Below are 111763 nucleotides of genomic sequence, written 5' to 3' on the forward strand. Positions count from 1 at the left end.
GGCCGAGGCCGGCCCAACATGGCCCGAGAATTACAACGCCGCGATCCCGTTGATCACCCCGTGGGTTTATGAGCAGAAGATGCGCGATATCCGCAAAAAAGACCTCGGCGCCGCCTGGATGGAGCTGTGCCTGCAGCAATAATCCACAGGGCCGCCAATTGGCTGTGGACAAAGGCCTGCCGCGCCCTTGGCGGGCGGTCCCGTTTCTGCCATGTATGACACATGTCATTGCCCCCTGGATTTCTGGATGAGCTGCGCACCCGTCTGAGCCTGTCTCAGGTCGTTGGGCGCAAGGTCATGTGGGACAATCGCAAGTCCAATCCGGGCAAGGGCGACATGTGGGCGCCATGCCCGTTCCATCACGAAAAGACGGCCTCGTTCCATGTGGATGACCAGAAAGGGTTCTATTACTGCTTCGGGTGTCACGCCAAGGGCGACGCGATCAGCTTCGTGAAAGACACCGAGAATGTCTCGTTCATGGAAGCTGTCGAAATCCTGGCTCGCGAGGCCGGATTGCCGATGCCCGCGCGCGACCCCAAAGCGCAGGAAAAGCAGGACCATCGGGCGCAGTTGGCCGATGTCATGGAGCAGGCGGTGCAGTTCTTCCGCCTGCAACTCAAGACCGGGGCAGGGGCCGAGGCGCGCGCCTATCTAGACCGCCGCGGTCTGGACACTCAGGCGTTGGACCGCTGGGAAATTGGGTTTGCGCCCGACGGCTGGCAGGCGTTGTGGGACCACCTGCGCGGTAAGAACGTGGCCGAGGACCTGATCTTGGGCGCCGGTCTGGCTAAACCGTCGACCAAGGGCAAAAAGCCCTATGACACGTTCCGCAACCGCATCATGTTCCCGATCCGCGACCCGCGCGGCCGTTGCATCGCGTTCGGTGGGCGGGCGATGGATCCCAATGATAACGCCAAATATCTGAATTCGCCCGAAACCGCGCTGTTCGACAAGGGGCGAAGCCTCTACAACCACGGACCGGCCCGTCAGGCTGCGGGCAAGGGGCAACCGCTGATCGTGGCTGAGGGCTATATGGATGTGATCGCCCTGTCCGAGGCAGGTTTCGGCGCCGCCGTCGCGCCGCTGGGCACCGCGATAACAGAACATCAGTTGCACATGCTGTGGCGCATCGCCGACGAGCCGATCATCGCGCTGGATGGCGACACGGCCGGTCTGCGCGCAGCGATGCGGGCCATCGACCTGGCGCTGCCGTTGTTGGTGGCCGGCAAGTCTCTGCGGTTCGCTCTGATGCCCGAGGGCAAGGACCCCGACGATCTGCTACGCGCCGAAGGCCCGGCGGCGGTTCAGGCGGTACTGGACGCGGCCATACCGATGGTCAGGCTTCTGTGGCGGCGCGAGACCGAGGGCAAGGTGTTCGATAGCCCCGAGCGCAAGGCGGCCCTGGACAAGGCGCTGCGCGAAAAGATCCAGCTGATCCGCGACCCGTCGATCCGCGCCCATTACGGGCAGGAGATCAAGGACCTGCGCTGGCAGCTTTTCCGCCCGCAGCGGCAGTCCGGCCCCCGCACTTGGCAGCCGCGCGGGAAATGGCAGCCCGAGCGGCGGGCGCCGACGCCAAGCGCGCGATCGTCGTTTCTGGCGTCCACGGAAAACGCTGAAATCCGCCTGCGTGAAGCGGCGATCCTGGCGATTGCGATCCTGAACCCTCAGGTCGTGATCCAGTTCGAGGCCCAGCTGGAGGAGATGGAGTGCCTCGACCCCGAACTGGCCGCTCTGCGCGATGCCGTTCTGCGCCACGCGATCGACGACCCGGACAACCTAAAGGACCACATTGTCGAAACTTTGGGGGCCGGCCCTCTTGAAAACCTGCTGGGCCTTCGCCATGTCGCAGTGATCCCCTGTGTGCACAAACCGGGCGACGTCGAAAAGGCACAGATGACACTGGCCGAGGAACTCGCAAAAATCAAAGCGCTCCGGGGGCTGGATGCCGAGATTGCCGAGGCCGAGGAGGAACTGTCTGACGTAACGGACGAGGCATTGACGTTCCGGTTGGCGCAAGCCGCCGAAGAGCGAAACCGCGCAAGTCGCAGCCAGAACGAGGACAGGGCCGTATTCGACATTGCTGAGAACGGGGCGCGAATCAATCGCGATGAGAAGGACGCGTTTCAGGCGATCATGTCGGGCATCAAGTTCGAGCGGAAACGCCGCTGAGGTGGTGTTTTCATAAAGCACTGGAAAAGAAAAACGGGTAAACGGGTGGCCGAATCACTTCTACGCGCTAATGATTCGGTTCCATCGAATCACCCATCCCTGCAGGAGCACTGAATGGCCGCCAAGGATACCAACGAGGAACGGAAGTCCGACGACCAGGAACAGGAAATCTCGCTGGACATGAGCCAGGCCCAGGTCAAGAAGATGATCGCCGAGGCCCGCGAGAAAGGCTATATCACCTACGACCAGCTCAACCAGGTCCTGCCGCCGGATCAGGTCAGTTCGGAACAGATCGAGGACGTGATGTCGATGCTGTCCGAGATGGGCATCAACATCATCGAAGACGAAGAGGCCGAGGAGGAAGAGCAGAAGGGCTCGACCGATCTGGTCACGACCGACAGCAACCGCGAGGTTGCGCTGGCGGGGTCGCAAACCGAAAAGCTGGACCGCACCGACGACCCGGTGCGCATGTATCTGCGCGAGATGGGCAGCGTCGAGTTGCTGAGCCGCGAGGGCGAGATTGCCATCGCCAAGCGGATCGAGGCCGGACGCAACACCATGATCGCCGGGCTTTGCGAAAGCCCGCTGACCTTCCAGGCGATCTCGATCTGGCATGACGAACTGCTGTCCGAGGACATCCTGCTGCGCGACGTGATCGACTTGGAGGCCACCTTCGGCAACCAATTGGACGAGGACGGAGACGTTGAGGAGCCCGTCGTCGATACGTCGAAGGTTCAGGCGTCGAAACCCGCTAAGGACACCGGCCCCGAACTGGATGCCGACGGAAACCCGATCGCTTCGGACGATGACGACGACGAGGAAGATCAGGCGAACATGTCGCTGGCGGCGATGGAGGCCGCGCTCAAGGATCAGGTCCTGACGACGCTCGAACGTATTTCGACCGACTTCGCGATGCTGTCCGAGATGCAGGACAGTCGGATCTCGGCCACGCTGAACGAAGATGGCTCGTTCAGCGCGGAGGACGAGGCGACCTATCAGAAGTTGCGCTCGGAAATCGTCGAACTGGTGAACGGGCTGCACCTGCACAACAACCGGATCGAGGCCCTCATCGACCAGTTGTACGGTATCAACAAGCGGATCATGTCGCTGGACAGCGCCATGGTCAAGCTGGCCGATCAGGCCCGCATCAACCGGCGCGAGTTTATCGACGAATACCGTGGTCGTGAACTTGATCCCAACTGGCTTTCCGACATGGCCCAAAAGCCGGGACGTGGCTGGCAGATGTTCATCGAACGCTCGTCGGACAAGGTCGAGGAACTGCGCAACGACATGGCGCAGATCGGTCAGTATGTCGGTCTGGACATCAGCGAGTTCCGCCGTATCGTCCAGCAGGTTCAGAAGGGCGAGAAAGAGGCACGTCAGGCCAAGAAGGAAATGGTCGAAGCCAACCTGCGCCTTGTGATCTCGATCGCCAAGAAATACACGAACCGCGGCCTGCAATTCCTTGATCTCATTCAGGAAGGCAATATCGGCCTGATGAAGGCCGTCGACAAGTTCGAGTATCGCCGGGGCTACAAGTTCTCGACCTACGCGACCTGGTGGATCCGTCAGGCGATCACGCGCTCGATCGCGGATCAGGCGCGCACCATCCGTATCCCGGTGCACATGATCGAGACGATCAACAAGCTGGTGCGGACCGGCCGCCAGATGCTGCACGAGATCGGCCGCGAGCCGACGCCCGAGGAACTGGCCGAAAAGCTGCAGATGCCGCTGGAGAAGGTTCGCAAGGTGATGAAGATCGCCAAGGAGCCGATTTCTCTGGAAACCCCGATCGGCGACGAGGAAGACAGCCAGCTGGGCGATTTCATCGAGGACAAGAATGCCGTGCTGCCGCTGGACAGCGCCATTCAGGAAAACCTCAAGGAAACCACGACCCGGGTTCTAGCTTCGCTCACCCCGCGCGAGGAACGGGTTCTGCGGATGCGGTTCGGCATCGGCATGAACACCGACCACACGCTGGAAGAGGTCGGCCAGCAGTTCAGCGTGACCCGCGAACGGATCCGGCAGATCGAAGCCAAGGCGCTGCGCAAGCTGAAACACCCCAGCCGCAGCCGCAAGTTGCGGTCTTTCCTTGATCAGTGATCTCAAAGGCGCCTCGATCGAGGCGCCTTTTTTTCGTTGCGGGGCAGACAGGGTCACACTGTCCAAACATGTAATCAACTTGGCATAACCGCGCATGCGGTTGGCCGTCACGCGCTCCATATGGTCAATGTCCACTCATGGGACGGGCCGGGGCGAGGTGGTGACGCCGATGACCCTCGGCCACCCTTCACTGTTGGATTGGATGGTCCACCCGGGCCTTCAAGGTGCTGGGCGGGTGCCCGGTCCATCGTTTGAAAGCCGTCGAAAACGCCGACTGATCGGCGTAGCCAAGCGCATAGGCGACCTGGGCCAGGGTCATCTCGTTTCGCAGCAGGGTCTGGGCCAGATCACAGCGCAGGTCATCGACGATCTGGCGAAAACTGGTGCCTTCGGCTCCAAGACGACGGGCAAAGGTACGCGGGCTCATGGCCAGCGTTTGGGCGGCGTCTTCGGCGCGTATGATCCTGCCCGGGAGGGATTGCGTGATCACCCCCTCGACCCGGCTGCGCAGGGTTTGCCGCTCTTGTCCGTTTTCGGCCAGCAGCCGTTCGCCATAGGCCAGAAGATGTTCTCGAAGGCGGGGATCGTAAGTGGGGATGGGCAGGTCCAGCGCCGTCAGCGGAAGCAGGATCTCCATCTGCTCCATGCCGAAGCGGACGGGAAAACCGGCAAGCCTTGAAAAGCGTGCCTCATGCCGCCCGACTTGGTGCTGGAACCGGATCTCGATCGGGTTGAGGTGCACTCCCGTCAGCGTGCGCATCCGGGCGATGGCGGCGAACATCAGAAACTCGGTCCGGCGGTGATACCGGGCGAAACGCGCATCTTTCCAATGCAGCCCCAGCGTGGCAGCGTTGCCGGACAGGTCCATGCTGAAACCAAGGGTCGGGTCGATGAAGCGGTGAAAACGGATGGTGTTCTCCATCACCTGCTTCAGGTCGCGCGAATATTTGCTGATATAGGCCGCGAGGCTGGACGCCGAAGTGACCCGCAATCCGGCCTTGGCTGCAAAGGTGATGTCGCCCAGCACATCACAGGCGTGCCGGATGAAGCTAGCCTCGGTTTGTGCGCTGATCCGGGCTTCGGCCGCCGAGAGTTGGGCCGGGGTCAGGTCGGCGCGGTCAAATACCCGGGCGACCAGCTCCGGGTTTTCCGCCGCGCGTTCCAATTCGGCGGCCAAAAGCTTAAGCCTTGTGATTTCGACATCCATGGGACCCGTCCAAGCCAGCGCAGTTCGTCGGAGTATGCGCGCAAACCTCGTTCTTGGACAACCGGGACGGTCGTGCCGGGGTCTAACATTGTGCAGAAGGCACTGTTTGGCCCGAGTTCGAATGACTCTGGCACCCGATCCAATGCCGAGTGCGAAGCACAGGTTTAGATACCCGTTCGTGCCGGGTCGGTTCCCATTGGGGAGTGGGACGAGCCCGGAGACGAGACGCACCACACCGTCCGAGGCTCCCCGGCACACGCATTATCTTGTGGCCTGGCCTGGCACATACCGCGATACGGTGACTGGCCGTGGGGACTCCCTTTCGCAAAGGCAAGGCAAAAAGGCGAGATTGTCGGCTGGATTCCTTCCCCAAAAATTCGACCGGGTACGATGAGGCGTGCTTCTGGTGCCCGGGGTGATAGCGGTACTTTTGGCCGTCGTCCTGCGCGGGGAGGGGCGGTTCCGCGACAACCCCCGGTGATTGAGGCCCTGGCCTGATATCACCGTTGGTTGACAGTGGCGCGCACGGATTGCGAGGATTGCTGAAAACATCGTGATCGGTTCTGGCCGGGACAAGCCCAAGCGCTAGCCTGAGTACGACATGACAGGAGAAAAGGAACAGACATGAAGCGGATCGTGGTTTGCGCGTGGCTTGCGGTCGGAGCGGTCGGCGTCCCGTCGATGTCCTTCGCCGCGCCGAACGGGTATCGCACCGAACCCATCAACAGCACCGATTTCGAGGTCATCCCGCGCTCGCGTCAGGATGTCGACGGGTATTGGTGTGCAGCTGCCGACTTCGCCCGCCGCGAGCTGGGCGCCGGCTGGCAGCAGCCGATCTATGTGTTGCGCGGCTATGGGCCCAGCGTCACGACCGGTCGCAGAACCGCGGTTCAATTCTCGCTCAACCCGCCGCCCGGTGGCGTGCCCCAGCAGAACAGTTTCATCACCTCGGGGTTTCAACCCGGCTACAGCATGTCGGTTCAAGGTGCGAATGCCCGGTGCAACGTGCGCCCGTTTCAACGATAGGTGCCGGGCCGATGCAGGCAGAGTTTGCCGTTCAGACCCGTGGTCAGGGCTTGTACGAGTTCACGGACCGTATCCGGGGCTGGCTGTCCGCAACCGAGGCCGACGGACTGCTGACGCTCTTCGTGCGGCACACCTCCTGTTCGTTGCTGATTCAGGAAAACGCCGACCCCGAGGTCCAGACGGATCTCGGGGCGTTCTTCTCGCGGCTCGTGCCGCCTTCCGACCACCCGTCCATGTCCTATCTCAAGCACACCTATGAGGGGCCGGATGACATGCCGGCGCATATCAAGGCCGCGATGATGCCGGTATCGCTATCCATCCCCGTTCGCGGCGGTCACCCCGTGCTGGGGACTTGGCAGGGGATCTACCTGTTTGAACACCGCACGGCGCCCCACCTGCGGAAGGTGGCCGCGCATTTCGCCTGACCCATTATCTAGCGGTGGAAATTTCCGACTACCCAAATCCTAGCGGCTGGCCTATAGTTGTGGATAAGTCGGCCCCAGCGCTGACAAAAAGAGGCGGAACAAGGGACGAGGAGACGGCGGATGCGCTGCCCGTTTTGCGGAAACATAGATACTCAGGTCAAGGATTCACGCCCGGCAGAAGATCATGTGGCCATCCGCAGGCGCCGGTTCTGCCCCGCATGCGGGGGCCGTTTCACCACTTACGAGCGTGTTCAACTGCGCGATCTGGTGGTGATCAAATCCAACGGCAAGCGGGAAGACTTCGATCGCGACAAACTTGAGCGTTCGATCCGCATCTCGATGCAGAAACGCCCGATCGACCCCGACCGGATTGACCAGATGATTTCGGGCATCGTGCGCCGGCTGGAAAGCATGGGCGAGACTGACATTCCGTCCAGCAAGATCGGCGAGATCGTCATGGAAGCTCTGGCGCGGATCGACACCGTCGCCTATGTTCGCTTTGCAAGCGTGTACAAGAATTTCCAGGCGGCCGATGATTTCGAGGAGTTCGTCCACGAACTGCGCCCGCCGCAGCCATCGACGGACGAGTGACCGACACTGACAAGCGATACATGACGCTGGCCCTGTCCCTGGGGCGGCGCGGACAAGGAATGTGCTGGCCCAACCCGGCTGTGGGCTGCGTCATCGTCAAGGATGGCCGGATTGTCGGGCGGGGTTGGACCCAGCCGGGCGGGCGTCCGCATGCCGAAGCTGAGGCACTGGCCCAGGCCGGTGAACGCGCCCGCGGAAGTACGGCCTACGTTTCGCTTGAACCCTGTGCGCACCATGGCAAAACGCCTCCGTGTGCGCAGGCTTTGATTGATGCCGGTGTTGCGCGTGTTGTTTCAGCGATCGAGGACAGCGATCCGCGCGTTGCCGGGCAGGGTTTTGAAATGCTCCGGGCCGCCGGGGTCGAGGTAACGACCGGTGTCATGGCCGATCAGGCCGCCTTGGATCACGCCGGTTTCTTCATGAAGACCGAACAGGGGCGCCCCTTCGTCACGCTGAAACTGGCCAGCAGTTTCGATGGTCGTATCGCAACCGCCTCGGGGCAGAGCAAGTGGATAACCGGCCCCGAATCCCGGCGGGCCGTGCACGCCATGCGCGCGCGACACGACGCGGTGATGGTCGGTGCGGGAACGGCTCGGGCCGATGATCCGTCTCTGACCGTGCGCGACCTAGGGGTTGGGCATCAGCCGGTGCGCATCGTGGTGTCACGCCATCTGGATATCCCGCTGCTGGGGCACTTGGCACGCACCGCTTCACAGATACCGGTCTGGCTGTGCCATGGTCCGACGCCGGACTCGGAACGCGCCCGCGCCTGGCGGGGATTGGGGGCCACGCTGATCCCCTGTGCAGTCCGGGGGCACCACATCGATGCCGTGGATCTGCTGCAGCAATTGGGCCGGCAGGGTCTGACAAGGGTGTTCTGCGAAGGCGGCTCGGCCTTGGCAGCGTCGCTTCTGGCCGACGACCTTGTTGATGAATTGGTCGGCTTTACCGCCGGTCTGGCGATTGGCGCCGAAGGTCTGCCTGCCATCGGGGCTCTGGGGCTTGAAGACCTGTCCGAGGCACCCGGGTTCGAACTGGCAGAAGCGCGCCCGGTGGGCGGCGATGTCTTGCAAGTCTGGCGCCGCTCCGCGCGTTAGGGTCGGTTCAGCGCCACAGATGCGCATGCGTGGCCAACGCGCCCTGAAGCTTGGACAGCAGCCGGTTTCCCGCGCCCGTTGGCGTGGGTTCGCCCTGGGCGAGGCGGTCGACCGCAACCTCGACCGGGCAGGGGGCACCGGTGATCGGGTCGAAATACCGCGGGTAATCAATCAAAGCCGCATGCACGAGGCCCAGCAGCGACGGCCGCGCGCCGCGACGGGCGGGCACCGCGCCCAAATCGGTGGTCAGACCCCAACCGGCGTAGAACGGCGCCCCCAGCGTCGTGACCTTGACGCCACGCAACAGGGCCTCGAACCCCAGCGCCGACGTCATGGTCCAGATCTCCTGCACCTGCGGCAGAACCTGGGCTGGGTCGACGCCGGTCAGAACCATGTCGGCCAGCCCATCGGCATCGACCTGGCCTTCGCGCAGCCCGGCTTCGACATCCGGGTGGGGTTTGTAGATCACAACCGCATTCGGGTTCGCCTTTCGGGCCGCGTGCAGCAGGTCCAGGTCGGTGCGCACCGTGCTGGTTCCCAACAGAACCGAGGCGTCATCCTCGACCTGTCCGGGGACAAGAATGCGATGCCCGACCGGCAGATCGGGGCAGGGGCCGCCGATATTGTATTTGCTCAGGCCGGCTCGGGTCAGGCGTTGCACCAGATGATGGGCACGGCGTTCCTGATCGGGGCGCAGGGTCTCGCGCCGCGCGATCCAGTCCTCGAGCCGGCTGGGTCGGGTCGGGTCGTAGTAGATGCCCAGATCATCGGCCACCAGCGACAGCGGCGGCACCAACTGGGCTCCCAACCCGCGCGACCGCAAGAAGCCGTCTTCGATGCGGAAGACGCCCTCGGAGTCGCGGTCATGCTTGGCCCAGACCATATGCGGTCGGGTTGGGCTGGCGGGGCGCGCAGCGGTGAAACGCATCTTGCGATAGCTTCCAAAGCCGCGCTGTAGATGCCGGCGTTTCCACAGCCGCATCCCCGATGCCGTCCAGCCCCGCCGGTCTTCGTGCCAGGCCCGCATGCGCGCCTCGAGCGTGTCCAGAACGGTCTCGATTTCGCACAGCCGGTCCCGGAATGGATCATACCATTTGGGGTAGAGGATCATCGCGGCGGCGAATAACTGCGCGCGGGTCAGGTTGCGCTGCCGGCGCGGCATTTCGGCGTCGTCGCGGGTCAACCCCCAACCGGCATAGAAGGGCCGCCCGAACACACGCGGCTTGTGTCCGGCCAAAATGGCCTCGAATCCCAGTTGCGACGACAGCGTATAGACCCCGATTGCGCCTTCCAGCAGGTCCCAGATGTTGACCCGATCGCGCAGCAGGCGTATGCGGTCGGTTTCATCCTTCGGCCCGAAATGTCCGGGGCGGTATCCCATCGCGGTCTCGGGGTGGGTCTTGACGATGATCCGGGCGCCGGGGTTTTCCTCTTGCGCGATTACCAGCATCTCGCGAAAGCGGGCCAGGTCGCCGCCGCTGGCGGTGACGGCGGCGTCGCCTTGGGTCTGATCGACCACCAGCACATAGCCGGGTTCGGGCAGTTCTGCCTCGGGGTCGTATGCGGAATATTTGGTCAGCCGCAATTCAGCCATCCGCAGCATCGCGCCGCGCGCCCTGTCCAGAAGGGCGGTGTCGTCCAGCGGATGCGTGGCCAGCAGGGTCTCGAGATCCGAAGGGCGGTCGGCGTCGAAATGCACACCCGAGGCATCGAGCAGCAGGCCAAGCGGCGGCTCTTTTCCGCGGCCGGGGTGCAATGAGCGCAGAAAGGCGTCTTCGACGCGCAGCAGCGGGGCGTCGTACCGGGCCGCAACGCGTTCCCCGCGATGGGCAGTTGGGCTTTGCCCCCAGACGCCGATCCGGTCGCCCGCGCGCGGCAGTCCGAGCGCGACCTTGTGGCCTGACAGGGCCAGAATGCGGCGGATGCGCCGCTGGGTCAGAAACCCGCCATTGTAGACAAGCAGGCGCGCCAGGTTGCCGGAAACAGATGTATCGGCCGCCGGTTGCACGGATCAATTGCCGGTCAGCGTGGCCACGTTCGCAACCGGCGTCAGGCCGCCTGCGATCAACGAAATCGACTTGGTCCACTGGGCATAGGGCGCTTCGGTGACATAGATCGTGTCATCGTCGCGGATCACGAAATCTCGCGCCACGAACAGCCCGTTGGGCGCCGTCAGGTTCAAAAGGTAGATCATGCGCTGCTCGCCCTTCAGGTCCGAGCGGCCCACGATCTTGCGGGCGATGTCCTCGCGCTCGTTGCGCAGAACGAAGATGCCGGTCGGGTCGGACGAGAGCGACTGCAGCCCGCCCACCTGGGCCAGAGCCTCGAGCGCCGAGAGGTCCTGACTGTCGAAAGCGACGCGCGACTGCCCCCCGGTGGCCCCCAGCGCGATGTAGGATCTCGTGTCCTGCTCGACCAGAATCCTGTCGCCGCCGCGCAGGGCGATGTCCATTTCGGGGTTCTGGAAAAGATCATTGTACCAGATCGTCCCTCTCTGGTTGCCGCGGATCACGGTGACCAGCGCGATGTCCGGGGCAACCGCTACGCCGCCGGCGCGCGCCAACATCGTCGACAGGGTTCGGGTGGGACGCTCGATCGTATAGATGCCCGGGGCGCCGATGGTCCCGGTCAGCGATACGGTCGAACCATCGCCGGCCACGCGGCGGATCTGCACCTGAGGGTCGGGGGTCTGCTCGCGCAGTTTGTCGGCGATCGTAGTGCGCAGTTGTTCGGGTGTGTTGCCCGAGGCCCGCAGGCGGCCTGCATAAGGGATGAAGATGTACCCTTCGCTGTCGACCTGCACTTCGTCCAGGCTGGTCGCGGGGCCGGTTTCACCGGACAGCAGACCGTCGTCGACGTTTTCCCAGATGGTCAGCCCCAGAACGTCGCCCGGGCGGATTGTGTCCGAAGTGATGTTCTGGGCGCCGCGGAAGGCCTGTGGGAACCCGTACTGAGGAATGGCGGCAGTAGTTTTAGCAACAAAATCGTCTACTTCTACGACAAATGCATTGCCGCCGTTCTGAACCGCACCAGCCAGGATTTCGGTCTTGTTGGGCCCGGACTTGGGAAGCTGGCATGCCGCCAGAATTGCGACGGTCGCGAAAAGAGTGACTTTTCGAATCCACCGGGTTGGGAAGCACTGCACGTTGTTGACCTCGACAGCCAGTGTTGTGTTTTTTGGTTTGTCGCGACGCTACTGAGTTTGGCGCTCAGATTCCAGACGTTGCCAGCCGACGGGCCGGACGGGATTGAAACTGTGGCCCTTCGGTCGCGCCCCCAGCCAGGGCAGGCGCGTAGGGGTCGTGTGCCTGCAGCATCCGGTCAACCACCTGCCGGAGCAGTTGTTTGCGGCCCCGCCGCGAATAGTACCCGCCGGGGATCTGGCAGGTTCCCAGCAGGAACTGGCGGTACGTGCGATAGGCGTCGGTGTTCGGCCCCCTTGGGTCGGCGAAAAACACCTCGATCGGCTGGTCGGACACCAGCTCGGGCTTGTCATAGACCGACCGGCCGAACACGCGCAGCGGGACGCCGCGCCACAACGCCTGCTGACCTGCCGTCGAATTGATGGTGACCGCCGACTTGGCGTGATCCAGAAGACGCGCCAGTTTACCGCCGGGCACATGGTGGACACGGTCGGCGATGCCCAGCCGGCGGGCCGTCTGGCGGATGAAGCGCGCCAGAGGCTCGCGGCAGTTTTCGAGCGGGTGTTCCTTGATGACCAGGTGGTGATGTGGCGGGGCGCCCTTGGCGAATCCCTCCATGACCGGCAGCAGGAAAGCGCACATCGACGAGAATTCGGAATGGGCCCGGACCGAACTGTCATGCGCCAGTTGCAACAGCACCAGATGATAAGGATACCCACCGCGGCGGATGCGGGCGGTCGCCAGGCTACGCCGGATTCGATGCAGGGGCATCCGCATCAGACGTTTGAAATACAGCCCGAATTCCTGCGAAACATGCAAATCCCGGTGCGGTCTGAAATTCCGGTAACCGTGATTCAGGAACAATACGAACCAATGGTACAGCGCGCCGTAGAAAACGTGTTGCCGCATGTCGCCCCAATGCGCGGGTGGCGGCGGGGTCGGTCCCTCGGTTAGTTCCACGGCTCGCTGCATCGTTGCGATGTCCAGGTCCATCAGCCGGGAATGTGCGTTCGATCCGTTCCGCTCATAGGTCACCCACCATGGGCGCAGATAGCCTTCCTCGAAAACATGGACCCTCAGGCCGCGCGCCCGGGCGATCCGGATCGCCACGGCATGTACCGGGCGAACGTCGCCGTACAGAACGACATCGGTTACCCGCCGGGTCTCGAGCAGGTCGGCAAAGGCCTGCGGCCACGCGTCCAGCGTTCCGCGATAGGGCACATAGCTGCGCTTGTCGAACCAGAAGGCGCGGTCGCCCGCATTGAACCCCACCCGCCAGACCGCGGCGCCGGCCGCCCGCAGCATGCGCCCCAACCCGTGAAAGAACGGCCCATGCGGCCCCTGCAAAAAAAGGAACACGCGACCGTCTTGCGTTGAAATCGGAGCGTTCATGCCGTTTGCGCACACCTGCATGCGTTTGAGAATTGCGCCGAAACTATGCCCGTCCGCCCCTGGACGCGCAAGCCGGGGCTTGCCCCGGCGGCCGGTTGGGCTTACCTCGGGCCAGATGACTTCGGATAGTTTGCGCGCAGAGGGTTAACGGAATGTTTACTGGGATCGTCACCGACATCGGCACAATCATCGAACTGGAGCAGCAGGGCGATCTGCGGGCGCGGATCAAGACGGGCTACGATACCGCGGGGATTGATATCGGCGCCTCGATCGCCAGTGACGGGGTCTGCCTGACCGTGATTGCGCTGGGCGACGACTGGTACGATGTGCAGATCAGCGCCGAGACGGTTTCCAAGACTAACCTCGACGGGTGGCAGGTGGGCAAACGCGTCAACCTGGAACGCGCCCTCAAGGTGGGCGACGAACTGGGCGGGCACATCGTCTCAGGCCATGTGGACGGCGTCGCCGTGGTGATCGCCGCGACGGACGAGGGTGACAGCACCCGGGTGACCCTGCGCGCGCCGCAAGATCTGGCACGGTTCATCGCGCCCAAGGGCTCGGTCGCGCTGAACGGCACCTCGCTGACCGTGAACGACGTGGACGGGTGCGATTTCGGCATCAACTTCATCCCGCACACCAAGGAGGTCACCACCTGGGGCGACGTCAAGGTAGGCGACCGGGTGAATCTCGAGATCGACACGCTAGCCCGTTACGTCGCGCGGCTGTCGGAAATGACCTGACGCCGGACGAAACGCCGCGTTAGCCCCGCGCGGATTCGTTTGCGGACTGGCCTTTGCGCGCGTGCTGGTCTATCCCGCGTTGCAACACCTGCTCTGTGAAAGGCTGCCCCATGAGCTTTGAAACACCCGGACCGGTCGAGGCCCAGCTGCGCGACGCGATCAGCCCGATTGAAGAGATCATCGAAGAGGCGCGCCAGGGCCGGATGTACATATTGGTCGATCACGAGGACCGCGAAAACGAGGGAGACCTGGTGATCCCGGCGGAATTCGCCGATGCCGAGGCGATCAATTTCATGGCCACGCATGGCCGCGGGCTGATCTGCCTGCCGATGACGGCTGAACGGATAGACCGTCTGGGCCTTCCGATGATGGCCGTGAACAACTCGTCGCGGCACGAGACGGCCTTTACCGTTTCGATCGAGGCGCGCGAAGGCGTCAGCACCGGGATCTCGGCTGCCGATCGGGCACTGACCATTGCCACCGCGATCAACGAACAGAACACCATGGCGCATCTGGCTACGCCCGGCCATGTCTTTCCGCTGCGCGCCAAGCGGGGCGGGGTGCTTGTACGCGCCGGCCACACCGAGGCCGCCGTGGACATTTCGCGCCTGGCCGGATTGAACCCCTCGGGCGTAATCTGCGAGATCATGAAGCCTGACGGCACCATGGCCCGGCTGCCCGATCTGGTCGAATTCGCCAGGGAACACGGGCTGAAGATCGGCACCATCAGCGACCTGATCTCGTACCGTGCGCGCCACGACAATCTGGTGGTCGAGACCGCGCGCAGGATGGTCACGTCGGAATATGGCGGCGAGTGGGAGATGCGGATCTTCACCGATCAGACCCACGGGATCGAACATGTGGTGATGATCAAGGGCGACATCAGCACGCCCGAGCCCGTCCTGACCCGCACCCATGCGCTGCACGAGGCCTCGGACATTTTGGGATTGGGCCCGAAATCGCCGCAGGAACTGCCGCGCGCGATGGAAAAGATCGCCGCCGAGGGGCGCGGCGTGGTCTGCCTGTTCCGCAACCCGCGCCACTCGCTGTACGCGGCCGAGGACGAAGGCCCGCGCACCATCAAGCAAACCGGTCTTGGCGCGCAGATCCTGTCCAAGATGGGCATCAAGGAACTGGTGCTGCTGACCGACTCGCCGCAGACGAAATACCTGGGTCTGGACGCCTTTGGCCTGTCCATCGTCGGGACCCGCTCGATTCTCAAGGGTGACTGAGCATGGCTGAGCAAGATAAACACGGCGTTCTGCCGACCCCGAAATTCGATGACCCGGTCAAGCTGCTGATCGTTGTGGCCCCGTTCTATCGCGCCATCGCCGACGACTTGGTTCGCGGCGCCAAGGCCGAGATCGAGGCCGCCGGCGGCAGCTGCGAGGTGGTCGAGGTGCCCGGCGCGCTCGAGATCCCGACCGCGATTGCCATGGCCGACCGCCAGTGCAACTTCGACGGCTATGTGGCGCTGGGCTGCGTGATCCGGGGCGAGACCACGCATTACGAAACCGTCTGCAACGATTCTAGCCGCGCGATCCAGCTGCTGGGCCTGCAGGGGCTGTGCATCGGCAACGGCATCCTGACGGTTGAGAATGACGCGCAGGCCGAAGTGCGCGCCAATCCGGAAAAGATGAACAAAGGCGGCGGCGCGGCGGCTGCGGCCTTGCATCTGATCGCACTCAGACGTAAGTGGGGCGCTTCGAAAAAGGGCGTCGGATTCAAGCCGCCGTCCGAGTCCATCCTTGTGGCGGGCGACAGCAACGGATCAACGACAGCATGACCCAGACAGACACGCCGAAACCGGCAAACCGGAAACGCCTAATGAAATCCGCCGCGCGGTTGTACGCCGTGCAGGCGCTGTTCCAGATGGAGCAGTCGGGCCAGACGACCGAACAGGTGGTCAACGAGTTTCTGGATCACCGGTTCGGCGCGGTCTACGAGGGCGACGAGATGCTGGAAGGCGACAGCGCGCTGTTTCGCAAACTGGTGGATGACGCGGTGAACTATCAGGCGCCGATCGACCAGATGACCGACCGGGCGCTGGTGGCCAAATGGCCGATTTCGCGCATCGACCCGACCTTGCGGGCGCTGTTCCGCGCGGCCGGCGCCGAGCTGAGCCAGAGCGACACGCCGCCCAAGGTGGTCATCAACGAATTCGTTGACGTGGCGCGCGCCTTTTTCCCCGAAGGCAAAGAGCCGAAATTCGTCAACGCGGTTCTGGACCACATGGCCCGCGAAGCCAAGCCCGAGGCGTTCTGACGCGCCACGGGCGATTTTACCCGGCATGAAATTGCGCTAGATTCCTATCGTGTGAGGGAGGTGCGTCATGCCGAAACTGATCCGTCTTTACATCACCCAGGTCGCACTGGGCTTTGTGATCTCGGCTGTGTTCGTCGCCGTGCTGCTGCTGTTGAACGTTGCCAACCTACGCCACCTCATCACCGGGTCCGACATTGGCTTTATCGCGCTGATCATGATCTGGTTCATGAACGGGATCGTCTTTGCAGGCGTCCAATTCGCCTATGCGATCATGAGCATGGCCGAAAAGCCCAAAGGCCCGCGCGGAGGAACCCCGGTTGCAGGCAAGCTGGAACCCGTGCGCGTTGAAGCGCGCCGGTCGTGATAGGTGGTTCCTGGCGCTTGCAATTGGTCTTCCCCTGACATTGGATGCGCAAGCATATCGAGTTGTCCATGAAAGACCGTTTCCTTGACCAAGCCAAGTTATGAAGACGCCATCAATTCGCGGGCGTTTCTGGATGATCTGTCAAGTTTGAATCAGGCGATTGCCGACGGGCTGAAACAAGCAGGCGAGCCAGTCGCGATCAATGGAAATGTGTGCTATGCACACATGCGGGAAGACTTTCACACATCCGATCTCGCGCCATCGATGGAGCCGAAACGGCGTGCTCTTCATCGGCTGGCACAGGAAAGCAATTGTTTTGCCGAGGTCGGAGTGGCGGGTGGCCACGCGGCTTTGTTGGCGCTGCACTCGAGCCCCGGTTTGAAATATATCGGAATCGACCTTGGCCAGCGTTTGCGTGATTCATGGCCGGCGGTCGACATCTACGTGCCGATCGCGTTCCGATGGTTCGAAAACCGCTTCCCTGAACGCGTGAAGTTCTACCTCAGGCCGGCGATCGAAGGGCTGGAGCAGGCTGTTCAGGATCGGCCGTTCGGCCCGATCGACCTTTTGCATCTGGATGCGCAAAAGAACAACCGGGTGGCCGAGTTGGATGCAGTCTGGCCTGGCTTGGCTGACAGATGCTACTTGATTCAGGGCGACAACCGAAACGGCCATGTGCAAGCAAGCTCGGCTCGTTTGGTCGAGCAAGGGCGAGCGCGGCCGGTCAGCCTGATTGGGCCGGAAACGCTGCATAGCGCGAACTTCGGCCTATTGGAGACTGGTCCAGGCGTTGTGCGCAACGGACTCAGCCTAGACGGGCTTGCCCATCAGCGCATTCTTGTGTGCGTATGCCATCAGGATGATGAAACACTGTTTGCCGGCTCACTTCTGGCGCATCTCAAGGGGCGTGCCGAAGTTGTCGTTGCAAGCTTCTTCCGGCCTGCGTCCAGCCGTCGAGACACCGATACGCGCGAGGCAGCGATGCAACAGGCGTGCGACATGATTGGTGCCACCCGGGTGCAACTGCCCTTTGCGGTCGAAAGTGATTACCCGAGGCTGCGTCGTTTTATTCGCATGCCAACCAGCGATAGCATGCCAGAACCTGAAATAGTCCGGCCATTGCGCCGCCATCCGTTGTTTGGGCTGTTATCTGGATCTGCCTATGCGTTGATGAAGCAGTTCGCGCCGACAACTGTCATCACTCACAACCGAGTCGGCGAATACGGGCATATCGAACACGTGCTGTTACATCATGCGGTGAAGCAGGCATCTGCACGTTACACGGACGCTCAGTTGTTGACGTTTGGATTGAACCTGCCAGCGGCAGATTTGACCGTGCCAAGCCTGCCGGATCAAAAAAATAGGATGTTTGACTGCTATATGCCGCAATGGAACGGGCGCAGGCTCTATGATTTTGCTCTGGATGACGAAACATTCGTACGGGTCAATCCGCAGGAATTCACCTGATCGGAAGGCGGCGGGACCACCAGGCAACCGTGCGGTTTTGATTCCCGAGGACCTGTATGTACAGGTGGGCGCCAGGTAATCAGGCCAGGACCTGAACAGAGCCAGCTCCCTCGGAATTGCTTAAGGCCACCGGAATGCTACCGGTCACGAGAAGGGCAGAACCCGCCAATGGCCTAACTAGGGTGCCGCGCCGGGCTGCGCAAGGGGGCCAGTTGCAAAAGAAGGCATGCGGGGTCGCCCGAACGGGCCGGCACGGCGGTGGCTCGTTCCGGTCCGATCCTCATGGCGAAGGTCCTTGATTTTTGTTCTTGAATTGTTCACATTCTGCGCATGACGTTGGATCTGCAGCCCGGTCAAAGGCTGGCCCGCGGGGTTGCCCGACATCTGGCCAGCCACGGCTTTGTTTCTATTGAGGAATTCGTACCCGCGCGCGGGTTGCGGGTGGATGTGATGGGTCTGGGTCCCAAGGGTGAGCTGTGGGTGGTCGAGTGCAAATCCAGCCGGGTCGATTACCAGTCCGATTCCAAATGGGGCGGATACCTGGACTGGTGCGACCGGTTCTTCTGGGCCGTGGATACTGATTTTCCAACCGACCTCTTGCCTACGGAAACCGGTCTGATCATCGCCGACGCCTATGACGCCGAAATCATACGGATGCCGCCCGAGGCCAAGCTAGCGGCAGCCCGGCGCAAGAAGCTGATCCAGAAATTTGCGATGGACGCCGCGCGGCGTCTGCACATGCTGCGCGATCCGCGGCCCTGACGGTCAGCGTTTGACCGCGCGGGCAGCCTGAGCGGCGGCGCGGATCTCGTCGGCGATTTCCTCGGCCTCTTCCGGGTCGAAATCCATCGGGATTTCGAGGTTGTCGGCTTCGACGAACAGGCGCACCATGCCTTGATCGGTGGGGCCGATCTGCAGGTTCGCTTCGATGTCGCGTTCGGTATTGATGCCCATTTTCGCCTCCGGAGACTGAGCGTTTCTGCTAGCGCGCAACCGGGATTGAATCAAGCGCAGTCTGGGTGTGTCACGGCGCGGGCAGGCGGAACGATGTGTTTTCGGGGTGGTCGGAGTTTGGTCGGCGGAGGCAGCGCGGCCCGAGTGTCCCCTCGGGTCCGGCAGAGGCGGGCGGCGCTTTGGGCTGCCGAAACTCGTGGCGCCCGCGATTTTCTTTGCGCGATCCGCTGTGTCGGACAATGCCAGAAAATTCGCCTACAAGGCACTTGCAATCCCCCGGCGGCTTCGTTAAATCGCCCCTCACGTGCCGCCTTAGCTCAGTTGGTTAGAGCGCTGGATTGTGGATCCAGAGGTCCCCTGTTCAAGCCAGGGAGGCGGTACCATCTCTCCTCAAGCTTTCGGTGACAAGTCGCCCATCCGGGGCCCGGTCTGCGTTGCGCCGCTCCCCTAGGCTTAGCATGACATTCGTAGATTTATTCGATCCTTCCGGGTGTGTGCATCGCTGAGACCGTTCACGTTGCCCCAGGGGCGGGTATCGGACAGTTTCGGTCGCGTCCGGCAGCGCGGCGCAGTTGCCCGCTTGGGTGCAGTCGCGCACCACTCGGGTGTGCAATGCATGTACCAGCCTATTCCGGCCTCGCGGTGTCGGGACGGCTTGTGTAAGAAAGGGCAAAAGGCAGATCGGAACAGGCGTAAATGTCTCAGACCATTACCGTATTCACGACGATGAAGAACGAAGGCCCCTACATGCTGGAATGGGTCGCCTTTCATCGCATGCTGGGGGTCGATCATTTCCTGATATTCACCAATGACTGCGAGGACGGAACCGATGACATCGCCCGCCGCCTTCAGCAGATGGGGCTGGCGACCCATGTTCCGAATGCCGTGCGCGACGGAGGTAATCCGCAACACCAGATGCTGCGCCGGGCGCGCAGGCACCCCAAGGTGAAAGAGGCCGATTGGCTGATGTGCCTGGATGTGGACGAATTCTGGAATATCCGCGTGGGGAACAACAGCTTTGCGGCATTGATCGACGCGGTCGAACAGAAGGCGGGCCGCCCGGTCGACGCGATTTCGTTCGCCTGGCGCCTGTTCGGCAGTTCGGGCAACATCGGCTTTGACGACAGGCCCGTGACCGAAAGCTTCACCATGGCCGATCGCGAATTTCCCTATCATTCCGGCCGGGCTTACGGGCTGAAGACGCTGTTTCGCAACAATGACCGGTTCAGCCGCTTCGGCCCGCACCGCCCCAAGGGCATCGAAGAGGGGCGCGAGCACGAAGTCGCCTGGTCGGACGCGGGTGGAAACCTGTTTCCCGCTGACAAGGTCGGCTGGCGGGCTTGGCGGGGGTTCGACCATGCATTTGGGCGCCTGCACCACTACTCCGTGCGTTCGCTCGAGGGGTTTCTGGTCAAGCGTGACCGTGGCCGCACCAATCACGTCAAGGTAGATCAGGGGCAGGCCTACTGGTTGGATATGAACGCCAACAAGGTCCGGGATACCTCGATTCAACCCATTGCCCGGCGGGCCGCACCGGTTCTGGCCAAGCTGAAGGCCGATTCCGAGCTTGCCCGTCTGCATGACGAGGCGTGCGAGTGGCACCGCGCCAAGATCGCCGAGATCAAGCTGCGCCCCGAATGGGTGGACTTCCGGTCATGGCTGGCGGACAATCTGGTTTGAGACCCATGGCCGACGAACTTTCGAAGGATCAGCTTAAGCCCGAGCATCCCGACCGTAAGACGGGGTACGAGCGCATTCTGACCGATCCTGCGCCGCCCTGGTTCGTCGAGATCTATCCGGGCGGGGAAGGAACTGGATTCCTCCGCAAGCTCGAACGCCATTCGATCCTGTTCCATCAGCGGGACGCGGCGCGTCTGGTCGTCAGTTTCGACAATATCGGCAATGCCAACGATCTGTCCTTCGCGCGCGAGCCCTGGGGCTGGAAGTTCTTCCGCGACGAGGGCTGGTCGCATATGGGCGTGTTCGCGCGGTCCAAGGCCTGGTACCGCGACCCCGAGATCATCGACTATTTCCAGGCCAAGGCGCGCGAAGGGTTTTTCGAGCGCTTCGACCAAGTCGTGTTTGCTGGCGCCTCGATGGGTGGGTTCGGGGCGCTGACCTTTTCTGCACTGGCGCCCGGAGCGGTGGTGATCGCCTTCAATCCGCAATCCACGCTGGATGAACGTCTGGTGCCGTGGGAGACCCGATATCGCTTTGGCAAGGTTCAGGACTGGGACCTGCCGCTGGGTGACGCGGCCGACTGCATCCGGACGGCCAAAAAGGCCTATGTTTTCTATGACCCGTTCTTCGAGCCCGATCGGCGGCACGTCCACCGATTGCAGGGCGCGAATGTGGTGCCGCTGAAGACGTGGTTCTCGAACCATTTCGCCGCGCCGATGCTGCGCAAGATCGACGCGCTGAAGCCGGTGATGCAGCAGGCCATGGCCGGCACGCTGGAACCGCAGGCCTTTTATCGGATGATGCGCGCACGGCGGCGCCTGCCCATCTACATGCGCGGGATCGAGGCGGTGGGTGAGGACCGGCATCCGAAACTGGTCGGGGCCGCGCGGCAGCGATTCCGCGCCCTGCGGCGCCAGGCTGCTGCGGGTGGCGCGTCATGACCCCAGACCGGGGCGTGTTCATCGGCCAGCGCAAGGACCGTCTGGGCGCGCGGCTCCTGATGATGCTGACCTGCATCCGCCTGGCCGAGGATTTCGACACGGACTATCGCGTCAACTGGTTTCCGCAAGGAGCCGACGCGCCGGAACTGGACGCCCCACAAGAGCTGTTCGCCACCGATTGGATGGCGGCCCATTTCTTGGATGGGCAGGCTTACGACGAATTGGCCGCGGGTGCCGTCCCCGTCTGGAGCTTTCAGGGCGATCAGACCCCCGACAGGCTGCGCGAACATCTGGCCGCGGGCCGTTCGGTGATCGTCGAGGAGGGGTTCGAGGTTTTGGCCTTTCCCTGGGAAGATGTCGAAGCCATCCGCCCCCGATACCGCGATTTCATCCATCGGATCGGCTTTGCGCCGCCGATCCGCGCGGTCATGGACCAGACCGACGCCCGGTTGTCGGGCAAGGGGGTGTCGGCCTATCACATCCGGCGCGGCGATATCTTGAACGGCCTGCCCTGGAAGCATACGACTTGGCCCGCCAAGATCGAGCCCGAAGAACTGTATGACGCGCATCTGGACAAGTCGCGCGGGCAGACGGCCATCATGTTTTCCGACCAGCCCGAACTGATCGCACGGTTCCAACAGCGCCACCCGCAATTGATCCAGATGGCCGACATCGCCGATCTGTCCGGCATGACCCGGGCCCAGCGGGATTTCCTGGAACTCTACACGATGTCGCGGGCCGAGCGGGTGATCGCTCCGTTCATTTCGGCTTTTTCGATGGCTGCGGCCCGGATTTCCGGTCAGCAGCGGCTGGTGTTCCGCGACGTGCTGTCCGAGGACGAGATCGGCCGCGCCAATGAACGAGTCATACAGCGGGTCGCCCAGGGACCGTCTGCATTTCTCAACCCGTCCGAGGCCGCTCATGTCTATGCCAAAGCGTGGCAATACCTCTGCGCGCAGGACCGCTGCCAAGAGGCCTATGACCTCGCCCAGCCGATCCTCGATGCCGGAGCGGACAATGCGTTTCTGCCACTGCTGCAAGCGCTGAACGCCTTTTATCTGGGCAAGTGGAAGGAAAGCGAACACCTAGCCCGGACCGGGTTGGAAAACTCCGACCTCTGGCCCGAGGACCGAGCCGTTCTGTGTGCCTTGCGCGGCGCTATCTTGGGTGCCCAGAAAAAGCGCTGGGCCGCAGGGCGACAATTCGCAAAAGCGTTTTGGGCCAAGCCCTTGCGGCCCGATGTGGTCGTGTTGGGTTCGCGGATGCTTTACCGCGACCAACTGCCGTTCCGCCTGTTCCCGCCGGTCGACTGGGCGTTGCAGCGCCGGCTGCGGCAGCGCCGTTTCGCGCCGTTCAACAACCTGTATCTGGTCCAGCACAAAGTCATCGCACGCCAGCCCTGCAATTTCGACATGATGCTGCTGGACTGGGCGGACCTTTCGTTGGACCAGCGCGCGCGACGGTTGCCCAAATCGCCTGCGCGGCTGGCCGCGCTCGAAGCGGCGGTTCGGGCATCGGAGGACCTGTCCGGTGACGATCCGGCCGTGCAAAGCCTGATTTCGACGGTGCACCGGCACACCGGCGAGGTGTCACTGTCGGCGGCGATCGACGTTGCGCGCAGGGTCGTTGCGGCCTGTCCAGACGCCCCGCTGTACCACAAGCGCCTTGCCGAGTTGTATGCCGATGCCGGCGATGCCGGGGCGGCGCGGCTGTCGATGGCGGATGCGCTGGCCTGCGACCCCGACAATGCTTTCCTCGTCTTTGCAATGGGCCAGTTGTTGATCCGCCTCGGGGCCAAAAGGCAGGGCGAGCAGCAGATCCTGAATGCCGCGGAACTGGACGAGGTCACCGCCGCCATCCAAGGGGCGGCCGGCCGCATTTACCTTAGGCGCGGGAACAAGCCGCAGGCCAAAAAGTTCTTGGAACGGGCCGTGGCGCTTTGCCCGACCTATTCGCGGTTTTACAACCAGCTGGGGCGGGTCGATGGGTGACATGCGCGCATCGACGCCCGAAGCTGCGGCGGGGCGGGGCAGTTTGCCCTTGGTCTGCCGGGGCGAAGAAAATAATCTGAATGAAAAACCGGTGCCCGCGGCGGGATCGCCCGACCGGGCCGATTGATCCGAGGCAGAACCGCATGGTCGAACAGCCCCCTCGCTTTGTCAGCGTGACCCCGATGAAGAATGAGGGCCCCTTCGTTCTGGAGTGGGTGGCGCACAATCTTGCAATCGGAATCGACCAGATGGTCGTGATGACGAATGACTGCACGGACGGCACCGACGCCCTGTTGCAGCGACTGCACGACCGCGGCGTTCTGATCCATGTCGACAACAACTCGGCGCGTCCGAGCAGCCCGCAGAAGCGTGCCTACAAACGGTTCCTGCGCATGGACGTGGCGCGGCCGCAGGACTGGGTGGTAGTTATCGACGCAGATGAGCACATTAATGTAAAGACGGGCGACAACACCCTGCAATCACTGGCAAAAGCGGTGCCGGATGCGCGCATGATCTCGATGACCTGGCGGTTGTTCGGAAATGCGGGGGTCGTGGGCTATGAAGACAGGTTCCTGTCCGAACAGTTTTGCCGCGCCGCCCCGGAACACATGCCGCGTCCGCCGCAGGCCTGGGGGTTCAAGACCATGTTCCGCCGGCACCTTTGGAACGTGATCGGCGTCCACCGACCCAAGCGCCCCAACGTCGAGAGCATGGCGGAGTGCCATTGGTACAACGGATCGGGGCGGCCGATGCCCGAACGCTATTTCACCAGCAGCTGGCGCTCGGCCCGGGACTCGGTCGGGTACGATCTGGTGCAGGTGAACCACTATGCGCTGAAATCCTGCGAAAGCTATCTGGTCAAGAAGGTGCGGGGGCGGGCGCATCACACGGGTGAAAGCCTTGGGTTGGACTACTGGAACATGATGAACCACAACGCGGTCGAGGACCGGTCGATTGACGCCATCGCCGATCGAAAGCGGGGCCATTTCCACGACCTCATGTCGGACCCTGAAACCGCGCGCCTGCACCACCAGTCCTGTGACCTGCATCGCCGGCAGATTGCCGAGCTGCTGAATACCGCCGAGATCCGCGCCCTGATGCAGCAGATGACGGCCGGGCAGGAGGGCGCCTGATGCTCTGGTTGCACCTCGGCATGCCGAAAACCGGTACGACCGCGCTTCAGTCCTATTTGCGCGGTCATGCGGATATCTTGTCCGAGAACGGGCTGCGCTACATGAAGGCCGGGCGTCAGCGGCCGGACACGGGCGAGCGCCCCAAGGTCAGCCACAACATGATGGCGTTTCACCTGAATCAGACGGCCCAGCCGCTGGACGCTTTCCGCGAAGCGATCGCTCGCGAATACGAAGATCACGCGGACAAGGCCTGTGTGGTGTCGTCCGAGATGTTCTACACCGCCGACCTGGCGCGTCTAGCGCAGGTCTTCGCGGAAATTCCCGCGCGCGAGATGCGCGTGGTGTTCTATTGCCGCCGCTATTCCGATTTCTTCGAGGCCGATTACAAGCAGCGGGCCAAGAACGGACGGCTGCCCGCGGATGGCTCGGGCTTTGTCCGTGACCGGCTGGCGGCGATCCGGTCCAACCCGGACGGGCACAGCTATGCCGGTGCGGTTGGTCGCATCCGAGCGGCTTTTCCGGGCGTCGCGATCGTGCCGCTTCTATATGAACGGGCGGAGCTCGCCAACGGCAATGTCATCGATGATTTCCTGTCACGGCTTGGGGTTGCGCCGCCACCCGGGTGTCCGACCGACCTGCCGGCCAACCTGTCCTTGTCGCGGGTCGCCAGCGAGGCCTTCGGCGTGGTGACCCGGGCCATCGGGCGCAAGCGCAGCCGCCAGTTGCGCCGTCAGGCGGTGAGCGATCCGGTGATGATCCGCCGGCATGACGTGCTGGAACCTGATGAGCGCGCCTGGCTGGATGACTTTCTGGCCGAGGCTGACGAAGGGTTCCGGCAAGAATTCTTTCCCGACCGCAAAGTTTTGTTCTCTCCGGTCCGCCTTGGTGCCGAAGATCTGCGGTTCCGCCGCGACAGCGCCGAAGAGGTCGCTGCTCTCAAGCAGGCATCGGAAATCGTGTTCCGTATGGCACTGGACGCCTGAGGCGCCTCAATCCAGCGGAATCTCCTGCCGCTGGCGCCCGGTGGTCTTGTCGAAGATCAGGATACGGTTGTCATCGGTCACCACGGCGAACCAGTTGCTGCCGATGGTAACGGCCTGGGCGCGGGCACCGTCGGGCAATTCGATCTGATCGGGCAGGGTGGGGGTTCTGTCCGATAGGCGGATGACAATCAGGGCGAATGTCACTAGAACGCCGCCAATCATCACCGCGGTCAGCAACATGACCATGCGGCGCAGCAGGCGCAGCTGAGGCGTTTCCTGCGGTTCTTGAGGATCTGAAGGGACAGTCATGGGCACCCGGCAAATAGACTTCGTGATCGCGGACGCTCCGCCGCCCCGCCTTGATAAGGCGCTTTCGCGGGATGTGCCAGCAGATGAAAATCTGTCGCGGACCCGTCTGGCCCGCCTGATCGAGGAGGGCGCGGTTTCGGTGGACGGCAAGGTCGTGACCGATGCCAAGGCCAAGGTGGCGGAAGGTGCGGCTGTCTGCATAACCGTGTCCGAGGCGGATGAGAGTCATATCGGCCCCGAGGACATTCGGTTGGACATCGTGCACGAAGATGCCGACCTGATCGTGATCAACAAGCCTGCGGGGATGGTCGTGCATCCGGCGCCGGGATCCCCCAACGGCACTTTGGTGAATGCGCTGCTGCATCACTGCGGCGATGATCTGTCTGGCGTGGGCGGGGTCAAGCGGCCGGGCATCGTTCACCGAATCGACAAGGATACCAGCGGGCTTCTGGTGGTCGCCAAATCGGATGCGGCCCATCAGGGGCTTGCGGCCCAGTTCGAGGCGCACAGCGTCGAGCGGTATTACCGCGCGGTGTGCTACGGCGTTCCTGATGCCAACGATCCTCGGCTGCGCGGCATCAAAGGCGTGAGTTTCGAACCCGGCAACGTGATGCGGATCACCACGCAGCTGGCGCGGCACAAACACGACCGGCAGAAACAGGCCGTGCTGTTCCACGGCGGTCGCCACGCCGTCACGCGCGCCCGGGTCGTCGAGGTGTTCGGGCAGCCCGGAGCGGTGTCGCTGATCGAATGCTGGTTGGAAACCGGGCGCACCCATCAGATCCGGGTGCACATGGCCCATGCCGGGCATGGTCTGGTGGGCGACCCGGTCTATGGAGGCAAGCGCAAACTGTCGGCCCGGTCCTTCGGCGCGGACGCGGCAGAGGCGGTGAGCAGCTTTCCCCGGCAGGCGCTGCACGCGGCGGTTTTGGGGTTTGAACACCCCGTGACCGGCGCTCGGATGCGGTTCGAAGCCCCTATTCCGCAGGACATGCAGGCCCTTATTTCGGCGTTGAAACAACCCGAAAGGTCTCGTGACTAACGCATTCTTAGGTTTCCTTTATCAATCTTTAATCCCACACTGTTAACACCTGCCCTTGAATGGTCCGAAACGTGGCCCCATATCCATGTTAAGGACATAAACATTGGTCCAAAGGGACGTGATACATGGCAAATTACAAAAACCTCCCCGTGCCCACGCCTGAAGGCGGGCTGAACCGGTATCTGCAGGAGATTCGCAAGTTTCCGCTTCTCGAGCCGGAAGAGGAGTACATGCTGGCCAAGCGTTGGGTCGAAGAGCAGGACACCGAAGCGGCGCACAAGATGGTGACGTCGCATCTGCGGCTGGCCGCCAAGATCGCCATGGGCTATCGCGGCTATGGGCTGCCCCAAGCCGAGGTGATTTCCGAGGCCAATGTAGGCCTGATGCAGGCCGTGAAACGGTTTGACCCGGAAAAGGGCTTCCGCCTGGCGACATATGCCATGTGGTGGATCCGCGCCTCGATCCAGGAATACATCCTGCGGTCGTGGTCGCTGGTTAAACTGGGCACCACGTCAGCGCAGAAAAAGCTGTTCTTCAATCTGCGGAAAGCCAAGGCACGCATCGGTGCGTTGGAAGACGGCGACCTGCATCCCGACAACGTCAAGCAGATCGCCAACGACCTTGGCGTGACCGAAGAGGAGGTCATTAGCATGAACCGCCGCATGTCCGGCGGGGATGCCTCGCTGAACGCCACGGTCGGCTCCGAGGGCGAAGGCACCATGCAGTGGCAGGACTGGCTGGAAGACGAAGATGCCGACCAGGCCGGCGATTATGAGGCCCGCGAAGAGCTTGAGGTTCGGCGTGAGTTGCTGGCCGAGGCGCTCGAGGTGCTGAACGACCGCGAAAAGGACATTCTGACCCAGCGGCGGCTGATGGATCAGCCCGTCACGCTGGAAGAGCTGAGCTCGCAATACAATGTCAGCCGCGAGCGCATTCGCCAGATCGAGGTGCGCGCCTTTGAAAAGCTGCAGAAAAAGATGCGGGAACTGGCGCGGGAAAAGGGGATGCTGACCCCGGCCTGATGCGCCACGACCGACCTGAACAGCCGGCCTGGATCGCTCCGGGCCGGTTTTTTCGTGCCGCTACTCCAGCTGTTGGCGGAATACCCGTACCATGTTTTCGCCCATGACCTTGCGGATCTGCGTTTCGGTCAGGCCTTCGTCCTGCAAGGCCGAGGTCAGCGCGGCCAGTTCCGACGTGTCGAACGCGGTCTCGACCGAGCCGTCATAGTCGGACCCGAGCGCCACATGATCTTCGCCCACCGTTTGGATGGCAGCCTTGATCATTTTCGCGATGCCCGTCGGGGTGATGTCGCCGCAGGTGACATCGGCCCAGTATCCCATCCCGATGACACCGCCGGTCGCCGCGATTTCCTTCATCAGGTCGTCGGGATAGTTGCGCTTGACCGGGCAGAACCCGTGCAGGCCGCCATGGCTGACGATCAGCGGCTCGTCTGTCATGGCCAGCACGTCGTGCGCCACTTGCGGGCTGGAGTGGGCCAGGTCGATCACAACCGGGCGTTTGGCCAGTTCGGCCACCACCTGCCGTCCGAATTCGGTCAAGCCCGTGTTCCCGGTGCCGTGCAGCGAGCCGCCCAGTTCGTTGTCAAAGAAATGCTGCAGCCCGAACACCCTGTGGCCGGCATCGAATATCGGCTCGAGATTGGCCAGATCGCCCTCCAGCGGATGGGCGCCTTCGATTCCCAGAATGCCGCCCACGACCTTTTCGCCGCGCGCCCGGGCGTCCAGAACGGCCTCGAGATCCGCGCGGGTCTTGATAACCTTGAGGTGCCCGTCCGAGGCGGCCTCGAACCGATGCAATTTCTCGGCCTGATAAATAGCGCGTTCCTTAAGGCTGTCCCAGGTACGCAGCGGCCACAGCTGGCCGATGGCCAACAGCGTGATGTTGTCGAATGCATCGGCCGAGTTTGCCTCGTAGTTCTGCCCGGCCGGTGACTTGGTCACGGCGGTGAACACCTGCAGGGCCACGTTGCCTTCGATCAGCCGGGGAATATCCACCTGGCCGCGGGTTCCGCGCTCGGTCAGGTCGCGGCTCCACAACAGCGGATCGGCATGCAGGTCGCCCACGAGCAGGGTTTCGTGCAGGGCCGCGGCGGTGTCGGACACCGGATATGGGTCGTGGTTGATCACGTTGTTGCGCGCGCCTTCGACATAGGCCGGCACGAAACCAAAGAACACCACGGCTCCGAGGACAAGCGCGGCCACCACAAGGCCGGCCAGCCATTTCAGTAGTCTCTTCACGTTTTTCCTCCCCAAGCGTTTCCGGCAGCTTATGGGCGAAAACTGATGAGAAAAGCCTGACTTGGCGTCGCTTGGCTGATACAGAGGTCGCAACGGATGTTGGCGCAAACATTTCAGCGCCCAACGTGGTCAAATACGGAGGACACCATGCACAAGCCGGTTCAATGGGGCATTCTGGGGGCGGCGAAATTCGCGCGCCAATTCATGGGGCCGGCGATCCATGCGGCTTCGGGCGCGCGACTGGCCGCCCTGGCGACCTCGGATCCGGCCAAGGCCGAGCCGTTTCAGGACTTCTGCCCGGACCTGAAGGTCTTTGACGACTATGGCGCGCTGCTGGCCTCGCCCGAAATCGAGGCGGTCTACATTCCGCTTCCGAACCACCTGCATGTGGAATGGAGCCTTAAGGCGCTGGAGGCTGGCAAGCACGTTCTGTGTGAAAAGCCGATGACCATGCGCGCCGAGGAGTTCGACGCCCTCATCCACAAGCGCGACCAGACCGGGCTGCTGGCGGCCGAGGCCTATATGATCGTGCACCACCCTCAGTGGCAGCATGTGCGCAACCTGATCGCCGATGGCGCCATCGGTGATCTGGTGCATGTCACGGGCGCATTCAGCTTCGACAACCGCGCGGACACCGGCAATATCCGCAACCGCGCCGAAACCGGCGGCGGCGGGCTGCGCGACATCGGCGTCTATGTCATCGGGTCGGCCCGTTTCGCGACGGGGCAGGAACCGGACACCGTGCAATCGGCCATCCGTTGGGAGGATGGAATCGACGCGTTCACGGAAATACGCGCGCAGTTTCCGGGCTTTACTTATTCGGCCTATGTCTCGATCCGCATGCACCCCCATCAGGAAATGGTCTTTCACGGGGAACGCGGCCTGATCCGCCTGACCGCGCCGTTCAACGCGCGGGTGTTTGGCGAGGCTCGGGTCGAACTGCATCGCCCGGGTTTGGAAGTTCTTGTGACGCGTTTCCCAGCCGACGATCACTACAAGCTGCAGGTCGAGGCGTTTTGCCGAACCATTCGCGCGGGGGACGAATACCCGTGTCCGCTCGAATTCTCGCGCGGGACGCAAGCGATGATCGACCGGGTGTTCGATGGCGCGACACCGCTCTGACTTGCGTGACGTACCACTGCGCGCCTAGACTGGCCGGCGGCTGAAACGGAGGAGACCATGGCCGGAGGCTGGGCGCGTGACGGCGCGGTAAGCGAACAGATCGAAGCGTCGATTTCCGACGAGCTGGCCCGGATGCAGGCGCGCAAACGCCCCGTGGGCGACAGCCTGACCCATTGCGCGGAATGCGAGGAACCGATCCCGGAAAAACGGCGTCAGGCCATCCCGGGCGTCAAGCTGTGCCTAGACTGCCAGCAGGAGCACGACGGCGCCTACAAAGCCCGCGGCGGTATCAACCGGCGCGGGTCCAAGGACAGCCAGCTGAAATAGGGTTGCCCCGACCAGGTCAGCGAACCCGGCCGTTCCGACGCGTTCGCCTCCAGCGTATCAACAGCCGCACATCCATTGCGGCGACCATGATCCCCAGCGGAATCATCCAGAACCCCACCACTGGCAGGAATCCGAAAATTCCGCCGATGATCAGCAGGACGCCCACGACGAAGCGCAACCCGCGCGGAACCTTCTGGCGAATGCGGGCCAGAACCGGGCGCAGCTGTGCCTTCAGCGCGGCCCAGCGCCCGGTCTTGGGTGTCACTCTTCCATCGCCTCCAACTCGTCGATGAAGCCCGAGATCATCGACAGGCCCTTGTCCCAGAATTTCGGGTCGCTGGCATCCAGACCGAACGGGGCCAATAGCTCTTTGTGGTGCTTGGAGCCGCCCGCGCACAGCATCTCGAAATACTTGTCTTCGAACCCTTCCGCGCCGCTTTCGTACACTGAGTACAGCGCGTTCACCAACCCGTCACCGAAGGCATAGGCATAGACATAGAAGGGCGAGTGAACAAAGTGCGGGATATAGGCCCAGAACGTCTCGTACCCATCCATGAATTCAAACGCCGGGCCAAGGCTTTCAGCCTGAACGCTCATCCACAGGGCGTTGATGTCGTCCGGCGTCAGTTCGCCCTCGCGGCGGGCGGCGTGCAGCTTGCATTCAAAATCGTAAAAGGCGATCTGGCGGACTACCGTGTTGATCATGTCCTCGACCTTGCCGGCCAACAGAACCTTGCGCTGCTCGGGCGTTTCGGCCTGATCCAGCATCTTGCGGAAGGTCAGCATCTCGCCGAAGACGCTGGCGGTTTCGGCCAGCGTCAGGGGCGTCGAGGACAGCATCTCGCCCTGACCGGCGGCCAGCACCTGATGCACGCCGTGGCCCAGCTCGTGCGCAAGCGTCATCACGTCGCGCGGTTTGCCCAGGTAGTTCAGCATCACATAGGGGTGCACATCGGTCACGGTGGGGTGCGCGAAGGCACCCGGGGCCTTGCCCGGTTTCACCGCAGCGTCGATCCAGCCTTTCGAAAAGAACGGCGCCGCAATCTCGGCCATTCGGGAATCGAAGGCGGCATAGGCCTCCATCACCGTCTTCTCGGCGTCTTCCCACGACACGGTGCGGGTGTCTTCCATCGGCAGCGGCGCGTTGCGGTCCCAGACCTGCATCACATCCAGCCCCAGCCATTTGCGCTTGAGCTCGTAATAGCGGTGGCTGAGCTTGGGATAGGCGGCCACGACCGCCTCGCGCAAAGCTTCGACCACCTCGGGTTCGACATCGTTCGCCAGGTGCCGCGCGGTCTGCGGGGTTGGCATCTTGCGCCAGCGGTCGATGATTTCCTTTTCCTTGGTCTGGGTGTTGTGGACCCTGGCAAAAGTCTTGATGTTGTCCTGAAACACACGGGCCAGTTCGCGAGCCGCCGCCTCGCGCTTGGACCGGTCCTGTTCGGTCAGCAGATTCAGGGTGCCCTCGATGTTCAGCTCTTCGCCATCCACGGTAAAGGTCAGCCCGGCAATGGTTTCGTCGAACAGCCGTTCCCACGCGTCGCCGACCACCCCCAGATCATGCAGGAATTTCTCCAACTCGTCCGACAGTTGATAGGGCTTCATCGCGCGGATGCGGCGGAAGACGGGCTCGTACCGGGCCAGGTCCGCGTTGGCCTTGAAATGAGCGGCCAGTACGTCATCGTCGATGCGGTTTATCTCGAGCGTGAAGAACACCAGAGGCGTGGTGAACAGCGTAACCTTTTCCTGCATGTCCGACAGGAACTTGGCGCGCTCGGCATCCGTGGTCAGCTGGTAATAGCGCAGCCCGGCAAAGGACATGATCCGCCCGGCGACGGCGTTGATCTTTTCGTTGCGCTTCACGCAGGTCAGAAGGCCCTGAGCGTCCAGATCGGCCAGCTTGCCTTCGTAATCGGCGGCAAAACCCGCGCACTCCTGTTCCAGCCACTCAAGATCGCGGGTCAGTTCCGGCGCGTCCTGTCCCTTGTAAAGATCGTCCAGATTCCACTCCGGCAGGTTGCCAAGGTTGTCGGCGCCGCCACCGGCATTTGCGTCTCGGACGGGGAAGGGAAGCTCGTGCATGAAACACCTCGATTGTCTGCGTTGGACCACATCTAGGCGCAGGGCGCGCGGATCACAAGCAGCCGAGGCGTCAGCGCGTCATCGCAAGATCGGATAACTGCCCGTTGGCGGCGGCCGAGAAATGCGCGGCCATCTCTTCGAATACGGGGCCGCGGACCTCGGGCGGTTCCATCATCACCTCGTGTTCGCCGTCGGGGATTTCGACCAGCCGGCCGCTGGGCCAATTCGTCATCCGCGCCCGGATCGCCTTGCGGTCCACGATCTGCTCGTGGGTGCCAAGATAGGTCAGGCAGGGAATGTCCGGCGCGGTCTGCGCCACAAGCCATTCACATTCGTCCAGCGCCTCGCGCAGCCAGATGGTGGACGGGGCGCCCAAGGCCAGTTCGGGGTGCGCTTTCAACTGATCCTGCATCATCCGGTACATCCCGGGGTCGCGGGTCAGAACGTTGCCCTCGAACGGCTGGGTCAGCACATAGCTGTCCAGCGATGTCGTGGGCGGCGTGCGTTCGCCCAACCCGAATCGCGGCCCCCAATAGGCGGTCAGGCGGCTGAGTGGCTTCATGAGGGGGGTGAAGAAAATGCCCCACATCGGGCCGGTGAAAGCGCAAGAGGCAAACCGGCCGGTCTCCAGAACCGCGCGCAACCCGATCGCGCCGCCCATCGAATGGCCGATCACGTGCCAGGGTTTCGGCAGGCCCAGGTGCTTGGCCAGTTTCAGTGTTTCGCGCACGTCCTGCTGATAGTCGGTGAACTTGTCCACATGTCCGATGCGCGGATCTTCCAGCAACCTGTCGGCCAGACCCTGTCCGCGCCAGTCCACGGCCAGTACGGCAAAGCCGCGCCGCACGAACTCGCCCGCCGCATTGCCATATTTTTCAATGTATTCGGTGCGGCCGGGAAAGATCATCACCGTCCCGGTCGCCTCACCCTCGGGGCGCCAGTGGCCCCCGCGGATGCGCGTGCCGTCGCTGGTGGTCAACCAATGCGCGGCGCCGCCGACGGGACCGCCGGCCACGTCTTCAAAGAAAGGGGCCGGCGACAGTTCCATCAGGCCAGTACCGAGGCAAGTTTCATGGCAATTCCCATGTCGCCATCGACGCTCAGCTTGCCGGCCATGAACGCACCGGTGGGGTTCAACTCGCCGTTGAGGATCTGTTCAAACGTTTCCGCGTCGGCGCTCAGGGTGACTTCAGCGTCCTCGTCGCTGACCCGCGCGCCATTCGCGTCCAGCACGATCGAGCCCAGGTCGGCAATGGCGAATTTCGCCGAAGAATCGAATTCGCCCCCCGACAGTTTTTCGTTCAGCGCGGCTGCCGCTTTTTCAAGAGTGTCGCTCATGGTCTTCCTCATTTGTTGGTGCGCCGTGAATGGACATCCGCGGTCGCAACGCTACACTGAACATTGTTATGAGCATTGCAGTCAACAATCTCAAAGGTACCGTTGCGGCATTTGCGGTCCTAGTCACGTTTTCCACCACTGCGTGGGGACAGCAGGCCGATCTGCGCGACGAGGCGGAACTGCTGCGGCAACTGGCCGAGGCGACGCCGCAACAGGCCATTGGCCTGGATCGGCAGTTGCAGGCGCTGTGGTCGCAATCCGGCTCGGCCTCGGCGGATCTGCTGCTGGAACGGGGGCGCGATGCGATGGAACAGGGGAACATCGACGCTGCCCTGGATCACCTGACAGCGCTGACCGACCACGCGCCCGATTTTTCCGAGGGCTGGCATGCGCGGGCCTCGGTCTTTTTCGGGCTGGAACGGTTCGGCATGGCGGCGGCGGATCTTGAACATGCCCTGACCCTGAACCCGAACAATTACCAAGCCATTTATGGTCTGGGCCTGATCTTCGAGGTTCTGGGTCAGCCCGACCGGGCCTATGAGGCCTATTCGCGCGCGCTGGCTATACATCCCCATCACGAAGAAGTAACCAATGCCGTGAATCGGCTGAAACCGCAAATCGCGGGCAAGGCGCTTTAAGGTCCGGGCAGGGGGCAAAGGTGAACGGGGCATCCCGAATCGTGGCCGTACTTGGCCCGACCAACACAGGCAAAACCCACTATGCGATCGAACGCATGCTGGGCCACCGGACCGGTGTCATCGGCCTGCCGCTGCGGCTGCTTGCGCGCGAGGTCTATGACAAGATCGTCGCCATCCGCGGCCCCTCGGTGGTGGCTCTTGTGACGGGTGAAGAACGCATCGTGCCGCCGCGCACGCAATACTGGGTCTGCACGGTTGAGGCGATGCCCGAGGGGATGGGCACCGATTTCGTGGCCATCGACGAAATACAACTGTGCGCCGACCCCGAGCGCGGTCATGTCTTTACCGACCGGCTGCTGAGAATGCGCGGCACGCACGAGACGCTGTTTCTGGGTGCCGACACGATGCGCGGCCCGATCGCGGCGCTGGTTCCGCAGGCGCAGTTCGTCCGGCGCGAGCGGATGTCGCAACTGGTTTACACCGGGTCCAAAAAAATCAGCCGCATGCCCCCGCGCAGCGCCATCGTCGGGTTCTCGGTCGAGAACGTCTATGCCATTGCCGAGCTATTGCGGCGGCAAAAGGGTGGGGCGGCCGTGGTCATGGGCGCACTCAGCCCGCGTACGCGGAATGCGCAGGTCGAGCTGTACCAGAATGGCGAGGTCGACTATCTGGTAGCCACCGACGCCATCGGGATGGGGCTGAACCTCGATGTGAACCACGTGGCGTTTTCGTCCCTGTCCAAATTCGATGGCCGTCGTATGCGGCCGCTGGCTCCGAACGAACTGGCCCAGATCGCCGGGCGCGCCGGGCGCGGCATGTCGGATGGCACCTTCGGCGTGACGGGCGAGGCATCGCCGCTGGACGAGGGCGTGGCACAGGCCATCATGGACAGCCGGTTCACGCCGATGAAAAAGCTGAACTGGCGGAATGCCGCCTTGCGGTTCGGGTCGGTCGATGCGCTGATCGACTCGCTCGAGGCCAGCCCGGACAACGAACACTTGGTCAAAGCCCGGCCCGCCGACGATTTGAACGCGCTGAAATCGCTGGCCCAGGTGCCCGAGGTTGTGGCCCGTGCCAGTGACGGCCCGTCGATCCGCCTGTTGTGGGATGTCTGCCGAATCCCCGATTTTCGCGGCATCAGCCATGCCGAACATGCCAGCCTGCTCGAATCGATTTTTGGGCATCTGCACGAACGCGGTACGATCCCCGAGGATTTCCTGGCGCGCCAGATCCGCCGGATCGACCGAACCGGCGGCGATATTGATGCGTTGTCCAAAAGGTTGGCGTATATTCGCACCTGGACATATGTTGCGCAACGAAACGGCTGGGTGCGCGACGAATCCCATTGGCGCGCGGAAACCCGCGCTGTAGAAGACAGGGTGTCGGACGCTTTGCATGAACGTCTGACGCAAAGATTTGTGGACCGGCGTACATCTGTTCTGCTGCGCCGGCTCAAACAGAAGGAGGCCCTTTTGGCCGAAGTGAATGACAAGGGTGAAGTGACCGTCGAAGGCGAATTCGTCGGTCGTCTGGAAGGGTTCCGGTTCATCCCGGACAAAAGCGCGCAGGGAACCGAGGCGAAAGCGCTTAAATCGGCCTCGCTGCAAGCACTCGCGCCGCAATTCCATCTGCGTGCCGATCGCTTCTACAACGCGCCCGATACCGAAATTGATTTTACCGAACAGGGTGGCCTGATGTGGGGCGAATATGCCGTTGGCAAGCTGGTTGCCGGGGCCGAGCCGCTCAAGCCGATGGTCGAGGTGTTCGTGGACGAGGCCGCAGGGCCGGAGGTCGAACAGAAGGTTCAGCGCCGCCTGCAGCACTTCATCGACCGCAAGATCGCGACCCTGTTCGAACCCCTGCTGAACCTGTCGCGCGACGAAGAGCTGACGGGCCTGGCCCGGGGCTTTGCCTTCCGCATGGTCGAGGCGTTGGGCATCCTGCCGCGCGCCGGTGTCGCCCAAGAAGTTAAGGATCTGGACCAGGACGCCCGCGGCGCGCTGCGCAAACACGGCATCCGGTTCGGTCAGTTCACCATCTTCATGCCGCTGTTGTTGAAGCCTGCCCCGACGCGTCTGCGTCTGGTGTTGTGGGCCTTGGCCAACGGCCTGCAGGAGTTTCCCGAAGCGCCGCCCCCGGGCCTCGTGACAGTCCCCGTCGCCAAGGATGCGCCCGAGGGCTATGACACCATGTGCGGGTACCGCAACGCGGGCGAGCGCGCCATCCGCATCGACATGCTGGAGCGCTTGGCCGACATGCTGCGGGCAGAAGACAGTCGTGGCGGATTCGAGGCCAAGCCCGACATGTTGTCGATCACCGGCATGACGCTGGAGCAATTTGCCGACCTGATGCAGGGGCTGGGATACAAGGCTGAACGCGGTGAGCGCGTCAAGGTCCGGCCAGCGATGGCCGAGCCTCAACTGACGGATGAATCCGACGCGCAGCCGGCAGAGACCGGACCCGAAGCTTCTGATGCCCCGGTGGATGCGGCAGGCGAACCCGCCGAGCCGTCAGCCGAGGCCACCGAAAGCGCCGAGGCGCCCGCCGAGGCCCCGGCCGCCGAACCGGCATCGGACGAGCCCGAGATCGAGGTGTTCTATACCTTCACTTGGGGCCGTCAGCGGCAAGGCAATCGCGGCCCGCGCCGGGATGCACAGCAGCCGCGCGGCAAGGGCAAGCCGGGCGGTGGGCCGCGCGAAGGCCGTGGCAAGCCGCAAGGGGGCAAGGGGGGCAAGCCGCAAGGGGCCAAGACCTTCTCGTCGCGCCCACCGAAAAAGGAAAAGGCCATCGACCCCGACAACCCCTTCGCCGCGGCGCTGATGGGTCTGAAGGAAGGCAACTGATCCGCCATGGCAGAGGCGCTGGCCAAGCTGCGGATCGACAAGTGGCTGTGGCATGCTCGGTTCTTCAAGACCCGCAGCCTGGCTGCCAGACAGGTCAGCGCTGGCCATGTGCGCATAAACGGAGACCGGGCCCAGAAGCCGGCGCAGACCGTCGGGCCCGGGGATGTCCTGACCTTTGCGCAGGGGCGAGTGGTCCGGGTCGTCCGCGTCGAATTCCTGGGCGAGCGTCGCGGCCCCGCGTCCGAGGCGCAGACGCTGTACACCGATCTGATGCCCGCGCAGAACGCTCTGCCGGGAAATCCGGGTTTCGTGGGAAAAGGTCGTCCGACCAAGAAGGATCGGCGTGCGCTTGATCTTTCTCGCACCTCAAGGGGGTGATCTTCTCTTGAAGACCGGTGCGGGTTGAATTAGCTAGTCGCCGAAACCGATATGGGAATTCGACCATGACCTATGTTGTCACCGAGAACTGCATTGCCTGCAAATACACCGACTGCGTCGAGGTTTGTCCGGTCGATTGCTTCTACGAGGGTGAGAACACGCTGGTCATCCATCCCGACGAGTGCATCGACTGCGGTGTGTGCGAGCCGGAATGCCCTGCTGACGCGATCCGCCCCGATACCGAGCCGGGCATGGAAGAGTGGGTCGAATTCAACCGGAAATACGCCGAGATCTGGCCGGTGATCGTGTCGAAGAAGGATCCGCTGCCCGATGCCGAGAAGCACGACGGCGAAGAGGGCAAGATGGAGAAGTATTTCTCGGAAGCCCCGGGCGAAGGCGGCTAAGCGATTCGGCCGTCGCAATCGCGGCTTTCAGGACATCAAAGCTCTGAAAAACCTCGATATCTTGCCTGTAGCTGTTAGGCCGGCTTCCAGATGTCGTATTTTTGTGATATGATCAAACTCAGAAATCGACCGAGATGGGGATGACTCCGTAAGTATGTTCGCTTTGGAGTGCTGAAATCAATAAAGCCGGCAACCCGACGGGGGTCATTACAGACCCCGGTTCGGCTTTTGCCGTCTGTTCCCGCTCTGAAACCAAGGAAGCAAGTGCATGTCAAAATCGAAGAAGCTCGAGTTTCGCCCGAACGATTTTGTTGTCTACCCGGCCCATGGGGTTGGGAAGATCATATCGATCGAAGAACAGGAAGTTGCGGGATTCAAGCTGGAACTATTCGTGATCTCGTTCGAAAAGGACAAGATGACACTGCGGGTGCCGACCAACAAGGCCACCGAGTCGGGGCTGCGGTCGCTGAGCTCGCCGGACGTGATCAGCCAGGCCATGAAGACCCTGAAGGGCAAGGCCAAAGTCAAACGGGCCATGTGGTCGCGCCGGGCACAAGAATATGAACAGAAAATCAATTCCGGAGACCTGATCTCGATCGCCGAAGTGGTCCGTGACCTGCATCGCACCGACGAACAACGCGAGCAGAGCTACTCCGAGCGTCAGCTGTACGAGGCCGCGCTTGACCGGCTGACCCGAGAAGTCGCGGCTGTCTCGGGGTCCGACGAGATTGCCGCTGCCAAGCAGGTTGACGAAGCCTTGACCTCGCGCGCAGCCTGATCCGATGTGATCCGACAGATTTGACCGCCCCGGTTACGGGGCGGTTTTTTCATGGGCGCGCCTTGGTCGGGCGACCGGTTGCGGGTTAGGTTTTCGGGGATGGTACTGATCGAGAGGCGGTGATGAAACAAACGGTTAGGGCACTGTATGTCGGTCGCGCGGCGGTTTCGGTGTGGTTTCGGTATTTCCTCATCTTATTCGATTTCGCCTCGATCGTGTTCTTCGTTTCCACGGCCAACATACCCCACGGGCCGGCGCTGATCGCGGTCAGCTGGGGCGTGGGGCTGATCATCCTGCTGGATTTCCTGGCCCGATTGTGGATCGCCAAGGATCGCCGGAAACTGTTGTTCAAGATCTACACGATGGCCGATCTGGTGGTGATCGTGTCGATCGTCCTCGATCCGTTTCTGACCGGCAGCCTGGCCTTCCTGAGGGTTCTGCGGGCGCTGCGGCTGATCCATTCCTACCATCTGCTGCGGGATCTGCGGAGAGACAGCACGTTTTTTCGCACGCATGAAGATGCGGTGATTGCGGCGGTGAACCTTTTGGTCTTCGTGTTTGCAACGTCAACCGCCGTTTTGGTGTTCTTCATTCCATCCAGCAGCGAAACTCCCTATATCGACGCGCTGTATTTCACGATGGCTACTCTGACCACCACGGGGTTCGGAGACATCACCCTGCCCACGCCGGGCGGCAAGCTGTTTTCGGTGTTCATCATGGTCGTCGGGGTGGCGCTGTTCGTGCGCCTGGCGCAGGCCGTCTTCATGCCGCAAAAGGTCCGATATAAATGCCGCAGCTGCGGATTGTTCCGGCATGACCCGGATGCGGTGCACTGCAAGCATTGCGGCGCAACCTTGCGGATCGAAACAGGTGGCGTGACCTAGGCCGCAGCGGCCAGGACCAGAAGAAACACGATCTCGGACACTTGCTGGGTGGCGCCCAGGATGTCGCCGGTCTGGCCACCGATCTTTGCCTTGGCAATTGCAGCGACCGTCATCACCGCCAGGCCCGCGCACACCGTCGCGGCAATCGCGGGCCAGCCCGCCAGGGCCATGCCCAGAAAGCAGGCCAGAACCAACCCCGCGATCACCGCCGAGCCCGGAGGCGTTCCGACCTGATGGCTCAACCCCGCGCCGCGCGCATTGGGCAGCCCCGCCATCAACGGCGGCATCATCGCGCGCGAGACCACCGCCGCTGCCACGAGGCACGCAAGCCCTCCGCCGGTCAGAAGGGCGACGATCGCGGCCACCCGCATTAACTGTGAAAAAACCAACGCCAACACACCGAACGTGCCGATGTGGCTGTCCTTCATGATCTCGAGCCGCCGCTCGACCGAATAGCCGCCCCACAGCCCATCAGCGGTGTCGGCCAGCCCGTCTTCGTGCATGGCGCCGGTCACGATGGTCAGGGTTGCGGCGATCAGGGCGGCCGTGCCCCAGGGCGGCAGACCGGCACCCGACGCCACCCAGCCGACCAGACCGGCCAGCAGGCCAACGACCAGTCCCGCGAGGGGAAAGGCCCAGACCGCGTGCGCCTGACGGGCGAAAACCTCATCCGGCAGCCGGGGCAGGGGCAACCGCGTGAGAAGAACCAGCGCCAGCGGTATGTCCCGGGGCGAAAACAGCCGTGTGTCGTTTTTGTGCACCTGCGCGCCTTTCAAGGGGTTGTTGGAGCCTCGCGTTCGGTTAAACACGCAGGACGACTGTGATGCAACGAGGCTTTGAATGCTGCCCGAACTCGATGATCTGAATACTTTCCGGGATGCTTTGCGTACTGCGCCCGGCCCGGACGGGGACGCGCTAAGGGGCGCTTCCGACCGCAACGGCCAATTGACCAAGCCGCCGGGGGCCTTGGGTCGGCTCGAGGAACTAGCGATCTGGTATGCGGGCTGGCGCGGCGACGCGCAGCCGCGGATCGAGGCGCCGCAGGTGATCGTGTTTGCCGGCAATCACGGGGTGACAGCGCAGGGGGTTTCGGCTTTTCCGCCCGAAGTCACCGCGCAGATGGTCCTGAATTTCGAACATGGCGGCGCCGCAATCAACCAACTGGCCAAGGCGGCCGGGGCCAGGATGACGGTGCAGGCGCTGGATCTCGATCGACCGACGGCGGATTTCACGCAAGGCCCGGCCATGACCGAGGCCGAGCTTCTGGACGCGTTGCGTACGGGGTGGCGGGCGGTCGACCCCGATGCAGACCTGCTTGTGGTCGGCGAAATGGGCATCGGCAATACGACCCCGGCGGCGGCGATAGCCTGTGCCCTGTTCGGCGGAGAGGCCGCCGACTGGACCGGGCGTGGCACCGGTGTGGACGATGCCGGGCTTGCCAACAAGACGCGCGTCGTGGCCGAAGGTGTCGCACTGCACGGGGCCTCGGGTGATGGGCTCGAGATCCTGCGCTGCCTGGGTGGGCGGGAACTTGCGGCCATGGCCGGGGCGATCGCGGCGGCACGGGTGTTACGGATACCTGTCATTCTGGATGGGTTCATCTGCACGGCGGCCGCCGCCTGCCTGGATCGTGTGGCGCCCGGCGCGCTGGATCACGCGTTGGCCGGCCATCAAAGCGCCGAGGGCGCCCACGCCGCCATGCTGGCAAAGCTGGACAAGGCCCCCTTGCTGAACCTCGGGCTGCGGCTGGGCGAAGGGTCGGGTGGCGCGCTGGCGATCAACATCCTGAAAAGCGCCGTTGCCTGCCATTCGGGCATGGCCACCTTTGCCGAGGCCGGCGTGTCGGAAGGATGACGCCCATCTGATCCGGCCCCGCGCCGGATCAGGCGGATTTCTTTTCCTTCTTCTCGGCCAGTTCCAGCAGCGCGGTTTCCAGGTCCTTCTCCAATTCGCGCGCCTTTTCGATGTATTTCTTGTTCTCGGCCGTCGGCTGGCCGGGAACCCACAACTCGGCCAATTCGCGGATTGCCTGCCGGTCGTGGTGATAGAATGTCTGTTGGGCCTGCGCGGCTTCGTATTCGCTCAGCCCGATATTTTCCAGCACATAGCGGCCCGCCCGAAGCGAACTGTCGAACAGCTCGCGGACGATATCATCGGCGCCGGCCTGGTAGAGTTCGTACACATGGGTGCGGTCATGAGCGCGCGCGACGATGTGCAGATCGGGGCGCTGCCGCCGGGCATAGGCAACCAGCCGGGTCACTTCTTTGGGGTTGTCCATCGCGGCCACCAGGACTGAGGCCTTTTCCAGCCCCGCCGCCCGCAGCAGTTCGGGCCGCGTCGGGTCGCCCAGAAACCCCTTGACGCCAAAGCGCCGCATCAACTGGATGGTCTCGATGTTGTGGTCCAGAACCACCGTCTTGAACCCGCTGGCGCGGACCAGACGATTGACGATCTGGCCGAACCGGCCGATCCCGGCGATGATGACGGGCCCCTGTTCGTCGATGTCCTCGGGTTCGACCTGAGGGGCCCGGTCGCGGATGCGGCGCGACAGGACATCATACAGGATGAACAACAGCGGCGTGATCAGCATCGTCAGCGCGATGATCATCAACAGCTTTTGTCCAAGGGCAGGCGGGATCACGCTCTGCTTGGTCGAAAAAGCCAATAGCACGAAGCCGAATTCGCCCGCCTGTGCCAGACCCAATGTGAAAAGCCAATGATCGCGCCCACGCAGATTGAAGGCGCGCCCGACGATGTAGAGGATGATGCCCTTGATCAGGATCACCAGCAGCGCCAGCCCGATCAGGTCGAAGGGATCGTTGAAGAAATACCCTACGTCAATGCCAGCCCCGACGGTGATGAAGAACAGACCCAGCAGCAACCCCTTGAACGGCTCCAGATCGCTTTCCATTTCGTGCCGGAACTCGGAACTGGCCAGGACGACGCCCGCCAGAAAGGCCCCCAGCGCCGGCGACAGGCCCACCAGCGTCATCAGGAACGAGATCCCGACCACGATCATCAGGGCCAGCGCCGTATACATCTCGCGCAAGCGGGTCGCGTGGATGAACCGGAACAGGGGGCGGGTCAGGTAGACGCCGACCAGGATCACGACCGCGATCGCGCCCAATGTCACCAGCGTCACCGCCCAGCCGGGCAGGCCGTCGACCAGCGACAGCGCATGGTTCGCGTCGCCGTGCCCGTCGCCACCGCGCGTGATCGAGCCATCATCCTCGATGAAGATGCTGGCCGGCATGGCCAGCAGCGGCAGAAAGGCCAGGATCGGGATCACCGCGATGTCCTGCGTCAACAGAACCGAGAACGTCGCCCGGCCACCATTGGTGCGCATCAACCCTTTTTCGGACAAGGTCTGAAGCACAATCGCCGTCGAAGACAGCGACAGGGTCAGCCCAACCGCCAGGGCGACCGTCCACGGTTGCCCGGTATAATAGGTCACGGCCGCGATGGCCGCGGTCGAGATTGAAATCTGCAGCCCGCCCAGCCCCAGCAGCTTGTGCCGCATGTCCCACAGCGCGCGCGGTTCCAGTTCAAGCCCGATCAGGAACAGCATCATGACCACGCCGAATTCGGCCACATGCTGCAGGTCTTTGGTTTCCGCCCCCACCAAGCCCAGAATCGGCCCGATGGCAAGGCCGGCGGCGAGGTAGCCCAGAACCGACCCCAGCCCCAACCGCGCCGACAGGGGCACGGCGATCACCGCCGCCGCCAGATAGATCGAGGCCTGGTACAGAAATTCGTTCATCTCGTTCCTTTCGAGGCCGTCAAGTGGGCAGCGGGGCGTCGCGCTTGAGCTGATCCATCACGATTTGGCTTTGCACGCGGGCCACGGCAGGATGCGGCAGGATCACCTCGTGCAGCAAGGCGTTGAGCGCAGAAAGATCCGCACAATAGACGTGCAGCAGGTAATCCGCCTCGCCGGTCATCGTCCAGGCGCTGGTGATCTCGGGGCGGGAATTGACCATGCGGGCAAAGCTGGCCGATTGCTCGGGGCCGTGCGTGCCCAGGTGAACCTGGATGAAACCCTGCACGTGCAGGCCCAGTTTCAAGGGGTCCAGCTTGGCAGCATAGCCGGTGATATAGCCCTCGGCCTCAAGCCGCTGACGACGGCGGCCCGCCTGGCTGGGCGACAGGTTCAGCAACTCGCCCAACTGATGGGCCGTCAGATGGGCATCCTTTTGCAGGGCTGCCAGCAGGCGTGTGTCGATTGCATCCAGCATGTGCGAGTTTTTTTCAATCTTTACTATTTTCGCGCGAATTTCACGCATCAAATAGAAGTTTACATGAAAAATATGCGCAAAAACAGTGTGAAAAAATGCGTATTCTTGAATCAGCAAAGAAAATCCTTTCGTCGAGGAGACACGCCATGGGTCCTTTCCCCCACAATGCCCCGAAATCCGCCGTCAGCGCAGAAAACCCCGCCGGGACCGACGGATTCGAGTTCGTCGAATTCGCCCATCCCGAGCCGCAGGAGTTGCGCGATCTTTTCGCGAAAATGGGTTTTGAAATGGTTGCCCGCCACAAGGACAAGCCTGCAATCGAGCTGTGGCAGCAGGGCGACATCACCTATATCCTGAACGCCGATCCAGACAGTTTTGCCGCGAAATTCGTGGCTGAGCACGGGCCCTGCGCCCCGTCGATGGGGTGGCGCGTAGTCGATGCACAAAAGGCCTATGAACACGCGGTGTCAAAAGGGGCCGAACCCTATGATGGCGCCGACAAGACCATGGACGTGCCCGCGATCAAGGGCATCGGTGGATCGCTGATCTATTTTATCGACCAATACTACGAGACCTCGCCCTACAACGAGGAATTCGAGTGGCTGAAGCAGTCCAAGCCGCGCGGCGTGGGCTTTTATTACCTCGATCACCTGACCCACAATGTCTACAAGGGCAACATGGACAAGTGGTTCAAGTTCTACGGCGACCTGTTCAATTTCCGTGAAATCCGCTTCTTCGACATCCAGGGTAAATACACTGGTCTGTTCAGCCGCGCGCTGACTTCGCCCTGCGGCCGGATCCGCATTCCGATCAACGAGGACCGCGGCGAGACCGGGCAGATCGTGTCCTATCTGAAGAAATACAAAGGCGAGGGCATCCAGCACATCGCCGTCGGCACCGAGAACATCTATGACTCGACCGATGCCATCGCCGAGCGGGGGCTGAAGTTCATGCCCGGCCCCAACGATGCCTACTACCAGATGTCCTTCGACCGCGTGAAGGGCCATGACGAGCCGGTGGACCGGATGAAGAAGCACGGCATCCTGATCGACGGAGAAGGGGTTGTTGATGGTGGCGAGACCAAGATCCTGTTGCAGATCTTCTCGAAAACCGTGATCGGGCCGATCTTCTTCGAGTTCATCCAGCGCAAGGGCGACGATGGCTTCGGCGAGGGCAACTTCAAGGCCCTGTTCGAATCGATCGAGCGCGAACAGATCGAGTCCGGTGAAATCGACGCCGCCTGATTTTCGGCGATAGGCCTTTCGGAACCCGCTGAGGGTTCCGGACTTCTCGGTGTCTCATCCCTTGGGCATTGTCAGGGTCAGGTTGCGCCCCTGCTTCTGATAACGAAGCTCGCTGTCACCGATCGCAACGACCTTGCCGCCGTCGATCCGGTCGCCGATCTTCAGCTTCTTGTACCGGCCGCTGGGCAGCCGGACCAGGGCGCGGCGGTTGGCCGGGGTGCCATAGACCCCGATCAGGTTCAGTCGTCTGAGGTTGATCGCGTTGTCCATCGTCGCCTGCCGGGCAACCGATGCGGTGCTGGGGATCTTTGGCGCCACGGATTTTGGCTGGAACGACCCCGCGTCGTCATCCGATTCCTCCACCGCAGCGACCGAGCCCAGCGTGGCGCCGCCGGTCTTTTGCCGTTGGGCGGCCAGTGCGGCAACCGTCGATGGGCGCACCCGTGGGCGCGGGACCCGGACCACCGCCTGTGCGGTGGGGGTTTGATCTGTCTGCGCCCTGTCTTGGACGGACTTGGGGCGGGCTTTCGGGCGTATGCCGGCCAGTTCGGTCAATGACCGCCCCCCAAGCTGTTCCCGCTCGAACCTGTCGATCAGATCGGCCGGGCGCGTCTTGGGGCGAAGGCCGGCCAGCCGTTCGTCGGCCTGGGTGACCGTCGGGTCGGTTTCGAATCGAACGGGCACCGCCGGCGGCACACGCGCTGGCCGTCCCATATACACCATGACGCCGTCCTGGTTCAGCGTCCCCTCGGGGGTCGGCGTCACCAACCCGCGCGCGTCCAGCGCGAACCGCGTGCCCGGCGCCGCGGGAGCGCTGACCTGATCGACCGGTGCGTCGGATGCAAAACTCAGGACATCGGGCAGTGCAATCGCATCCTGTGACAGGTCGGTCGAGTCGATGGATGCAAGATAGAGTTCGTCCTGGTCCTCCAGTGGCGGTGTCGGCGGGGCCTCTGGCGCAACGATGGTCAGGCCGGTGACCTCTTGGAACACCTCCTGGCTTTCGGGGTCGCGCTGGACCTGTTCGACCGGCGATGGCGCGACCGTCAGCGCATCCAGAACGGCGGCGTCGATCGGGTCCGGCCCGGGTGTGGGTGCGTCCGGGGTTTCAACCGGCGCCGAGACCAGATCGGCCAAGGCCTCGGGGTCGGTTTCGGAAGGAACCGGCGGCAATTCAACGGGTGCACGTCCAGGTCCCGTTGTCGCCGCCTGCTCGGCCGGGGGCGGAACCGGCTCTGCCGGCGTGGTCACGGGCGCAGTGGTCTGAGGAACCTGATCTTCGGGTTGGTCCAGTACGGGGGCCTCGGCAACCACAGGCGCGGGAGGGGCAGGGCTCGGGGCAGGGGCGTCATCCGAGCGGTTCAGAATGCCAAATGCCACACCGGCCAGTACTGCAACGACGGCCACCGGCACCGCACGGCGCAGGCGGCGGTCGTGCCACAAGGTGCGTGCCGAGGGTCCGTCCAAGGTGTTCTGCGGGCGAAACGTCGCCGCGCCGTGCGGTTCAGCAACGGGGTGGACTGCGACCGAGGGCTCTGCGGCGGTCACTTCGGGCGAGGGTGCCGGTGCCGGCTCGGTCGGTTCAGTGCCCTCTGGGCGCGCGGGCAGGTCGGTTGCAATCGGCGCGGTTGCCGCCGTCGTATTGCCAGGTGCTCCGTCGAAACGAAACTCGAAGGATCCGGGCCAGGACTCACCCAGCGGAGGGGCCGCAAAACACAGGGGCACGAACCCGTATTGAACGGTAAATCTTCGCGCCTCGTCCAGAGTTTCGCGGGCGATTGCGGCCACTTGCAGAACACCGTCCCGACGCTGAGAATCATGGAGCAGCTCGTTCGCCGCATAGGGCGTCGCCGCGGCCAGTTCGGCCTCGATCCGCGCGGTCGGATCGCCCAAACCGGCGTCATCGGCTGGAATCCCAAGATAGCGGACATGCTCGGCCGGGATCACGACGATGCAGCTTAGGTCGTTGGCCAGCGCAAAGGCCTGTTTGCGCAGTTCGGTCAGGCTTTCGGAAAAATCAGGATCGTCCAGCGTAACGGATCCGATCTCGAACCATTCGCCATCGGACTGGTGCAGAAGCGTGATGCCGTTTTCCGAAAGGGACAACGCGAAGGCGGGTGTCATGATCCGAAGATGCCGTAATTGCCAGAACCAAAGCAAACGCCCATGCGTTCGCCCAACGAGGTTAAAGCAGGAACCCGCCGAGGGAAAGGCAAAGCCGGATTCTCCCCTTGCTCGGCAAGGGTCTGCCGGCCCATTGTCCGAGACAGGAAACCGGAGGGATCACCTTGAAGACATTTGCTTTTTTGGCGGCAATGCTGGCGGCGACCGCGGCCGGCGCCGCCCATGCGGAAGAACGTCGCATCCGTGTGTCCGCGACCGGAACGGCCGAGGCCGCGCCCGACATGGCCACCATCATGCTGGGGGTCACGAACGAAGACAAGGCGGCCTCGGCCGCAATGCGCGCGACCTCCGCCGCCGTCACGAAGGTTCTGGCCCGGCTGGACGACATGGGCATCGCGCCGCGTGACGTGCAGACGCGCGACCTGTCGGTTTCGCCGGTCTGGAGCGGGCGGGGCTATTCGGGCGACGGCACCCCACGGATCACCGGCTTCGTGGCCTCGAACCGGGTGGTCGTGCGGGTGCGCGACCTGGGCGCGTTGGGCGCGATTCTGGATGGGGTCATGGAAGATGGTGCAAATGATTTCGGCAGCCTGAGCTTTGGCCTGCAAGAGCCCGAGCCGCTGGAGGCCGAAGCGCGGGCCAAGGCCGTGGCTGACGCCATCGAGAAAGCCCGGCAACTGGCGCAGGCCGGCGGCGTTACCCTGGGGCCGGTTCACTCGATCGACGAGCAGAGCGGCGGCCTGCGGCCGGTGATGCAGATGCGCGAGATGGCCATGGCCGATTCGGGCGGGGTCCCGGTCGCCGGTGGCGAGGTTTCGGTTTCGGTCACCGTGTCGATGGAGTTTGACATTTCCGACTAACGTCATCTTTCGCTGCGGGCCATCAGTGGTTTCCGCTGTTGGCCCGAGGCATCAAAATTCTCGGGTGACGACCAGGTTTCGAACGCCTGCCGGATGCGTGGCCAGTCCGTATCGATGATCGAAAACCACGCCGTGTCGCGGTTGCGCCCCTTGTAATGGGTGGCCTGCCGAAATTCGCCTTCGAAGACAAAACCCAGCCGTTCGGCGGCCCGGCGCGACGGGGCATTCAGCGCATCGCATTTCCATTCGTACCTGCGATAGCCCAGTTCATCGAAGACGCGGCGCATCATCAGGAACATCGTTTCGGTTGCGACCGGCGTGCGCTGCATCAGCGGCGAGAAATGGATGTGCCCCACCTCGATCGCGCCGGCATTGCGGTCGATACGCAGGTAGGATGCCATCCCGACGGGCTGTCCGCCTTGGTCCAGAACCGTGTGGAACAGCGGATCGTCCCCCGTGCAGGTCTGCGCCAGCCAGGCGGCGAACCCCGCTTGCGAGTCGAACGGGCCGTAGGGCAAGTAGGTCCAATTGCGCCCGTCGGTATCGGCGGCAAACGCCCGGAACAGGCCGGGCGCATGCGCATTCGCATCCAAGGGCACCACGCGGCAAAACCGCCCCTGCATGGGCGCGCTCGGTGGGGCCGGGCGGGGGAACTCCCCCGCAACCGGCAGGCCCACGGGCTGGCCCAATGCGTTGATCCGGTGCCCCGGCATTTCGGACTAGGCGCAAGCCTTGGATAGTGCCTGATCGAGATCGGCGATCAGGTCATCGGCATCCTCGATCCCGATCGACACCCGCACCACGTTCGGCCCGGCACCGGCGGCCTCTTGCTGTTCGGGGGTCAGCTGCCGGTGCGTGGTCGAGGCCGAATGGATGATCAGCGACCGCGCATCGCCCAAGTTGGCGACGTGGCTGAAGATCTCGAGCGCGTTCACCAGCTTGACGCAGGCGTCATAGCCACCCTTGACCGCAAAGGTGAACAGTGCCCCGGCGCCCTTGGGATAATATTTCTTGACCCGGTCGTGATAGGGTGACGAGGGCAAGCCCGCATAGGTCACATAGTCCACGCGGTCGTCTTTCTCGAGCCACGCGGCGATCTTTTCAGCGTTTTCGACATGGCGCTGCATGCGCAGGCTCAGCGTCTCGATCCCCATCAGCGTGTAATGCGCAGCCTGCGGGTTCATCGTCATGCCTAGGTCGCGCAGGCCCACGGCTATACCGTGGAAGGTGAAGGCCAGTGGGCCGAAAGTTTCGTGGAATTTGAGGCCGTGATAGGCGGGCTCCGGCGCGCTGAGCGAGGGAAACTTGTCGCTGGCGGACCAGTCGAACTTGCCCGAATCCACGACGCAGCCGCCGGTGACCGTGCCATTGCCGGTCAGGTACTTGGTGGTCGAATGCACGACCAGCGTGGCGCCATGCTCGATCGGGCGGCACAGATAGGGCGTGGCCGAGGTGTTGTCGACGATCAGCGGAATGCCGGCGGCGTCGGCCACGTCGGCCAGCGCGCGGATATCGGTGACATAGCCGCCCGGATTGGCGATGGATTCGCAGAACACCGCGCGGGTGTTGTCATCGATGGCGGCCTTCACAGCATCCAGATCATCGGTATCAACGAACTTGGCCGACCAGCCAAAGCGCTTGATGGTCTGGCTGAACTGCGTGACCGTTCCACCATACAGCCGGGTCGAGGCGACCACGTTGCAACCCGGCCCCATCAGCGGGAACAGAGCCATGATCTGCGCCGCGTGACCCGAAGAACAGCACACTGCGCCAACGCCACCTTCCAGCGTCGCCACCCGCTCTTGCAGAACTGCCACGGTGGGGTTGGTCAGCCGCGAATAGATATAGCCGACCTCTTGCAGGTTGAACAAAGCGGCCGCGTGATCGGCATCGCGGAACACATAGGCCGTGGTCTGATAGATCGGGGTCTGGCGCGCGCCGGTCGCCGGATCGGGGCGGGCGCCCGCGTGAATTTGCAGCGTATCAAAACCATAAGTGGGGCCGTCGGACATCCGTCACTCTCCTGTTGGGAATATGCGTTGCAGAATCTCTAGGCGATTGCCGGGCGAGGCACAATGTCCGCGTCAGCGCAGCCACAGCCCCTTGTTCTTGATGACCTTGCGGATGGCCTGCTCGCGCTGGGGCAGGTTGTCCCGGTCGAACATGGCGCGGATCCTGGCGCCCTTGCCCTGATAGACCAGCCGTTTCAGCGGATCATAGTTCTTGAGCACCTTCTTGACCTTATTGGGCGCGGAAACAGTTTCCAGCACCTCGACCACCCGGTCGCTTTCGCGTGCGTAAAGCAGCGGGAACAGGCGATAGTGGCAGCTGACCGAGCCATCCAGCAGGTCCGCGGGCAGAACATCGCGCCCGCCGCCAAGCGCGTGGATGACCAGCGGCAGAGCCGCCTGGTCCAGCCACGGGTCCAGGTTCTGGCCGGTCAGGGCGGGGATCTCTTCATCCCGGATGGTGCGCGCATAGTCCAGAAACCGCGTGCCGAATTGCCGGGGGCATTTGTAGAAGAAATAGCCCGCATTGAAGTACAGATACCGCCGCCAGTATTCCTCCGGTTGGGTCGGGTCGATCGAGCTTTGGAAATCAAGCCCGAACCGATCATAGAGCGCCCGCCAGATGCCATCGAACCCCGGCCCGTACAGGGTCGGCTTGGGCCAGGTGCCCTCGACCTTCTGCGACGCACCGGGCCGGTCGAAATCGAACGGCACGGCGGCCAGGTCGCCTGTAATCAGCGTGTCGGTGTCGAAGAACACGAATGGCTCACCCTCGGGCAGGGCGGTCAGAGCCTCGATCTTGTTGCCGTAGGGATAGCTTTCGCCGAACACCTCGGACGAAAAGGGCAGGATCTCGGCGTCCAGCTGTTTCAGCGCCTTCAGAACATCCTCGTTGCGGATGCTTGGGTCCTGGCTCCAGCGCGGGCCGGGTTGCGGAACGCCTACGAACAGGCGGCCCGAAAATCCGGGCGCGGAGTGGCGCAGAGAGGCGGCGAACAGGACGGCTTCGTATTGCAGGCGGTTGTTCTGCCCGATGATCAGGATGTTGAATTTCTGCCGGTCTGCCTGCATCTGCGCCTTCCGTTCGGGGCGCTTGCCCGCCCCTTGCCGTTGGTTTCGACCTACAGCATCGCTGAACCTGCGTCAAAACCGTTGACGCCGCGTGTTTGAAATCGGGCCCGGCACGCCCATGTTGATGGAGAGGACCAGACAGGAGCGCGACATGCGGATCAATGCGGATTTCACCCAGCGGGTGGCGGTTCACTTCGACCAGACCGAGTGGGTGGCCTCGCCTGCCGCAGGGGTCGAGCGCAAGATGCTGGACCGGATCGGCGACGAGGTGGCGCGCGCCACCACCATCGTACGCTTTGCGCCCGGCAGCGCCTTTGCCGCCCACACCCATGACGGGGGCGAGGAATACCTGGTTCTGGACGGCGTTTTTCAGGACGAGACCGGAGATTTCCCGGTGGGCAGCTATGTCCGCAACCCGCCGACCTCGTCGCATACGCCATCGGCCAGCCAAGGCGCGACGATCCTGGTCAAACTGCATCAATTCGACCCAAACGACCGCACCACCGTGCGCCGCTCGATCAACGGTGCGGACCAAGTGCCGCTGTTCAAGGACGACCACGAAACGGTTGAAGTGCGCAGTTGGCCGCCCGATCAGGTCGTGCCGATTGACGCGCCCGGCGGGGCTGAGGTCTTCGTGATCGACGGCGGCTTCACCGAACAAGGCGAGGAATTCGCGCGATGGGACTGGCTGCGTCTGCCGCCCGGAACGCGCACTGAATTGCGGGCAGGTCCGGATGGCGCCCGCGTCTGGATGAAGTCAGGGCACCTGTCCGTCATGGTCTGAGGCCGGTTTCGCCTGAAAAACGGGCAAATGCCACCAAAGAACCGGGTCATTCGGCCCGGTTTTCGCTTTTTTGACCATTTGGCAAATTTTACCAATTGATAAAAAATTTGTTTGTGGCAAGCTGGTCTCAATAACAAACATATCTACAGGGAGTAGAGTGATGGCACAGGGCCAGATGGCACCCGGCATCGTCGCCGGGCGGCTTTCCAGCGATGAGCTGACCTCGAATTTCACCGATCTGCATCCGCCTCTGGCGCCGCACGAGGCTGCCGTGGCCGCCGATCGGTGTTATTTCTGCTATGACGCGCCGTGCGTGACGGCCTGTCCAACCGATATCGATATTCCGCTGTTCATTCGGCAGATTCAGGCCGGGCAACCGGAATCAGCGGCAAAGACGATCTTCGATCAGAACATCCTGGGCGGCATGTGCGCCCGTGTGTGCCCGACCGAAACGCTGTGCGAGGAAGCCTGCGTGCGCGAAACGGCCGAGGGCAAGCCGGTCGAGATCGGGCGCTTGCAGCGGTATGCGACCGATACGCTGATGCAGGCCGGTGTGCATCCGTTCACACGTGCGGCCCCCACCGGCAAGACCGTTGCCGTGATCGGGGCAGGGCCGGCGGGGCTGGCCTGTGCGCATCGGCTGGCGATGCTGGGCCACGACGTCGTGATCTTTGAGGCAAAGCCCAAGCCGGGCGGGCTGAACGAATACGGGATCGCCGCCTACAAGGCGACCAATGACTTTGCTCAGGCCGAGGTGGACTGGCTGCTGAAGATCGGCGGCATCAGCATCCGAACCGGCGAGGCGCTGGGCCAGACGGTCACTCTGGACAGCCTGCGCAACGACTATGACGCGGTGTTCCTGTCGATCGGTCTGACCGGTGTGAACGCGCTGCGGGCCCAGGGCGAAGACCTGCCGGGCGTGCGCGACGCGGTCGATTTCATCGCCGAGGTCCGCCAGGCCGCTGATTTGGCTCAGGTTCCGGTGGGCCGGAACGTAGTGGTGATCGGCGGCGGGATGACGGCGGTCGATGCCGCGGTCAAGTGCAAACTGCTGGGCGCCGAGAACGTGACCATCGCCTATCGGCGCGTGCGCGCGGCGATGAGCGCCAGTAAATACGAACAGGATCTGGCGGCCTCGAAGGGGGTGCGCATCCTATGCAATGTCCAGCCCGTCGCCATCCATGGCAACGGGGCAGCGGCCGAGATCGAATTGGAGTATACTGCCACCGTGGACGGCAAGCTGACCGGCACGGGCGATACCATCCGTCTGGCCGCCGATCAGGTGTTGAAGGCCATCGGCCAGACGCTGAACGGCGCGCCCGAGGGGCTGGTGCTCGACGGCAACAAGATCGCTGTCGATGCGGCTGGACGCACCTCGGTTCCGGGGGTCTGGGCCGGCGGAGACTGTGCTGCGGGTGGCGAGGATCTGACCGTGACCGCCGTAGCCGAGGGCCGCGATGCCGCTATGGACATTCACGCCAGCCTGAGCGCCTGAGCGAGGCGTCGGCGCGTGAATTTGTGTGACAAGACGAAGATGCATCTTCGCATCAGGGAGGCCGGATAAATGGCTGATTTGAAAACGAACTTTCTGGGCATCGAAAGCCCCAACCCCTATTGGCTGGCCTCGGCGCCGCCGACCGACAAGGAATACAACGTCCGCCGTGCCTTCGAGGCCGGATGGGGTGGCGTCGTGTGGAAAACGCTGGGCGCGGAAGGCCCGCCGGTGGTCAACGTGAACGGCCCCCGGTACGGGGCGATCTACGGGGCCGACCGGCGTCTGCTGGGCCTCAACAACATCGAACTGATCACCGACCGGCCGCTTGAGGTGAACCTCGAGGAGATGGCCCGCGTCAAGGCGGATTACCCGGATCGCGCACTGATCGCCTCGATCATGGTGCCGTGCGAGGAGGAGGCCTGGAAAGCCATCCTGCCGCGCGTCGCTGAAACCGGCGCCGACGGGATCGAACTGAACTTCGGCTGCCCGCACGGGATGAGCGAGCGCGGTATGGGCTCGGCCGTGGGGCAAGTGCCCGAATACATCGAAATGGTCACCCGCTGGTGCAAGAAATACTATGACCGCCCGGTGATCGTGAAGCTGACGCCCAACATCACCGACATTCGCAAGCCGGCGGCTGCGGCCAAGAATGGCGGGGCCGATGCGGTGTCGCTGATCAACACGATAAACTCGATCACCAGTGTCAATCTGGACACGTTCAGCCCCGAGCCCTCGATCGACGGCAAGGGCAGTCATGGCGGCTATTGCGGCCCTGCGGTCAAGCCCATCGCCCTGTCGATGGTCTCCGAGATCGCCCGCGCCGAGGCGACCCATGGCCTGCCGATCTCGGGCATCGGCGGGGTGACCACATGGCGCGACGCGGCCGAGTTCATGGCGTTGGGCTGCGGCACGGTCCAGGTATGCACGGCGGCGATGACCTATGGGTTCAAGATCATCGATGAACTGACGGCGGGACTGTCACAGTGGATGGACGAGAAGGGATACTCCAACGTATCGGAGATCGTCGGGCGCGCCGTCCCGAATGTGACCGACTGGCAATATCTGAACCTGAACTACGTTGCCAAGGCCAAGATCGATCAGGATCAGTGCATCAAGTGCGGCCGCTGCTACGCGGCCTGCGAGGACACCAGCCATCAAGCTATCTCCATGTCGCCCGACCGAGTGTTCGAGGTGATCGACGAGGAATGCGTGGCCTGCAACCTGTGCGTGGATGTCTGCCCGGTCGAGGGCTGCATCTCGATGGTGCCGATGGCGGCGGGCGAGGTCGATCCGCGCACCGGCAAGGTGGTTCAGCCGGACTATGCCAACTGGACAACCCACCCGAACAACCCGATGGCCAAAGCCGCCGAGTGATCGGCGTCAGATCACCGAAAGGGGCCGCGCTGCGGCCCTTTTTCATGGGGTCAGCAGTTTTCGGTACAGGGTGTCGATAAAGGGCGCAGCCCCTTCGAACGGGTCTTCGTCGCCCAGGATCGCCCGTACCTGAACATCGAAATCCGCATAATGCTGGGTCAACGCCCAGATCGAAAAGATCAGGTGATGCGGGTGCAGGCGGGCGATTTTGCCCTGATCCATCCAATGCATCAGAACGGCCGCCTTCTGATCGACCAGCGCCTTCAGATCGTTCGACAGGGCGTCATGGATGCGAGGCGCGCCCTGCACCAGCTCGTTCGCAAACAGGCGGCTTTCGCGCGGCAACTCGCGGCTCATCTGCAGCTTGCGCTTGATGTACGAGAGGATCTCCTCCATCGGCTCGCCGTTTTCATCAAGGTCGTGCAGCGGCGCCAGCCAGGTTTCCAGAAGGCCGGACAGAAGCGCGGTGTGGATCGCCTCTTTTGACGGGAAATAATACAAAAGATTTGGCTTGCTCAGCCCGGCCTCGGCCGCGATCTGATCGACGGTCGCCCCGCGAAAGCCATGGGCCGAAAACACGTTCAGCGCAGCCTCGAGAATCGCGGCGCGGTTCTTTTTCTGAATTCGGGTCGGGGCGCGGTCTTTGGGCATGTATTCAGGGCGTCTCTTTTTCGAACAAGCAGGTGTTGAATATGCCGATTTTTGCATCGGCGCGATGCAATTTCTTGACTGATGTTGAACCCGTGATAGCGTGAGTTTGACCAGATGGTCAAATCAAGACACCAAAAGCGAGCTAAATCGCAAGCAACAGGGAAGACGAACATGGCAGCTCCGGCGCAGAATCTCAGGATTAATGGCGACAGGTTGTGGGACAGCCTGATGGAGATGGCCAAGATCGGTCCGGGCGTTGCCGGCGGCAACAACCGCCAGACCCTGACCGACGAAGATGCCGAAGGCCGCGCGCTGTTCCAGAAATGGTGCGAAGAAGCCGGGTGTACCATGGGCCTCGACCAGATGGGCAACATGTTCGCCATGCGCCCCGGCACGGACCCCGATGCGCTGCCGGTCTATGTAGGCTCGCACCTGGATACGCAGCCGACGGGCGGCAAGTATGACGGGGTGCTGGGGGTTCTGGGTGCGCTCGAGATCATCCGAACCCTGAACGATCTGGGCATCAAGACGAAACACCCGATCGTGGCCACCAACTGGACCAACGAAGAGGGCACCCGGTTCGCCCCCGCCATGCTGGCGTCGGGCGTGTTCGCGGGGATGCACACGCAGGATTGGGCCTATGACCGCGAGGATGCCGAAGGCAAGAAGTTCGGCGACGAGTTGCAGCGCATCGGCTGGCGCGGCGACGAAGAGGTCGGGGCCCGTAAGATGCATGCCTTCTTTGAACTGCATATCGAACAGGGCCCGATCCTCGAGGCAGAAGGCAAGGATATCGGCGTCGTCACCCATGGGCAGGGCCTCAGCTGGACCCAGGTGACCGTGACCGGCAAGGACGCGCATACCGGATCAACCCCGATGCCGATGCGCAAGAATGCCGGGCTGGCGATGGCGCGCATTCTCGAAAAGGTGGACGAGATCGCATGGTCGCACGCGCCTCATGCCGTGGGGGCTGCCGGGCATATCGACGTCTATCCGAACTCGCGTAACGTGATCCCGGGCAAGGTGGTGTTCACGGTCGATTTCCGCTCTCCCGAGTTGGACGTCATCAAGGATATGGAAAACCGTCTGCGTGTCGCCGCCGAGGACATCGTGGATGAGATGGGCCTGCAGGTCGAGTTCGAGAAGGTCGGCGGGTTTGACCCGGTGAAATTCGACGAGACCTGCGTCGCCGCCGTACGCAACGCGGCTGAGCGGCTGGGCTATTCGCACACCAACATCATCTCGGGCGCAGGGCACGATGCCTGCTGGATCAACCGTGTGGCGCCGACCGCGATGGTGATGTGCCCCTGCGTGGATGGCCTAAGCCACAACGAGGCCGAGGAAATCAGCAAGGAATGGGCAACCGCCGGGGCCGACGTCCTTTTCCACGCGGTCGTCGAAACCGCCGAGATCGTGGAGTAGCCGGGGCCGCGCGCCCCCAACCCGCAGGAAAACCAAGAGAGGCGCAGCAGACGCGCTCGCAGGGAGTTGAACATGACCACAGTCATCAAGAACGGAACCGTCGTCACCGCGGATCTGACCTACAAGGCCGACGTAAAGATTGAAGGCGGCGTGATCACCGAGATCGGGCCGGATCTGAAGGGGGACGAGCAACTGGACGCGACCGGCTGTTACGTCATGCCCGGCGGGATTGACCCGCACACGCATCTGGAAATGCCGTTCATGGGGACCTATTCCAGCGATGATTTCGAAAGCGGCACCCGCGCGGCGCTGGCCGGCGGCACGACCATGGTGGTGGATTTCGCACTGCCGAACCCGGGCGAAAGCCTGCTGGATGCGCTCAAACGTTGGGACAACAAATCGACCCGCGCCAATTGCGACTATTCCTTCCACATGGCCGTGACATGGTGGGGCGAGCAGGTGTTCGATGACATGAAGACCGTCATCGAACAGCGCGGCATCAACACGTTCAAGCATTTCATGGCCTACAAAGGCGCCCTGATGGTCAATGACGACGAGCTGTTCGCCTCGTTCAAGCGGCTGGCCGAGCTGGGCGGGATCGCGATGGTCCATGCCGAGAACGGCGACGTGGTGGCCGAGTTGCAGGCCAAGCTGCTGGCCGAAGGCAATACCGGCCCCGAGGCCCATGCCTATTCGCGCCCGCCGCAGGTTGAGGGCGAGGCCACCAACCGCGCCATCATGATCGCCGACATGGCCGGGGTGCCGCTCTATGTGGTGCACACCTCGTGCGAAGAGGCGCATGAGGCCATCCGCCGTGCCCGGATGCAGGGCAAGCGCGTCTGGGGCGAGCCGCTGATCCAGCACCTGACGCTGGACGACAGCGAATATGCGCATCCCGATTGGGACCACGCCGCGCGCCGGGTGATGAGCCCGCCGTTCCGCAACAAACAGCACCAGGACAGCCTGTGGGCGGGGTTGCAGTCGGGCTCGCTGAGCGTGGTTGCCACCGATCACTGCGCCTTCACAACCGAGCAGAAGCGGTTTGGCGTGGGCGATTTCACCAAGATCCCGAACGGAACGGGCGGCCTTGAGGATCGGATGCCGATGCTATGGACCCACGGCGTGGCGACCGGGCGGCTAACGCCGAACGAATTTGTGGCCGTGACTTCAACAAATATCGCCAAAATATTGAATTGCTATCCGAAAAAAGGTGCCGTACTGGTGGGTGCAGATGCCGATCTGGTGGTGTGGGACCCGGACAAGACCAAGACCATCAGCGCGGCGACGCAGCAGTCGGCGATCGACTACAACGTGTTCGAGGGTCACGAGGTCAAGGGCTTGCCGCGCTTTACCCTAACCCGTGGACAGGTGGCGGTGCATGATGGCGAGATCCGAACGCAGGAAGGCCAAGGCAAATTCGTCGCGCGCGAGGCCAACACCACCGTGAACAAAGCGCTGAGCACCTGGAAAGAGCTGACCGCCCCGCGCCCGATAGAGCGGTCGGGCATCCCGGCGACGGGGGTGTGATGCTCGAAGGTTGCCGACCGGGCAAAAAAGCCAAAACTTCAAGGCAGTAGGATGACATCTGAAAGCAATACCCGGCCCGTGATCGAGGCAAAGAACCTCGACCTGACCTTCCAAACCAATGACGGACCCGTGCACGCCCTCAAGGACGTGAACCTGGCCATCGACAAGGGCGAATTCGTCAGTTTCATCGGCCCTTCGGGCTGCGGCAAGACGACCTTTCTGCGCTGTGTCGCTGCACTGGAAGCGCCTACGGGCGGCACACTGACCGTCAACGGCATGAGCCCGGACGAGGCCCGCCGGAACCGTGCCTATGGCTATGTGTTCCAGGCGGCGGGCCTTTACCCGTGGCGGACCATTGCCAAGAACATCAAACTGCCGCTCGAGATCATGGGATACTCGGAGCAGGAGCAGGAAGCACGTGTAAAGAGCGTTCTGGAACTTGTTGATCTTGCAGGGTTTGGTGGCAAGTTCCCCTGGCAGCTGTCGGGTGGGATGCAGCAACGGGCCAGCATCGCCCGGGCGCTGGCCTTCGACGCCGATATCCTGTTGATGGACGAGCCTTTCGGCGCGCTGGACGAGATCGTGCGCGATCACCTGAACGAACAGCTTTTGGCGCTGTGGGCGCGCACCGGCAAGACGATCGGCTTCGTCACCCACTCGATCCCCGAGGCGGTGTATCTGAGCACTAAGATCGTGGTCATGAGCCCGCGCCCCGGGCGGATCACCGATGTTATTGACAGCCCTCTGCCCAAGGAGCGGCCGCTGGACATCCGCGACACGCCCGAATTCATCGAGGTCGCGCACCGCGTGCGCGAAGGGCTGCGCGCCGGGCACGGGGACGATGTGTGATGGGCAGGGGTGACATCAGACGCGCGACCGAGGGGGATGTGCCGGCCTGCGCGGCGGTGGTCTCCTCTTGGGCCCGCCAGACCGAGTGGATGACGGATGAACTGCCCCAACCGGAATTGGAGGCGCTGATCGCACAGGCCTTCCCGGACCGTGAGATGTGGGTCGTCGGCGAACCCGTTGATTGCTACATGTCGGTCGATCCTGAGGCGCAGAAGGTCGGGGCGCTGTATTGCCTGCGGACCGGGCAGGGGATCGGCAAGCGCCTGCTGGACCAAGCAAAACAGGGACGCAGCTTTCTGTGGCTGACGGCCCATCAACCGAATGCCGCAGCGCAACGGTTCTATCGCCGCGAGGGTTTTGTCGAGACCGGGACCGAGGCCGCAACGCCGCCCGAGACCGTCCCCGTGGTGCGGATGGAGTGGCACGCATGAAGCAGCTTGTTGCCGTTCTGACCGTTCTGCTGGCCATCGTCGTCATCTGGTACGCGGCTTGCATTCCGATGAACATCAAGGGCGTTCTGACCGAACAGGAACGGGCCGGGGCCGAAGTGGTTCCGCCCTCGGCCAAAGACCGCCGCGACATGGGGGAAATCGGCCTGGCGCTGCGCAACAGCTTTGCCATTCCGGCGACCTGGGCGCAGGATCGGCCGCGTCTGCCCGCGCCGCATCAGGTCGCGATCGAGCTGTGGGAGACCACGATTCAGAAGAAGATCACCTCAAAACGGTCATTGGTCTATCACGGCTGGGTGACGCTCAGCGCGACGATCTTGGGCTTTGCCATCGGCACGGGGCTGGGCATCCTGCTGGCTGTGGGGATCGTGCACAGCCGGGTGATGGACCTGTCAGTCATGCCCTGGGCCATCGTCAGCCAGACCATCCCCATCATCGCGTTGGCGCCGATGATCATCGTGGTGCTGTATTCGATCGGCATTCAGGGGATCATACCCAAGGCGGTGATCTCGGCCTATCTGAGCTTTTTCCCGGTGGTCGTGGGCATGGTCAAGGGCCTGCGCAGCCCTGACGCGATGCAGTTGGACCTGCTGCGCACCTATAACGCCAGTAAGGGGCAGGTGTTCTGGAAACTGCGCCTGCCGGCCTCGATGCCCTATCTGTTCGCCTCGCTCAAGATCGGGATCGCCGCGTCGCTGGTGGGGGCCATCGTCGGCGAACTGCCGACCGGCGCCGTGGCGGGGCTGGGCGCGCGTCTGCTGGCCGGCAGCTATTACGGCCAGACGGTGCAGATCTGGTCGGCGCTGTTTGCCGCAGCCATTCTGGCGGCCTGTCTGGTGGGCCTGTTGGGCCTGATCGAGCGGGCGGTGTTGAAACGCATGGGGATGGCGCAATGATGATGGTCGGTTTTGCAATCCTTTTGTGGCTCGCCGGTTGGTGGCTGAACACCCGCTTGGCCAGCGGACCCTATGCCGACACGCGGGCGGTGCGCATTCTTGCGCCGCTGATCTTCGGCCTGACCGTCATCGGGATGTGGGAATTGCTGGTGCGCGGGCTCGAGGTGCCTCTGGTCATCCTGCCCGCGCCTTCGGTGATCTGGGAGCGGTTCTGGGACAGCCTGCCGATCTTGTGGGCCGATTTCGTGCAGACCATCATCAAGGGCGCGCTCAGCGGCTATGTCATCGGATGCGGCGCCGCCTTCCTGATGGCGATCGCCGTGGACCGGTGGGACTTCCTGCGCCTGGGCTTGCTGCCGGTGGGCAATTTCGTGGCCGCGCTGCCGATCGTGGGCACCGCGCCGATCCTGGTGATGTGGTTCGGGTTCGACTGGCATTCGAAGGCGGCCGTTGTGGTGGTGATGGTCTTTTTCCCGATGCTGGTAAACACGGTCGCCGGCCTGCGCGAGGCCACCGCCATGCAGCGCGACCTGATGGAGACCTATGCCGCAACCTATTGGCAAAGCTTTCTCAAGCTGCGCCTGCCTGCGGCCATGCCGTTCATTTTCAACGGGTTAAAAATTTCCACCACGCTGGCCCTGATCGGCGCTATCGTGGCAGAGTTCTTCGGCTCGCCCACTTTGGGCATGGGGTTCCGGATCTCGACCAGTGTCGGGCAATTGTCGCTGGACATGGTCTGGGCGGAAATCGTGGTCGCGGCGCTGGCCGGAACCGCCTTCTACGGTCTGGTCGCCATGATCGAGAAATTGGTGACCTTCTGGCACCCGTCACAACGCAGTTAAGCGGAACAACAATTCAACAGACCCCGAAAACGGGGCAGCACTAGCAACTAGGAGAAGATGAAGATGAACAAGCTACTGACCGGGGCCATAGCCGCCCTAGGATTCGCCGCAAGTTCGGCCTTTGCCGCAGACGAGGTGACGCTTCAATTGAAATGGGTCACCCAGGCCCAGTTCGCGGGCTACTACGTCGCCAAGGACAAGGGCTTTTACGAAGAAGAGGGGCTGGACGTCACCATCTTGCCCGGCGGCCCCGACATCGCGCCCACGCAGGTGATCGCGGGCGGTGGCGCTGACGTCACCGTGGAATGGATGCCCGCCGCGCTGGCTGCGCGCGAAAAGGGCCTGCCGCTGGTCAACATCGCGCAGCCCTTCAAAAGCTCGGGCATGATGCTGACCTGCTGGAAGGATGCGGGCATTTCCTCGCCCGAGGACCTCAAGAACCGCACGCTGGGCGTCTGGTTTTTCGGCAATGAATTCCCGTTCATGAGCTGGATGAGCCAGCTAGGTATCGACACCAGCGGCAAGAGCGAGAACGGTGTCGAGGTTTTGAAGCAGGGCTTCAACGTCGACCCTCTGCTGCAACGCCAGGCCGATTGCATCAGCACCATGACCTACAATGAATACTGGCAGGTCATCGACGCCGGCGTCAGCCCCGACGAGCTGGTAACTTTCAAGTATGAAGACCAGGGCGTGGCCACGCTGGAAGATGGCTTGTACGTGCTTGAAGACAACCTCAGCGACCCGGCCTTCGTCGACAAGATGGAACGCTTCGTGCGCGCTTCGATGAAAGGCTGGAAATACGCCGAGGAGAACCCAGACGAGGCCGCCGAAATCGTGCTGGAAAACGACGCGACAGGTGCCCAGACCGAAGAGCACCAGAAGCGCATGATGGGGGAGATCGCCAAGCTGACCGCAGGCTCGAACGGTGCGCTGGACCCGGCCGATTTCGAGCGCACGGTGAGCACCTTGCTGGCCGGCGGCTCGGACCCGGTGATCACCAAAAAGCCCGAAGGCGCCTGGACCCACCAGATAACGGATGCGGCTTTGAACTGATCCACCGAATGCTCAGGATGAAAACGCGGCCCTCGATTGGGCCGCGTTTGTCGTTGTGAATGTCGGATTTCTGTGGGGCCGAAGCGCAAATTGCGCTAGTATTATCCTGTAATTCCCCGAGTTTCCTACGAAACTCAGACTAGGTTGGAGAAAGTGCAAGATTTTGCATCAGAATTCAGCCACGCGGCGCAACTTGTCCTGACAGGAGACCCCGACCTGTGGGCGATCGTGGTCTTGTCTCTGCAGGTCTCGGTGTGTGCGGTGCTGATTTCGGCCGTGATCGGGATGCCGGTCGGGGCCGCTCTGGCCGTGGCGCGGTTTCCCGGGCGGCGGGCGCTGATCATCCTGATGAACGCATTGATGGGGTTCCCGCCCGTCGTCGTCGGCCTTCTGGTCTATCTGATGCTCTCTCGGTCCGGCCCGCTAGGCGTGCTCGAGCTTTTGTACACGCCGACCGCCATGATCATTGCCCAGACCGTGCTGGTCACGCCGATCATCGCGGCGCTGACGCGGCAGGTGGTGGAATTGCTGGCCGAGGAATATTCGGAACAGCTACGGTCGCTGGGGGTGTCGCGGCTGGCCTCGGTACCGGTGCTGCTGTGGGATGCGCGGCTGGCCCTGGTTACCGCCCTTCTAGCCGGGTTCGGCCGGGCCATCGCCGAGGTCGGCGCGGTGATCATCGTCGGCGGCAACATCAATCACGTGACACGGGTGATGACAACGACGATCGCGCTCGAGACCTCGAAGGGCAACCTAGCCCTGGCGCTGGCGCTTGGTGCGATCCTGATCGGGATTGCAGTGGCCGTGAATGCCATGGTCAGCGCCCTGACCCTGCGGGCCGAGCAGGAGGGGCTGCGCCATGCGTGACCTAATGCCAGACACGCCGAACCGGCTGGAAATTTCGGGCCTTGCCATCGAACGCAAGGGGCGGGTCCTGCTGGATGTTCCCCAGCTGTCGCTGGACGGGCCCGGGCCGACGCTGATCCTGGGGCCGAACGGTGCCGGCAAAAGCCTGCTTTTGCGCTGTCTGCATGGGCTGATCCGTGCCGACAGGGGCCGGGTCCTGCAGGATGGTCTGGACCTGAACGCCGATCACAAGGCCCGGCAGGCCATGGTTTTCCAGCAGCCGGTGCTGCTGCGCCGGTCGGTTGCGGCCAATCTAGACTTCGTTCTGAAACGCAAGCGGCTGGGCCGTGCTGCGCGCAAGGGGCGGATTGCTGACCTGCTGGCCGAAGGTGGGCTGGACAGCAAGGCCCGGCAATCGGCGCGGTCTCTGTCGGGCGGCGAGGCGCAGCGTCTGGCTATCCTGCGCGCGCTGGCGCTGGACCCCGAGACGCTGTTTCTGGACGAGCCCACTAGCGCGCTGGACCCCACCGCCACGCAGGCGATCGAGGCGATGATCCTGCGCGCTTCGGCGCGCGGGGTGCGGATAGTGATGGTCACGCATGACGTCGGGCAGGCCCGGCGTCTGGCGGCGGACATCGTGATGATGCAAGGCGGGCGCGTCGTCGAACACGGCACCGCCAGACAGGTGCTTGAGGCGCCGGAATGCCAAGCCTCGCGCCAGTATCTGGCAGGCTGGTTGGTCACATAACAAAAATCGGAGGCAATCCATGTTTCGCGCAGTACTCACAAGCGCCCTGGTCCTGTTCGGACTTGTCGCCAACCCGGCGACGGCCGAGGAGGCGTTCATCATTGTGCAGTCAACGACCTCGACGCAGAACTCGGGCCTGCTGGACTTCATTCTTCCGGGCTTCGAGGCCGAAACCGGAATCGAGGTGCGCGTAGTGGCCGTGGGAACGGGGCAGGCGATCCGCAATGCCAAGAACGGCGACGGCGACGTTTTGCTGGTTCATGCCAAACCGGCCGAGGAGGCGTTCGTGGCCGAGGGCTGGGGCATCGAGCGCCGCGACGTGATGTACAACGATTTCGTCATCGTCGGGCCCAAGTCAGACCCGGCGCGCATCAAGGGAATGACCGATGCCGCCGCCGCCCTGGTCGCCATCGCGAATGCCAGGTCGACCTTCGCCTCGCGCGCGGATGACAGCGGTACCCATCAGGCCGAGATGCGCCTGTGGCAAGCCTCCGGCCTCGACCCGACCGCTGACTCGGGCACTTGGTACCGCGAGACCGGCTCGGGCATGGGCGCCACGCTGAATCTGGCGGCGGGGATGGGGGCCTATGCGCTGACCGACCGGGCGACATGGCTGGCCTTCGGCAACAAGGGCGATCTTGCGGTTCTGGTCGAGGGCGATCCGGGCCTGTTCAATCAATATGGCGTGATCCTCGTGAACCCGGAAAAACACCCCGGCGTTCGCGCCGCCGCGGGCCAGAGGTTCATCGACTGGCTCACCGGACCGGATGGTCAGGCGGCCATTGCGTCCTATCGATTGGAGGGCGAACAGCTGTTCTTTCCCAACGCCAGGTGACCGGCCCTCAGCCGCTGGCGCCGTTGTGGCGGATCGCGCCCAAGTCGGTCAGGTCATACCCGCCCATCTCGGCCGCGCGGGCGGCAAACCCGTCCGAGTGCAGAAAGGACAGCAGCTTCTGCAAGGGCGGTTCGAAATACGCCCTACGCCAGATCGCCAGATCCAGACGTTCGGAGTGGGTCGGCACGAAGCCCAGCCCATAAAGACTGGCCAGAGCCCCCAGCCCGAACCCGGCCTCGGCCTTGCCGTCGTGTAGGGCGATGGCCAGTTCCTCTTCGGTGCGGGCGCAATTGGGCAAGGTGTCCAGGTCGTCGTGGCTCAGGTCGTGTTCGGCCAAGTGTCGGTCGAACAGATGTTGGCTGGCGGCGCTGTCCTGCCGCAGCAGAACGCGGCGGCCCTTCAGGTCGACAAACTCGCCGATGCCTTGCGTTCCGGGCGACAACAGCAGGCCGCGCTGGCGATGGGCGATCTGGACCAGAACCACGGGCGCTTCGCCCAGCGTGTCGCGCAGCGCGCCGGTGTTGAAGCCGTCAGGCTCGTGGATATGCAGAACCGCGGCCTGCGCCTTGCGGTCAGCCAGCCGCCGCAGTCCGTCAAACGATCCGTCGTAGTAGGTAGCCAGCCCCGAGCCGCTTTCGCGCAGCGCCCAGTCCAGCAGCGGATCGTGGCTGCCGGCCACGATCGGGGGCAGGGGCGGTTCAGCCGTCTGCGGGCCCGAGCGCGACGCATTCAGCCAAGCCAGCACCTCGGCCCGAGGAAACAGCAGTTTGCCCATAGCCCGCACGCAGGGCACCTCGCCCGATGCGGCCAGATCATAGGCCTTGCGCTCGCCGATTCGCAGCAGGTCGGCCAACTCGCGCGTGGTCAGGAAGTCGGGCATTCACTCCAGCCGCACGGCCGCGCCGCGTTCGGCCGAGGACAGGCCCATCTGGGTCAGCAAGAATGGGGCGGCGACCGTCACGACGGCCATCGTGGCAACTGCGGCAAGAAAGGCTTTCATCTGGTCCTCCTGGTTAGTCCGCGGGCGCCGTGGCGCCGCGCAGGAATTCGATCAGGTCGGCACGGTCCTGCGCCTGCGCAATCCTCTGCATCGGCATTTTCGACCCCGGAATGTAGTGGTCCGGTCCCTGATCGAAAAGAGCGTTTATCGTCTGTTCAGTCCAAATGATATCAGACCCTTGCAGCGTTTCCGAGTAAGTGTACCCGGGCAGTGTCCCGGCCCGCCGCCCGAACACGCCATGCAGGGTCGGCCCGGCCCGGCGCTGATCGTCCGGCGTCAGGCTGTGGCAGATCGAGCATTTCCGGGCGAACTGCCGTTCTCCGTTTTGCATGTCGTCGGGGTCCTTCAGGAAACTCGGCTCTTGGCCGACCATTCGTTCCTGCGACCCCAGCGCGGCCACCGGCCAGCTATACATGGCCTGATCCAGCCCGCCTGCGTGCAGGTTTTCTCCATCGGGCGAAAAGGCCAGTGCCCAGACCGGGCCGCGCAGCGTTGCGCGGAAATCCTGCGCGATCCGCCAATCTTGCGTGTCAATGACCATGATGTAGCCCTCGCCGTCGCCCACCGCCAGCAGCGACCGATCCGGGCTGAGGGCGAGCGCAAGGATCGGGCGACGGTCCAGCGTGAAATCGCGCTCGGCCCCGGTGGTAAGGTCAAGAATGCGGGTCACGCCATCGACCGCGCCATAGGCGATCCAACCGTCTTGCGCGTTCAGGACCAATTCGTTGATGCCGAAACCATGCTCGACCAGCCGCGCGGTCTCGGTTCCTGTCGTGACGTCCCAGACCCGCAGGCTGCCGTCGACCCCTGCGGAGTACAGCGTCCGCCCGTCCGGCGCGAAGGCCACCGCATTGACTCCGCTGCCCGTTGGACCCAGCGACTTGGCCGTACCGCCCTCGGTTGGCCAAAGACCGATGGTCCCGTCCCAACTGGCAGTCGCCACGAGGGTCTTTGAGGCAGCGAGTCCGACGACCTTGCCCTTGTGCTGACCTACGACCTGTCCACCGGGCCAACGGCGCAGAGTAAAGTCGTCGCCGGCCGAATAGATCGCGGTGCCGTTGAAAACCACTGCGTTCACGGCAGCCTCGTGACCCTCGAGCCAGTCCGGCTGCTGTCCGGACCACAGGCCCACGGAATTGTCGAAACTGGCGGTGGCAATGCGCCCGTCCGGGGCCGTGGCGATGTCCATGATCGGTCCGCCATGGCCCTTGAGCGTGTAGAAATCCGCCGCCAGCGGCAGCGGCAGCAGGGCCAGCGCCAGAGCCAGCCCGCGCATCTATTCGGCAGGCGAGGCCGCGCCGTCGCTGGCCTCCTGTGCCTTTACCTCTTCCAGCCACAGCGAATGGTGCTCGCGCGCCCATTGCTCTTCGACCTCGCCGGTACCCATGGCGTCAAACGCGCCTTCCATGCCGACCGAGCCGAGGTAGATATGCGCCAGTATGATGGCGATGAAGGCATAGGCGACCATGACGTGCCAGACCTGGGCATATTGCATTTCTTCCTGCGGAGACATTTGCGTGGGCAGGTCCAGTCCCAGCAACTGCGGCAACCCGGTCGCGTTGGCGATTGAAAACGTCTTAGCGAACATCGGCAGTTCGAACGGGAACAGCAGCGACAGGCCCGACAGGCTGATCGAGACGCCCATCAGGATGCACAGCCAGAAAATGATCTTTTGACCGGCGTTGAACTTCTTGGCCGGGGGGTGGCTGCCTTTGGTGAACAATCCGCCGCCGGCCGCCAGCCATTTCAGGTCGGTCCGGTTGGGGATGTTGTGGGCGATCCAGTTCACGGTGATGATGATCAATCCCAGCATGAAGGCCCAGGCCAGATTGTTGTGCAGCCACTTGCAGCCTTGCGCGATGGTGGCGAACCCTTCTTTGCCGAACAGCGGGATCAGGAAATCGCGGCCGTACAGCGACAGCAGGCCGGTTAATCCAAGGATCAGGAACGAGCCGGCAAACAGCCAGTGCCCGAACCTTTCAAATCCTGAAAACCGGGTGACCGTGCGGCCCGTTTTCTCACCGTCGATGCGGATGCGGCCGCGGATCAGGAAAAACAACAGCAGAACGACCAGCATCCCGCCCAGAATATAGGTTCCGTACTCGCGCAGCGGACCGGTGCGGAAAGTCCACCACCACATGCCGCCGTCCTGGATCAGCACGCCGGCAGCAGGCCCCTTGGTCGACACGGTGACATCGGCCGAGCCATAGCGGATGGCGCGATACACATCGCTGTCCGAGGCGACGCCGCGCGTGCCCAACTGACCCAACAGCCCTTCGGCATTGCCTTGCCCGGTATTCTGCGCGCGATAGCTGTTGTCGACTTTCTCGCCGCGTTGCCGGGCCAGAATATCCTCGAGTGTCGTGGCGCCACCGGTCTGCGCGCGCGGGGCAGCGGCTGGTTCGTCTGTGCCGGTCGCGTCTTGTGCAAGCGCGCCGTGCGCGATCCCAAGTGTCAACGTCAAAGCCAGAAAAATGCGCAGCATCGGAACCTCGGTATTAATCCATAATCGGGTGACCCACCGGGGCGGGTCACCCGTGTTGTCAGGCTGAGGTCTCAGCCGTCCTTCTGGTCGTAGGCCGTGCCCCAACCCCAAGCGCCCGAGCCGAACCCGCGCGCCACGACGCGTTCGCGGTAGATGGCCGAGACCACGTCGCCGTCACCGGCGAGCAGGGCCTTGGTCGAACACATCTCGGCGCAGATGGGCAGTTTGCCCTCGGCGATCCGGTTGCGGCCGTATTTGGCGAACTCTGCGGTCGAGTGCGTTTCCTCGGGGCCGCCGGCGCAGAAGGTACATTTGTCCATCTTGCCGCGCGATCCGAAGTTGCCCGCCTGCGGGTATTGCGGCGCGCCGAACGGGCACGCATAGAAGCAATAGCCGCAGCCGATGCACAGGTCCTTGGAATGCAGGACGACGCCTTCTTCGTTCTGATAGAAGCAGTCGACCGGGCATACCGCCATGCAAGGCGCATCCGAACAATGCATACAGGCGACCGAGATCGAACGCTCACCCGGTTTGCCGTCATTGATCGTCACCACCCGGCGGCGGTTGATGCCCCACGGGACCTCGTGTTCGTTCTTGCACGCGGTCACGCAAGCGTTGCACTCGATGCAGCGTTCAGCGTCGCAGAGAAACTTTGCTCTAGCCATTATCGTCCTCCTTACGCTGCCCAGATCTTGCAGAGAGTCGCTTTGGTCTCCTGCATCTGGGTCACTGAATCATAGCCATAGGTCTGGGCGGTGTTCGTGCTTTCACCCAGTACGTACGGGTCGGCGCCTTTTGGGTATTTCTCCCTCAGGTCCGCGCCCTGGAAATGGCCGCCAAAGTGGAAGGGCATGAAGGCCACGCCGGCACCGACCCTTTCGGTCAGCATCGCCATCACCTTGACCTTGCCGCCCTCGGGACCTTCGACCCAGACCTGCGATCCGTCGCGAATGCCAAGGTTGTTGGCGTCACGTGGATTGATCTCGACGAACATGTCCTGCTGCAGTTCAGCCAGCCACGGGTTCGACCGTGTCTCGTCGCCGCCACCTTCATATTCGACCAGACGACCTGACGTCAGGATTATCGGGTAATCCTTTGAAAAGTCGTTCTTCTGGATCGAAGCATACAAGGTCGGCAAGCGATAGTCGTGCCGATCCTCGTAGGTGGGATAGTCGGCCACCAGATCGCGCCGTGGCGTGTACAGCGGCTCACGGTGCAGCGGGATCGGATCCGGGAAGGTCCACACCACTGTACGGGCCTTGGCGTTGCCGAAGGGCGCACAGCCATGCTTGATGGCCACCCGCTGGATGCCGCCCGACAGGTCGGTCTTCCAGTTGGTCTTGGGCCCGGCCACGGCGTCGATGGCCGCGCGTTCCTCGGCCGTCAGGTCGCCATCCCAGCCCAGATCCATCAGCATCTGCATGGTAAATTCAGGGTAACCGTCCTGAATCTCGGAACCGACGCTGTAGACCCCTTCGGCCAGCAGGTTCTGCCCGTCACGCTCGACGCCGAAACGTGCGCGGAAGGTCAGGCCGCCCTCGGCCACCGGTTTGGACATGTCATAGAGGTTTGGCGTCCCCGGATGCCCCATCTCGGCGGTGCCCCAGCAGGGCCAAGGCAGGCCGTAGTATTCGCCGTCATTCGGACCGCCCACGGCCTGCAGCGTCGTTCTGTCGAACGTGTGCTGGTTGGCCATATGGCTTTTGATCCGCTCTGGCGACTGACCGGTATAGCCGATCGTCCACAGCCCCGCGTTGAACTCGCGCGTGATGCTTTCCACATTCGGGGTTTCGGGGTCCTCCATCTCGATATTGCGGAAGAGCCGGTCGGCCCAGCCGAACTTGTTGGCGAACTTGGCCATGATGACCTCGTCCGGCAGGCTTTCGAACAGGGGATCGACCACCTTGTCGCGCCACTGCAACGACCGGTTCGACGCCGTGACCGAGCCACGGGTTTCGAACTGCGTGCAGGCCGGCAGCAGATAGACGCCATCGGTCCGGTCATGCAGGACGGCGGAAACGGTGGGATACGGGTCGATCACGACCAGCATGTCCAACTTTTCCATCGCCGTCTTCATTTCGACCATCCGGGTCTGCGAGTTGGGCGCGTGGCCCCACAGAACCATGGCGCGGACATTGTTTGGCTGATCCATGTTTTCGGGATCTTCCAGAACACCGTCGATCCAACGCGACACCGGGATGCCACGCTCGTTCATCAGCGGCTTGTCCTTACCGTCCTTGTCCTTGATCGTGTCGAACTGTCCTTTCAGCCAGTCCAGATCCTCGCCCCAGACACGCGCCCAGTGACCCCATGCGCCTGCAGACAGGCCGTAATAGCCGGGCAGGGTGTGGGACAGGACGCCAAGGTCGGTTGCGCCCTGCACGTTGTCATGGCCGCGGAAGATGTTGGTGCCGCCGCCAGAGGTGCCCATGTTGCCCAACGCCAGCTGCAGCACGCAATAGGCGCGCGTGTTGTTGTTGCCGTTGGTGTGCTGGGTTCCGCCCATGCACCAGATCACGGTGCCAGGACGGTTGTTGGCCAGCGTCCGCGCCACGCGCTTGAGCTGCGATCCCGGCACGCCGGTGACGCGCTCGGTCTCTTCGGGGGTCCAGTTGGCGACCTCTTCGCGGATCTGGTCCATGCCCCAGACACGGGTGCGGATGAACTCTTTGTCCTCCCAGCCGTTGTCGAAGATGTGCCACAAGATGCCCCAGATCAGCGCCACGTCGGTGCCGGGGCGGAAGCGGACATATTCGTCGGCATGGGCCGCGGTGCGCGTGAAGCGCGGGTCACAGACGATCAGCGGGGCGTTGTTCTGCTCTTTCGCGCGCAGGACGTGCAGCAGCGAGACGGGGTGAGCCTCGGCCGGGTTGCCGCCGATGATGAAGATCGCCTTGGAATTGTGGATGTCGTTGTAGCTGTTGGTCATGGCGCCGTAGCCCCATGTATTCGCAACACCCGCAACGGTGGTCGAGTGGCAAATCCGCGCCTGGTGGTCCACGTTGTTGGTGCCCCAGTAGGCCGCGAACTTGCGGAACAGATAGGCCTGTTCGTTGTTGTGCTTGGCCGAACCCAACCAATAGACGCTGTCAGGCCCGCTTTCCTCGCGGATGCTCATCATGCCGTCGCCGATCTCGTCGATCGCCTGTTCCCAGCTGATGCGCTTCCACTCGCCACCCTCTTTTTTCATCGGGTATTTCAGGCGGCGTTCGCCATGGGCGTGTTCACGGACGGCGGCCCCCTTGGCACAGTGAGCGCCCAGGTTAAACGGGCTGTCCCAACCGGGTTCCTGCCCAATCCACACGCCGTTCTGCACCTCGGCAACCACGGTACAGCCGACCGAGCAATGCGTGCAGACGGATTTGATGTTCTCGACAGCCGTATTGGCTGCGGTCTGGGCGCTGGCGGGCGACACGGTTCCACCCGTGGCGCTGATCGCGGCCAGGCCGCCGATCGTCAGGCCCGAGCCACGCAGGAACGCGCGGCGATCGACGCTCTTTTCGCCGATTTGGGACAGGATACTTGTCCGCTGGGGGCGTCTCGCAACCCCGTTGGTCTTTTTCCTAAGCATTTCCTTCCTCCCTTGCTGGCCATGCTGATCATGGCTGGCTTGGTGTTTCGAAATCGACGTCAGGGCCAATCGCAACCGTCAGCCGAGTGTGACCACGTCCGGACCTGCGCCGGGCGTCGCCGAGGCGGCCTAGAAGCGCGCGCTGTCGAAATAGGCGCGGGTATGCGCCGTGTCCTGAATGCGGGTCTCGTCCGAGGGTTGCTCGGCCGCTTCGACCTCGGTTCCCAGGCTGGCCGCTGCAACGGCTGCCGGGGCCGCGGTGCCCGCCAGTTTCAGGAAGTCGCGGCGGCTGGCGCCGCTCTCCTTGGTCTTGCTCATGGGATCCTCCTTTCCCATTTGCGGTTCAGCGCCCGCCGGGGCGCCAGCGAATGACGGCCGCCTAATGCGTCGTCATGCGGAAGGCCTCGCGTTCGATCTCCATGAAAACCCGGCCGGCGGTGCCGACCGAGGCATAGAGAACCGAATGCTCGGCTGCTTCCAGGTCCGAGAAAAAGTGCTCGGCCCAGGGACCGATATGCTTGTTCCAGAACGTCTTTTGATCTTCCAACGCGGCCGGGCCGCCGAAACGGCCGACGATCATGCCGCCCATCATCTCCATCAGCGAGGCGATGTTGTCTTCGGGTTCGAACACGTTTGCGGCCCGGGTGATGCCCCGCGCAGCCATGTCGTTGCGCAACTGCGCAAGCGGTTTCTCGTTCAGGAAACCGGTCAGGTAGAAGCTGGCATAGGGCAGCAGTTCTCCGCGCCCAAGCCCGATGAACAATGCGTTGAACTCGCGCTCGGCAGCTTCGGGCTTGGTCACTTTGGCCACGCGGGCCATGGCCTGAATGGCCTGGCCCAGATCGGTCTCGTCCCCCGACAGCGCCGCGATCTGGCTCAGCAGGGTCTGGTCGGGCGGTGTGGCTAGCAGCAGGCCCAGGAAGTTGTAGAAATCCGCGCGCAGACGGTCCTCGGGGGAAATCTCGAACGTCTGCGGGTCGCGAATGTTCATCGGGTCATCCTTCGAATTCGAATTTCATGCGCCGCGGGGCCGGGGTGCGCTCGTCCTCATCCGGTTGGATGGCGTCTGCCACTTCGACAAGGGGCGCGGGCTCGGCTTCAGGTTCGAGCGGTTCGGTTGCCGGCACGGCTTCGGCCTCGACCGGTTGTTCCTCGGCTTGCTTCTGCTCGGCCAGCGCCTCGATGTGGCGCAACATGCCTTTGCCCACCTGATAAGCCGTCTGCAGGTTTTCGACCACGCAGGCGGAGTCGGTGTAGTCCTCGCCGTAGTCGACCAACCCGTCCACATTCGCCAGCACCGGGTTCAACCTCCACAAGCGCCGCAACGCGCGGCGGCGCAGACGGTCCGGCACTGCCTTGGCCATGAAGCCTGAAACATCGTCGCCCGCCTGCAGCAAGTCGGGGTCGGGCAGGTCAAGCTCGGCCAAAATCTCGGCGTCGGTCTTTTCTTCCAGTTCGGCCTGCTGCGCGGCGATCTCCTGCGCGGTCAGGGCCTCTTGTTCGGCATGCGCTTCGGCCTGCACGGCGGCCTTGCGGCGGGACCAGAAATCCTGTCGAGCGCTCATTGAACGGCCCTCCGCGGGGCGCGGTAGACATCCGAGGCCTGCCGGATGCGCGAATCGCCCTTGCCGTCTTCCACAAGATCCACCCGTTTCTTGTCGCGGCGGCGTTTGACGAACACCTCATCGCGGTGATGGGCCAGAGTGAAATCGCGCACCCAGGCGATCAGGCCTTCGGTCATCGGGATCTTTTCCACGATCTCTTCGCCGGTATCGGCATAGTCCTGCCCCTCGTAGGGCGAGGCGGTGATCAAAAACGCGTTCAGCGGACGATCGCCTTCGGCATCTTCGCGCAGGACAAGGTAAAGGGACGGCTGGCTGTCCGAGAGATTGGCCATATAGGCCTCGGTTTCATCGGACCAGAGTTTCAAGGCCAGGGTGGCGGCGTGGTATTCGACCGCGTCGCCCTCGCGGCGCAGTTCGACCCAGTCAGCGGGTGGGGCGCCGGGCAGCACCGCGACCGCGCGCCAATTCCACCGGGCCCAGCGCGTAACCCCCGGTGTCTTGCGCACGACGACGCCAACCGGCATTTCGATCTGTTTTGCGGCCTCGGCCACTTTCATCCTCCCCGGAAAAGCTCTCCCCTGCTTTCCCTTTGGTTCACTATGGTACACAAATGGGCCACGTGCCAAGCCCGCAGCGGCCTGAAATGGTGGTGATTTGGAAAAAAAGTCGTCGCAAATGGGTCGCGGCGACGATCAGCCGGCGATGGCGGACGATACACAGTTTCTGACCGGAACCGGCCGCCACACGTTGCATGAGCGGCGTTTGGGTCTAAGGTTAGGGGCAAGGAAGAAATGCGGGGGGAACATGGTCACCAAACTGGTCTTGTGCGATTGCGCCGGAAGTCAGGCCCTGGACGGGCAGGGGATATCGGCTGCTTGCGGCGCTGAATGCAGCAAGGTCCATACGGCCCTGTGCACCACCGAACTGACCGCTGCGGCAAAGCTGATGCAGTCGGATGACCAGATCGTCATCGCCTGCGGGCAAGAGGCGCAAGTGTTTCAAGAACTGGCCGAGGAACTGGGCGTGGATCACCCTGGCTTCGTCGATCTGCGCGACCGGGCCGGCTGGTCCGACCAGGGGCGCGCGGCGTTGCCCAAGATGGCCGCCCTGGCGGCCGAGGCTCTGTTGCAGCAGCCGATCACGCCCAGCGTGGATGTCATCAGCGAAGGGACTGCCTGCATAATCGGGCCGGGTGCGGTTGCGTTTGACCTGGCCCAGCGACTGTCGGACACGATGGCGGTGACGGTGGTCGTCACCGATGATGCGCAGCCTGACAGCCGGGCCTATGACGTGGTGCGCGCGCGGGTCCGGTCGGTCTCGGGGGCGCTGGGCGGGTTCACCCTGCGGTTGGATGCGTTGCAGCAGATTGATCCGGCCGGACGCGGCGCGTTTGCCTGGACCCCGCCGCGCGACGGTGCGGTGTCGGCCTGCGATGTGCTGATCGACCTGGCGGGGGGTACGCCTTTCGTGACGGCTCCCGACAAGCGCGAAGGTTACCTGCGCGCCGATCCGCGCGATGCTGTGGCGGTTGCCCGGTTGGCCTTTGACGCGGCGCAGCTGGTTGGGACCTTTGAAAAACCGCTGTATGTCCGGCTCGAAGAAACATTGTGCGCCCATTCGCGGGCCGGGCAGGTGGGCTGTTCCAACTGTCTGGACATCTGTCCCACCGGCGCCATCACCCCGGCCGGAGATCACGTCGCCATCGATCCGATGGTCTGCGCGGGCTGCGGTGAATGCGCAGCCTTGTGCCCCTCGACCGCGATCAGCTACGAGGATCCGCCGGTGGCGGCCCTGCTGGCGCGGATGCAGACCTTGGCGGCGGCCTACCGTCGGGCCGGAGGGCGTGCTCCGCGCCTGTTGGTGCATGATGCCCACGGGGCCGAGATGATCCGGCTGGCCGCGAGGTTCGGGCGCGGGCTGCCCGCCGATGTGATTCCGCTGGAACTGGGTGTGGTGTCCGGCTTTGGACATGCCGAGATGCTGGCTGCCTTGGCTCATGGCTTTGCCCGGGTCGACATCCTGCTGGCCCCGACGACCGAGCGGGATGCGTTGGAGCGCGAACTGCCGCTGGCGCTGGCCATCGCCGGAACCGACGTCGTTGGAGTGATCGATGAATCCGATCCCGATGCGCTGGCCGATCTGCTCTATGCGCAGGACGTGCCGCAGCCACTTGCCCAGCCGGTTCTGCCGCTGGGCAACCGGCGCCAGATTACGCGGTTGGCGGCGAAGGCGCTGCGCCCCGATGCGTCTCAGCCGCTTCCTCTGCCGGAACACGCACCCTATGGCGCGGTGGCGGTGGACACCGAGGCCTGCACCCTGTGCCTGAGTTGCGTGTCGCTGTGCCCGTCAGGCGCATTGATCGACAACCCCGACATGCCTCAGCTGAACTTTCAGCAGGATGCCTGCCTGCAATGCGGGCTGTGCAAGACCATCTGTCCCGAAAGCGCGATCACCCTGGTGCCCGAACTGGACCTGAGCGACCGTGCGCTGTCGCCGCGTGTTCTGAACGAGGAAGAGCCCTTTGCCTGCATCGAATGCGGTGCTCTGTTCGGGGTGAAATCGACGGTCGAGCGGATCATGGAAAAGCTGGCCGGCAGCCACCCGATGTTCGCCTCGTCCGAGCAGGCGAAGATGATCCAGATGTGTGACGATTGCCGTGTGCAGGCGCAGTTCCACAGCGAGGACAACCCATTTGCCTCAAAACCCAAGCCCAAGGTCGTCACCACCGATGACTACTTCAGCAAGCGCAAGGATCACTGAAGTTTGAGCGGTGCCCCCAGATCGGCCGCGCGGATGACCGAGACATAGGCGAGGATCGCCTCAAGCTCGTCTTGCGTCAGCCTCAGCGGGTGAATGGGCGAGGGGCGCTCGGGGTCGAAGGGCGCAGTGATCCCCTCGATCTGGGTAAAGGACGGATGCGGGTTCAGGGCGAAGAACGCCTGGAACCGGTTCGACCAATCCGGCATCGCGCGCAGCACCGCAAAGGACGGCGTGGAGCCCAACCCGTTCATCCGGTTCTGCGGGCCAATCACATGACAGCGCCCGCAATGGGTCAGCGACAACTTTTCGCCCAGCAAGGCGTCGCCTTCGATGGCATCCGACTCGGGCGCAGCGACCGTTTCGAAACTGGCCGAGAACGGGCCGCCCTCGGCCGGTGCAAAGCTTTCGACGGTGCGCTTGCCCACGTCGGACAACAGCCAATCCTGAAAGCGGGCCTGCCGCGGGTCGTCCTGAATGCGCAGATGATAGATGTCGCCGCCGCGCTGAAACACCGGCTGCCCCGGTGGCCCGACCGCCAGAACCATCGCGCCCGCATCAACCGCGACAACGCGAATTCCGGTCTTGAGCGAGAAGCGCGGAAGAATATGTTTCAAAAGACCCGAGCGTGCGACATCCTCGGGCGCGGCCAAGCCAATCTCCTCCTGCGACCAAGAGGGGCTGGCGAAGAGCGTCAGGCTGAGGCACAAAAGAACAAAGCGCATGGCCCAGCCTAACGGCGACAGGGTGAATGCGTCAAATGAACGAACAAGACGGAGACACACGGCGATGAGCGGCGATTACAACATGTCGATGCGCAAATTCCTCAAACAGGTTGGCGTGACCAGCCAGCAGGCCATCGAAGACGCGCTGCGCAAGGCGGGCGATCCGGCGGGTAAAAGCTTTGAAGTCAAGATGGTCCTGACGATCGACGGTCTGGATGTCGAACACGTGGTGACCGGCCAGATCAAGGACGGCGACGCATGAGCATCCGCGACGCGGTTCTGGCGAACCTGAAAAAGATCACCGACCCGGTTTCGGGGCAGGACATCGTCAGCGCGGGTGTGGTTCGCGCGCTGAATGTCGAGGGCGATACCGTGCGCTTCGTACTGGAAATCGACCCCAAGAATGCCGAGAAGATGGAACCGGTACGCGCCACGGCCGAAAAGGCGGCGCAGATGGTCGACGGGGTGGCCAAGGTCTCGGCCCTGCTGACCGCGCATTCCGACAAGGCGCCGCCGGATTTGAAACCCAAGCCCAAACCCTCGCAGACCGGGCCGCAGGCGGTACCCGGGGTTGACCGGATCATCGCCGTGGCCTCGGGCAAGGGCGGGGTCGGAAAGTCGACCGTCTCGGCCAACCTAGCCTGTGCGCTGGCGGCCGAAGGGCGGCGGGTCGGCCTGCTGGATGCCGATGTGTACGGCCCTTCGCAGCCGCGCATGCTGGGCGTGTCGGGACGGCCGGCCAGCCCCGATGGCAAGACCATCCTGCCGCTGCGCAATCACGGCGTCACCATGATGTCGATGGGGTTGATGACCAACGAAGGTCAGGCGGTGGTCTGGCGCGGTCCGATGCTTATGGGCGCGTTGCAGCAGATGATGAGCCAGGTGCAGTGGGGCGCGTTGGACGTGCTGATCGTCGACCTGCCGCCCGGCACCGGTGACGTGCAGCTGACGCTGAGCCAGAAGTTCAAGGTAGACGGCGCCATCGTCGTATCGACCCCGCAAGACGTGGCCCTGATCGACGCGCGCAAAGGCATCGACATGTTCCGCCAGCTGAAAACGCCGATCGTCGGCATGATCGAGAACATGTCCACGCATATCTGCTCGCACTGCGGGCACGAGGAACACGTGTTCGGCCATGGGGGTGTCGCCGCAGAAGCCGCCGAACTGGGGGTGCCGTTGCTGGGGGAAATTCCGCTGCATCTGGATATCCGCGTGGCCGCTGATGGTGGGGCACCGATCGTGGTCAGCAAACCCGATAGCCCGCAGGCCGAGGCCTTCCGCAAGATCGCCCGCGATCTGATCGCCAAGGGCAAGGCATGACGCAGCCGGTCTTTCCGCCGTTGCTGTCCGGGCACCCGGTGCAGGGTGGGGAAGATCCGTTCGACCATGCGCAGGCCATGGCGGCGCTGGGCTGCGATGCGGGCAGCGTCGTCTACAACATCCAGGCGGATCGCGTGCGCGCGGCCATCGTGTTTGCGCCCGAGGTGCCATTGCAGGACGCCATGGCCATGCTGCCGCTGTGTGCCGTCGGGTTTCAGAACGCGCTGGGCGCGCTGGCTCCGCCCGAGGTGGCGGTGCATCTGGGCTGGGATGGTCCGATTTTCGTCAACGGGGCCCGCTGCGGCCGATTTCGTGTGGCCGCGTCGACATCCGATCCGGAAACCGTGCCCGACTGGCTGGTCGTCGGCTGGGAACTGGCTTTGCTGCAAACCGGGGACGAGCCCGGCAAGTCGCCCGATGTGACGGCCCTGTATGATGAAGGCTGCGCGGAAGTGTCCCCGGTGCAGCTGGTCGAAAGCTGGTCGCGTCACATGCTGACCTGGCTGAACCGCTGGTCCGAGGATGGCAACGCGCCGTTGCACGGGGAATGGATGGGCTTGCTGCAGGGCGTCGGAGAGCCTTATGGTGATCGCGGCGTGTTTCTCGGGGCCGATGAGCGGTTCGGCATGCTGTTGCGGAACGGGGCGGACACCCAGCTTGTTCCGTTGACCCATCTGTTGGAGGACACCCATTGAACCTGGCCCGCGCCATTCATTTCGACGAAAGCGACCTGAACGTCTTTCACTCGCCCGCTCGAACGGGCGAGTGGTGCATCTCGGGCGGGTTCGAATTTTCGAACTGGGGCGAGGCCGACCTGGCCGGCAAGGCGCGTCAGGCATTTGCCAATGGGTGGCTGGGGCTCGAGACCTTCGGGCGCGTGACCTTCGTGGCGGTGACGCAGATCGAACCGGCCGAGATGGAGCGGCTGGCCACCAACCTGGCCGAGCATTTCGTGCGCCTTTACGGCGCGCCGTCGGTCGAGGCGGCGCTGGACGTGGCCCGTGCCGAGTTGGCCCATATGTCCGAGATGTGTGACGATCATGCACCCAACACCCTGCTGACCGTTGCCCGCAGCCTGACCGAGTCCGGCGTTCACGAGGCTTTTCGGGTGATCACGCCGCAAGAGGCCGAGTTGGAGGCCTTTGCCGTGCACGGGTCATTGGACGAATGAACAGAGTTCCGGCCTGGCAGTCATGCCGGGTGGCGGCTCAATCGACAAGCTTGGGGTGACGCTCAAGCTTGATTGGCCCGAACTCGGTGCACGTTGGGTCAGTGCTGTAGCCCAGTGCGTCAAACTCGCGCTGAAAGACGTGTGCGACCCGTCCGATGGTTTCTGGGTCATAGTGGTCGATATATTTTCCACGTTTCGATTTGTTCATGTGCGGCAGCCGGACCTTCAGCCCGATATACCGGGTGATTTCGTCAAAGCTTTCGCCGATCGTCTCGAAGCGTCCGATCCGGTGCACTATTTGCCGGTCTTTTGCATCGGTCAGAAGCTGAGTTTGAAAGCGTGCCGGCCGATCCGGATCGAACGTGCTCAGAATGCAGTCGCGAAAGCTCAGGCCCTGGACTCTTTCATGCTCGGGATGCTCATGGTGCTGCTGCATGTAAGAGAGCATCGAAACAAGCAGGTCGTAGGGGTTGCGGACGAAAGAAAAGCTTTTCTTCTGCCAGCAATGGTCGCCGAAATGCTTGCGATATTCGCGTGCTATGGCGTGATTGCGAAGCGGTTGAAATCCATCCGGATCAAAGACTCGCCGACCCATTACGCGTTTGGACAGGCTGTTTGACACCCGATGGAAAATGCTGGCTCGGCCCAGCGAATGACGCAAGCAATAGCTGACAGAGCTTCCCGCCGTTTTCGGGGTGTGTACAAAGATGAATTGTTTTTTTGGTGCTGTTCAAAAGCTATTGCCGAAGTTTCTTCAGGTTGCTCGGGACGCGGATCACATCAGATCGTCGAATCCTCCGAACTGACCGCGCTTGAATATCAGACCTTTGCCGGGCTGGACCATGACGTTTTCGACCTGGCCGACGAGGATCGCGTGGTCGCCGGCCGGATGACGGGCGAACAGCGAACAGTCGAACCGGGCAAGGCAGGTGTCCAGCAGGGGACGACCGCGATCGTCCGCATGCCATTCGGTATGCGAGAAATCCCGGCCATCGCGGGCAAATCGCAAGGCAAGCTCCTGTTGATCCTGCGCCATCACATGGATCGCATAGTGCTGCGCGTCATTGAAGGCTTCGAACCGGTTCGATTCATTGCCCAAACACCACAGCACCAAAGGCGGATCCAGAGAGACCGAAGCAAAGGAGTTGACGGTTATCGCCGCCGGACCGCTAGGAGTTGCGGTTGTGACGACGGTGACGCCCGTGCCGAAACAGCCCAGCGCCTCGCGAAAGGCCAGGGAGTTCTCGGGGCCGGGTTTGAATGTCTTTGCTGTCATTTCATGCGCGTCCAGTGCTCGGCCCCGGGGTGCCATGCCGAAGCGGAATTGTCCACGAAAAGCTGTATCGCGATCAATAGGCTGAGTCAGTTCAGGTCTTCCAGCAACCGACCGTGCTTGCGGGTTTCTGCAATCACGTCGCCGAAGGTCTGCATTCCGCGCGCAGCCAGCATTGGCAGCATGCGCACCAACGCTTCAGCCGTCGCAACCGCATCCCCCAAAGCCGTGTGACGGAGCGTCTCGGGGATTTCCACGCCCAGTCTTTCGCACAAAGCGTCGAGCGTATGGGTTTCGCTGGCTCCGAACAGAACCGCCGACAGCAGAACAGTGTCAAGAATGGGGTGATCCCACTCGACCTGCATCCGCTTCGCGTGGCGCCTCAGAAAGGCCATGTCGAAGGGAGCGTTATGGGCCACGACCACCGCGTCGCGGGCAAAATGGTGGAACTTGCGGCCGGCGGTCACGATATCTGGTGCATCCTGCACCATGCGGTCGCTGACCTTGTGGACCTTGGTGGAAGCGGGTGGAATCGGAACGCCCGGATTGACCAGCGTGTCGAACTGCTCGCCCTCGACGATGCGCCCCTTGACGACACGGACGGCGCCGATCTGCACGATCTCGTCCTTGTGCGGCAGCAAACCGGTGGTTTCGGTGTCGAAGACCACAAAGCACAGTTGCGACAGGGGGCGGTTCTCAAAAGCCTCGTCGCCGGGGGTGTCCAGAAGGTCGAAATCATAGACCAGAGGGCGCGCGGCCTCGGGCGGGATGCGGGCGACGCTGTCTTCGAAGATCAGCATATAGCCCGGCGCATCGCCCAACGGCTTCATGCGTGCCGTGTAGGTCTGCCGTCCGTCCACGCTGGCGAGGGTGCAATAGACATCCATGCCGGTTTTCGCCAGCTTCTCGTAAGCGTCCAGCAGAGGTTTGCGTTCGAGATAGTCGAACAGCGAGGCGTTCAGACGGGGATGGGCGATTTGCGCCAGAACCTCGGCGGCCTGCGCGTCGTACAGAACGATCTGGTGGTTTGGCCCCGCCAGAAGCATTGCGACCGGGATCTCGGACAGGAGCGCGGTCAAGTGCTCTTTTTCCGAGGCGAGATGAGCGGTTTCGGCAGCCACGGCCTCGGCGGTGGACAGGGCGGTGCTGGCCAGTCGTTCGGCCAGGCTGGCGGCGGCGGGGGCCAGATCACCCAGATAGCGCGCCGCCTGCAGGTCGAGATCGGTATCCACCCCCGCATGTGCACGTGCGCGCAACTGCGCCGACAGGCGTTCGATCGGTTTGGCCACGTTGTCGTCGAACAGCAGCCAGACACCAGCGACCAGCCCCAGCAAGCCAAACGAGATCATCAGGCCGCTGAACACGAAGGCGCTGGTCATGTCCGCGGGGTCGGCCCGGCGCAGGCCAAGCCAAAGCGCGATCAGGGTGATGGCGATGCCTCCCGCGGCAAGCAAGCAGAAGAACAGAAAAATTCTCAGGCGCAGGCTCAGGCGGGTCAGCATGGTCAGGCTCCGCAGGTGGCAGACACGACGGGGTCATCCGCTCCGACCGGAAGCCAGTCGGCGCCGATCAACCGACCGTCGGCGTCAAACGCGGCGCCGTCCGCCAGGCTGGCCCGTCTGTGGTTGGCGCAGTCAACGGCAACAGGCATCTTGGACACCGGCGCCCAGCGGCCGAAGAAGTACAGGTCGATCAGGCGCTGATCCGGCACCTGCGCGTTGGTCCGCAACGAAGCCGTATTGACGGCCGCGAACCGGTCAACATAGGGCACCGCATAGGTCCAGGGGCGATAGAGCGCGCGGCTTTCGACCTCTTGCACGACGGTCAGGCCCTCGGGCAGGGCGTCACGGGTGCGGTCGTACCAGGAATACTCGCTGACGATCGTGACCGCGATCATGCCCAAACCGGCCGCAACCGGAGCCGACCATTTTGGCAGACGGCCACCGGTCAGTCGGTTCAGCCCCATCACGAGGCCCGCGATGGCAAAGCCCGCAAAGATCGTGCCGATCAGCTCAAGAAACATCTTCCTCCTCCGTTCTTCCTGCCGGGGTCTTTACCCCAGCATCCCCTTGCCGTGCCCGACCGCGGATTGCATCGTTTTTACCACGACGAACGCGTCCCGAAGATGACTTCGCTCAAAGTCCGACAGTTCCGACGGCGCAAGATAGTTGTCGGGCTTGTCGCCATTCCTGATCTGTTTGACCTGATGGTTCAACCGGGTTTCCGCGATCAGGTCGTAGGCATCCAGCAGGTCCCGCGCGCCCGACGGGCTGAGCACCCCTGCGGCCTCGGCTGCCTTGAGGCGCGCGCGGGTGTTTACCTCGGTCAATTCACCCTGCAGGCTGTAGACGCGGCCCAGATCGACCACCGGCACCACGCCGTTGTGCTTGAGGTCCAGCGTGTTGCGGTGCTCGCCCGAGCGGATCGTGGCGATCCCGCGCAGCAGGCCCAGTGGCGGCGTGTGCTTCAACGAATTCGAGATCATGTGCGCCACGAAGATCGAGTTCGCCCGGGCCGCGCGCAGGGTTTCGGCCTGCAGGTCGGAAAACAGCTCGAACCGGCCACCGATGGGGCGCAGGTCGAACATAACCGAGGCCAACATCTGCGCCTCGGGATTGGGCTTGGCGATCCAGCCTTTGAAATATTCGCGCCAGACCCGGACCGGCTGCCGCCAGCGCGGATTGGTCGCCATCATGTCACCGGGGCAATAAAAATACCCACAGGTATCCAGCCCGTCGGACACGAATTTGGCCAGCGCCTCGAAATAGGGCAGGTCGGCATCGGTGACGCTGTCATCCAGCATCAGGCAATTGTCCTGATCGGATACGCCCGTCTGTTCCTGTCGACCCTGCGAGCCACAAGCCAGCCACAGATAGGGGACGGGCGCCGGGCCGAGTTCCTGCTCGGCCAGCGCCAGCAACCGGCGCGTCGCGGCGTCAGCGATGTCGGTGATCAGGCGGGTAACGACCTCGTGCCGGTTGCCGGCCGCCACCAGTTGCACCAGCAGGTTCGGGATCTCGGCCGTGACCGCGGCCATCTCGGTCGCCGACCTGGCCTGCGCGATGCGGCTGACCAGCTCGGCCGAGCTGACGGCCTGGAACCGGGTCAGGTCGGTCTGGGTAACGATCCCGACCAGGCGCCCGCCTTCGGTGATGGGGATATGGCCGATACCGCATTCCAGCATCGCGTGCAGAACGTCCGAGCCGATAGCGCCGGGCGACAGGGTCAGCGGGTCCGGGGTCATGATCTGTGACACCGGGGTCGTCGGGGGCAGGGCGCCCGCCACGACCTTGCCCGACAGGTCCCGAACCGTGGCAATGCCGCGCAGCGCACCGCGCTGGGTGATGCAGACCGACGAAATGCCCCGGTCACGCATCAGGCGCGCGGCTTCCTGAACGGTCGTGTCCGGGGTGCAGGTGGCCGGCTTGCGCGCCATCAGGGTTTCCACCCGTGTGGTGGCCAGCGATTGCTGTTCGGGCCGCACGGGGCGGGCCCGGTTGAAGAATTTGGCGATGACGACGTGGCGCTTGAGCAGATCGGAAAACAGGTTGGCGGGGATGATCAGCAGAACCGAGGGCGCGTCAGCCGTTGCCGTGGTCACCGCGCGTCCGTCGCGCATCAGCCCACGCTCGCCAAACGAGTTGCGCAGGCCCAGATGGGATACGACCGCGCCGTTTTCGTCGGTGATCTCGACCTGGCCTTCGTAGATGATGAACAGGCCGGGCAATTTCGCGCCGCGGTGATAGATGACGGTGCCCTTTGGGATTTCGCGCGCTTCGATCCGGGCCGCGATGTCGGCCAGTTCCTCGACCGGCAGCGCGTCATAGGGGTGCACGGATTTCAGGAACCGGGTGATCTGATCAGGTGAAAGCGCCATGGGTTCGCCCGTCCGCTGGAATGAAAAGCCCCGCCCGGGGTTTAGCCGGGCGGGAAAAGTTGGTCGAGGGAAACGGCCCGTGATGCATCATCGCGGACCGCATCCGGCTCAGTGGTCCTGAGCCGCGCCCGCACCACGGGGAATGCGTACGCTTTCGACCAGATCCTTGATCTCCTGCGGGGTTTCCTTGGTCATGCCGGCCACCACATAGGCGACGCCGAAGTTGACCATGGCGCCGATCGCACCGAACGAGGTCGATTTGATCGGACCCAGCAGCGGGTCTGCATCGGTGAACGAGTTGGTGCCCGGAATGAACAGCCAGCCCTTGTGCAGGAAGATGTAGACCAGGGTGACGGTCAGACCAGCCAGCATGCCCGCGACCGCGCCGGTGTTGTTGATGCGGGTCGAGAAGATCCCCATCATCAGCGCCGGGAAGATCGAGGCCGCCGCCAGACCGAAGGCCAGCGCCACGGTTTGCGCCGCAAAGCCCGGAGGGTTGAGGCCCAGATAGGTGGCAACCACGATGGCCACGGCCATTGCGATCCGCGCCGCCAGAAGCTCGCCCTTTTCCGAGATGCTCGGGTTGATCGAGCCCTTGATCAGGTCGTGCGACACCGCCGACGAGATTGCCAGCAGCAGGCCCGCAGCGGTCGAAAGCGCAGCCGCAAGACCACCGGCCGCGACCAGACCGATCACCCAACCCGGCAAGTTGGCGATTTCGGGGTTGGCCAGAACCAGGATGTCGCGGTTGAAGTTGGTCAACTCGTTGCCGACCCAGCCTTTTTCCTCGGCAAGCGCCTGCATGTCGGCGTTCTGATCGTTGTAGTACTGGATCTTGCCGTCGCCGTTCTTGTCTTCCCAGTCCAGCAGGCCGGTTTTCTGCCAGGTCGCCATCCAGTCATACCGGGCATCGTTGTCGATCTGCTCCAGCGATACAGCGCCGCCTTCGATGCCGCCGTTCGGCCACATCATGTCGGTGATGTTCAGACGGGCCATGGCGCCAACCGCGGGGGCGGTCAGGTACAGCAGCGCGATGAACACCAGCGCCCAACCCGCCGACCAGCGGGCGTCCGACACTTTGGGAACGGTGAAGAAGCGCATGATGACGTGGGGCAGGCCGGCGGTGCCGATCATCAGCGACAGGGTGAACAAAACCATGTTCAACGTATTCGCGTGATGGGCGGTGTATTCGGCAAATCCCAGCTCGGCCACGATGGCGTCCAGCTTGGTCAGCAGCGGCTCACCGCCGGCGGTGTCGCCGAACAGGCCCAGAGCCGGGATCGGGTTGCCGGTCAGCTGCAGCGAGATGAAGATCGCCGGGATCGTGTAAGCGGTGATCAGCACGCAGTACTGAGCGACCTGAGTATAGGTCACGCCCTTCATGCCGCCGAACACCGCGTAGGCGAACACGACGCCCGCGCCGATCAGCAACCCGGTGGTGTTCGACACTTCCAGAAAGCGGCCAAAGGCCACGCCCACGCCGGTCATCTGGCCGATCACGTAGGTGACCGAGGCCACGATCAGACAGATCACCGCCACGACGCGCGCGGTCTGGCTGTAGAAGCGATCGCCGATGAACTCGGACACGGTGAACTTGCCAAACTTGCGCAGATAGGGCGCAAGCAGAAGCGCCAGCAGCACATAGCCGCCGGTCCAGCCCATCAGGAATGAGCTGTTGTCATAGCCAGTAAAGGCAATCAGACCCGCCATCGAGATGAACGAGGCCGCCGACATCCAGTCGGCCGCCGTGGCCATGCCGTTGGTGACCGGGTGAACGCCGCGACCGGCGGCGTAGAATTCCGATGTGGACCCTGCGCGGGCCCAGATCGCGATGCCGATGTAAAGCGCGAACGACGCGCCCACGAACAGCAGGTTGATGGTAAACTGATCCATTGTCCCCTCGCTCCCTTATTCTTCGTCGACGCCGAATTCGGCATCCAGCTTGTTCATGCGCCAGGCGTAGAAGAAGATCAGCGCCAGAAAGACCAGGATCGAGCCTTGCTGCGCGAACCAGAAGCCCAGATCGGTACCGCCGACGGCGATGCCCGACAGCAGGGGGCGCAGCAGAATGCCGAACCCGAATGACACCAGCGCCCAGATGATGAGGCTGATGTAGATGAGACGCAGGTTTGCCTGCCAATAGCCCTTGCCGGCTTCGGCAGTCTGCGCGGAGTTTGTTGAATGATCCGCCATTGCGGTTTCCTCCTTGCTTCCTCCAGGGTGGTCCATTGCCCTTGTCCTCCGAAACGCCGGGCCACCCTTCGATTGGGCCTGACCGCCGGGGGCGGCGTCAGGCAAAGCTCCTCTGGTCCGCCAAGGCGGTTCCAGTGAAGAAACGTAATTCGGGGGCTTGCCTTTCCCCTTTAGCGCATCGCCTCCCCCACGATGCCTTCAAGGCCGCGGGCGATCTCTTCGATCTGACCCATGGCATTCAGCCGCTTCAATACGCCCTGACGCTGGTAATAGTCGATCAGGGGCGCGGTCTGTTCGTGATAGGCCGCCAGCCGCGAAGCAACGGTTTCCGCGTTGTCGTCGGCACGCCGGCTGAAGGCGGTGCCGCCGCACTTGTCGCAGACGCCTTCGACCTTTGGCTGCTTGAACTGGTCGTGATAGCCCTCGCCGCAATTGGCGCAGGTATAGCGGCCGGCGATCCGGGTCACCATCTCGGCGTCCTCGACCTCGAGGCTGATGGCCGCGTTCACCTTCTGACCGTTTTCCGACAGCAGCTTGTCCAGCGACTCGGCCTGAACCGTGGTGCGCGGAAAGCCGTCAAGGATGACACCGCGCGCGCAGTCGGGTTCGGCCAGACGGTCGCGCAGGATCGCGATGACGATGTCGTCGCTGACCAAGCCACCGGCCTCCATCACCGCCTTGGCGGCCTTGCCAGCCTCGGTTCCGGCGGCCACGGCGGCGCGCAGCAGGTCGCCGGTGCTGAGTTGCACCAGACCGAATTTATCTTCGAGCATGCGGGCCTGCGTGCCCTTCCCGGCGCCCGGAGGGCCGAGAAGGATCAGGACGGCGGGCTTGGTGATCGTATCAGCCTGCATCATGCCCTCACTTGTTGGCCCGGTTTTCGATCAGATCTTCGACCACCGAAGGATCGGCCAGGGTCGAGGTGTCGCCTAGCGAACCAAAGTCGTTTTCGGCGATCTTGCGCAGGATGCGGCGCATGATCTTGCCCGAGCGCGTCTTGGGCAGGCCCGGGGCCCACTGGATCACGTCGGGGCTGGCGATCGGGCCGATCTCCGTGCGGACCCACTGGCGCAACTCCTTGCGCAGCTCCTCCGTGGGCTCGCGGTCGTTCATCAGGGTGACGTAGCAATAGATGCCCTGGCCCTTGATGTCGTGCGGATAGCCCACCACGGCGGCTTCGGCTACGGCCGGGTGCGCCACCAGCGCGCTTTCGACCTCGGCGGTGCCCATGCGGTGGCCCGAGACGTTTATCACGTCATCGACGCGGCCGGTGATCCAGTAATCCCCGTCCTCGTCGCGGCGGCAGCCGTCACCGGTAAAGTAATAGCCCTTGTAGTCCGAGAAATAGGTCTTCTCGAACCGCTCATGATCGCCCCAGACGGTACGCATCTGGCCCGGCCAGCTGTCCTTGATGCACAGCACGCCTTCGACCCCGTTTCCGGTGATCTCGACGCCAGACTGCGGGTCCAGCACGACGGGCTGAACACCAAAGAAAGGTTTCATCGCCGACCCGGGTTTGGTCGCATGCGCGCCGGGCAGGGGGGTCATCATGTGGCCGCCGGTCTCGGTCTGCCACCAGGTGTCCACGATCGGGCATTTCCCCTTGCCGACGACCTCGTGGTACCAGGTCCAGGCCTCGGGGTTGATCGGCTCGCCCACGGTTCCCAAGATGCGCAGGCTGGACAGGTCGCATTTCTCGACGAACTCGTTGCCCTGACCCATTAGCGCGCGGATCGCGGTGGGGGCGGTGTAGAACTGGTTGACCTTGTGCTTTTCGCAGACCTGCCAGAACCGCGAGGCGTCGGGATAGGTCGGCACACCTTCGAACATCAGCGTGGTCGCGCCATTGGCCAGCGGGCCATAGACGATATAGCTGTGCCCGGTGACCCAGCCCACGTCCGCCGTACACCAATAGATGTCGCCGTCATGGCAATCGAAGGTGATCTCATGCGTCATCGAGGCATAGACCAGATAGCCGCCGGTGGTATGCACCACGCCTTTGGGCTGGCCGGTCGAGCCCGAGGTGTAGAGGATGAACAGGGGATCTTCGGCGTTCATCTCGGCCGGGGCACAGTAATCGTCGGCCTCCAGCGCCATTTCGTTGTAGTCAAAGTCGCGCCCCTCGATCCAGGTGGTCTGGCCACCGGTGCGCTTGACCACCAGGCACTTCACCGTGTCCTTGCAGTGCAGCAGGGCAGCGTCGGCATTCGACTTCAGCGGGGTCTTGCGGCCACCGCGCGGCGCCTCGTCGGCGGTGATGATGACCTTGGCGTCACAGCCATTGACCCGGGCCGCCAGCGCGTCGGGCGAGAAGCCGGCAAACACGATCGAGTGGATCGCGCCGATGCGGGCGCAGGCCAGCATGGCATAGGCGGCCTCGGGGATCATCGGCAGATAGATCACCACCCGGTCGCCCTTGCGCACGCCCATCGACTCCAGAATGTTGGCCATCCGGCAGGTGCGGCGGTGCAGCTCGGCATAGGTGATGTGCTGGGCTTCGTCATTCGGATCGTCCGGTTCCCAGATGATCGCGGTCTGATCGCCCCGGGTCTTGAGGTGTCGGTCCAGGCAGTTGGCCGAGACGTTCAGCGTGCCGTCAGCGAACCAGTTGATCTTGACCGAGCCGAAATCGTAGTTGACGTCCTTGACCTTGGAATAGGGCTTGATCCAATCGATCCGCTTGCCGTGCTCGCCCCAGAATGCCTCGGGGTCGCTGACCGACTCCTCATACATCCGGGCGTATTTTTCGGCGTCCACATGGGCGCGGGCTACGGTTTCGGCGGATGGCGGATAAACCTTGGTTTCTGCCTGGGCAGCGCTGGTCATACTGAGGCTCCTCCCTCTGACTGGATATTCGATGGATCAAGTTTGCCCCTTCTTTGGGCATCGTTGATCCGCTTCTTCCCCGCGATGGATAATACGGCATCGCGAAAAGAAAGAAATAAATTGCCGTAATCCTTGGATTTGTTTGTAAACAACTTTCTCGATACAGTTGCGAATTGTAAAAATTTTCTATGTTCCCAAGATCTGGGTGTCTGTAAAACAACGAAATTGTCTCCGTGATTTTGTAAACGATGCCGTCGTGCAGTTCCTTCCCGTCATGGGGAAGCCTGCCCAGGTGCAATTCCCGCACGGCGTGTCCATTGCCCGACTGTTGGGGCGCTGGTCTGAACGGGGGCTTGGCACATTCACATGTTGGCGCTAGCTTGACCCCAAGCGCCCCGGGAGGGGGTGTGCCAAAGGGAGAGATTATGATGAACAAGATGTTGAGCGGCGCGGCGATCGCCGCCTTGGCCGTGTCTTTCGTGACCGAAGCGGCCGCGACGGAATGGAACGCGTCGGTCTGGGGCAAGCGCCGTGCTTTCACCGAACATGTGGAAAAGCTGGCCGAACTGGTCAGCGAGAAGACCGATGGCGCGTTTACCATCAACGTCAGCTATGGTGGCCTGTCCAAACCCAGGGAAAACTTGGACGGGATCGAGATCGGCGCCTTCGAGATGGCCCAGTTCTGCGCGGGTTATCACCGCGACAAGAACCGCGCGATCACGGTGCTGGAACTTCCGTTCCTGGGTGTGAACACGCTGGACGAAGAGGTCGCGGTCAGCCATGCGGTCTATGACCACCCCGCGGTCAAGGACGAGATGGCACAGTGGAATGCACGCATCCTCATGACCTCGCCGATGCCGCAGTACAATCTGGTCGGCAAGGGTGAGCCACGGGATGAGCTGTCTGAGTTTGAAGGCATGCGCGTGCGCGCGACCGGTGGCATCGGCAACGCGTTCGAGTCGGTAGGCGCGGTGCCCACGTCGGTGCCCGCTACCGAAGCCTACAACGCGATGCAGTCCGGCGTCGTCGATACCGTGGCCTTCGCCCAGCATGCGCATCTGTCCTTCGGCACCATCAACGAGGCGGACTGGTGGACCGCGAACCTGAACCCTGGCACGGTGAATTGCCCGGTCGTGGTGAATATCGACGCCTACGAGGCGCTGCCGTCGGAACATCGCGAGGCTCTGGACAGCTCGATCGACGAAGCCATTGCGCATTATCTCGCGAACTATGGCGAGTTGCTCAAGAAATGGGACAGCGTTCTGGAAGAAAAGGGCGTGCAGAAGGTGATGATCGACGACGCGGTTCTGGCCGAGTTCCGGGCCAAGGCAGCCGACCCGATCCGCGAACAGTGGATCGCCGACATGTCGGCCCAGGGCCTTCCGGCGCAAGAGCTGTATGACCTAGTGCAATCCACGCTCAAGCAGCAGCGCGGCGGCAACTGACACCACTGACCGGGGGCGCATCGGCCCCCGGTTTTTTTCCAGATAGGGGACGACCGGATGGCAGGACAGGCCACCGTGCTGGAAGACGGCAGTTTGCTTAGTCGTCTTGACCGGCATTTGCTGAAACTCGAACGTTTTCTGGCCTTGCTCAGTGGGCTTGCCGTGTTCGGATTGATGGTACTGGCCGTGATTTCCGTCAGCGGCCGAAACGCGGTCAATGCCCCTTTGCCGGGCTATGTCGACTGGATCGAGCAGGCCATGCCGCTGATTGCCTTCCTTGGGATCTCGTATGTGCAGCGAGAGGGCGGGCATATCCGAATGGACATCGTCATTGCGCGCCTGCACGGTCGTGCACTGTGGCTGTTCGAACTCGTCTCGGTTGTTCTGATCCTTGTCCTTATGGTGGCGCTGGTCTGGGGCAGTTGGGCGCATTTCGACCGGTCCTTCGATTTCGGCGCCCCGATGTGGAGTCGCGACAGTTCAATCGACATCGGTATCCCGATCTGGCCCGCCAAGCTGTTGGCGCCCGTTGCGTTTTCCGTCCTCTGCCTGCGGCTGTGTCTGCAGATCTGGGGCTATGGGCGCGCCTTCGTGCTGGGCCTTGATGCGCCTGCGGCGGTTCCGATGATTCAAGATGTGGCCGCGCAAGCCGCCGCCGAAGCCGAGCAGTTTGAGAAGCGGGACTGACACATGGACACGATTGATATCGGCCTTTGGGTTACGGGCGGTCTGCTGGTACTGGTGGTCGCTGGTATGCGTGTGGCCTTCGCCGCCGGTTTGGCGGGGCTTGTCGGTCTGGTGTGGGTCTTCTGGGCCAAGTTCGGCTATGATCCGGATCGGTTCGGAAAGGCGCTGACCGTCGCGGTCAAGACGGCCGGACAGGTGCCGCATTCCAAAGTGGCGTCGCACACGCTCAGCTTGATCCCCACCTTCATCCTGATCGGGTATCTGGCCTACTACGCCGGGTTGACGCGCGCCCTGTTCGAGGCCGCCAAGCGCTGGATCGCCTGGGTACCCGGTGGCCTGGCGGTGTCCACGGTCTTTGCAACCGCAGGTTTCGCAGCGGTTTCGGGGGCTTCGGTGGCCACCTCGGCCGTGTTCGCACGCATCGCCATCCCCGAGATGCTGGAGGTCGGCTACAACAAACGCTTCGCGGCCGGCGTGGTGGCCGCCGGTGGCACGCTGGCCTCGCTGATCCCGCCTTCGGCGATCCTGGTGATCTATGCGATCATCGTCGAGCAGGACGTTGGCAAACTGCTCTTGGCCGGGTTCATTCCCGGCGCTTTTTCCGCCCTGGTTTACGGGTTGCTGATCGTCGGCATTGCGATGGTTTTCAAGTCGGTCGGACCTCCGGTAACTGGCTTCACTTGGAAACAACGCTTTGCGGCGTTGCCGGGGGCCTTGCCGATCGTTGCGGTGGTCTTGATCATCATCTGCTTCGTCTACAACCCGTTTGGAGAAAATGCGTGGGGAACACCGACCGAGGGCGGAGCCATCGGTGCATTCATCGTGTTCTGCTTCGCTGTTTTCAACGGTATGCGCTGGCAGCAACTGAAATCAGCGCTGCTGGAAACCGCCAAGCTGACGGCGATGATATTCACGATCATCTGGGGCGTTCTGATCTATGTCCGGTTCCTAGGCTTCGCCGATCTGCCCGGCGCGTTCTCCGATTGGATCACGTCCTTGCACATGTCGCCCATGCTGATCCTGATCTGTATCTTGCTAGCTTACGCCGTGCTGGGCATGTTTATGGATGCGATCGGTATGCTCCTGCTGACACTGCCGGTTGTCTACCCGGCCGTCATGGCGCTGAACGGCGGTGAAGCGGTAAGCGCGGCCGACAGCACATTCGGCATGTCCGGACCCATGTGCGCGATCTGGTTCGGCATCTTGGTGGTCAAGATGGCCGAGTTCTGCCTGATCACCCCGCCAATCGGATTGAACTGTTTCGTGGTGGCAGGTGTGCGACCGGATCTGAGCGTGCAGGACGTGTTCAAGGGCGTGGCGCCGTTTTTTGTGGCTGATGCGGTCACGATTGCGCTGCTGGTCGCGTTTCCGGCAATCGTTCTCTACTTGCCCTCTCTCGCGGGCTAGGGGGGCGGCTGACCCAGCCACAACTGCATGTGCGAGGCCCTGCCTCGCGCTCCGGGATATTTTGAGCCAGATGAATTTTGCGGTGTGTCAATCCACACACTGCCGCCTGCTAGCACGGAAGGAAAGGCATGGAACTTTGGCATTCCATCCGAACGCAAGACCTTTCATCTGGCCAGAAATATCCCGGGGGGATCGCCGAAGGCGATGGGGGCAGAGCCCCCAACCAGCCCGCCGGCAAGACAGTGCCAAGGGGCTTCACTTGGCCCGCATCAGCATGCCGTAGAGATCGCGCGGATCGTCTGGGTCGGCCAGCATGTCCAAGGGCTCGAAAAACTCGGTTCCCTCGATCGCGCGTTTGACGTAGCGCAGAGCGGAGAAGTCCTCAATCGCGAAACCGACGCTGTCAAACAGGGTGATCTGACGGTCGTCACGGCGACCTTCGGCCTGACCGGTGATGACCTGCCACATCTCGGTGACCGGGTGGTCAGGGTCCAGCGCTTGAATTTCACCTTCGATCCGGGTCTGCTCGGGGTATTCCACGAATATGTCGGACCGCAGAAGGATATCGCGATGCAATTCAGTCTTGCCGGGGCAGTCGCCGCCGATCGCGTTGATGTGCACGCCCGGGCCGACCATGTTGTCGGTCAGGATGGTGGCGTATTTCTTATCGGCGGTGCAGGTGGTGATGATCTGCGCACCCTCGATCGCCTCTTCGGCCGAGCGGCACGAAACCACGTTCAAGCCGGTCCCTTGCAGGTTGGCCGCGCATTTCGCGGTGGCGGCGGGATCGATGTCATAAAGGCGAACGGTATCAATTCCACACATGGCCTTGAAGGCTAGGCACTGGAACTCGGACTGTGCGCCATTGCCGATCATCGCCATGGTGGTGGCGTTCTTGGGGGCCAGGTATTTGCCAACCAGCGCCGAGGTTGCCGCGGTGCGCAGCGCCGTCAGCATGGTCATCTCGGTCAACAGGGTCGGATACCCGGTGTACACGTCCGCAAGCAGGCCGAACGCGGTGACGGTCTGCAGGCCTTCGGATGTGTTCTTGGGGTGGCCGTTCACATATTTGAACCCATAGGCCTCGCCATCCGAAGTTGGCATCAGTTCGATCACGCCATGCGGGGAATGGGCCGGGATGCGCGGGGTCTTGTCAAAGCTCTCCCAGCGTTTGAAGTCATCCTCGATCTGGGCGGCGATCTCGGTGATCATTCTTTCGACACCGATGTGGTGGATCAGCCGCATCATGTTGTCGACGGATACGAAGGGAACAAGCGCCTTGTCGGAAGGTTGCATGGGGTCTCTCCTAGCGGCGTGACAGGTGGATGCCTGCGATCATGCAGCGCACCGACCCGCCGGCGGTTTCGATGGTGGGAACGGATAGCGGCAGCAGCGTCGCGCTGTCCTGGATGATGTCAATCTGATCGGGACGCAGCGCGGCCAAAGCCCGGCTCGACAACGCCAGAATCAGCCCGTCACGGCCCGTCAGTTCAATGGCGTTTCCGGCGAATTCAGCGATCTGGTCGTGGGTCAGGTCGATCACCCTGCGGCCGGATTCCTCCAGCCGCGCCCGAACGGTCGCGCGCCGCTCGGGGTCGGTGATCATGTCCAGACAGATCAGGGCGTAGTGTGTGCCGATCCCCATCAGAACATTGGTGTGATAGACATCGCGGCCTTGCGCGTCGCTGGCCTCGAAGGCGATGGGTTCATAGTTGAAGTGGGTGCAAAACCGTTCCAGCAGCACCGGGTCGGCACGGTTGGATTTGACGGTATAGGCAATGCGCCCGACGTGATCGAGCACCATCGCACCGGTGCCCTCCAGTGCGAGGTTGTCCTGCTCGAGCCCGGAATAGTCGATCACGTCCTGAACGCGATAGTCGCGTTTCAGCATCTCGATCACATCCATCCGCCGTTCGCGCCGGCGCGAGGGGACGAACATCGGATAGATCGCCACGTGCCCGCCCGGATGGGTCGAGAACCAGTTGTTCGGAAACACGCTGTCGGGCGTGTCGTTGTCACCGAAATCGTCGAACACATGTACGGTCACGCCGGCGTGGCGCAACTGCTCGACCGCGCGGTCATGCTCGTCGCGGGCGGCGGCCGAGGTCGCCTCGGTCGAGTGGTTGGCCAGCGTCTGGAACGCGTTGTCATCTCGCGTTTCGGGATTCGAGGCAAAGGCGTGTGGCCGGATCATGACCACGGCCGAAGGGGCCTGAAGGGAGTGCATCAGAAGCTCCGGGTAATGCGGTCGAAGATGCGGCGTCCAAGCAGCGAGGCGGCCAGGTCGACCATCAGTTTCGCGGTCCGGCCGCGTTCATCCAGGAAAGGATTCAGTTCGACCAGGTCCAGCGAGCAGACCAGCCCGCTTTCGTGCAGCAATTCCATGACCAGATGCGCCTCGCGTTCGGTGGCGCCGCCGGGAACGGTGGTGCCGACGGCCGGGGCGATTGCGGGATCAAGGAAGTCCACGTCCAGCGAGACATGCAGAATACCGTTCGCGGCGCGGACGCGGTCCAGAAAGGCCATCAGCGGGGCCTTGATGCCGTGTTCGTCGATGCTGCGCATATCGGCCAGCATGGCGCGGTCTTTCTCCAGCGCGGCGCGTTCGGCGGGATCGACCGAGCGCAGGCCGATCATGCCGACGCGGTCGGTCGGCACGGGGGCCGCCAGCGCAGGGAAGGCGTCGAACCCGGGCTGGCCGGTGAAATAGGCGACCGGCGTGCCATGCAGGTTGCCGCTGCCGGTGCTGTTGGGCGTGTGGAAATCGCTGTGCGCGTCCAGCCAAAGAACGAACAGCGGGCGCCCGATCTGCTGCGCATGGGCGGCCATGCCCGAGACGGTGCCCATCGACAGGGCGTGGTCCCCGCCCATGAAGATCGGCACGCCTGTCACTGCTGCGTCCCTGGCTGCGCGGGCCAATGCGCGGGTCCAGCCGACGCATTCGGGCAGGGCAAACAGGTGGTCATGTTCGGGCAGATCAACCGGGTCGGGCTGAACATTGCCCATGTCGGTGACGCTGTGTCCAAGATCCACAAGGGCCTTGGCCAGCCCGGCAACGCGATAGGCGTCGGGGCCCATGCGGCAGCCCTGTCGCCGCTTGCCGGCATCCATCGGCGCACCGACCAGAATGAGGTGTTTTCTATCCATGTGCCCATTTATCGGCGCAGCATGGGTTGCGGGAAGAGAGCAAATTGCTCAAAAAGGAACAGGTATTTTCAATCTGGTAAGAAAAGATGGACGATCTGGACAGTCGGCTGCTGAGCGCCCTTCACCGAGACGCGCGGGCGTCTTTGTCCGAGTTGGCCGAGCTGCTGGGCGTCACCCGGACGACCGTGCGCAGCCGGCTGCAGCGGCTCAAGCAATCGGGCGAGATCGTGGGTTTCACCGTCCTGACCCGTCGGGACGTGGCGCAGAGCCCGGTGCGCGGGCTGATGATGCTGGAAATCGAAGGGCGCGGGACCGAGCGGATCATGGCCCGGATCGCGGCGATGCGGCAGGTGCGGGCGGTGCATTCCACCAATGGCAGCTGGGATCTGATCGCTGAGATCGGCACCGAGACGCTGGCCGAACTGGACGAGGTTTTGTTCCAGATCCGCCGCATCGAAGGCGTCACCCGGTCCGAGACCAACCTTCTGCTGTCCACCCGCAAGGGGCGGTATTAATCGGGCGCTTTGAGCCGGGCCAAACCTGTGCCAAGCTTCGCGGGCGGCTGCCACCGCTGAGGGGGTGGCGACCGGAACGGTGGGGAGGCGCAGGATGAGTACGACCGAAACAGGCAAGCCGCCCAATCCCGAACCGTGGGTTGCACGAGTGACCGCCATACTGGAAAAACCCGTGGTGCGGGTGGCGGTACCCGTACTGGTGACCCTGATCGCGCTGACCGTTCTGCATGATCTGGCCGGACATGTCCGCTGGTCGGATGTCAAGGCGGACATGGCGCAGACGCCATGGCGGGTGGTTGCACTGGCCGTGTTCTGGACGGCGTTCAGCTTCGTGTCCTTGTCGCTGTATGACGTCTTTGCGGTTCAGAGCGTTGCTAAGGGCAAGGTTCCGCTGCGCGTTGCCGGCCTGGCTGGGGCCTGTGGCTATGCCGTGTCGAACTGCCTCGGCTTTTCCTATATCACCGGCACGGCGATCCGCTATCGGATCTATGCTTCGCTGGGCCTCGACCTGGGGCGGGTTGCAGGGGTGATCGCGACCTCGTGGGTGGCGTTCTGGATGGGGCTGGTCCTGATCCTGGGGGGGCTGCTGACCTTTCACCCGGACGGGATTGCACAGGTGCTGCCCATCAGCGCGCCGGTCGAAACCGCGATTGGCCTGGGGTTGCTGGCGGGCTTTGCCGCGCTGTTCCTGTGGCTGTCACGCGGCGCCCGGCGCCTGTCGGTCGCGGGGCTGGGTTTCAACCTACCGGGCGGCAGACTGGCGGGGCTTCTGACCCTCGCGGCGGTCGGAGACCTGCTGGGCGCCTCGATGGTTCTGTACGTCCTGATGCCGGATGATCTGGGGGTCGGCTATCCTCTGTTCTTCACGATCTTCATCTGCGCCATCGCCGTCGGGATTCTCAGCCATGCCCCCGGTGGGCTTGGCGTGTTCGAGGCGACGTTGATCGCCGGGCTGGGGGCCTCGGGCCGGTCAGACGTGATCGCCGCCTTGCTGCTGTACCGGGTGATCTACACCTTTTTGCCCTTTGCGATTGCCAGCTTGTCGATTGCCACAGCAACCGCCGTTGCGCATCGCCGCCGGCTGGGGGGCGCGGCGACCTGGTTCTATCGCGCCATCCGTCCCATCGTTCCGATGGCGGCTGCGGGCATCGCCGCCATGGCCGGCGCAGTGCTTCTGATTTCGGGCAGCTTGCCGGCCAGCTCGACGAAGCTGGGGATACTGCGCGATTTTCTACCCCTGTCCTTTGTCGAGGCATCGCATCTGGCCGGTAGCGCCATTGGCGTTCTGCTGCTGCTTGTGGCACGGGGACTGTACCGCAAACTGTACCGAGCATGGATCGTGGCCATGATCCTGATGCTGGGCGGTTTCTTCGCGTCTCTGGCCAAGGGTCTGGATATGCACGAGGCCATCGGAATGCTGGTGGCCATCGGTTTGCTGGCCCTGTTTCGCGGGGCGTTCTACCGGGTCAGCGGCGCATCCAGCTTTCGACTGAGCATTCCCTGGCTGGTCAGTCTGATCGCGTTGCTGGCGGTGATCTTCTGGATCGGGTTGTTTGCCTATTCCCACGTTGAATACGAAAACGCGTTGTGGTGGGAGTTTGCCTGGGACGGCGATGCCTCGCGGTTCCTGCGCTCCAGCATGGTGGCGGCGGTGATCGTCGGGGTGGTGGCCGTGAACTCGCTATTCGGACGCACCATCCCCGCGCGTCAGAGAACCGAGATCCCCCCGACCGTCGAACGTTTGGCGCTGGCCAGCGAAGACACCGAGGCGCAGATCAGCCTGACCGGCGACAAGCAGTTTCTGATTGCGCCGGATGAAAGCGCCTTTCTGGCCTATGCCGACACCGGCAACGCGCTGATCAGCAAGGGCGAGCCGGTCGGCGATGAGGCCGCCGGCCAGCAGCTAATCTGGCAGTTGCGCGAGATGGCCGATGCCGAAGGCAAGCTCTGCGCTTTTTACAGCGTGTCCACCAAGTATCTGCCTACTTTTCTGGACCTCGGGCTGTCGATCCTCAAGATCGGTGAGGTCGCTCGGGTTCCGCTGAAGGGCTTCACGCTGGACGGCAAATCCCGCAAACGGTTTCGTCAGGCCCGGAACAGGGCCGAGCGTGAAGGATATGTCTTCGAGATCATTCGCAAAGAACAGCTTGCACCGGTCCTGCCCGAGCTGCGCCAGATCTCGGATCACTGGCTGGAAGGCAAGGCGGGCGCGGAAAAGGGCTTTGCCCTGGGCGGGTTCGACGAACAGTACCTGTCCTATTTCGATCATGCGGTTTTGAAGAACGGCGAGACAGGCAAGATCGTGGCTTTTGCCAACCTGTTTCAGGGCGGCAACAAGTCGGAATTGTCGCTGGATCTGATGCGGTACGAGCCCGACTGCCCCAGCTTTGTGATGGATGCTCTGTTCGCCGAGATGATGAACTGGGGCGCCGGCCAAGGGTTTCATTGGTTCTCATTGGGGGCCGCGCCGTTTTCCGGGATCGAGAACCGGCAACTCGCCTCGCTCTGGAACCGGATCGGCGGCTTCGTCTACGAGCACGGTGAGCAGTTCTACCACTTCGAGGGCCTGCGCGCCTTCAAGCAAAAATTCGACCCCGAATGGAGCCCCAACTATCTGGCCAGCCCGGGCGGTCTGGCCGCGCCGCGCATCCTGTACGAGGTGAATATCCTGATCTCGGGCGGCCTGACGGGCCTGACGAAATAGCGCCTAGTTCGGACTTGCCCGTGTCGGGTCCTGCTGCGTTGAACTTGAGCCATTGTGCCTTGAAGAAAATAACCAGACAAAAATGAATTAGAAAAGCGTGATGCCGAGGGCGACGAACATGGTGTTTTGGGTCCTTTGGCTTCAGCCTTCCTTCGGCGCCACGGGCGCTTGGTACTCGTCCTTGACTTGTCCGCCAAGGCGTTCGATCTCCTTGCGGATCGCGTCTCGCTCGCCATCGGGCAGGCGGCGGATGTCGACCGTCATCCCGTCGTGGTAGGCCCAGATGAAGGCATGGACCCAGGGGATCACGGCCAGGAAACCCATCCATCCCATCAGATTGACGGCTTCGGCATGGGGGTGGTTCCGCTTGATCGCGATCCGGCCGGGCAGGCCCATGATGAACAGAAACAGAGCCATCACGGCCGCCAGCAGTAGGATCAGCGCGACGAATGTCAGATAGTCGTAGAAGCCCAGCGGCTGTCCCGGCAGTCCATCTTCGCGCCTTCTTCTGGGCCGGTGGCCCCGTCGTCAGTTTCCCGGGTCCAAGTCGTCAATCAGTTTGTAGCTGGTCGGCGGGTCGGCGCAGATGCCCGGACCGCATTCCAGCAGCGTCGAACCAGCGTTTAGCACCGCAAGACCCAGCATGATAAAGAACGCGACCTTCGCCAGCTTGTTGCCGCCAAAGCGTGGCAGGGAGCGGCGGTCTTCGACATATTGCCGGTCGAACATCAGCATGATCGCAGTGCCCAGCAGGATCAGGAAAAAGCAGATCGCGGCCCAGGTGTAGTAGTGCAGGCCCAGAACCGGAGACCCATAGTGCCCGGTACCCGGCACGATATGCAGCAGGATCTGCCGGACCGAGACGCTGCCGCCATAGAGTGCCGCGATCAGCATTATCGCATAGTGCTGCGGTCGCGGCCCATACAGCAGGTTCAGCCCCAGCCCGACGCCCACCGCCACGAAACCCACCCGTTGCAGCAGGCACAGCGGACAGGGCAGTTCGTAAAGCGCCAACTGATAGACATAGGCCAGCACCAGCACCAGGCTGACGGCCAGCATGCCGATGGCATTCAACGTACGGGACAGGTCCGGTGTCATCGGCGCCTCCTACAGCTGAATGGTCAGTTGGCTGGTGGCGTGGTATTTCAGCCAATAGACGCTCAACGCCAGCGTGAAGAAGAACACGGCGGTGCCGATCCGGGGTCTTCCAAAGTAATTCAAAGCCATCACGGCCGCCAAAAGCGCAAACAATAGTGCGATCATGGCCCGGTCCTCCCTTCCCGTGCGATGATGCAGTTCACGCGATAGTGGCAGGCGGTCGGCCATCTGGCAAGCTTTGCCGGCGATGGCCTTGCGCGGCCGTCAGCGGCAGATCACCAGACGGGTCTGCCATTCCTTGCAGCGGTCTGGCAGCGGCGCCGGAGGGGTGGCGTCGGTGTAGAAGGCGTCGATTTCGGCCAGCGAGGCGATGCGGGCAGGCGCCGAGCGTTGGAACTTTGACCCATCCGCCACCAGCCACACCCGCCGGGCCTGGGCGATGATCGTCTGGCTAACGCTGACCTCTTGAAAATCGAAATCCAGCAGGTCGCCTTCGGCATCCAAGGCAGAACAGCCGATGATCGCGTGATCGAACTTGAACTGGCGGATCGTGTTCACGGTCAGAGTCCCGATCAGACCGCCATCGGCGCGGCGCAGAATGCCGCCGGCCACGACGATCTGGCAGTCGGGGTTCTCGACCAGGATGTTGGCGACGTTCATGTTGTTGGTGACCACCATCAGGTTCCTGTGGCCCAGCAACTGGCGCGCGACGGCCTCGGTCGACGTTCCGATATTTAGAAACACCGAGGCGCCATCGGGGATGTCGGCCGCGCAGCGCCGGGCAATGCGGGCCTTGGCCTCTTCGTTCAGGTCGCGCCGGTCCTCATAGCCGATATTGGTCACGCCCGACCTCAGCACCGCACCGCCATGCACGCGGTCCAGCTTGCCGGCCTCGGCCAGTTCGGTCAGATCGCGGCGGATGGTCTGGACCGTGACGCCGAAGCGCTCGGCCAGGTGATCAACCGAAACGCGCCCGTTCCGTTTGGCCAGTTCAAGGATGTCGGTTTGGCGAAAGGACAGCGACATGGGGGCTCCGATCCGAGGCTGTGTTCGTTTTTGGTCGTTTTTGTGTGATTTCGCAAGCCTGTATCGGTGCGCGCCCCATTCGATAGTGCCAAAACTCTGGGGAAAATCCTGTATTCCAAGTTCCTCGACGGGGGGGTGCAAGGAAGAAAAGCGAACACAAACCTTGACCAAACGAACCACGATGACGTTAATGCGCGCATCTCCCGGGCAATATGGAATCACGCTCAGATGGCACAGGACGACACCCCGATCACCGATCTTTTCATCATTGGCGGCGGCATCAACGGATGCGGTATTGCCCGCGACGCGGCAGGCCGCGGCCTGTCGGTGGCGCTGGCCGAAATGAACGACCTGGCCTCGGCCACGTCTTCGGCCTCGACCAAGCTGTTCCACGGGGGGTTGCGATATCTGGAATATTTCGAGTTCCGCCTGGTGCGCGAGGCGTTGATCGAGCGTGAAACCCTGCTGCGCGCCATGCCGCATATCAGTTGGCCGATGCGGTTCGTGCTGCCCTATCACCCCGACATGCGGTTCGACTCGGAAACTCCGACGTCGCGCCTTTTGGGGACCGTCATGCCATGGATGAAGGGGCGCCGACCTGCTTGGCTGATCCGTCTGGGTCTGTTCATGTATGACCATTTGGGCGGGCGCAAGATCCTGCCTGGCACGACCTCTTTGAACCTGCGCACCGCGCCCGAGGGGGCGCCGCTGCAGGACCGGTTCGAAACCGCCTATGAATACTCGGACTGCTGGGTCGAGGATTCCCGTCTGGTGGTTCTGAATGCCCGCGACGCCGAGGCGCGCGGGGCGCGGATCATGGTGCGCACCAAGGTCTTGTCGGCCGAGCGGGCCGAGGGCGTCTGGCGGATCACCGTGCAGGATTGCGACAGCGGCGAGACCCGCGAGATGCGCGCCCGGATGCTGATCAACGCGGGCGGGCCTTGGGTGGGCGACATCATCCGCACCAAGATCCGCTCGAATTCGCGCGAAGGGGTCCGGCTGGTGCGGGGCAGCCATATCGTGGTGCCGCGCTTGTATGACCATGACAAATGCTATTTCTTCCAGGGCGAGGACGGCCGCATCATCTTCGCCATCCCCTACGAGCAGGATTTCACCCTGATCGGGACCACCGACCAGGACCACCCCGATCCGTCCGAACCGCCCGTCTGCACCGAGGCCGAGCAGGACTATCTGTGCGCCTTCGCGTCAAAATACTTCAAACAGCCCGTAACGCGGGAGCAGATCGTCTGGACCTATTCCGGTGTGCGGCCCCTGTATGACGACGGTGCGCAAAGCGCCACGGCGGCGACGCGGGACTATACGCTGAAGGTGGATGCCGAGGGTGGTGCGCCGGTTCTGAACATTTTCGGGGGAAAGATCACCACCTATCGCCGGCTGGCCGAAAGCGCGATGGACAAGGTTGCCGAGCATTTCCCGGACCTGCCCGGCCCCTGGACCGCGGGCGTTGCCCTGCCGGGCGGTGGTTTCCCTGTTGAAGGGGTGCAAGGACTGATCGACGGATTGATGGCCGATTACGCCTTTCTGACCCAAGGCTGGGCGCGTCGGTTGGTGCGCGCCTATGGTACTGAGGCCCGGCTGATCCTGGGCGATGCAATATCCGCCGCGGATCTGGGCGAAGATTTTGGGGCGACGCTGACCGAACGCGAAGTGGTCTGGCTGATGGACAAGGAATACGCCCGCACCGCGCAGGACGTGATCTGGCGGCGCAACAAGCTGGGCCTGCGACTAAGCGCCGATCAGGTCGCGCGGCTGGACGCGTGGATGCAGGTGCGCCGTCAGGCGGAACCCGCGCTGGCGGGCTGATGAAATTGTGGTCGCCGAAAAATCGCCCCGCATCAGCGGGGCGGTTTTTGTTCCTAGTCCGCCGGGAACTCAGGCCGTTTCCTCGGATGGCCCCGAACCCTTGCTGCCCTTGATCCATTCCCGCAGCCCCTGCATGACAGCATAGAGAACCGGAACCACGATCACGCCGACCAGCGTTGCCGCCAACATGCCGCCGAACACGGCCACGCCGATGGCCTTCTGGCTGGCCGCACCGGCCCCGCTGGCCGCCAGCAGCGGCACGACGCCCAGTAGGAAGGACAGCGCCGTCATCATCACGGCCCGGAACCGCTGATGCGCGGCCTCGGCGGCGGCCTCTTTGATGGACAAGCCCTTGGCGCGCTGCTCCATCGCGAATTCCACGATCAGAATGCCGTTTTTCGATGCAAGCCCCACCAGCATGATCATCCCGATCTGCGTATAGAGGTTGATGTCGCTGCCCACGATCGCCACTGCCGCGACCGCGCCGAACAGGGCGACGATCACCGACAGCAGGATCGAAACCGGCATGGTCCAGCTTTCGTATTGCCCCACCAGGAACAGGTAGCCGAACAGGATCGCCAGCCCCAGGATCACCACGACCAGCCCGCCTGAAGCCAGCTGCTGCTGGGCCGTACCGGTCCATTCGAACGCATAACCGGGGGGTAGGGCGGTGGCTGATTCCTCGGTCATCACGGCGATGGCGTCACCGGTCGACAGCCCTTCGGCCGGCACCGCCGTCACCGTGGCCGAGCGGAACAGGTTGTGCCGCTTCAGCAATACTGGCCCCAGCACGTTTTCCACGTCGATCAGCGTGCCCAACGGAACCATCTTGCCCTCGTTCGAACGCACATACAGGTTGGAGATGTCCTCGACATTGTCGCGATACGACCCCTCGGCCTGGATCATCACGCGATAGACGCGGCCGAACAGGTTGAAGTCGTTGACATAATACGACCCCAACTGCGCCTGCATGGTCTGGAAGATCTCGGCGACCGAGACCTGCAGCGTCTTGGCCTTCTCGCGGTCCAAATCCACGAACAACTGAGGCACGTTGGCCCGGAAGGTCGTGTAGGCTTGGCCGATTTCCGGCCTCTGGTTGGCGGCATAGACAAAGGACCCGACCGCCGACGCGAGATCCTGAGGCGAGCCGCCTCCGGTTTGCTGCACCTCCATTTCCACGCCGGCCGACATGCCCAAACCCTGGATCGGTGGCGGGTTAAAGGCCACGATCGAGGCGGCGGATTCACCATTGGCGATGGCCAGCACCTTCTGCAGGATGGCGTCGGCGCTCAGGTCTTCATCCTGGCGGTCGTCCCAGTTGTCGAGGTTCGCGAAAATCGCTGCGCCATTGGTGATGGTGCCGTTGAGCATCGAAAAACCGTTGATCAGCACGGTATTGGCCACGCCGGGGATTTGGCGGATCTGGTCGTCGACGCGCTTGGTCACGGCCTCGGTCCGTTCCAGGGTGGCCGCGTCGGGCAGTTGGATGTCGACGAACAGGTAACCGTTGTCTTCGAGCGGGAGGAAGCCGCTGGAGGTGTTCGACATGATCGTGACCCCGCCAAAGCCGAACCCGGCCACGATTGCCAAGGACACTGCCGGGACGATCAGCAGCTTGCGCACGATGGCCACATAGCCCGCGCGCATCGAGCCGATAAACCCCTCGAACGCGGCCAGCAGCCCCTTGGGCGGGCCGGACCGCGCCTGCAAGACCATTCCGCACAAGGCCGGAGACAGTGTAAGCGCGTTGATCGACGAGATCACGACCGCGGTGGAAATGGTGACCGCGAACTGGGAATACAGCCGCCCCGAGATCCCGGGCATGAAGGTCACGGGCACGAACACCGCCAACAGGACAAGCGTGGTCGCGATGACAGGGCCGGTGATCTGGCCCATCGCCTTGCGCGTCGCTTCGGCGGGCGGCAGGCCTTCTTCGGCGATGATGCGTTCCACGTTCTCGACCACCACGATGGCGTCATCGACCACGATGCCGATGGCCAGCACCAGCGCGAACAGAGAGATCGTGTTCAGCGACATGCCGAACAGCAGCAGGAACGCGAAGGTTCCAATCAGCGAAACCGGAATGGCCACTGCCGGAATGATCGTGGCCCGCCAACTGCCCAAAAACACGAACACGACCGAGATCACCAGGATGAAGGTCAGGATCAGGGTCGAAACCACATCGTTCAAGGATTGTTCGACGAAATCGGTGGTATTGAACGGAATCGCGTATTCCACATCCGTCGGGAAGGCGCGCGACAGGCGCTCCAGTTCCGCCTCGACCCGCTCGGAGACGGCCAGCGCGTTGGCGCCGGGTGCCTGATAGATGCCGATCACGGTGGCGGGCACGGCCTGGAAATACCCCGATGCCGCATAGTACTGGGCGCCCAGTTCGACCCGAGCGATGTCACGGACCCGCACGATGGACCCGGCGTCGCCGGTGCGGATAACGATATCGCCGAATTCATTGGCCGATGTCAGGCGTCCTTTGGTCTTGATCGTGTATTGAAAGGTCTGGCCCTCGGGCACTGGCGGGGCACCGATCGAGCCAGCCGACACCTCGATATTCTGTTCGCGAATGGCCGAAATCACGTCACCTGGCGTGATCGACAGGGCAGCCATCTTGTCAGGGTCCATCCAGATCCGCATAGCGTATTCCAGATTGGTCAGAACATCGGCTTTGCCCACGCCCTGCACCCGCGCCAACGCATCCTTGAGGTTGATCGACGCGTAGTTCGACAGAAACACGCTGTCATAGGTGCCACTGGGCGAGGTCAGCGTCACCAGCAGCAGCATGTTGGTCGACGCTTTCTGGGTCACGACCCCGGACGCGGTGACCTCGGCGGGCAGCGACGACATGGCCTGCGCCACCCGGTTCTGAACGTTGACCGAGGCGATATCCGGGTCGGTGCCGACCTCGAAGGTGATGTTCAGCGAATAGGATCCGTTGTCCGACGAGGTGGAGGTCATGTAGATCATGTCGTCCACGCCGTTGACCTGCGCCTCGATCGGGGCGGCCACTGTGTTTTCCACGGTTTCGGCATTTGCGCCCGTATAATTGGTCGAAACGCTGACCACCGGGGGCGTGATATCGGGAAACTGCGCCACCGGCAAAACCATGTAACCGATCATGCCCATGATCGTCAGGACCAGTGAAATGACGAAGGCCAGCTTGGGCCGGCTGATGAACAGGGCGGAAAACATCGGTTATTCTCCCGGCTGTTCTGCAGCGACGACCGCGTCCACGGCCACCCCGGGCCGCACGCGCTGCAGCCCCTCGACGATGACGCTTTCGCCTTCGCGCAGGCCTTCCTTCACGATCACCGCAGAACCCACGTTATCGCCCGTGGTGATGTACCGTTGTTCGACCATCTGCTTGTCGTTTACGACCAGAACGAACTCGCCGCGCTGGTCGCGCTGCAAGGCGGCCTGCGGAATCAGAACCTCGAGCGTGGGTTCCAGCGCCTCGATCTGGACGTTGACGAAAGCGCCGTCGACGATGAGGCGGTCGGTATTTTCAAACTCGGCCCGCAAGGTGATGGCGCCGGTCAAAGGGTCTATCCGGTTGTCGACGAACACGATCTTGCCGGTCTCGGGCAGCTCGGTTCCGTTTGGCAGGGTCAGCTTGACCACCGGGCTCTTGTCGCTTTCGGCCAGGGTCGATGCGGTTTCGTTGACCGCTTGAAGAACCGAGGTGAACTGTTTCTCGTTCAAAGAGAAAGTCACATAGATCGGAGCCTCGCTGACCAGGTTTACCAGAGGTTCGGTGTTCGGACCGACGACATCGCCGACGCTGACATTGATCCGGCTTAGCCGGCCGTCGAACGGTGCGTGGATCTTTGTATAGCTCAGGTCCAGTTCGGCCTGCCGGATCGCGGCCTGTGCAGCTTTGACTTCGGCCTCGGCGACCAATTCGTTGGCGCGTGAAATGTCCACTTCCGATTCCGGCGTGGCTTCGCGCCGGAACAGCTCTTCCTTGCGGGCCAGATCCACCTTGGCCAGTTCCAGATTGGCCTCGGCACGGTCCAGGTCAGCCTTTCGCGCCTCGAGCGTGGCCTGATAGAGGTCGGGTTCGATGGTGAACAGCAGGTCGCCATCCTTGACTTCGGCGCCGTCTTCGACCTCGCGGCTTTCCAGGAAACCGCTGACGCGAGCGATGATGTCGACCTTGTTGATCGCCTCGGCGCGGCCGATGAAGGTCGCTTCCTCGGTGATTTCCTGCGTATAGGCCGCCGCGATCGAGACCTTGGGGGGCGGCGCGCTGGAGTCTTCCTGCGCCGATGCCGGCTGCATCAGGCCAATCGCAATGATGGCGGCAACCAACCGTCCCGCACGACCAACGGCGCGGGGCAGAGGAGAGCGGCTCGGCGGGGAAACAGGGTTCATGACAATTGCCTCATTCAATGCGGGCGCGGGGCCCGGATCTGCTGTCCGGTTCAGAGGGCCCAGACGAAATTCATCGTCAGGATGGAGGCAAAGGGATTATTTCTCAAGCCTTTGATTGTGCAGGCTTGGCGCGTGCGAAAAAAACGGGGGCCAGATGGCCCCCTGTTGCACCCCGTCGCTGCGCGGGTCAGGCGCGCGTTCCGGCAAAACGTGTTTGCCAGTCTTCGCGCTGTTCGTCGGTAATCTTGGCGAAGAGAACGTCCGGCACCGTGAACGCGTGTCCGGCGGGCAGGGCGCCCAGCGCGGCAGCCACGTCCTCGGGCCAGCTGGTGTCGAGCGTGTTCATCGCGCTCAGCATCTTGGCCGAGGTCTCGGGAATGAACGGCGCGCTCAGAACCGCATAGAGCCGGATCAGGTTCAGGCCAAGGCGAACCTGCGCGGCGGCTTGCTCGGGGTCTTCCTTGAAGGTGGACCAGGGCGCAGCGGCCTGCAGGTATTCGTTGCCGGCGACCCAAATCGCGCGCAACTCCTGCGCCGATTTGCGGACCTCCATCGCCTCCATATGCGCTTCGTAGGCGCGGATGCGCTTGGTCAATTCCTCGATCAAGGCCTGTTCGCGTTCGCCGTATGCACCGCCGGCCGGAACTTCTTCGCCGAATTTTGAGCGGCAGAACTTGGTGATGCGGCTGACGAAATTGCCCAGGACGTCGGCCAGGTCCTTGTTCACCGATTGCTGGAAGTTCTCCCAGGTGAATTCGCTGTCGCTGCTTTCGGGCGCGTGGCTTAGCAGCCACCAGCGCCAGTAGTCGGCCGGCAGGATGTCCAGCGCCTGGTCCATGAAGACGCCGCGGCCCTGGCTGGTCGAGAATTGTCCGCCATCATAATTCAGATAGTTAAACGATTTCAGGTGATCGACCAACTTCCACGGTTCGCCCGAGCCCAGGATGGTGGCTGGGAAGGACAGGGTGTGGAACGGCACGTTGTCCTTGCCCATGAACTGCACATAACGCACGTCGTCGGCGCCTTTGTCAGTGCGCCACCAGCGTTCCCATTCCGCATCCGGCTTACCGTGGGCATCGGCCCATTCCTTGGCGCAGGCGATGTATTCAATCGGCGCGTCGAACCAGACGTAAAAGACCTTGCCCTCCATGCCGGGCCAGTCCTCGTCGCCCTTCTTGACCGGAATGCCCCAGTCCAGATCGCGGGTGATGCCGCGGTCCTGCAGGCCGTCGCCGTCATGCAGCCATTTCTTGGCGATCGAGGTGGTCAGCACCGGCCAGTCGGTCTTGCTATCGATCCAGGCGTCCAACTGATCCTTCATCGCGGACTGGCGCAGGTACAGGTGCTTGGTCTCGCGCACCTCAAGGTCGGTCGAGCCGGAAATCGCGCTTCGTGGGTCGATCAGATCTGTCGGGTCCAGCTGCTTGGTGCAGTTCTCGCACTGGTCGCCGCGGGCCTTTTCGTAACCGCAGTTGGGGCACGTGCCCTCGATATAGCGGTCGGGCAGGAACCGGCCGTCGGCGTTGGAGTAGACCTGCTTTTCGGTCACCTCGCGGATCAGCCCGGCCTCGGCCAGCTTGCCGGCGAAATGCTGGGTCAGCTTGTGGTTCTGCGGGCTGGACGATCGGCCAAAGTGATCGAAGCTGAGGCCAAAGCGCTTGGCGATGTCGGCCTGCACCTCGTGCATCTCGGCGCAGTATTCGGCCACCGGTTTGCCGGCCTTGGCGGCGGCCAGTTCGGCCGGGGTGCCGTGTTCGTCGGTGGCGCACAGGAACATGACCTCGTTGCCGCGGCCGCGCTGATAGCGCGCAAACAGATCCGCCGGCAGCTGCGAGCCGATCAGGTTTCCAAGGTGCTTGATCCCGTTGATGTAGGGAATTGCCGAGGTAATGAGAATCCGAGCCATGTTTGGTTTCCGCCTAACTGTCTGCGGGCGCTCTATCAAACCGGATCGGGAAATCCCAGCCCCAGATTGCTATCGACCTTCGCGCGACCTCTTGAGCAGCTTGCCGATGGTGAAGGATGTGCGCGGGGCATAGACGTAATGAGTCCGGTCCTCGGGTGTCGGGCGCGCTCGCATCCGGCTCAGGCCGAACAGGATCAGGCAAAGATGCCCTGCCGCGATCAGGCCGAACAGGGCGGGTGGGCCAAATGCGCGGATCAGTGCCGAAGACAGATAGGGGGCCGCAATTGCGCCCATCGCGTACCAGAACATCATGGCTGCCGCCAACTCGACCCGTTGTTCGGACGTAGCGAAGTCGTTTGCGTGGGCGGCTGACACCGAAAAGACGGGAAAGGTCGTGAACCCGAACAGCCCGGCGGCCAGCATCACGCCCATCGTTCCGCTTCCACCGGCGGCGGCGGTGACTCCACAAGCCAGAATGGCCGAGACCGAAATCCACAAAAGAACCCAGCGGCGGTCGTATTTGTCGGCCAACCATCCGACCGGATATTGCGCCAACACGCCGCCCAAGACGAATGAGGCCAGGAAAAAGGCGATCTGGTCCACCGCCAGCCCCACGCCCTGGCCGTAGACCGGCCCGACCATTCGGAAAGATGCCGCGCTGATGGCCGACACGACGACACCCACCACCGCCAACGGCGAACAGGCCCAAGCCAGCCCGGGACGGAGGCGCGGGGCCTTGGGCGTTGCCGGCTGCGTGGCTCGCGAGAGGGTCAATGGCAGCAGGGCCGCGCAGCACAGGATGGCCAGCACGTTGTAGGAGACATAAGAGGCCGGCGGCAGCACCGCGATGATCAGCTGCGCGGCCAAAGAGGCGCTGGCGTCGGCGATCCGGTAGGTACCCATGGCGCGGCCGCGGGTTTCATTGGTCACCTTGTCGTTCAGCCACGCCTCGATAACGGTATAGCAGCCAGCCACGCACAGGCCCGAGGCCACCCGCATCGCGGCCCAAGCATAGGGGTTTTCGGTCAGTGTATGACCGATCAGCCCCATCGCGCCCAGTGCGGTGCAGGCCGCGAAGGCGCGCGAATGGCCGACGCTGCCCATCAGGCGCGGCGCCCACCAGCAACCGACGAAAAACCCAAGGAAATGCGCCGACCCGAGCAGGCCGATCTGTTCGGTTGAGAACTCCAGCGTCAGGCCGGAAATGGCATCCAACGGGCCGACACCGCCGGTGGAAAGCTGCAATAGAATGACCGACAGGAAAAGGGCGGCAAAGGTAATGATCGTGCGCATGGTGTCCCTGTTTGAGCGTATCTTTCCGCGATGTGCGCGCCTATTCGACGCGCCGATGTCGTTTTCCGCCCGCCTCAGGTTTTTCGTTCGATTTCCGCGCGAATATCCAACCTGACTGTCGGTCCGACCAGATCGGCATAGCCCGAAGCCCCGAAGACGTGGCGGTTC

At 63.0% G+C, this 111763-nt stretch carries 105 protein-coding genes, 1 tRNA gene and 1 pseudogene (2 of these 107 cut by a window edge); 57 read left to right on the forward strand and 50 right to left on the reverse strand.

Features of this window, described 5'->3' with window-relative positions; translation table 11 throughout:
• From AC2FMN_RS06595 to rpoD, 3 genes are all read left to right on the forward strand, one after another.
• Positions 1-142, forward strand: the end of a protein-coding gene (locus tag AC2FMN_RS06595) for a hypothetical protein (RefSeq protein WP_496679573.1). It extends 155 nt beyond the left edge of the window; 142 of the gene's 297 nt are visible here — the last part of the coding sequence; its start codon lies beyond the left edge, outside the window; its stop codon occupies positions 140-142.
• A gap of 80 nt (positions 143-222) precedes the next feature.
• Entirely contained in the window at positions 223-2172 is a 1950-nt protein-coding gene (dnaG, locus tag AC2FMN_RS06600) for a DNA primase (protein ID WP_496687051.1), read from the forward strand.
• A 114-nt stretch (positions 2173-2286) separates the two neighbouring features.
• Complete coding sequence (gene rpoD / locus AC2FMN_RS06605; protein ID WP_496679575.1) at positions 2287-4275, forward strand: RNA polymerase sigma factor RpoD; 1989 nt, start codon at positions 2287-2289, stop codon at positions 4273-4275.
• Positions 4276-4462: 187 nt separating this feature from the next.
• Here the strand turns inward: rpoD and AC2FMN_RS06610 are convergent, their stop codons facing one another.
• Entirely contained in the window at positions 4463-5482 is a 1020-nt protein-coding gene (locus tag AC2FMN_RS06610) for an AraC family transcriptional regulator (protein ID WP_496687052.1), read from the reverse strand.
• A gap of 624 nt (positions 5483-6106) precedes the next feature.
• Between AC2FMN_RS06610 and AC2FMN_RS06615 the strand changes: the two genes are divergently transcribed.
• The 4 genes from AC2FMN_RS06615 (at position 6107) to ribD (ending at position 8621) form a co-directional block, all read left to right on the forward strand.
• Positions 6107-6508, forward strand: a complete 402-nt coding sequence (locus tag AC2FMN_RS06615; protein ID WP_490360845.1) for a hypothetical protein — start codon at positions 6107-6109, stop codon at positions 6506-6508.
• A gap of 11 nt (positions 6509-6519) precedes the next feature.
• Positions 6520-6933 carry a secondary thiamine-phosphate synthase enzyme YjbQ gene (locus AC2FMN_RS06620; RefSeq protein WP_496687054.1) on the forward strand — a complete coding sequence of 138 codons (414 nt, stop codon included), beginning with the start codon at positions 6520-6522 and terminating at the stop codon, positions 6931-6933.
• Between the two features lie 120 nt (positions 6934-7053).
• Positions 7054-7524, forward strand: a complete 471-nt coding sequence (gene nrdR / locus AC2FMN_RS06625) for a transcriptional regulator NrdR (protein WP_490360843.1) — start codon at positions 7054-7056, stop codon at positions 7522-7524.
• Entirely contained in the window at positions 7521-8621 is a 1101-nt protein-coding gene (gene ribD, locus AC2FMN_RS06630) for a bifunctional diaminohydroxyphosphoribosylaminopyrimidine deaminase/5-amino-6-(5-phosphoribosylamino)uracil reductase RibD (protein WP_496687056.1), read from the forward strand. Before nrdR ends, ribD begins: the two co-directional genes overlap by 4 nt.
• A 7-nt stretch (positions 8622-8628) precedes the next feature.
• Here ribD and AC2FMN_RS06635 read toward each other — a convergent pair whose 3' ends face one another.
• The 3 genes from AC2FMN_RS06635 to AC2FMN_RS06645 form a co-directional block, all read right to left on the reverse strand.
• Entirely contained in the window at positions 8629-10629 is a 2001-nt protein-coding gene (locus tag AC2FMN_RS06635; protein ID WP_496687058.1) for a capsule polysaccharide biogenesis protein, read from the reverse strand.
• A 3-nt stretch (positions 10630-10632) separates the two neighbouring features.
• Entirely contained in the window at positions 10633-11766 is a 1134-nt protein-coding gene (locus AC2FMN_RS06640; RefSeq protein WP_496687059.1) for a polysaccharide biosynthesis/export family protein, read from the reverse strand.
• A 64-nt stretch (positions 11767-11830) separates the two neighbouring features.
• Entirely contained in the window at positions 11831-13156 is a 1326-nt protein-coding gene (locus AC2FMN_RS06645; protein WP_496687174.1) for a capsule polysaccharide biogenesis protein, read from the reverse strand.
• A 152-nt stretch (positions 13157-13308) separates the two neighbouring features.
• Between AC2FMN_RS06645 and AC2FMN_RS06650 the strand changes: the two genes are divergently transcribed.
• From AC2FMN_RS06650 to AC2FMN_RS06680, 7 genes are all read left to right on the forward strand, one after another.
• On the forward strand, positions 13309-13896 hold the full coding sequence (locus AC2FMN_RS06650) for a riboflavin synthase (RefSeq protein ID WP_496687061.1): 588 nt from the start codon (positions 13309-13311) through the stop codon (positions 13894-13896).
• A 110-nt stretch (positions 13897-14006) separates the two neighbouring features.
• A complete protein-coding gene (ribB, locus tag AC2FMN_RS06655) occupies positions 14007-15128 on the forward strand; it encodes a 3,4-dihydroxy-2-butanone-4-phosphate synthase (protein ID WP_496679587.1) in 1122 nt (373 codons plus the stop codon).
• Between the two features lie 2 nt (positions 15129-15130).
• On the forward strand, positions 15131-15682 hold the full coding sequence (locus AC2FMN_RS06660; RefSeq protein ID WP_005983872.1) for a 6,7-dimethyl-8-ribityllumazine synthase: 552 nt from the start codon (positions 15131-15133) through the stop codon (positions 15680-15682).
• Positions 15679-16161 carry a transcription antitermination factor NusB gene (gene nusB, locus AC2FMN_RS06665; protein ID WP_496679589.1) on the forward strand — a complete coding sequence of 161 codons (483 nt, stop codon included), beginning with the start codon at positions 15679-15681 and terminating at the stop codon, positions 16159-16161. Before AC2FMN_RS06660 ends, nusB begins: the two co-directional genes overlap by 4 nt.
• Positions 16162-16228: 67 nt before the next feature.
• Entirely contained in the window at positions 16229-16525 is a 297-nt protein-coding gene (locus tag AC2FMN_RS06670) for a hypothetical protein (RefSeq protein WP_496687062.1), read from the forward strand.
• Positions 16526-16609: 84 nt separating this feature from the next.
• Positions 16610-17992 carry a PIG-L family deacetylase gene (locus AC2FMN_RS06675; RefSeq protein ID WP_496687064.1) on the forward strand — a complete coding sequence of 461 codons (1383 nt, stop codon included), beginning with the start codon at positions 16610-16612 and terminating at the stop codon, positions 17990-17992.
• Between the two features lie 330 nt (positions 17993-18322).
• Positions 18323-18754: an MmcB family DNA repair protein gene (locus AC2FMN_RS06680; RefSeq protein WP_496679595.1), complete on the forward strand. Its 432-nt coding sequence runs from the start codon at positions 18323-18325 to the stop codon at positions 18752-18754.
• A 3-nt stretch (positions 18755-18757) separates the two neighbouring features.
• Here AC2FMN_RS06680 and AC2FMN_RS06685 read toward each other — a convergent pair whose 3' ends face one another.
• Positions 18758-18946, reverse strand: a complete 189-nt coding sequence (locus AC2FMN_RS06685) for a DUF6324 family protein (protein WP_149776801.1) — start codon at positions 18944-18946, stop codon at positions 18758-18760.
• Positions 18947-19252: 306 nt separating this feature from the next.
• On the opposite strand from AC2FMN_RS06685, the gene AC2FMN_RS06690 reads away from it, so the two are divergent.
• The 6 genes from AC2FMN_RS06690 to AC2FMN_RS06715 all read left to right on the forward strand — a co-directional run bounded on the left by AC2FMN_RS06690 (position 19253) and on the right by AC2FMN_RS06715 (position 25674).
• A tRNA-His gene (locus tag AC2FMN_RS06690) sits at positions 19253-19329 on the forward strand.
• Between the two features lie 313 nt (positions 19330-19642).
• Complete coding sequence (locus AC2FMN_RS06695) at positions 19643-20626, forward strand: glycosyltransferase family 2 protein (protein ID WP_496687066.1); 984 nt, start codon at positions 19643-19645, stop codon at positions 20624-20626.
• A gap of 5 nt (positions 20627-20631) precedes the next feature.
• Positions 20632-21567, forward strand: coding sequence for a hypothetical protein (locus AC2FMN_RS06700; protein ID WP_496687067.1), 936 nt, complete (start codon positions 20632-20634; stop codon positions 21565-21567).
• Complete coding sequence (locus tag AC2FMN_RS06705) at positions 21564-23558, forward strand: tetratricopeptide repeat protein (RefSeq protein ID WP_496687069.1); 1995 nt, start codon at positions 21564-21566, stop codon at positions 23556-23558. Before AC2FMN_RS06700 ends, AC2FMN_RS06705 begins: the two co-directional genes overlap by 4 nt.
• A gap of 182 nt (positions 23559-23740) precedes the next feature.
• A complete protein-coding gene (locus AC2FMN_RS06710; RefSeq protein ID WP_496687071.1) occupies positions 23741-24691 on the forward strand; it encodes a glycosyltransferase family 2 protein in 951 nt (316 codons plus the stop codon).
• Positions 24691-25674, forward strand: a complete 984-nt coding sequence (locus AC2FMN_RS06715; RefSeq protein WP_496687073.1) for a hypothetical protein — start codon at positions 24691-24693, stop codon at positions 25672-25674. Before AC2FMN_RS06710 ends, AC2FMN_RS06715 begins: the two co-directional genes overlap by 1 nt.
• Before the next feature lie 6 nt (positions 25675-25680).
• Here AC2FMN_RS06715 and AC2FMN_RS06720 read toward each other — a convergent pair whose 3' ends face one another.
• Positions 25681-25983, reverse strand: a complete 303-nt coding sequence (locus tag AC2FMN_RS06720; protein ID WP_040634129.1) for a DUF6476 family protein — start codon at positions 25981-25983, stop codon at positions 25681-25683.
• On the opposite strand from AC2FMN_RS06720, the gene AC2FMN_RS06725 reads away from it, so the two are divergent.
• Together AC2FMN_RS06725 and rpoH are read left to right on the forward strand one after the other, a co-directional pair.
• Positions 25982-27025 carry an RluA family pseudouridine synthase gene (locus AC2FMN_RS06725; protein WP_496687074.1) on the forward strand — a complete coding sequence of 348 codons (1044 nt, stop codon included), beginning with the start codon at positions 25982-25984 and terminating at the stop codon, positions 27023-27025. The genes AC2FMN_RS06720 and AC2FMN_RS06725 overlap by 2 nt on opposite strands.
• Before the next feature lie 125 nt (positions 27026-27150).
• Positions 27151-28047 (forward strand): RNA polymerase sigma factor RpoH, encoded by an 897-nt coding sequence (rpoH, locus tag AC2FMN_RS06730; RefSeq protein WP_496679608.1) that lies wholly within the window; start codon positions 27151-27153, stop codon positions 28045-28047.
• 60 nt (positions 28048-28107) lie between these two features.
• On the opposite strand, the gene AC2FMN_RS06735 is transcribed toward rpoH, so the two are convergent.
• A complete protein-coding gene (locus AC2FMN_RS06735) occupies positions 28108-29286 on the reverse strand; it encodes a dipeptidase (protein WP_496687076.1) in 1179 nt (392 codons plus the stop codon).
• 147 nt (positions 29287-29433) lie between these two features.
• On the opposite strand from AC2FMN_RS06735, the gene AC2FMN_RS06740 reads away from it, so the two are divergent.
• Complete coding sequence (locus AC2FMN_RS06740) at positions 29434-30408, forward strand: Gfo/Idh/MocA family protein (RefSeq protein ID WP_496687077.1); 975 nt, start codon at positions 29434-29436, stop codon at positions 30406-30408.
• A gap of 57 nt (positions 30409-30465) precedes the next feature.
• A complete protein-coding gene (locus AC2FMN_RS06745) occupies positions 30466-30735 on the forward strand; it encodes a DksA/TraR family C4-type zinc finger protein (RefSeq protein WP_496679614.1) in 270 nt (89 codons plus the stop codon).
• A 16-nt stretch (positions 30736-30751) separates the two neighbouring features.
• Here AC2FMN_RS06745 and AC2FMN_RS06750 read toward each other — a convergent pair whose 3' ends face one another.
• From AC2FMN_RS06750 to AC2FMN_RS06765, 4 genes are all read right to left on the reverse strand, one after another.
• Positions 30752-31000 carry a hypothetical protein gene (locus tag AC2FMN_RS06750; protein ID WP_496679616.1) on the reverse strand — a complete coding sequence of 83 codons (249 nt, stop codon included), beginning with the start codon at positions 30998-31000 and terminating at the stop codon, positions 30752-30754.
• Entirely contained in the window at positions 30997-32817 is a 1821-nt protein-coding gene (locus tag AC2FMN_RS06755; RefSeq protein ID WP_496687079.1) for a M3 family oligoendopeptidase, read from the reverse strand. Before AC2FMN_RS06755 ends, AC2FMN_RS06750 begins: the two co-directional genes overlap by 4 nt.
• Positions 32818-32887: 70 nt before the next feature.
• Positions 32888-33865: an alpha/beta hydrolase gene (locus tag AC2FMN_RS06760; RefSeq protein ID WP_496687081.1), complete on the reverse strand. Its 978-nt coding sequence runs from the start codon at positions 33863-33865 to the stop codon at positions 32888-32890.
• Positions 33865-34155 (reverse strand): SCP2 sterol-binding domain-containing protein, encoded by a 291-nt coding sequence (locus tag AC2FMN_RS06765; protein WP_496679625.1) that lies wholly within the window; start codon positions 34153-34155, stop codon positions 33865-33867. Before AC2FMN_RS06765 ends, AC2FMN_RS06760 begins: the two co-directional genes overlap by 1 nt.
• A 68-nt stretch (positions 34156-34223) precedes the next feature.
• On the opposite strand from AC2FMN_RS06765, the gene AC2FMN_RS06770 reads away from it, so the two are divergent.
• From AC2FMN_RS06770 to AC2FMN_RS06795, 6 genes are all read left to right on the forward strand, one after another.
• Positions 34224-34793: a tetratricopeptide repeat protein gene (locus AC2FMN_RS06770; RefSeq protein WP_496687083.1), complete on the forward strand. Its 570-nt coding sequence runs from the start codon at positions 34224-34226 to the stop codon at positions 34791-34793.
• A gap of 20 nt (positions 34794-34813) precedes the next feature.
• Positions 34814-37636 carry a helicase-related protein gene (locus AC2FMN_RS06775; RefSeq protein WP_496687085.1) on the forward strand — a complete coding sequence of 941 codons (2823 nt, stop codon included), beginning with the start codon at positions 34814-34816 and terminating at the stop codon, positions 37634-37636.
• A gap of 6 nt (positions 37637-37642) precedes the next feature.
• On the forward strand, positions 37643-38014 hold the full coding sequence (locus tag AC2FMN_RS06780; RefSeq protein WP_496687087.1) for an RNA-binding S4 domain-containing protein: 372 nt from the start codon (positions 37643-37645) through the stop codon (positions 38012-38014).
• Between the two features lie 65 nt (positions 38015-38079).
• The gene (gene fdxA / locus AC2FMN_RS06785) at positions 38080-38418 is read left to right on the forward strand and encodes a ferredoxin FdxA (RefSeq protein WP_149775806.1); all 339 of its coding nucleotides are present in this window, start codon (positions 38080-38082) and stop codon (positions 38416-38418) included.
• A 268-nt stretch (positions 38419-38686) separates the two neighbouring features.
• Positions 38687-39196, forward strand: a complete 510-nt coding sequence (locus tag AC2FMN_RS06790) for a CarD family transcriptional regulator (RefSeq protein ID WP_149775807.1) — start codon at positions 38687-38689, stop codon at positions 39194-39196.
• A gap of 122 nt (positions 39197-39318) precedes the next feature.
• Positions 39319-40080: an ion channel gene (locus AC2FMN_RS06795; protein WP_496679633.1), complete on the forward strand. Its 762-nt coding sequence runs from the start codon at positions 39319-39321 to the stop codon at positions 40078-40080.
• Here the strand turns inward: AC2FMN_RS06795 and cobS are convergent.
• The gene (gene cobS, locus AC2FMN_RS06800; RefSeq protein WP_496687089.1) at positions 40077-40841 is read right to left on the reverse strand and encodes an adenosylcobinamide-GDP ribazoletransferase; all 765 of its coding nucleotides are present in this window, start codon (positions 40839-40841) and stop codon (positions 40077-40079) included. The genes AC2FMN_RS06795 and cobS overlap by 4 nt on opposite strands.
• A 79-nt stretch (positions 40842-40920) precedes the next feature.
• On the opposite strand from cobS, the gene cobT reads away from it, so the two are divergent.
• Entirely contained in the window at positions 40921-41934 is a 1014-nt protein-coding gene (gene cobT, locus AC2FMN_RS06805) for a nicotinate-nucleotide--dimethylbenzimidazole phosphoribosyltransferase (protein WP_496687091.1), read from the forward strand.
• A gap of 28 nt (positions 41935-41962) precedes the next feature.
• Here cobT and AC2FMN_RS06810 read toward each other — a convergent pair whose 3' ends face one another.
• Both AC2FMN_RS06810 and AC2FMN_RS06815 read right to left on the reverse strand, forming a co-directional pair.
• Positions 41963-43840 (reverse strand): monovalent cation:proton antiporter-2 (CPA2) family protein, encoded by a 1878-nt coding sequence (locus AC2FMN_RS06810; RefSeq protein WP_496679638.1) that lies wholly within the window; start codon positions 43838-43840, stop codon positions 41963-41965.
• A 19-nt stretch (positions 43841-43859) separates the two neighbouring features.
• Positions 43860-44315 carry an Lrp/AsnC family transcriptional regulator gene (locus AC2FMN_RS06815; protein WP_496679641.1) on the reverse strand — a complete coding sequence of 152 codons (456 nt, stop codon included), beginning with the start codon at positions 44313-44315 and terminating at the stop codon, positions 43860-43862.
• Positions 44316-44461: 146 nt separating this feature from the next.
• Here AC2FMN_RS06815 and hppD point away from each other — a divergent pair, with 146 nt between their 5' ends.
• Positions 44462-45559: a 4-hydroxyphenylpyruvate dioxygenase gene (gene hppD, locus AC2FMN_RS06820; protein WP_496687093.1), complete on the forward strand. Its 1098-nt coding sequence runs from the start codon at positions 44462-44464 to the stop codon at positions 45557-45559.
• A gap of 54 nt (positions 45560-45613) precedes the next feature.
• Here hppD and AC2FMN_RS06825 read toward each other — a convergent pair whose 3' ends face one another.
• Positions 45614-47683, reverse strand: a complete 2070-nt coding sequence (locus tag AC2FMN_RS06825; protein ID WP_496687094.1) for a hypothetical protein — start codon at positions 47681-47683, stop codon at positions 45614-45616.
• A 191-nt stretch (positions 47684-47874) separates the two neighbouring features.
• Here AC2FMN_RS06825 and AC2FMN_RS06830 point away from each other — a divergent pair, with 191 nt between their 5' ends.
• Complete coding sequence (locus tag AC2FMN_RS06830; protein WP_496687095.1) at positions 47875-48543, forward strand: SIMPL domain-containing protein; 669 nt, start codon at positions 47875-47877, stop codon at positions 48541-48543.
• 2 nt (positions 48544-48545) lie between these two features.
• On the opposite strand, the gene AC2FMN_RS06835 is transcribed toward AC2FMN_RS06830, so the two are convergent.
• From AC2FMN_RS06835 to AC2FMN_RS06845, 3 genes are all read right to left on the reverse strand, one after another.
• Positions 48546-49256 (reverse strand): GNAT family N-acetyltransferase, encoded by a 711-nt coding sequence (locus tag AC2FMN_RS06835; protein ID WP_496687096.1) that lies wholly within the window; start codon positions 49254-49256, stop codon positions 48546-48548.
• 6 nt (positions 49257-49262) lie between these two features.
• A complete protein-coding gene (locus AC2FMN_RS06840; protein WP_496687097.1) occupies positions 49263-50555 on the reverse strand; it encodes an O-acetylhomoserine aminocarboxypropyltransferase/cysteine synthase family protein in 1293 nt (430 codons plus the stop codon).
• Positions 50556-50627: 72 nt separating this feature from the next.
• Complete coding sequence (locus tag AC2FMN_RS06845; protein WP_496687098.1) at positions 50628-51623, reverse strand: GT-B fold glycosyltransferase domain-containing protein; 996 nt, start codon at positions 51621-51623, stop codon at positions 50628-50630.
• Positions 51624-51774: 151 nt separating this feature from the next.
• Here AC2FMN_RS06845 and AC2FMN_RS06850 point away from each other — a divergent pair, with 151 nt between their 5' ends.
• The 3 genes from AC2FMN_RS06850 to preA all read left to right on the forward strand — a co-directional run bounded on the left by AC2FMN_RS06850 (position 51775) and on the right by preA (position 55276).
• Positions 51775-52407 carry a cupin domain-containing protein gene (locus AC2FMN_RS06850; RefSeq protein WP_480634008.1) on the forward strand — a complete coding sequence of 211 codons (633 nt, stop codon included), beginning with the start codon at positions 51775-51777 and terminating at the stop codon, positions 52405-52407.
• A gap of 160 nt (positions 52408-52567) precedes the next feature.
• Positions 52568-53902, forward strand: a complete 1335-nt coding sequence (locus AC2FMN_RS06855) for an NAD(P)-dependent oxidoreductase (RefSeq protein ID WP_496687099.1) — start codon at positions 52568-52570, stop codon at positions 53900-53902.
• 69 nt (positions 53903-53971) lie between these two features.
• Entirely contained in the window at positions 53972-55276 is a 1305-nt protein-coding gene (gene preA / locus AC2FMN_RS06860) for an NAD-dependent dihydropyrimidine dehydrogenase subunit PreA (protein ID WP_496679655.1), read from the forward strand.
• A gap of 42 nt (positions 55277-55318) precedes the next feature.
• Here the strand turns inward: preA and AC2FMN_RS06865 are convergent, their stop codons facing one another.
• Positions 55319-55927, reverse strand: coding sequence for a TetR family transcriptional regulator C-terminal domain-containing protein (locus AC2FMN_RS06865; RefSeq protein WP_496679658.1), 609 nt, complete (start codon positions 55925-55927; stop codon positions 55319-55321).
• A 171-nt stretch (positions 55928-56098) separates the two neighbouring features.
• Between AC2FMN_RS06865 and AC2FMN_RS06870 the strand changes: the two genes are divergently transcribed.
• The 10 genes from AC2FMN_RS06870 to AC2FMN_RS06915 all read left to right on the forward strand — a co-directional run bounded on the left by AC2FMN_RS06870 (position 56099) and on the right by AC2FMN_RS06915 (position 65394).
• Positions 56099-57349, forward strand: coding sequence for a Zn-dependent hydrolase (locus tag AC2FMN_RS06870; RefSeq protein WP_170538339.1), 1251 nt, complete (start codon positions 56099-56101; stop codon positions 57347-57349).
• 72 nt (positions 57350-57421) lie between these two features.
• Positions 57422-58876: a dihydropyrimidinase gene (gene hydA / locus AC2FMN_RS06875; RefSeq protein ID WP_496679661.1), complete on the forward strand. Its 1455-nt coding sequence runs from the start codon at positions 57422-57424 to the stop codon at positions 58874-58876.
• 51 nt (positions 58877-58927) lie between these two features.
• The gene (locus AC2FMN_RS06880) at positions 58928-59725 is read left to right on the forward strand and encodes an ABC transporter ATP-binding protein (protein ID WP_496687100.1); all 798 of its coding nucleotides are present in this window, start codon (positions 58928-58930) and stop codon (positions 59723-59725) included.
• Complete coding sequence (locus tag AC2FMN_RS06885) at positions 59725-60156, forward strand: GNAT family N-acetyltransferase (protein ID WP_496687101.1); 432 nt, start codon at positions 59725-59727, stop codon at positions 60154-60156. Before AC2FMN_RS06880 ends, AC2FMN_RS06885 begins: the two co-directional genes overlap by 1 nt.
• Positions 60153-61070, forward strand: coding sequence for an ABC transporter permease (locus AC2FMN_RS06890; protein ID WP_496687102.1), 918 nt, complete (start codon positions 60153-60155; stop codon positions 61068-61070). Before AC2FMN_RS06885 ends, AC2FMN_RS06890 begins: the two co-directional genes overlap by 4 nt.
• The gene (locus tag AC2FMN_RS06895) at positions 61067-61912 is read left to right on the forward strand and encodes an ABC transporter permease (RefSeq protein WP_496679668.1); all 846 of its coding nucleotides are present in this window, start codon (positions 61067-61069) and stop codon (positions 61910-61912) included. Before AC2FMN_RS06890 ends, AC2FMN_RS06895 begins: the two co-directional genes overlap by 4 nt.
• Before the next feature lie 63 nt (positions 61913-61975).
• The gene (locus AC2FMN_RS06900; protein ID WP_496679669.1) at positions 61976-62965 is read left to right on the forward strand and encodes an ABC transporter substrate-binding protein; all 990 of its coding nucleotides are present in this window, start codon (positions 61976-61978) and stop codon (positions 62963-62965) included.
• 153 nt (positions 62966-63118) lie between these two features.
• Positions 63119-63832, forward strand: coding sequence for an ABC transporter permease (locus tag AC2FMN_RS06905; RefSeq protein WP_496687103.1), 714 nt, complete (start codon positions 63119-63121; stop codon positions 63830-63832).
• Positions 63825-64559, forward strand: a complete 735-nt coding sequence (locus AC2FMN_RS06910) for an ATP-binding cassette domain-containing protein (RefSeq protein ID WP_496687104.1) — start codon at positions 63825-63827, stop codon at positions 64557-64559. The genes AC2FMN_RS06905 and AC2FMN_RS06910 overlap by 8 nt, the downstream gene beginning before the upstream one ends.
• A 19-nt stretch (positions 64560-64578) precedes the next feature.
• On the forward strand, positions 64579-65394 hold the full coding sequence (locus AC2FMN_RS06915) for an ABC transporter substrate-binding protein (protein WP_496687105.1): 816 nt from the start codon (positions 64579-64581) through the stop codon (positions 65392-65394).
• Between the two features lie 7 nt (positions 65395-65401).
• Here the strand turns inward: AC2FMN_RS06915 and AC2FMN_RS06920 are convergent, their stop codons facing one another.
• The 9 genes from AC2FMN_RS06920 to AC2FMN_RS06960 all read right to left on the reverse strand — a co-directional run bounded on the left by AC2FMN_RS06920 (position 65402) and on the right by AC2FMN_RS06960 (position 74566).
• A complete protein-coding gene (locus AC2FMN_RS06920; RefSeq protein ID WP_496687106.1) occupies positions 65402-66274 on the reverse strand; it encodes a substrate-binding domain-containing protein in 873 nt (290 codons plus the stop codon).
• Between the two features lie 133 nt (positions 66275-66407).
• Positions 66408-67670, reverse strand: coding sequence for a c-type cytochrome (locus AC2FMN_RS06925; protein WP_496687107.1), 1263 nt, complete (start codon positions 67668-67670; stop codon positions 66408-66410).
• Complete coding sequence (locus AC2FMN_RS06930; protein ID WP_496687108.1) at positions 67671-68879, reverse strand: formate dehydrogenase subunit gamma; 1209 nt, start codon at positions 68877-68879, stop codon at positions 67671-67673.
• Positions 68880-68950: 71 nt separating this feature from the next.
• Entirely contained in the window at positions 68951-69544 is a 594-nt protein-coding gene (gene fdh3B / locus AC2FMN_RS06935) for a formate dehydrogenase FDH3 subunit beta (protein WP_005983764.1), read from the reverse strand.
• Positions 69545-69555: 11 nt separating this feature from the next.
• Positions 69556-72450, reverse strand: a complete 2895-nt coding sequence (locus tag AC2FMN_RS06940) for a formate dehydrogenase subunit alpha (RefSeq protein ID WP_496687109.1) — start codon at positions 72448-72450, stop codon at positions 69556-69558.
• Between the two features lie 129 nt (positions 72451-72579).
• The gene (locus AC2FMN_RS06945; RefSeq protein ID WP_496679683.1) at positions 72580-72768 is read right to left on the reverse strand and encodes a twin-arginine translocation signal domain-containing protein; all 189 of its coding nucleotides are present in this window, start codon (positions 72766-72768) and stop codon (positions 72580-72582) included.
• Positions 72769-72829: 61 nt separating this feature from the next.
• Positions 72830-73441: a TorD/DmsD family molecular chaperone gene (locus tag AC2FMN_RS06950; protein ID WP_005983758.1), complete on the reverse strand. Its 612-nt coding sequence runs from the start codon at positions 73439-73441 to the stop codon at positions 72830-72832.
• A 4-nt stretch (positions 73442-73445) separates the two neighbouring features.
• On the reverse strand, positions 73446-74015 hold the full coding sequence (locus AC2FMN_RS06955; RefSeq protein WP_496687110.1) for a DUF3306 domain-containing protein: 570 nt from the start codon (positions 74013-74015) through the stop codon (positions 73446-73448).
• Complete coding sequence (locus tag AC2FMN_RS06960; protein ID WP_496687111.1) at positions 74012-74566, reverse strand: DUF3305 domain-containing protein; 555 nt, start codon at positions 74564-74566, stop codon at positions 74012-74014. Before AC2FMN_RS06960 ends, AC2FMN_RS06955 begins: the two co-directional genes overlap by 4 nt.
• 253 nt (positions 74567-74819) lie before the next feature.
• Between AC2FMN_RS06960 and AC2FMN_RS06965 the strand changes: the two genes are divergently transcribed.
• The gene (locus AC2FMN_RS06965) at positions 74820-76775 is read left to right on the forward strand and encodes a 4Fe-4S binding protein (RefSeq protein WP_496687113.1); all 1956 of its coding nucleotides are present in this window, start codon (positions 74820-74822) and stop codon (positions 76773-76775) included.
• Here AC2FMN_RS06965 and AC2FMN_RS06970 read toward each other — a convergent pair.
• Positions 76769-77497 (reverse strand): c-type cytochrome, encoded by a 729-nt coding sequence (locus AC2FMN_RS06970; RefSeq protein WP_496687114.1) that lies wholly within the window; start codon positions 77495-77497, stop codon positions 76769-76771. The two genes, AC2FMN_RS06965 and AC2FMN_RS06970, sit on opposite strands and share 7 nt — an antisense overlap.
• A gap of 64 nt (positions 77498-77561) precedes the next feature.
• Between AC2FMN_RS06970 and AC2FMN_RS06975 the strand changes: the two genes are divergently transcribed.
• The 4 genes from AC2FMN_RS06975 to AC2FMN_RS06990 are packed head-to-tail and all read left to right on the forward strand — an operon-like array spanning position 77562 to position 79988.
• Positions 77562-77759 (forward strand): DUF6494 family protein, encoded by a 198-nt coding sequence (locus AC2FMN_RS06975; protein WP_496679695.1) that lies wholly within the window; start codon positions 77562-77564, stop codon positions 77757-77759.
• On the forward strand, positions 77756-78817 hold the full coding sequence (locus AC2FMN_RS06980; protein ID WP_496687115.1) for an Mrp/NBP35 family ATP-binding protein: 1062 nt from the start codon (positions 77756-77758) through the stop codon (positions 78815-78817). The genes AC2FMN_RS06975 and AC2FMN_RS06980 overlap by 4 nt, the downstream gene beginning before the upstream one ends.
• Positions 78814-79512 carry a biotin/lipoate--protein ligase family protein gene (locus AC2FMN_RS06985; protein WP_496687116.1) on the forward strand — a complete coding sequence of 233 codons (699 nt, stop codon included), beginning with the start codon at positions 78814-78816 and terminating at the stop codon, positions 79510-79512. The genes AC2FMN_RS06980 and AC2FMN_RS06985 overlap by 4 nt, the downstream gene beginning before the upstream one ends.
• Positions 79509-79988 (forward strand): DUF6505 family protein, encoded by a 480-nt coding sequence (locus AC2FMN_RS06990; RefSeq protein WP_170437244.1) that lies wholly within the window; start codon positions 79509-79511, stop codon positions 79986-79988. The genes AC2FMN_RS06985 and AC2FMN_RS06990 overlap by 4 nt, the downstream gene beginning before the upstream one ends.
• Before the next feature lie 37 nt (positions 79989-80025).
• Here the strand turns inward: AC2FMN_RS06990 and AC2FMN_RS06995 are convergent.
• The 9 genes and pseudogenes from AC2FMN_RS06995 to acs form a co-directional block, all read right to left on the reverse strand.
• A pseudogene (locus AC2FMN_RS06995) lies at positions 80026-80703 on the reverse strand (sulfotransferase family 2 domain-containing protein); the annotation flags it as partial.
• Between the two features lie 60 nt (positions 80704-80763).
• The gene (locus AC2FMN_RS07000) at positions 80764-81264 is read right to left on the reverse strand and encodes a flavin reductase family protein (protein ID WP_496687117.1); all 501 of its coding nucleotides are present in this window, start codon (positions 81262-81264) and stop codon (positions 80764-80766) included.
• 86 nt (positions 81265-81350) lie between these two features.
• On the reverse strand, positions 81351-82763 hold the full coding sequence (locus AC2FMN_RS07005) for a 3'-5' exonuclease (RefSeq protein ID WP_496679704.1): 1413 nt from the start codon (positions 82761-82763) through the stop codon (positions 81351-81353).
• A 2-nt stretch (positions 82764-82765) separates the two neighbouring features.
• Positions 82766-83284, reverse strand: a complete 519-nt coding sequence (locus AC2FMN_RS07010) for a hypothetical protein (RefSeq protein ID WP_496687118.1) — start codon at positions 83282-83284, stop codon at positions 82766-82768.
• Between the two features lie 30 nt (positions 83285-83314).
• Positions 83315-85138, reverse strand: coding sequence for a DUF294 nucleotidyltransferase-like domain-containing protein (locus AC2FMN_RS07015; protein ID WP_496687119.1), 1824 nt, complete (start codon positions 85136-85138; stop codon positions 83315-83317).
• Between the two features lie 108 nt (positions 85139-85246).
• Entirely contained in the window at positions 85247-87031 is a 1785-nt protein-coding gene (locus AC2FMN_RS07020; protein ID WP_496679709.1) for a sodium:solute symporter family protein, read from the reverse strand.
• A gap of 15 nt (positions 87032-87046) precedes the next feature.
• On the reverse strand, positions 87047-87331 hold the full coding sequence (locus AC2FMN_RS07025) for a DUF4212 domain-containing protein (protein ID WP_496687120.1): 285 nt from the start codon (positions 87329-87331) through the stop codon (positions 87047-87049).
• 170 nt (positions 87332-87501) lie between these two features.
• Positions 87502-88185, reverse strand: coding sequence for an adenylate kinase (locus AC2FMN_RS07030; protein ID WP_496679711.1), 684 nt, complete (start codon positions 88183-88185; stop codon positions 87502-87504).
• A 7-nt stretch (positions 88186-88192) separates the two neighbouring features.
• Entirely contained in the window at positions 88193-90157 is a 1965-nt protein-coding gene (acs, locus tag AC2FMN_RS07035; RefSeq protein WP_496687121.1) for an acetate--CoA ligase, read from the reverse strand.
• 428 nt (positions 90158-90585) lie between these two features.
• Between acs and AC2FMN_RS07040 the strand changes: the two genes are divergently transcribed.
• Genes AC2FMN_RS07040 through AC2FMN_RS07050 form a run of 3 tightly spaced genes read left to right on the forward strand, consistent with a single transcriptional unit; the run spans position 90586 to position 93696 of the window.
• Positions 90586-91602 carry a C4-dicarboxylate TRAP transporter substrate-binding protein gene (locus AC2FMN_RS07040; protein ID WP_496687122.1) on the forward strand — a complete coding sequence of 339 codons (1017 nt, stop codon included), beginning with the start codon at positions 90586-90588 and terminating at the stop codon, positions 91600-91602.
• A 57-nt stretch (positions 91603-91659) separates the two neighbouring features.
• Positions 91660-92289, forward strand: a complete 630-nt coding sequence (locus AC2FMN_RS07045; RefSeq protein ID WP_496687123.1) for a TRAP transporter small permease — start codon at positions 91660-91662, stop codon at positions 92287-92289.
• Between the two features lie 3 nt (positions 92290-92292).
• The gene (locus AC2FMN_RS07050) at positions 92293-93696 is read left to right on the forward strand and encodes a TRAP transporter large permease (RefSeq protein WP_496679719.1); all 1404 of its coding nucleotides are present in this window, start codon (positions 92293-92295) and stop codon (positions 93694-93696) included.
• Positions 93697-93951: 255 nt separating this feature from the next.
• Here AC2FMN_RS07050 and ocd read toward each other — a convergent pair whose 3' ends face one another.
• From ocd to rocF, 3 genes are read right to left on the reverse strand one after another with little or no spacing between them, the layout of a single operon-like run.
• Positions 93952-94992, reverse strand: coding sequence for an ornithine cyclodeaminase (gene ocd, locus AC2FMN_RS07055; RefSeq protein WP_496687124.1), 1041 nt, complete (start codon positions 94990-94992; stop codon positions 93952-93954).
• Positions 94993-95002: 10 nt separating this feature from the next.
• Positions 95003-95923 (reverse strand): citrulline utilization hydrolase CtlX, encoded by a 921-nt coding sequence (ctlX, locus tag AC2FMN_RS07060; protein WP_496687125.1) that lies wholly within the window; start codon positions 95921-95923, stop codon positions 95003-95005.
• Positions 95923-96843, reverse strand: coding sequence for an arginase (gene rocF, locus AC2FMN_RS07065; protein WP_496679725.1), 921 nt, complete (start codon positions 96841-96843; stop codon positions 95923-95925). The genes ctlX and rocF overlap by 1 nt, the downstream gene beginning before the upstream one ends.
• An 86-nt stretch (positions 96844-96929) precedes the next feature.
• Between rocF and AC2FMN_RS07070 the strand changes: the two genes are divergently transcribed.
• Both AC2FMN_RS07070 and mprF read left to right on the forward strand, forming a co-directional pair.
• A complete protein-coding gene (locus AC2FMN_RS07070) occupies positions 96930-97358 on the forward strand; it encodes an Lrp/AsnC family transcriptional regulator (protein ID WP_005983707.1) in 429 nt (142 codons plus the stop codon).
• A gap of 94 nt (positions 97359-97452) precedes the next feature.
• On the forward strand, positions 97453-100062 hold the full coding sequence (mprF, locus tag AC2FMN_RS07075; protein ID WP_496687126.1) for a bifunctional lysylphosphatidylglycerol flippase/synthetase MprF: 2610 nt from the start codon (positions 97453-97455) through the stop codon (positions 100060-100062).
• A 141-nt stretch (positions 100063-100203) separates the two neighbouring features.
• Here the strand turns inward: mprF and AC2FMN_RS07080 are convergent, their stop codons facing one another.
• From AC2FMN_RS07080 to AC2FMN_RS07095, 4 genes are all read right to left on the reverse strand, one after another.
• Positions 100204-100551, reverse strand: a complete 348-nt coding sequence (locus AC2FMN_RS07080; protein WP_496687176.1) for a DUF3302 domain-containing protein — start codon at positions 100549-100551, stop codon at positions 100204-100206.
• 39 nt (positions 100552-100590) lie between these two features.
• Positions 100591-101160, reverse strand: coding sequence for a disulfide bond formation protein B (locus AC2FMN_RS07085; RefSeq protein ID WP_496687127.1), 570 nt, complete (start codon positions 101158-101160; stop codon positions 100591-100593).
• A gap of 9 nt (positions 101161-101169) precedes the next feature.
• Positions 101170-101325 carry a DUF5993 family protein gene (locus tag AC2FMN_RS07090; RefSeq protein WP_490362420.1) on the reverse strand — a complete coding sequence of 52 codons (156 nt, stop codon included), beginning with the start codon at positions 101323-101325 and terminating at the stop codon, positions 101170-101172.
• A 99-nt stretch (positions 101326-101424) separates the two neighbouring features.
• Positions 101425-102186 (reverse strand): DeoR/GlpR family DNA-binding transcription regulator, encoded by a 762-nt coding sequence (locus AC2FMN_RS07095; protein WP_496687128.1) that lies wholly within the window; start codon positions 102184-102186, stop codon positions 101425-101427.
• Between the two features lie 228 nt (positions 102187-102414).
• Here AC2FMN_RS07095 and glpD point away from each other — a divergent pair, with 228 nt between their 5' ends.
• Positions 102415-104010: a glycerol-3-phosphate dehydrogenase gene (gene glpD / locus AC2FMN_RS07100; protein WP_496687129.1), complete on the forward strand. Its 1596-nt coding sequence runs from the start codon at positions 102415-102417 to the stop codon at positions 104008-104010.
• 69 nt (positions 104011-104079) lie between these two features.
• On the opposite strand, the gene AC2FMN_RS07105 is transcribed toward glpD, so the two are convergent.
• The 5 genes from AC2FMN_RS07105 to AC2FMN_RS07125 all read right to left on the reverse strand — a co-directional run.
• Complete coding sequence (locus AC2FMN_RS07105; protein WP_496687130.1) at positions 104080-107214, reverse strand: efflux RND transporter permease subunit; 3135 nt, start codon at positions 107212-107214, stop codon at positions 104080-104082.
• A 3-nt stretch (positions 107215-107217) separates the two neighbouring features.
• The gene (locus AC2FMN_RS07110) at positions 107218-108303 is read right to left on the reverse strand and encodes an efflux RND transporter periplasmic adaptor subunit (protein ID WP_496687132.1); all 1086 of its coding nucleotides are present in this window, start codon (positions 108301-108303) and stop codon (positions 107218-107220) included.
• A 280-nt stretch (positions 108304-108583) separates the two neighbouring features.
• Positions 108584-110302, reverse strand: a complete 1719-nt coding sequence (gene metG, locus AC2FMN_RS07115) for a methionine--tRNA ligase (protein WP_496687134.1) — start codon at positions 110300-110302, stop codon at positions 108584-108586.
• 69 nt (positions 110303-110371) lie between these two features.
• Positions 110372-111595: an MFS transporter gene (locus AC2FMN_RS07120; RefSeq protein ID WP_496687136.1), complete on the reverse strand. Its 1224-nt coding sequence runs from the start codon at positions 111593-111595 to the stop codon at positions 110372-110374.
• A 74-nt stretch (positions 111596-111669) separates the two neighbouring features.
• Positions 111670-111763, reverse strand: the end of a protein-coding gene (locus tag AC2FMN_RS07125) for a YceI family protein (protein ID WP_496687138.1). Its footprint extends 503 nt past the window's final position; the window shows 94 of its 597 coding nt (coding positions 504-597); its start codon lies off the right edge, out of view; the stop codon is at positions 111670-111672.

It is taken from the genome of Ruegeria sp. BHSC037 (genome assembly GCF_059613045.1).

What these genes read in the sequence shown, in the direction of transcription:
- AC2FMN_RS06925 (WP_496687107.1), bottom strand. Translation starts at nt 67,670, where the DNA reads ATGCGCGGGCTGGCTCTGGCGCTGGCCCTGCTGCCGCTGCCGCTGGCG.
- AC2FMN_RS06790 (WP_149775807.1), top strand. Translation starts at nt 38,687, where the DNA reads ATGTCAAAATCGAAGAAGCTCGAGTTTCGCCCGAACGATTTTGTTGTC.
- AC2FMN_RS06835 (WP_496687096.1), bottom strand. Translation starts at nt 49,256, where the DNA reads ATGCCGGGGCACCGGATCAACGCATTGGGCCAGCCCGTGGGCCTGCCG.
- AC2FMN_RS06900 (WP_496679669.1), top strand. Translation starts at nt 61,976, where the DNA reads ATGAACAAGCTACTGACCGGGGCCATAGCCGCCCTAGGATTCGCCGCA.
- dnaG (WP_496687051.1), top strand. Translation starts at nt 223, where the DNA reads ATGTCATTGCCCCCTGGATTTCTGGATGAGCTGCGCACCCGTCTGAGC.
- AC2FMN_RS06885 (WP_496687101.1), top strand. Translation starts at nt 59,725, where the DNA reads ATGGGCAGGGGTGACATCAGACGCGCGACCGAGGGGGATGTGCCGGCC.
- AC2FMN_RS07040 (WP_496687122.1), top strand. Translation starts at nt 90,586, where the DNA reads ATGAACAAGATGTTGAGCGGCGCGGCGATCGCCGCCTTGGCCGTGTCT.
- AC2FMN_RS06955 (WP_496687110.1), bottom strand. Translation starts at nt 74,015, where the DNA reads ATGAGCGCTCGACAGGATTTCTGGTCCCGCCGCAAGGCCGCCGTGCAG.
- AC2FMN_RS06840 (WP_496687097.1), bottom strand. Translation starts at nt 50,555, where the DNA reads ATGTCCGACGGCCCCACTTATGGTTTTGATACGCTGCAAATTCACGCG.
- AC2FMN_RS06815 (WP_496679641.1), bottom strand. Translation starts at nt 44,315, where the DNA reads ATGCTGGATGCAATCGACACACGCCTGCTGGCAGCCCTGCAAAAGGAT.
- AC2FMN_RS07110 (WP_496687132.1), bottom strand. Translation starts at nt 108,303, where the DNA reads ATGCAGCCGGCATCGGCGCAGGAAGACTCCAGCGCGCCGCCCCCCAAG.
- hppD (WP_496687093.1), top strand. Translation starts at nt 44,462, where the DNA reads ATGGGTCCTTTCCCCCACAATGCCCCGAAATCCGCCGTCAGCGCAGAA.
- AC2FMN_RS06965 (WP_496687113.1), top strand. Translation starts at nt 74,820, where the DNA reads ATGGTCACCAAACTGGTCTTGTGCGATTGCGCCGGAAGTCAGGCCCTG.
- AC2FMN_RS06970 (WP_496687114.1), bottom strand. Translation starts at nt 77,497, where the DNA reads ATGCGCTTTGTTCTTTTGTGCCTCAGCCTGACGCTCTTCGCCAGCCCC.
- AC2FMN_RS06880 (WP_496687100.1), top strand. Translation starts at nt 58,928, where the DNA reads ATGACATCTGAAAGCAATACCCGGCCCGTGATCGAGGCAAAGAACCTC.
- metG (WP_496687134.1), bottom strand. Translation starts at nt 110,302, where the DNA reads ATGGCTCGGATTCTCATTACCTCGGCAATTCCCTACATCAACGGGATC.
- AC2FMN_RS06850 (WP_480634008.1), top strand. Translation starts at nt 51,775, where the DNA reads ATGCGGATCAATGCGGATTTCACCCAGCGGGTGGCGGTTCACTTCGAC.
- AC2FMN_RS06645 (WP_496687174.1), bottom strand. Translation starts at nt 13,156, where the DNA reads ATGAACGCTCCGATTTCAACGCAAGACGGTCGCGTGTTCCTTTTTTTG.
- AC2FMN_RS06755 (WP_496687079.1), bottom strand. Translation starts at nt 32,817, where the DNA reads ATGCACGAGCTTCCCTTCCCCGTCCGAGACGCAAATGCCGGTGGCGGC.
- mprF (WP_496687126.1), top strand. Translation starts at nt 97,453, where the DNA reads ATGAGTACGACCGAAACAGGCAAGCCGCCCAATCCCGAACCGTGGGTT.
- rocF (WP_496679725.1), bottom strand. Translation starts at nt 96,843, where the DNA reads ATGGATAGAAAACACCTCATTCTGGTCGGTGCGCCGATGGATGCCGGC.
- AC2FMN_RS06660 (WP_005983872.1), top strand. Translation starts at nt 15,131, where the DNA reads ATGGCTGAGCAAGATAAACACGGCGTTCTGCCGACCCCGAAATTCGAT.
- AC2FMN_RS06795 (WP_496679633.1), top strand. Translation starts at nt 39,319, where the DNA reads ATGAAACAAACGGTTAGGGCACTGTATGTCGGTCGCGCGGCGGTTTCG.
- AC2FMN_RS06680 (WP_496679595.1), top strand. Translation starts at nt 18,323, where the DNA reads ATGACGTTGGATCTGCAGCCCGGTCAAAGGCTGGCCCGCGGGGTTGCC.
- AC2FMN_RS07020 (WP_496679709.1), bottom strand. Translation starts at nt 87,031, where the DNA reads ATGGATCAGTTTACCATCAACCTGCTGTTCGTGGGCGCGTCGTTCGCG.
- rpoH (WP_496679608.1), top strand. Translation starts at nt 27,151, where the DNA reads ATGGCAAATTACAAAAACCTCCCCGTGCCCACGCCTGAAGGCGGGCTG.
- preA (WP_496679655.1), top strand. Translation starts at nt 53,972, where the DNA reads ATGGCTGATTTGAAAACGAACTTTCTGGGCATCGAAAGCCCCAACCCC.
- AC2FMN_RS06870 (WP_170538339.1), top strand. Translation starts at nt 56,099, where the DNA reads ATGGCAGCTCCGGCGCAGAATCTCAGGATTAATGGCGACAGGTTGTGG.
- AC2FMN_RS07095 (WP_496687128.1), bottom strand. Translation starts at nt 102,186, where the DNA reads ATGTCGCTGTCCTTTCGCCAAACCGACATCCTTGAACTGGCCAAACGG.
- nrdR (WP_490360843.1), top strand. Translation starts at nt 7,054, where the DNA reads ATGCGCTGCCCGTTTTGCGGAAACATAGATACTCAGGTCAAGGATTCA.
- AC2FMN_RS06975 (WP_496679695.1), top strand. Translation starts at nt 77,562, where the DNA reads ATGAGCGGCGATTACAACATGTCGATGCGCAAATTCCTCAAACAGGTT.
- AC2FMN_RS06910 (WP_496687104.1), top strand. Translation starts at nt 63,825, where the DNA reads ATGCGTGACCTAATGCCAGACACGCCGAACCGGCTGGAAATTTCGGGC.
- AC2FMN_RS06615 (WP_490360845.1), top strand. Translation starts at nt 6,107, where the DNA reads ATGAAGCGGATCGTGGTTTGCGCGTGGCTTGCGGTCGGAGCGGTCGGC.
- AC2FMN_RS06780 (WP_496687087.1), top strand. Translation starts at nt 37,643, where the DNA reads ATGGCAGAGGCGCTGGCCAAGCTGCGGATCGACAAGTGGCTGTGGCAT.
- AC2FMN_RS06865 (WP_496679658.1), bottom strand. Translation starts at nt 55,927, where the DNA reads ATGCCCAAAGACCGCGCCCCGACCCGAATTCAGAAAAAGAACCGCGCC.
- AC2FMN_RS06695 (WP_496687066.1), top strand. Translation starts at nt 19,643, where the DNA reads ATGTCTCAGACCATTACCGTATTCACGACGATGAAGAACGAAGGCCCC.
- nusB (WP_496679589.1), top strand. Translation starts at nt 15,679, where the DNA reads ATGACCCAGACAGACACGCCGAAACCGGCAAACCGGAAACGCCTAATG.
- AC2FMN_RS06950 (WP_005983758.1), bottom strand. Translation starts at nt 73,441, where the DNA reads ATGAACATTCGCGACCCGCAGACGTTCGAGATTTCCCCCGAGGACCGT.
- AC2FMN_RS07050 (WP_496679719.1), top strand. Translation starts at nt 92,293, where the DNA reads ATGGACACGATTGATATCGGCCTTTGGGTTACGGGCGGTCTGCTGGTA.
- AC2FMN_RS07010 (WP_496687118.1), bottom strand. Translation starts at nt 83,284, where the DNA reads ATGTTTCTTGAGCTGATCGGCACGATCTTTGCGGGCTTTGCCATCGCG.
- AC2FMN_RS07070 (WP_005983707.1), top strand. Translation starts at nt 96,930, where the DNA reads ATGGACGATCTGGACAGTCGGCTGCTGAGCGCCCTTCACCGAGACGCG.
- AC2FMN_RS06740 (WP_496687077.1), top strand. Translation starts at nt 29,434, where the DNA reads ATGCACAAGCCGGTTCAATGGGGCATTCTGGGGGCGGCGAAATTCGCG.
- AC2FMN_RS06715 (WP_496687073.1), top strand. Translation starts at nt 24,691, where the DNA reads ATGCTCTGGTTGCACCTCGGCATGCCGAAAACCGGTACGACCGCGCTT.
- AC2FMN_RS06650 (WP_496687061.1), top strand. Translation starts at nt 13,309, where the DNA reads ATGTTTACTGGGATCGTCACCGACATCGGCACAATCATCGAACTGGAG.
- AC2FMN_RS06710 (WP_496687071.1), top strand. Translation starts at nt 23,741, where the DNA reads ATGAAGAATGAGGGCCCCTTCGTTCTGGAGTGGGTGGCGCACAATCTT.
- AC2FMN_RS06770 (WP_496687083.1), top strand. Translation starts at nt 34,224, where the DNA reads ATGAGCATTGCAGTCAACAATCTCAAAGGTACCGTTGCGGCATTTGCG.
- ocd (WP_496687124.1), bottom strand. Translation starts at nt 94,992, where the DNA reads ATGCAACCTTCCGACAAGGCGCTTGTTCCCTTCGTATCCGTCGACAAC.
- AC2FMN_RS06930 (WP_496687108.1), bottom strand. Translation starts at nt 68,879, where the DNA reads ATGCTGCGCATTTTTCTGGCTTTGACGTTGACACTTGGGATCGCGCAC.
- AC2FMN_RS06920 (WP_496687106.1), bottom strand. Translation starts at nt 66,274, where the DNA reads ATGCCCGACTTCCTGACCACGCGCGAGTTGGCCGACCTGCTGCGAATC.
- AC2FMN_RS06985 (WP_496687116.1), top strand. Translation starts at nt 78,814, where the DNA reads ATGACGCAGCCGGTCTTTCCGCCGTTGCTGTCCGGGCACCCGGTGCAG.
- AC2FMN_RS06745 (WP_496679614.1), top strand. Translation starts at nt 30,466, where the DNA reads ATGGCCGGAGGCTGGGCGCGTGACGGCGCGGTAAGCGAACAGATCGAA.
- AC2FMN_RS06890 (WP_496687102.1), top strand. Translation starts at nt 60,153, where the DNA reads ATGAAGCAGCTTGTTGCCGTTCTGACCGTTCTGCTGGCCATCGTCGTC.
- AC2FMN_RS07005 (WP_496679704.1), bottom strand. Translation starts at nt 82,763, where the DNA reads ATGCTGACCCGCCTGAGCCTGCGCCTGAGAATTTTTCTGTTCTTCTGC.
- AC2FMN_RS07105 (WP_496687130.1), bottom strand. Translation starts at nt 107,214, where the DNA reads ATGTTTTCCGCCCTGTTCATCAGCCGGCCCAAGCTGGCCTTCGTCATT.
- AC2FMN_RS07025 (WP_496687120.1), bottom strand. Translation starts at nt 87,331, where the DNA reads ATGGCGGATCATTCAACAAACTCCGCGCAGACTGCCGAAGCCGGCAAG.
- AC2FMN_RS07090 (WP_490362420.1), bottom strand. Translation starts at nt 101,325, where the DNA reads ATGATCGCACTATTGTTTGCGCTTTTGGCGGCCGTGATGGCTTTGAAT.
- hydA (WP_496679661.1), top strand. Translation starts at nt 57,422, where the DNA reads ATGACCACAGTCATCAAGAACGGAACCGTCGTCACCGCGGATCTGACC.
- fdh3B (WP_005983764.1), bottom strand. Translation starts at nt 69,544, where the DNA reads ATGGCTAGAGCAAAGTTTCTCTGCGACGCTGAACGCTGCATCGAGTGC.
- AC2FMN_RS06620 (WP_496687054.1), top strand. Translation starts at nt 6,520, where the DNA reads ATGCAGGCAGAGTTTGCCGTTCAGACCCGTGGTCAGGGCTTGTACGAG.
- AC2FMN_RS06915 (WP_496687105.1), top strand. Translation starts at nt 64,579, where the DNA reads ATGTTTCGCGCAGTACTCACAAGCGCCCTGGTCCTGTTCGGACTTGTC.
- acs (WP_496687121.1), bottom strand. Translation starts at nt 90,157, where the DNA reads ATGACCAGCGCTGCCCAGGCAGAAACCAAGGTTTATCCGCCATCCGCC.
- glpD (WP_496687129.1), top strand. Translation starts at nt 102,415, where the DNA reads ATGGCACAGGACGACACCCCGATCACCGATCTTTTCATCATTGGCGGC.
- fdxA (WP_149775806.1), top strand. Translation starts at nt 38,080, where the DNA reads ATGACCTATGTTGTCACCGAGAACTGCATTGCCTGCAAATACACCGAC.
- rpoD (WP_496679575.1), top strand. Translation starts at nt 2,287, where the DNA reads ATGGCCGCCAAGGATACCAACGAGGAACGGAAGTCCGACGACCAGGAA.
- AC2FMN_RS06940 (WP_496687109.1), bottom strand. Translation starts at nt 72,450, where the DNA reads ATGCTTAGGAAAAAGACCAACGGGGTTGCGAGACGCCCCCAGCGGACA.
- AC2FMN_RS06895 (WP_496679668.1), top strand. Translation starts at nt 61,067, where the DNA reads ATGATGATGGTCGGTTTTGCAATCCTTTTGTGGCTCGCCGGTTGGTGG.
- cobT (WP_496687091.1), top strand. Translation starts at nt 40,921, where the DNA reads ATGCTGCCCGAACTCGATGATCTGAATACTTTCCGGGATGCTTTGCGT.
- AC2FMN_RS06700 (WP_496687067.1), top strand. Translation starts at nt 20,632, where the DNA reads ATGGCCGACGAACTTTCGAAGGATCAGCTTAAGCCCGAGCATCCCGAC.
- AC2FMN_RS07045 (WP_496687123.1), top strand. Translation starts at nt 91,660, where the DNA reads ATGGCAGGACAGGCCACCGTGCTGGAAGACGGCAGTTTGCTTAGTCGT.
- AC2FMN_RS06945 (WP_496679683.1), bottom strand. Translation starts at nt 72,768, where the DNA reads ATGAGCAAGACCAAGGAGAGCGGCGCCAGCCGCCGCGACTTCCTGAAA.
- AC2FMN_RS06725 (WP_496687074.1), top strand. Translation starts at nt 25,982, where the DNA reads ATGGGCACCCGGCAAATAGACTTCGTGATCGCGGACGCTCCGCCGCCC.
- AC2FMN_RS06810 (WP_496679638.1), bottom strand. Translation starts at nt 43,840, where the DNA reads ATGAACGAATTTCTGTACCAGGCCTCGATCTATCTGGCGGCGGCGGTG.
- AC2FMN_RS06830 (WP_496687095.1), top strand. Translation starts at nt 47,875, where the DNA reads ATGCTGGCGGCGACCGCGGCCGGCGCCGCCCATGCGGAAGAACGTCGC.
- ribB (WP_496679587.1), top strand. Translation starts at nt 14,007, where the DNA reads ATGAGCTTTGAAACACCCGGACCGGTCGAGGCCCAGCTGCGCGACGCG.
- AC2FMN_RS06685 (WP_149776801.1), bottom strand. Translation starts at nt 18,946, where the DNA reads ATGGGCATCAATACCGAACGCGACATCGAAGCGAACCTGCAGATCGGC.
- AC2FMN_RS06760 (WP_496687081.1), bottom strand. Translation starts at nt 33,865, where the DNA reads ATGGAACTGTCGCCGGCCCCTTTCTTTGAAGACGTGGCCGGCGGTCCC.
- AC2FMN_RS06825 (WP_496687094.1), bottom strand. Translation starts at nt 47,683, where the DNA reads ATGACACCCGCCTTCGCGTTGTCCCTTTCGGAAAACGGCATCACGCTT.
- AC2FMN_RS06720 (WP_040634129.1), bottom strand. Translation starts at nt 25,983, where the DNA reads ATGACTGTCCCTTCAGATCCTCAAGAACCGCAGGAAACGCCTCAGCTG.
- AC2FMN_RS07085 (WP_496687127.1), bottom strand. Translation starts at nt 101,160, where the DNA reads ATGACACCGGACCTGTCCCGTACGTTGAATGCCATCGGCATGCTGGCC.
- ctlX (WP_496687125.1), bottom strand. Translation starts at nt 95,923, where the DNA reads ATGCACTCCCTTCAGGCCCCTTCGGCCGTGGTCATGATCCGGCCACAC.
- AC2FMN_RS07120 (WP_496687136.1), bottom strand. Translation starts at nt 111,595, where the DNA reads ATGCGCACGATCATTACCTTTGCCGCCCTTTTCCTGTCGGTCATTCTA.
- AC2FMN_RS07030 (WP_496679711.1), bottom strand. Translation starts at nt 88,185, where the DNA reads ATGCAGGCTGATACGATCACCAAGCCCGCCGTCCTGATCCTTCTCGGC.
- AC2FMN_RS06765 (WP_496679625.1), bottom strand. Translation starts at nt 34,155, where the DNA reads ATGAGCGACACTCTTGAAAAAGCGGCAGCCGCGCTGAACGAAAAACTG.
- AC2FMN_RS06670 (WP_496687062.1), top strand. Translation starts at nt 16,229, where the DNA reads ATGCCGAAACTGATCCGTCTTTACATCACCCAGGTCGCACTGGGCTTT.
- AC2FMN_RS06855 (WP_496687099.1), top strand. Translation starts at nt 52,568, where the DNA reads ATGGCACAGGGCCAGATGGCACCCGGCATCGTCGCCGGGCGGCTTTCC.
- AC2FMN_RS06845 (WP_496687098.1), bottom strand. Translation starts at nt 51,623, where the DNA reads ATGCAGGCAGACCGGCAGAAATTCAACATCCTGATCATCGGGCAGAAC.
- AC2FMN_RS07000 (WP_496687117.1), bottom strand. Translation starts at nt 81,264, where the DNA reads ATGACAGCAAAGACATTCAAACCCGGCCCCGAGAACTCCCTGGCCTTT.
- AC2FMN_RS06980 (WP_496687115.1), top strand. Translation starts at nt 77,756, where the DNA reads ATGAGCATCCGCGACGCGGTTCTGGCGAACCTGAAAAAGATCACCGAC.
- AC2FMN_RS06705 (WP_496687069.1), top strand. Translation starts at nt 21,564, where the DNA reads ATGACCCCAGACCGGGGCGTGTTCATCGGCCAGCGCAAGGACCGTCTG.
- AC2FMN_RS06610 (WP_496687052.1), bottom strand. Translation starts at nt 5,482, where the DNA reads ATGGATGTCGAAATCACAAGGCTTAAGCTTTTGGCCGCCGAATTGGAA.
- AC2FMN_RS07015 (WP_496687119.1), bottom strand. Translation starts at nt 85,138, where the DNA reads ATGGCGCTTTCACCTGATCAGATCACCCGGTTCCTGAAATCCGTGCAC.